At 62.3% G+C, this 111,710-nt stretch carries 114 protein-coding genes and 1 tRNA gene (1 of these 115 only partly in view); 55 read left to right on the top strand and 60 right to left on the bottom strand.

Annotation, left to right across the window (positions count from 1 at the left end; translation table 11 throughout):
- Positions 1–1,870: the 5' portion of a TonB-dependent hemoglobin/transferrin/lactoferrin family receptor gene (locus J2858_RS08605; protein WP_210104387.1), read on the bottom strand. Its footprint begins 407 nt before the window's first position; 1,870 of the gene's 2,277 nt are visible here — the first part of the coding sequence; its start codon is at positions 1,868–1,870; the stop codon falls past the left edge of the window.
- Between the two features lie 430 nt (positions 1,871–2,300).
- Here J2858_RS08605 and J2858_RS08600 point away from each other — a divergent pair, with 430 nt between their 5' ends.
- A complete protein-coding gene (locus tag J2858_RS08600; protein ID WP_245365680.1) occupies positions 2,301–3,026 on the top strand; it encodes a helix-turn-helix transcriptional regulator in 726 nt (241 codons plus the stop codon).
- A gap of 35 nt (positions 3,027–3,061) precedes the next feature.
- On the top strand, positions 3,062–3,535 hold the full coding sequence (locus tag J2858_RS08595; RefSeq protein WP_210104386.1) for a PAS domain-containing protein: 474 nt from the start codon (positions 3,062–3,064) through the stop codon (positions 3,533–3,535).
- Positions 3,536–3,611: 76 nt separating this feature from the next.
- Here the strand turns inward: J2858_RS08595 and J2858_RS08590 are convergent, their stop codons facing one another.
- From J2858_RS08590 to J2858_RS08580, 3 genes are all read right to left on the bottom strand, one after another.
- The gene (locus J2858_RS08590; protein WP_210104385.1) at positions 3,612–4,766 is read right to left on the bottom strand and encodes a DUF2333 family protein; all 1,155 of its coding nucleotides are present in this window, start codon (positions 4,764–4,766) and stop codon (positions 3,612–3,614) included.
- A gap of 19 nt (positions 4,767–4,785) precedes the next feature.
- Positions 4,786–5,649: a hypothetical protein gene (locus J2858_RS08585; RefSeq protein WP_210104384.1), complete on the bottom strand. Its 864-nt coding sequence runs from the start codon at positions 5,647–5,649 to the stop codon at positions 4,786–4,788.
- A 260-nt stretch (positions 5,650–5,909) separates the two neighbouring features.
- Complete coding sequence (locus J2858_RS08580) at positions 5,910–6,362, bottom strand: pseudoazurin (protein ID WP_210104383.1); 453 nt, start codon at positions 6,360–6,362, stop codon at positions 5,910–5,912.
- A 234-nt stretch (positions 6,363–6,596) separates the two neighbouring features.
- On the opposite strand from J2858_RS08580, the gene J2858_RS08575 reads away from it, so the two are divergent.
- The 7 genes from J2858_RS08575 (at position 6,597) to ade (ending at position 14,276) form a co-directional block, all read left to right on the top strand.
- Complete coding sequence (locus tag J2858_RS08575; protein ID WP_210104382.1) at positions 6,597–7,544, top strand: choline ABC transporter substrate-binding protein; 948 nt, start codon at positions 6,597–6,599, stop codon at positions 7,542–7,544.
- A gap of 191 nt (positions 7,545–7,735) precedes the next feature.
- Positions 7,736–8,578: a choline ABC transporter permease subunit gene (gene choW, locus J2858_RS08570; protein WP_210104381.1), complete on the top strand. Its 843-nt coding sequence runs from the start codon at positions 7,736–7,738 to the stop codon at positions 8,576–8,578.
- The gene (gene choV / locus J2858_RS08565; protein ID WP_210104380.1) at positions 8,575–9,627 is read left to right on the top strand and encodes a choline ABC transporter ATP-binding protein; all 1,053 of its coding nucleotides are present in this window, start codon (positions 8,575–8,577) and stop codon (positions 9,625–9,627) included. The genes choW and choV overlap by 4 nt, the downstream gene beginning before the upstream one ends.
- 4 nt (positions 9,628–9,631) lie before the next feature.
- Complete coding sequence (locus J2858_RS08560; protein WP_210104379.1) at positions 9,632–10,366, top strand: HugZ family protein; 735 nt, start codon at positions 9,632–9,634, stop codon at positions 10,364–10,366.
- Positions 10,367–10,481: 115 nt separating this feature from the next.
- Complete coding sequence (locus J2858_RS08555; protein ID WP_210104378.1) at positions 10,482–10,793, top strand: ArsR/SmtB family transcription factor; 312 nt, start codon at positions 10,482–10,484, stop codon at positions 10,791–10,793.
- Between the two features lie 301 nt (positions 10,794–11,094).
- Positions 11,095–12,423, top strand: coding sequence for an aspartate aminotransferase family protein (locus J2858_RS08550; protein WP_210104377.1), 1,329 nt, complete (start codon positions 11,095–11,097; stop codon positions 12,421–12,423).
- A 158-nt stretch (positions 12,424–12,581) separates the two neighbouring features.
- Complete coding sequence (gene ade, locus J2858_RS08545; RefSeq protein WP_210104376.1) at positions 12,582–14,276, top strand: adenine deaminase; 1,695 nt, start codon at positions 12,582–12,584, stop codon at positions 14,274–14,276.
- A 24-nt stretch (positions 14,277–14,300) separates the two neighbouring features.
- On the opposite strand, the gene J2858_RS08540 is transcribed toward ade, so the two are convergent.
- The 3 genes from J2858_RS08540 to J2858_RS08530 form a co-directional block, all read right to left on the bottom strand.
- Positions 14,301–16,109, bottom strand: a complete 1,809-nt coding sequence (locus J2858_RS08540) for a M23 family metallopeptidase (protein ID WP_210104375.1) — start codon at positions 16,107–16,109, stop codon at positions 14,301–14,303.
- Between the two features lie 232 nt (positions 16,110–16,341).
- Positions 16,342–16,584, bottom strand: a complete 243-nt coding sequence (locus tag J2858_RS08535) for an Atu4866 domain-containing protein (RefSeq protein WP_210104374.1) — start codon at positions 16,582–16,584, stop codon at positions 16,342–16,344.
- 58 nt (positions 16,585–16,642) lie between these two features.
- Positions 16,643–16,780, bottom strand: a complete 138-nt coding sequence (locus J2858_RS08530) for a hypothetical protein (RefSeq protein ID WP_210104373.1) — start codon at positions 16,778–16,780, stop codon at positions 16,643–16,645.
- 213 nt (positions 16,781–16,993) lie between these two features.
- Between J2858_RS08530 and J2858_RS08525 the strand changes: the two genes are divergently transcribed.
- Positions 16,994–17,926, top strand: coding sequence for an AraC family transcriptional regulator (locus J2858_RS08525; RefSeq protein WP_348635461.1), 933 nt, complete (start codon positions 16,994–16,996; stop codon positions 17,924–17,926).
- A 21-nt stretch (positions 17,927–17,947) separates the two neighbouring features.
- Here the strand turns inward: J2858_RS08525 and J2858_RS08520 are convergent, their stop codons facing one another.
- On the bottom strand, positions 17,948–19,591 hold the full coding sequence (locus J2858_RS08520; RefSeq protein WP_210104701.1) for an alpha-glucosidase: 1,644 nt from the start codon (positions 19,589–19,591) through the stop codon (positions 17,948–17,950).
- A 190-nt stretch (positions 19,592–19,781) separates the two neighbouring features.
- On the opposite strand from J2858_RS08520, the gene J2858_RS08515 reads away from it, so the two are divergent.
- Positions 19,782–20,693, top strand: a complete 912-nt coding sequence (locus J2858_RS08515) for a sugar kinase (protein WP_210104372.1) — start codon at positions 19,782–19,784, stop codon at positions 20,691–20,693.
- Between the two features lie 4 nt (positions 20,694–20,697).
- Here the strand turns inward: J2858_RS08515 and J2858_RS08510 are convergent, their stop codons facing one another.
- Together J2858_RS08510 and J2858_RS08505 are read right to left on the bottom strand one after the other, a co-directional pair.
- Entirely contained in the window at positions 20,698–21,129 is a 432-nt protein-coding gene (locus J2858_RS08510) for a type II toxin-antitoxin system VapC family toxin (RefSeq protein WP_210104371.1), read from the bottom strand.
- Entirely contained in the window at positions 21,129–21,371 is a 243-nt protein-coding gene (locus tag J2858_RS08505) for a type II toxin-antitoxin system VapB family antitoxin (protein WP_210104370.1), read from the bottom strand. The genes J2858_RS08510 and J2858_RS08505 overlap by 1 nt, the downstream gene beginning before the upstream one ends.
- A 186-nt stretch (positions 21,372–21,557) precedes the next feature.
- On the opposite strand from J2858_RS08505, the gene J2858_RS08500 reads away from it, so the two are divergent.
- Positions 21,558–22,619 carry a glycosyltransferase family 4 protein gene (locus J2858_RS08500; RefSeq protein WP_210104369.1) on the top strand — a complete coding sequence of 354 codons (1,062 nt, stop codon included), beginning with the start codon at positions 21,558–21,560 and terminating at the stop codon, positions 22,617–22,619.
- Positions 22,620–22,639: 20 nt separating this feature from the next.
- On the opposite strand, the gene der is transcribed toward J2858_RS08500, so the two are convergent.
- Positions 22,640–24,067: a ribosome biogenesis GTPase Der gene (gene der / locus J2858_RS08495; RefSeq protein WP_210104368.1), complete on the bottom strand. Its 1,428-nt coding sequence runs from the start codon at positions 24,065–24,067 to the stop codon at positions 22,640–22,642.
- Between the two features lie 85 nt (positions 24,068–24,152).
- The gene (locus J2858_RS08490) at positions 24,153–24,824 is read right to left on the bottom strand and encodes a tetratricopeptide repeat protein (protein ID WP_210104367.1); all 672 of its coding nucleotides are present in this window, start codon (positions 24,822–24,824) and stop codon (positions 24,153–24,155) included.
- Positions 24,825–24,939: 115 nt separating this feature from the next.
- Here J2858_RS08490 and J2858_RS08485 point away from each other — a divergent pair, with 115 nt between their 5' ends.
- A complete protein-coding gene (locus J2858_RS08485; RefSeq protein WP_210104366.1) occupies positions 24,940–26,037 on the top strand; it encodes a polysaccharide deacetylase family protein in 1,098 nt (365 codons plus the stop codon).
- Between the two features lie 70 nt (positions 26,038–26,107).
- Here the strand turns inward: J2858_RS08485 and sbmA are convergent, their stop codons facing one another.
- Positions 26,108–27,388, bottom strand: coding sequence for a peptide antibiotic transporter SbmA (gene sbmA / locus J2858_RS08480; RefSeq protein WP_210104365.1), 1,281 nt, complete (start codon positions 27,386–27,388; stop codon positions 26,108–26,110).
- A 397-nt stretch (positions 27,389–27,785) separates the two neighbouring features.
- Here sbmA and J2858_RS08475 point away from each other — a divergent pair, with 397 nt between their 5' ends.
- Entirely contained in the window at positions 27,786–29,720 is a 1,935-nt protein-coding gene (locus J2858_RS08475) for a methyl-accepting chemotaxis protein (RefSeq protein WP_210104364.1), read from the top strand.
- A 131-nt stretch (positions 29,721–29,851) separates the two neighbouring features.
- On the opposite strand, the gene map is transcribed toward J2858_RS08475, so the two are convergent.
- Both map and J2858_RS08465 read right to left on the bottom strand, forming a co-directional pair.
- Positions 29,852–30,607, bottom strand: a complete 756-nt coding sequence (gene map, locus J2858_RS08470; protein ID WP_210104363.1) for a type I methionyl aminopeptidase — start codon at positions 30,605–30,607, stop codon at positions 29,852–29,854.
- 25 nt (positions 30,608–30,632) lie between these two features.
- Positions 30,633–31,697: an LLM class flavin-dependent oxidoreductase gene (locus tag J2858_RS08465; protein ID WP_210104700.1), complete on the bottom strand. Its 1,065-nt coding sequence runs from the start codon at positions 31,695–31,697 to the stop codon at positions 30,633–30,635.
- A gap of 186 nt (positions 31,698–31,883) precedes the next feature.
- On the opposite strand from J2858_RS08465, the gene J2858_RS08460 reads away from it, so the two are divergent.
- From J2858_RS08460 to xdhC, 7 genes are all read left to right on the top strand, one after another.
- A complete protein-coding gene (locus J2858_RS08460) occupies positions 31,884–32,273 on the top strand; it encodes a hypothetical protein (protein WP_210104362.1) in 390 nt (129 codons plus the stop codon).
- The gene (locus J2858_RS08455) at positions 32,273–32,770 is read left to right on the top strand and encodes an invasion associated locus B family protein (protein ID WP_210104361.1); all 498 of its coding nucleotides are present in this window, start codon (positions 32,273–32,275) and stop codon (positions 32,768–32,770) included. Before J2858_RS08460 ends, J2858_RS08455 begins: the two co-directional genes overlap by 1 nt.
- Before the next feature lie 123 nt (positions 32,771–32,893).
- A complete protein-coding gene (locus J2858_RS08450; RefSeq protein WP_210104360.1) occupies positions 32,894–33,670 on the top strand; it encodes a 3-hydroxybutyrate dehydrogenase in 777 nt (258 codons plus the stop codon).
- Positions 33,671–33,687: 17 nt separating this feature from the next.
- The gene (xdhA, locus tag J2858_RS08445) at positions 33,688–35,160 is read left to right on the top strand and encodes a xanthine dehydrogenase small subunit (RefSeq protein ID WP_210104359.1); all 1,473 of its coding nucleotides are present in this window, start codon (positions 33,688–33,690) and stop codon (positions 35,158–35,160) included.
- 235 nt (positions 35,161–35,395) lie between these two features.
- Entirely contained in the window at positions 35,396–37,732 is a 2,337-nt protein-coding gene (gene xdhB, locus J2858_RS08440; RefSeq protein ID WP_210104358.1) for a xanthine dehydrogenase molybdopterin binding subunit, read from the top strand.
- A gap of 90 nt (positions 37,733–37,822) precedes the next feature.
- On the top strand, positions 37,823–38,881 hold the full coding sequence (locus J2858_RS08435) for a sensor histidine kinase (protein ID WP_348635460.1): 1,059 nt from the start codon (positions 37,823–37,825) through the stop codon (positions 38,879–38,881).
- A complete protein-coding gene (xdhC, locus tag J2858_RS08430; protein WP_210104357.1) occupies positions 38,874–39,686 on the top strand; it encodes a xanthine dehydrogenase accessory protein XdhC in 813 nt (270 codons plus the stop codon). The genes J2858_RS08435 and xdhC overlap by 8 nt, the downstream gene beginning before the upstream one ends.
- Here xdhC and J2858_RS08425 read toward each other — a convergent pair.
- Positions 39,681–39,923, bottom strand: coding sequence for a hypothetical protein (locus tag J2858_RS08425; protein WP_210104356.1), 243 nt, complete (start codon positions 39,921–39,923; stop codon positions 39,681–39,683). The genes xdhC and J2858_RS08425 overlap by 6 nt on opposite strands.
- Before the next feature lie 106 nt (positions 39,924–40,029).
- On the opposite strand from J2858_RS08425, the gene J2858_RS08420 reads away from it, so the two are divergent.
- Positions 40,030–40,947 carry a LysR substrate-binding domain-containing protein gene (locus J2858_RS08420; protein ID WP_210104355.1) on the top strand — a complete coding sequence of 306 codons (918 nt, stop codon included), beginning with the start codon at positions 40,030–40,032 and terminating at the stop codon, positions 40,945–40,947.
- Positions 40,948–41,290: 343 nt separating this feature from the next.
- The gene (locus tag J2858_RS08415) at positions 41,291–42,196 is read left to right on the top strand and encodes a LysR substrate-binding domain-containing protein (RefSeq protein ID WP_210104354.1); all 906 of its coding nucleotides are present in this window, start codon (positions 41,291–41,293) and stop codon (positions 42,194–42,196) included.
- On the opposite strand, the gene J2858_RS08410 is transcribed toward J2858_RS08415, so the two are convergent.
- Positions 42,190–42,528: a hypothetical protein gene (locus J2858_RS08410; protein ID WP_210104353.1), complete on the bottom strand. Its 339-nt coding sequence runs from the start codon at positions 42,526–42,528 to the stop codon at positions 42,190–42,192. The two genes, J2858_RS08415 and J2858_RS08410, sit on opposite strands and share 7 nt — an antisense overlap.
- A gap of 270 nt (positions 42,529–42,798) precedes the next feature.
- Here J2858_RS08410 and puuD point away from each other — a divergent pair, with 270 nt between their 5' ends.
- Positions 42,799–44,031: a urate hydroxylase PuuD gene (gene puuD / locus J2858_RS08405; protein WP_210104352.1), complete on the top strand. Its 1,233-nt coding sequence runs from the start codon at positions 42,799–42,801 to the stop codon at positions 44,029–44,031.
- Positions 44,031–45,338 (top strand): guanine deaminase, encoded by a 1,308-nt coding sequence (gene guaD, locus J2858_RS08400; protein WP_210104351.1) that lies wholly within the window; start codon positions 44,031–44,033, stop codon positions 45,336–45,338. Before puuD ends, guaD begins: the two co-directional genes overlap by 1 nt.
- Here the strand turns inward: guaD and J2858_RS08395 are convergent.
- Positions 45,333–45,617, bottom strand: coding sequence for a type II toxin-antitoxin system RelE family toxin (locus tag J2858_RS08395; protein ID WP_210104350.1), 285 nt, complete (start codon positions 45,615–45,617; stop codon positions 45,333–45,335). The two genes, guaD and J2858_RS08395, sit on opposite strands and share 6 nt — an antisense overlap.
- On the bottom strand, positions 45,607–45,852 hold the full coding sequence (locus J2858_RS08390; RefSeq protein WP_210104349.1) for a type II toxin-antitoxin system Phd/YefM family antitoxin: 246 nt from the start codon (positions 45,850–45,852) through the stop codon (positions 45,607–45,609). The genes J2858_RS08395 and J2858_RS08390 overlap by 11 nt, the downstream gene beginning before the upstream one ends.
- Before the next feature lie 159 nt (positions 45,853–46,011).
- Here J2858_RS08390 and J2858_RS08385 point away from each other — a divergent pair, with 159 nt between their 5' ends.
- Entirely contained in the window at positions 46,012–47,157 is a 1,146-nt protein-coding gene (locus tag J2858_RS08385) for an alpha-hydroxy acid oxidase (protein WP_210104348.1), read from the top strand.
- Positions 47,158–47,166: 9 nt separating this feature from the next.
- Here J2858_RS08385 and J2858_RS08380 read toward each other — a convergent pair whose 3' ends face one another.
- From J2858_RS08380 to J2858_RS08340, 9 genes are all read right to left on the bottom strand, one after another.
- Positions 47,167–47,913 carry a metallophosphoesterase family protein gene (locus tag J2858_RS08380; protein ID WP_210104347.1) on the bottom strand — a complete coding sequence of 249 codons (747 nt, stop codon included), beginning with the start codon at positions 47,911–47,913 and terminating at the stop codon, positions 47,167–47,169.
- A 4-nt stretch (positions 47,914–47,917) separates the two neighbouring features.
- Positions 47,918–48,274 carry a hydroxyisourate hydrolase gene (uraH, locus tag J2858_RS08375; RefSeq protein WP_210104346.1) on the bottom strand — a complete coding sequence of 119 codons (357 nt, stop codon included), beginning with the start codon at positions 48,272–48,274 and terminating at the stop codon, positions 47,918–47,920.
- Complete coding sequence (locus J2858_RS08370; RefSeq protein WP_210104345.1) at positions 48,271–48,771, bottom strand: ureidoglycolate lyase; 501 nt, start codon at positions 48,769–48,771, stop codon at positions 48,271–48,273. The genes uraH and J2858_RS08370 overlap by 4 nt, the downstream gene beginning before the upstream one ends.
- A 6-nt stretch (positions 48,772–48,777) precedes the next feature.
- On the bottom strand, positions 48,778–49,140 hold the full coding sequence (locus tag J2858_RS08365; RefSeq protein ID WP_210104344.1) for a HepT-like ribonuclease domain-containing protein: 363 nt from the start codon (positions 49,138–49,140) through the stop codon (positions 48,778–48,780).
- Complete coding sequence (locus J2858_RS08360; RefSeq protein ID WP_210104343.1) at positions 49,137–49,427, bottom strand: nucleotidyltransferase family protein; 291 nt, start codon at positions 49,425–49,427, stop codon at positions 49,137–49,139. Before J2858_RS08360 ends, J2858_RS08365 begins: the two co-directional genes overlap by 4 nt.
- A gap of 59 nt (positions 49,428–49,486) precedes the next feature.
- A complete protein-coding gene (uraD, locus tag J2858_RS08355; RefSeq protein ID WP_210104342.1) occupies positions 49,487–49,987 on the bottom strand; it encodes a 2-oxo-4-hydroxy-4-carboxy-5-ureidoimidazoline decarboxylase in 501 nt (166 codons plus the stop codon).
- On the bottom strand, positions 49,987–50,913 hold the full coding sequence (puuE, locus tag J2858_RS08350; protein WP_210104341.1) for an allantoinase PuuE: 927 nt from the start codon (positions 50,911–50,913) through the stop codon (positions 49,987–49,989). Before puuE ends, uraD begins: the two co-directional genes overlap by 1 nt.
- 86 nt (positions 50,914–50,999) lie before the next feature.
- Positions 51,000–51,707, bottom strand: a complete 708-nt coding sequence (locus J2858_RS08345; RefSeq protein ID WP_210104340.1) for a DUF1045 domain-containing protein — start codon at positions 51,705–51,707, stop codon at positions 51,000–51,002.
- A gap of 90 nt (positions 51,708–51,797) precedes the next feature.
- Positions 51,798–53,009 (bottom strand): NAD(P)/FAD-dependent oxidoreductase, encoded by a 1,212-nt coding sequence (locus tag J2858_RS08340; RefSeq protein ID WP_210104339.1) that lies wholly within the window; start codon positions 53,007–53,009, stop codon positions 51,798–51,800.
- 40 nt (positions 53,010–53,049) lie between these two features.
- On the opposite strand from J2858_RS08340, the gene mnmD reads away from it, so the two are divergent.
- Positions 53,050–53,751, top strand: coding sequence for a tRNA (5-methylaminomethyl-2-thiouridine)(34)-methyltransferase MnmD (gene mnmD / locus J2858_RS08335; protein WP_210104338.1), 702 nt, complete (start codon positions 53,050–53,052; stop codon positions 53,749–53,751).
- Positions 53,752–53,764: 13 nt separating this feature from the next.
- Here mnmD and J2858_RS08330 read toward each other — a convergent pair whose 3' ends face one another.
- Positions 53,765–57,457, bottom strand: a complete 3,693-nt coding sequence (locus tag J2858_RS08330; protein WP_348635459.1) for a response regulator — start codon at positions 57,455–57,457, stop codon at positions 53,765–53,767.
- Positions 57,458–57,834: 377 nt separating this feature from the next.
- Between J2858_RS08330 and J2858_RS08325 the strand changes: the two genes are divergently transcribed.
- From J2858_RS08325 to J2858_RS08295, 7 genes are all read left to right on the top strand, one after another.
- Complete coding sequence (locus tag J2858_RS08325) at positions 57,835–58,173, top strand: hypothetical protein (RefSeq protein ID WP_210104336.1); 339 nt, start codon at positions 57,835–57,837, stop codon at positions 58,171–58,173.
- 357 nt (positions 58,174–58,530) lie between these two features.
- A complete protein-coding gene (locus J2858_RS08320) occupies positions 58,531–60,186 on the top strand; it encodes a DEAD/DEAH box helicase (protein WP_210104335.1) in 1,656 nt (551 codons plus the stop codon).
- A 468-nt stretch (positions 60,187–60,654) separates the two neighbouring features.
- Positions 60,655–62,064, top strand: a complete 1,410-nt coding sequence (locus J2858_RS08315; RefSeq protein ID WP_210104334.1) for a circularly permuted type 2 ATP-grasp protein — start codon at positions 60,655–60,657, stop codon at positions 62,062–62,064.
- A 12-nt stretch (positions 62,065–62,076) separates the two neighbouring features.
- Positions 62,077–63,018 carry an alpha-E domain-containing protein gene (locus J2858_RS08310; protein WP_210104333.1) on the top strand — a complete coding sequence of 314 codons (942 nt, stop codon included), beginning with the start codon at positions 62,077–62,079 and terminating at the stop codon, positions 63,016–63,018.
- A 24-nt stretch (positions 63,019–63,042) separates the two neighbouring features.
- Positions 63,043–63,909 carry a transglutaminase family protein gene (locus J2858_RS08305; RefSeq protein WP_210104332.1) on the top strand — a complete coding sequence of 289 codons (867 nt, stop codon included), beginning with the start codon at positions 63,043–63,045 and terminating at the stop codon, positions 63,907–63,909.
- Between the two features lie 163 nt (positions 63,910–64,072).
- Positions 64,073–64,543 carry a hypothetical protein gene (locus J2858_RS08300; protein WP_210104331.1) on the top strand — a complete coding sequence of 157 codons (471 nt, stop codon included), beginning with the start codon at positions 64,073–64,075 and terminating at the stop codon, positions 64,541–64,543.
- Between the two features lie 202 nt (positions 64,544–64,745).
- Positions 64,746–64,822 (top strand) — tRNA-Arg (locus J2858_RS08295).
- 113 nt (positions 64,823–64,935) lie between these two features.
- On the opposite strand, the gene J2858_RS08290 is transcribed toward J2858_RS08295, so the two are convergent.
- Positions 64,936–66,126, bottom strand: coding sequence for an MFS transporter (locus J2858_RS08290; protein WP_210104330.1), 1,191 nt, complete (start codon positions 66,124–66,126; stop codon positions 64,936–64,938).
- 47 nt (positions 66,127–66,173) lie between these two features.
- Complete coding sequence (locus J2858_RS08285) at positions 66,174–66,794, bottom strand: TetR/AcrR family transcriptional regulator (RefSeq protein ID WP_245365678.1); 621 nt, start codon at positions 66,792–66,794, stop codon at positions 66,174–66,176.
- Between the two features lie 254 nt (positions 66,795–67,048).
- Between J2858_RS08285 and J2858_RS08280 the strand changes: the two genes are divergently transcribed.
- The 3 genes from J2858_RS08280 to J2858_RS08270 are packed head-to-tail and all read left to right on the top strand — an operon-like array spanning position 67,049 to position 68,669.
- Positions 67,049–67,204 (top strand): DUF2256 domain-containing protein, encoded by a 156-nt coding sequence (locus J2858_RS08280; RefSeq protein ID WP_210104329.1) that lies wholly within the window; start codon positions 67,049–67,051, stop codon positions 67,202–67,204.
- Complete coding sequence (locus J2858_RS08275; RefSeq protein ID WP_210104328.1) at positions 67,201–68,250, top strand: NAD(P)/FAD-dependent oxidoreductase; 1,050 nt, start codon at positions 67,201–67,203, stop codon at positions 68,248–68,250. Before J2858_RS08280 ends, J2858_RS08275 begins: the two co-directional genes overlap by 4 nt.
- Entirely contained in the window at positions 68,247–68,669 is a 423-nt protein-coding gene (locus J2858_RS08270) for a DUF3429 domain-containing protein (RefSeq protein WP_210104327.1), read from the top strand. The genes J2858_RS08275 and J2858_RS08270 overlap by 4 nt, the downstream gene beginning before the upstream one ends.
- A gap of 15 nt (positions 68,670–68,684) precedes the next feature.
- Here J2858_RS08270 and J2858_RS08265 read toward each other — a convergent pair whose 3' ends face one another.
- The 5 genes from J2858_RS08265 to J2858_RS08245 all read right to left on the bottom strand — a co-directional run bounded on the left by J2858_RS08265 (position 68,685) and on the right by J2858_RS08245 (position 72,166).
- The gene (locus tag J2858_RS08265; RefSeq protein ID WP_210104326.1) at positions 68,685–69,374 is read right to left on the bottom strand and encodes an SDR family NAD(P)-dependent oxidoreductase; all 690 of its coding nucleotides are present in this window, start codon (positions 69,372–69,374) and stop codon (positions 68,685–68,687) included.
- A 78-nt stretch (positions 69,375–69,452) separates the two neighbouring features.
- Positions 69,453–70,991, bottom strand: coding sequence for a cryptochrome/photolyase family protein (locus J2858_RS08260; RefSeq protein ID WP_210104325.1), 1,539 nt, complete (start codon positions 70,989–70,991; stop codon positions 69,453–69,455).
- 102 nt (positions 70,992–71,093) lie between these two features.
- Positions 71,094–71,450: a hypothetical protein gene (locus J2858_RS08255; protein ID WP_210104324.1), complete on the bottom strand. Its 357-nt coding sequence runs from the start codon at positions 71,448–71,450 to the stop codon at positions 71,094–71,096.
- Between the two features lie 132 nt (positions 71,451–71,582).
- Positions 71,583–71,819 (bottom strand): hypothetical protein, encoded by a 237-nt coding sequence (locus J2858_RS08250; protein WP_210104323.1) that lies wholly within the window; start codon positions 71,817–71,819, stop codon positions 71,583–71,585.
- Entirely contained in the window at positions 71,816–72,166 is a 351-nt protein-coding gene (locus tag J2858_RS08245) for a DUF2325 domain-containing protein (protein ID WP_432443325.1), read from the bottom strand. Before J2858_RS08245 ends, J2858_RS08250 begins: the two co-directional genes overlap by 4 nt.
- Positions 72,167–72,473: 307 nt before the next feature.
- Between J2858_RS08245 and J2858_RS08240 the strand changes: the two genes are divergently transcribed.
- The 5 genes from J2858_RS08240 to J2858_RS08220 all read left to right on the top strand — a co-directional run bounded on the left by J2858_RS08240 (position 72,474) and on the right by J2858_RS08220 (position 76,326).
- A complete protein-coding gene (locus J2858_RS08240) occupies positions 72,474–73,835 on the top strand; it encodes an NAD(P)-dependent oxidoreductase (RefSeq protein ID WP_210104321.1) in 1,362 nt (453 codons plus the stop codon).
- Between the two features lie 18 nt (positions 73,836–73,853).
- Entirely contained in the window at positions 73,854–75,167 is a 1,314-nt protein-coding gene (gene preA, locus J2858_RS08235) for an NAD-dependent dihydropyrimidine dehydrogenase subunit PreA (protein ID WP_210104320.1), read from the top strand.
- A 232-nt stretch (positions 75,168–75,399) separates the two neighbouring features.
- Complete coding sequence (locus tag J2858_RS08230; protein ID WP_210104697.1) at positions 75,400–75,600, top strand: type II toxin-antitoxin system VapB family antitoxin; 201 nt, start codon at positions 75,400–75,402, stop codon at positions 75,598–75,600.
- Positions 75,597–75,980, top strand: a complete 384-nt coding sequence (locus J2858_RS08225) for a type II toxin-antitoxin system VapC family toxin (RefSeq protein ID WP_210104319.1) — start codon at positions 75,597–75,599, stop codon at positions 75,978–75,980. Before J2858_RS08230 ends, J2858_RS08225 begins: the two co-directional genes overlap by 4 nt.
- A gap of 145 nt (positions 75,981–76,125) precedes the next feature.
- Positions 76,126–76,326, top strand: coding sequence for a hypothetical protein (locus tag J2858_RS08220; protein ID WP_210104696.1), 201 nt, complete (start codon positions 76,126–76,128; stop codon positions 76,324–76,326).
- A 4-nt stretch (positions 76,327–76,330) separates the two neighbouring features.
- Here J2858_RS08220 and J2858_RS08215 read toward each other — a convergent pair whose 3' ends face one another.
- A complete protein-coding gene (locus J2858_RS08215; RefSeq protein WP_210104318.1) occupies positions 76,331–76,972 on the bottom strand; it encodes a TetR family transcriptional regulator C-terminal domain-containing protein in 642 nt (213 codons plus the stop codon).
- A 290-nt stretch (positions 76,973–77,262) separates the two neighbouring features.
- Between J2858_RS08215 and J2858_RS08210 the strand changes: the two genes are divergently transcribed.
- The 8 genes from J2858_RS08210 (at position 77,263) to J2858_RS08175 (ending at position 84,821) form a co-directional block, all read left to right on the top strand.
- A complete protein-coding gene (locus J2858_RS08210) occupies positions 77,263–78,516 on the top strand; it encodes a Zn-dependent hydrolase (RefSeq protein ID WP_210104317.1) in 1,254 nt (417 codons plus the stop codon).
- A gap of 49 nt (positions 78,517–78,565) precedes the next feature.
- Positions 78,566–78,769: a hypothetical protein gene (locus tag J2858_RS08205; RefSeq protein WP_210104316.1), complete on the top strand. Its 204-nt coding sequence runs from the start codon at positions 78,566–78,568 to the stop codon at positions 78,767–78,769.
- Between the two features lie 102 nt (positions 78,770–78,871).
- The gene (hydA, locus tag J2858_RS08200) at positions 78,872–80,326 is read left to right on the top strand and encodes a dihydropyrimidinase (protein ID WP_210104315.1); all 1,455 of its coding nucleotides are present in this window, start codon (positions 78,872–78,874) and stop codon (positions 80,324–80,326) included.
- A gap of 90 nt (positions 80,327–80,416) precedes the next feature.
- On the top strand, positions 80,417–81,208 hold the full coding sequence (locus tag J2858_RS08195) for an ABC transporter ATP-binding protein (protein ID WP_210104314.1): 792 nt from the start codon (positions 80,417–80,419) through the stop codon (positions 81,206–81,208).
- A 460-nt stretch (positions 81,209–81,668) separates the two neighbouring features.
- Positions 81,669–82,052 carry an endonuclease domain-containing protein gene (locus tag J2858_RS08190; RefSeq protein WP_210104313.1) on the top strand — a complete coding sequence of 128 codons (384 nt, stop codon included), beginning with the start codon at positions 81,669–81,671 and terminating at the stop codon, positions 82,050–82,052.
- Positions 82,049–82,927 carry an ABC transporter permease gene (locus J2858_RS08185; RefSeq protein WP_210104312.1) on the top strand — a complete coding sequence of 293 codons (879 nt, stop codon included), beginning with the start codon at positions 82,049–82,051 and terminating at the stop codon, positions 82,925–82,927. Before J2858_RS08190 ends, J2858_RS08185 begins: the two co-directional genes overlap by 4 nt.
- Complete coding sequence (locus tag J2858_RS08180) at positions 82,924–83,790, top strand: ABC transporter permease (RefSeq protein ID WP_210104311.1); 867 nt, start codon at positions 82,924–82,926, stop codon at positions 83,788–83,790. The genes J2858_RS08185 and J2858_RS08180 overlap by 4 nt, the downstream gene beginning before the upstream one ends.
- Before the next feature lie 38 nt (positions 83,791–83,828).
- A complete protein-coding gene (locus J2858_RS08175) occupies positions 83,829–84,821 on the top strand; it encodes an ABC transporter substrate-binding protein (protein ID WP_210104310.1) in 993 nt (330 codons plus the stop codon).
- A 17-nt stretch (positions 84,822–84,838) separates the two neighbouring features.
- On the opposite strand, the gene J2858_RS08170 is transcribed toward J2858_RS08175, so the two are convergent.
- Positions 84,839–85,105 carry a hypothetical protein gene (locus tag J2858_RS08170; protein ID WP_210104309.1) on the bottom strand — a complete coding sequence of 89 codons (267 nt, stop codon included), beginning with the start codon at positions 85,103–85,105 and terminating at the stop codon, positions 84,839–84,841.
- Positions 85,106–85,176: 71 nt separating this feature from the next.
- Here J2858_RS08170 and J2858_RS08165 point away from each other — a divergent pair, with 71 nt between their 5' ends.
- From J2858_RS08165 to J2858_RS08155, 3 genes are all read left to right on the top strand, one after another.
- On the top strand, positions 85,177–86,391 hold the full coding sequence (locus tag J2858_RS08165) for an efflux RND transporter periplasmic adaptor subunit (protein WP_245365677.1): 1,215 nt from the start codon (positions 85,177–85,179) through the stop codon (positions 86,389–86,391).
- Entirely contained in the window at positions 86,388–89,711 is a 3,324-nt protein-coding gene (locus J2858_RS08160) for an efflux RND transporter permease subunit (RefSeq protein WP_210104308.1), read from the top strand. The genes J2858_RS08165 and J2858_RS08160 overlap by 4 nt, the downstream gene beginning before the upstream one ends.
- A gap of 151 nt (positions 89,712–89,862) precedes the next feature.
- Positions 89,863–90,549: a Crp/Fnr family transcriptional regulator gene (locus tag J2858_RS08155; protein WP_245365676.1), complete on the top strand. Its 687-nt coding sequence runs from the start codon at positions 89,863–89,865 to the stop codon at positions 90,547–90,549.
- A 49-nt stretch (positions 90,550–90,598) separates the two neighbouring features.
- Here the strand turns inward: J2858_RS08155 and aidB are convergent, their stop codons facing one another.
- The 20 genes from aidB to urtA all read right to left on the bottom strand — a co-directional run bounded on the left by aidB (position 90,599) and on the right by urtA (position 106,822).
- A complete protein-coding gene (gene aidB, locus J2858_RS08150) occupies positions 90,599–91,414 on the bottom strand; it encodes an AidB family quorum-quenching N-acyl homoserine lactonase (protein ID WP_210104306.1) in 816 nt (271 codons plus the stop codon).
- A 48-nt stretch (positions 91,415–91,462) separates the two neighbouring features.
- Positions 91,463–92,080: an urease accessory protein UreG gene (gene ureG, locus J2858_RS08145; protein WP_210104305.1), complete on the bottom strand. Its 618-nt coding sequence runs from the start codon at positions 92,078–92,080 to the stop codon at positions 91,463–91,465.
- A gap of 70 nt (positions 92,081–92,150) precedes the next feature.
- Entirely contained in the window at positions 92,151–92,834 is a 684-nt protein-coding gene (locus J2858_RS08140; protein WP_210104304.1) for an urease accessory protein UreF, read from the bottom strand.
- Positions 92,835–92,840: 6 nt separating this feature from the next.
- Positions 92,841–93,377: an urease accessory protein UreE gene (ureE, locus tag J2858_RS08135; RefSeq protein ID WP_210104303.1), complete on the bottom strand. Its 537-nt coding sequence runs from the start codon at positions 93,375–93,377 to the stop codon at positions 92,841–92,843.
- Between the two features lie 142 nt (positions 93,378–93,519).
- Positions 93,520–94,056, bottom strand: coding sequence for a peroxiredoxin (locus tag J2858_RS08130; RefSeq protein ID WP_210104694.1), 537 nt, complete (start codon positions 94,054–94,056; stop codon positions 93,520–93,522).
- Between the two features lie 139 nt (positions 94,057–94,195).
- Entirely contained in the window at positions 94,196–94,876 is a 681-nt protein-coding gene (locus J2858_RS08125) for a TIGR02117 family protein (RefSeq protein WP_210104302.1), read from the bottom strand.
- Positions 94,877–95,017: 141 nt separating this feature from the next.
- Entirely contained in the window at positions 95,018–95,176 is a 159-nt protein-coding gene (locus J2858_RS08120) for a hypothetical protein (RefSeq protein ID WP_210104301.1), read from the bottom strand.
- Between the two features lie 53 nt (positions 95,177–95,229).
- Complete coding sequence (locus J2858_RS08115; protein WP_210104300.1) at positions 95,230–95,673, bottom strand: GNAT family N-acetyltransferase; 444 nt, start codon at positions 95,671–95,673, stop codon at positions 95,230–95,232.
- Between the two features lie 10 nt (positions 95,674–95,683).
- Entirely contained in the window at positions 95,684–97,396 is a 1,713-nt protein-coding gene (gene ureC / locus J2858_RS08110) for an urease subunit alpha (protein WP_210104299.1), read from the bottom strand.
- 64 nt (positions 97,397–97,460) lie between these two features.
- The gene (locus J2858_RS08105) at positions 97,461–97,895 is read right to left on the bottom strand and encodes a lysozyme inhibitor LprI family protein (RefSeq protein WP_210104298.1); all 435 of its coding nucleotides are present in this window, start codon (positions 97,893–97,895) and stop codon (positions 97,461–97,463) included.
- Positions 97,895–98,200, bottom strand: a complete 306-nt coding sequence (locus J2858_RS08100; RefSeq protein WP_210104297.1) for an urease subunit beta — start codon at positions 98,198–98,200, stop codon at positions 97,895–97,897. The genes J2858_RS08105 and J2858_RS08100 overlap by 1 nt, the downstream gene beginning before the upstream one ends.
- Positions 98,201–98,239: 39 nt before the next feature.
- A complete protein-coding gene (locus J2858_RS08095; RefSeq protein WP_210104296.1) occupies positions 98,240–98,494 on the bottom strand; it encodes a DUF1272 domain-containing protein in 255 nt (84 codons plus the stop codon).
- 5 nt (positions 98,495–98,499) lie between these two features.
- Positions 98,500–98,802, bottom strand: coding sequence for an urease subunit gamma (locus tag J2858_RS08090; RefSeq protein WP_210104295.1), 303 nt, complete (start codon positions 98,800–98,802; stop codon positions 98,500–98,502).
- A gap of 19 nt (positions 98,803–98,821) precedes the next feature.
- Positions 98,822–99,646: an urease accessory protein UreD gene (locus J2858_RS08085; protein ID WP_210104294.1), complete on the bottom strand. Its 825-nt coding sequence runs from the start codon at positions 99,644–99,646 to the stop codon at positions 98,822–98,824.
- Complete coding sequence (locus tag J2858_RS08080) at positions 99,583–100,788, bottom strand: alpha/beta hydrolase family esterase (protein WP_348635458.1); 1,206 nt, start codon at positions 100,786–100,788, stop codon at positions 99,583–99,585. The genes J2858_RS08085 and J2858_RS08080 overlap by 64 nt, the downstream gene beginning before the upstream one ends.
- A gap of 130 nt (positions 100,789–100,918) precedes the next feature.
- Entirely contained in the window at positions 100,919–101,614 is a 696-nt protein-coding gene (gene urtE, locus J2858_RS08075) for an urea ABC transporter ATP-binding subunit UrtE (protein WP_210104292.1), read from the bottom strand.
- 188 nt (positions 101,615–101,802) lie between these two features.
- Positions 101,803–102,567 carry an urea ABC transporter ATP-binding protein UrtD gene (gene urtD / locus J2858_RS08070; protein WP_210104291.1) on the bottom strand — a complete coding sequence of 255 codons (765 nt, stop codon included), beginning with the start codon at positions 102,565–102,567 and terminating at the stop codon, positions 101,803–101,805.
- Positions 102,568–102,571: 4 nt separating this feature from the next.
- On the bottom strand, positions 102,572–103,741 hold the full coding sequence (gene urtC / locus J2858_RS08065; protein ID WP_210104290.1) for an urea ABC transporter permease subunit UrtC: 1,170 nt from the start codon (positions 103,739–103,741) through the stop codon (positions 102,572–102,574).
- Positions 103,738–105,345, bottom strand: coding sequence for an urea ABC transporter permease subunit UrtB (gene urtB, locus J2858_RS08060; protein WP_432443324.1), 1,608 nt, complete (start codon positions 105,343–105,345; stop codon positions 103,738–103,740). The genes urtC and urtB overlap by 4 nt, the downstream gene beginning before the upstream one ends.
- Before the next feature lie 187 nt (positions 105,346–105,532).
- On the bottom strand, positions 105,533–106,822 hold the full coding sequence (gene urtA, locus J2858_RS08055) for an urea ABC transporter substrate-binding protein (RefSeq protein WP_210104288.1): 1,290 nt from the start codon (positions 106,820–106,822) through the stop codon (positions 105,533–105,535).
- Positions 106,823–107,027: 205 nt separating this feature from the next.
- On the opposite strand from urtA, the gene J2858_RS08050 reads away from it, so the two are divergent.
- Positions 107,028–108,689 (top strand): alpha-amylase family protein, encoded by a 1,662-nt coding sequence (locus tag J2858_RS08050; RefSeq protein ID WP_210104287.1) that lies wholly within the window; start codon positions 107,028–107,030, stop codon positions 108,687–108,689.
- A 14-nt stretch (positions 108,690–108,703) separates the two neighbouring features.
- Here the strand turns inward: J2858_RS08050 and J2858_RS08045 are convergent, their stop codons facing one another.
- Positions 108,704–109,666 carry a GlxA family transcriptional regulator gene (locus tag J2858_RS08045; RefSeq protein ID WP_210104286.1) on the bottom strand — a complete coding sequence of 321 codons (963 nt, stop codon included), beginning with the start codon at positions 109,664–109,666 and terminating at the stop codon, positions 108,704–108,706.
- 315 nt (positions 109,667–109,981) lie between these two features.
- Here J2858_RS08045 and J2858_RS08040 point away from each other — a divergent pair, with 315 nt between their 5' ends.
- Positions 109,982–110,578, top strand: a complete 597-nt coding sequence (locus J2858_RS08040) for a LysE family translocator (protein ID WP_210104285.1) — start codon at positions 109,982–109,984, stop codon at positions 110,576–110,578.
- 95 nt (positions 110,579–110,673) lie between these two features.
- Here J2858_RS08040 and J2858_RS08035 read toward each other — a convergent pair whose 3' ends face one another.
- A complete protein-coding gene (locus J2858_RS08035) occupies positions 110,674–111,495 on the bottom strand; it encodes an aspartyl/asparaginyl beta-hydroxylase domain-containing protein (protein WP_210104284.1) in 822 nt (273 codons plus the stop codon).
- Positions 111,496–111,710: the final 215 nt, after the last annotated feature.

The following is a 111,710-nucleotide window of genomic DNA, read 5'->3' as shown; positions in this document are numbered from 1 at the left end:
TGTCGAAGGTCTTGTGTGCGGAAAGTTCGACGCCGTAGATTTCAGCACGGGCGACGTTGACATATTGCGAGATGCCGCCTTGCGGATAATCCGACAGGGACAGGCCAAGGGCGCTCGCCTCGGCAGCACTCAGGCTGCGCGTGTCGATGAAATTCTTGTAGCGGTTATAGAACAGGCTGATGCGGCCGCCGAAGTCCTGGTCGCCGAGGTTTGCCCCGGCTTCAAAGCCGTGGCTGGTTTCGGTTTCGAGATCAGGATTGCCGCGCCGCAGATAGGTGCCCGGACCACCGAACGAGCTGTACAATTCTCCGGCCGATGGCGCCCTGAAACCCATGGCCCACTGCCCGTAAAGCTCGACCTGCGGGGCCAGATCATAGGCCAGCCGCACTTTTGGGGAGAGACCGGAATCCTGGAACCCATCGGGCAATGCGGGATTGCTGGCATTGCTGGCAAAGGCATCCGTCATCTTCGGGTCATGCTTCACCCAGTCGAAGCGCACACCGGGCGTCAGCTTGACGCCGCTGTCACCGATGGAAATCTCGTCATCGAGGTAAAGACCGATGCGGTTGCTGTCGACCTTCGGCGTATCGGCCTGGTTGGTATGAAGATTGGCGCAGGCGGAATAGCCGCTCGGATAGCTGCCATTGGACAGCGGCGCCGGGCAATTATCGTAGCCTGCGGAATATTGTTCGATCGTGCTGGTGGCAAGATCGAAGCCGAAGGTGAAGAGGTGGTTGGTCGCGCCGAGATCGACTTGCCTCTGCAGCGCGCCGATGAGGCCGAAGGTGCTTTCCTCGTTGGAATTGGCGCGTCCGATCGGGCCGACGACGGAGTTCGAACGATAGCCGGTATAGCCATCCATCGTGCGGGTCCTCATCCAGTAGAGCGAAGCCCAGGCATTATCGATGATGCTGTCATCGCTCTCGCTGTCGAACTTGTAGTCCAGCGATACGCGGTCCCGCTCGTTTTCCTTGTTGTTGGTGTAACCGCCGGGACGATAATTGCCGGTCGGCGTCTGCGTGCTCATCATGTCGGTATCGCGATCCTTGCGATAGCGTTCCGCCGTGATGCCGATGGTGTGGCCGCCTTCCAGCTCCTGGCGCAGCTTGACCAGAAAATTGTGCTGGTCGAAATCGGAGGGGTTCGCCTCGGTGCGTGTTGCGCCATAGCCACCGGTCGTGCCGTTCGTTTCGCGCTCGTGACCCTTGCGATAGCTGCCCTGGAACAGCATCGAGGTGTTGCCGATCTTCTTGGCGACGGCAGCCGAGCCTTCCCAGCTTTTGTCCGCACTGTCATAGGTGGACTTCAAGAGCACGCCCCAGTCACGTCCCTCGCCGATCAGGTCCCCAGGCTCGAGCGTGCGGTAGGCGATGACGCCGCCGAGCGCACCGGCACCGGCACGGCTGGAATCGGCGCCGCGCATAACGTCGACTGCCGAGAGCGACGAGAAACTGAACGTATCGACGCCCCCGGTCGCGCTGCGCGTCGGGTCGTTGAAATAGGGGATCGGGATGCCGTCGATGGTGGAGAGAACGCGGTTGCCCTCGAGGCCGCGGATGTTGACGGCACCGGTCGAGCGGTTGAACGTGACGCCCGGTTCGGCAACACGGCCGAGATCTTCCAGATTGGTGATCTGCTTCTTGTCAAGCTCGGCGCGCGTGGTTTCGGTGGTGAGTGGACTATCGGTCGCGCTCCCCTTGGCAGCCGCCGTCAACCGTTCACCTTTGATGGACACTTTCGGCAGCACGGTCGTATCGGAAGCGGCACTTTGCTGGGAAACGGCCGCATTCTGTGCCGTGGCTGGAAGAGCCGGCGCAAGAAGCGAAAGACCTGAGCAGGCCAGGAGAGAAACACGCAAACGGTGGAGCATGACAACCTTTCCCATCCCCAAGCAACGGCGCGCGCAAAACCGCGGCCGCGCAAGGAGCGACGTTTGATACTGAGGATGAAGTGACCGGCGACGCAGGAGCGCCTTGTCCATGCCCAATAAAAAACATGATTGCCTTTGTCAACATTAAACATGACTATTACGATCATGTTTAAATGCACATTTCGTGATATATCCGACACATAGTCAGACAACTGCAAAAAAGCCGGCGGAATTCTCTGGAAATCCCTTGGGTCCTCCCTATACGCCGCGCATACATTCGCCCAAAACACGAGCTTGACACGAGCCGCGTTGGTAAGGGGGGCCGTTAATTGTAAATTCGCATATACGAAAATGGAGGCTGGTTCCCGCTTAGGAACTGTATTACATGTTCATGTGACGGCATTTGTCACACTTTTTAACAAGCGCGATTATGATTACCCTTGAACGGCAGTCGCTGATCAGCAAACACTTGTCGTCGGCTGAGACGCAAGCCGAAGTCGTCACTGCTTTATCCCGTATTGCCTACCATTTTGGTTTTACCTATTTCACTCTGGCCAATGCTCCCGTCTCCACGGATAATCTTCTGGAGCCGTTGATCGTCGAGACGACACTGCCGATCGACTATATCCGCACCTTTGACGAGAACCGCTTTCTGCCGATCTGTCCACTGGTGCCTTTGATGAAGAACATGGTTCTGCCGCTCTGCTGGATGTGCCGACCGGCGGATGTCGAGGGCGGGCCGCCGCAATTTCCCGCCGCGTTGTGCAACCTTCTCCTTGATCACAACATGTCGACCGGCGTCGCCATGCCGCTGCAGTCCAGCGACGGTTCCAGCTATTTCATTCGGCTCGATGGCGCGCGACCGCTTCTGACGCTGCCCGAACTGAACGAAGTCGGCATGTTGCTGTTGCAGGCCTTTACCGTCTATGACCGGCTGCGCCGAGAGGCGCCAGCGACGGCCAAGCTGCTCTCGATCCGGGAGCTTGAGGTGTTGCGCTGGACATCGCAGGGAAAGACCTCCTCGGAAATCGCCAGGATTCTTTCGCTGTCTGACCACACCGTGAACGCCTATCTCAACAAGGCGATCAAGAAGCTGGATTGCGTCAACCGCACGCAGCTGGTTGCCAAGGCCATTCGCCTGCGGCTGATCAACTAAATCAACACACCGCGCCATCAAGGAGCCTTCCAGGTTTGCTTCAGTTCCTCGAAAACGACACGATCAAGTTCGGCTATGAAAGCTATGGTCTCTGTCCAAAGGAAATCTTGCAACTCTTCATGAAATTCAACCGGACCGGTTTCTGGCGACTCGATGTAGATACGGGTCTCGTGTTCTGCTGCCCGGAGGCCTGCCGGATTTTCAGCATGGATCCGACCGACGGCCCGATCGACCTCGTCGAGCTCACCTCACGCATCCATCCGGAGGATCTGGCAGCGGTGATGGAGGGCCATGAGGCTGCAGCTGCCACGCGTGTAGCCATCCAGAAGACCTACCGCGTGCGCAATGCCGACGACAGTTACAAGCCGTGCTGCTCCATCGGTTTCTTCCGCGAGAAAGCCGGCACTGGTGGCGAGATCGTCGGCTTCACCTACGAAATGCCGTCGCACCACTGCGAACTGCGGATCATCCCGCCGGTCGGCGAAACTGCGCAGGACCATGATGTCTGAAGCGGCGCATGCCGCTTGAGCCCGGACCCCGCGCCGGCCCCCGTGATGCCGGCTTTTCCTGGCAGAGCTTTGAGGCTCAGCGGTCGAGCACCGCGCGCATTTCAACGAGATTGGAGCGGGTGCGCAGGATGTAGAAGCCCATCGTCGCCAGATGGGTCGGCATGATCCAGCCATCCTCGCGGCCATTGGAAATAATGGCCGGTTGGATCCGCAGGGCCGACTGGAACTGCGACAGTGTATCGGAAAACAGCGGCGCCAGATTGCGCTCGCGCACCACCTGGTCGAAATCGGCGCGGGCAGCGGCCAGAATACCGTAATAGCCATAGAGCTGACCGTAGGCGAACCAGAACCGATCATCGGCGCGCGTGTCGAACCAGCCGCCATTGTGGTTTTCCGACCGTTCCCGCAGAACTGCCGAGGTGGAGCCGAGATCATTGGCGATGCGATCGATGAACTGCACGAGGTTGTCGGCGCGGGTATCGAAAATCGCATTGCAGGCCGCCAGATCCGTGTTGAACTTGCGCAGGCTCTTGATGGCGGAACGGTAATAGCTCGGGCTCGGCGTCTTGAAGCCGAAGGGATTGAGGCCGAAATACCAGGAAAACTCGTCAAACTGCAGGTTGCCGCGCGCATCCTGCAGATCGCCATTGATGCCGGACGTGCCGCGCACGCGCCCGAGTGTGTCGACTAGTTCGGCAGACGTGCGGCGCACCGCCTGGTTCACGCCGCGCTGAAAACTGGCCTTGTTGTCGAGGAAGGGCGTATGGTCCCAATCGATGCCGAAAAAGCCCGCCCGGTAGAGCAGCATGGACGAAATCCAGGCATTCTGGTTGACGTTCACGTCGGTCAGGTCCGCTGCGACATCCACGATGGCCGAGGTCTGGCAGTGGCGGGGTGCAGGCGGTGCCGCTGCGGCTTGCGTTCCCGCAACAACCGCGGCAGGTTGCGGAGCCGCTGGCAGTTCCTGACCCGCCGAGAGCTTGCGTTCGGTCAGATTGTAGCGCGAGACGAAATTCGGATCAAAACCCGTCCAGACCTGGGTCTGCCAGACGAAATAGCCGTAAAGGCCTGCAAGTCCTAGAAGAACAACGGCAAGCGGCACCTTGATCATCAGGTTGCGGCGGCCGTACCAGCCATGGGCGGCCATGAAGGGCCAGGCGATCCCGGCAAAGAGCAGCCGGGCGCTGCGTTTCAGGGCGTCCAGAAACCGGCTCAACAACGCAGCGACCATGCCTGAGATCTCCTCTGTTCTATCGGCCTTCAGGTAGGGATGCGGTGGTCGCTTGTCGAGCGCCGCCGAAACGATGATGATAAACCTCTATGAGATGTACACGGCGGGTCTCGATGTGTCGCGCCGACAACAGCCCGGCCTGCCAGAGCCTGATGTGCCGCGACAGGGGCGGCAGTTCACGCTCCATCTCGCCGACAAGCCCGGCATCGACGCCCGCCACCAGAAGAACAAAGGTCTCGACTTCCACGGACAGCAGGTTGCTGAGGATATGGACGCTTGCCAGCATGTCGATGACGAGATCGACCAGATCATTGGCCAGTTCCGCCAGGCCTTCGACCTGCTGCGGGTTTGTCTTCCGTGGCGCGTCAGCTGTTGCGGCAGCGGGAAGGCCACCGGCTTGCGCCAGTGTCTCGGCGCGTGTTTCCGCAAGGGTCTCGGCGCTTGCCAACAAATCCTCCAGAAAGAGGCGCTGCGTGTCCAGAACCGACAGGAGGGCTGCGATATCGGCGCCAAGAGGCCGTGCCCGCACGGCAAAGGCGGGCGGCGAGCCCGGCCCGGGCCGCTGCATGCCGGAAGGTCGGAACAACCGCACAAGCCGCGACGGGTCCGGTTTTGAAAGAGGCATGAGGTAGGGCGCAGACAGGTGCCGGATGGCGCCGGCAAGCCCGGCCAACCGGTGAGCGGCGGCACTTTCGGCGACACGAAAACGGCGGGCGATGTCGCCCAGGCCCTCCTCCAGCGCATCGAGCCGGGCGCGATCGGAGAAGTGGGGCTCTGCCGCATACGACCGCAGATCGGAGAGAGACGCCGTCAGTGCTTCGCGGATGCCCGAGAAAAGATGGCCCGCCTCATCCCCGTGTCGTGTCGTTTCGCCATCCGCCATAGTGCCTCTCCAAAGCGCGCAGCGACTGAACGTCTGTCGCATCTCCTGCATCCGCCCGCGATGCACTCCCACGCATATACGATTTGCATCAAGGATTTAACACAGGATATCGCCTTTGCCGCAGAGCTTGCCTGATCGCAGGACCTCATGGGCGAGCTTTTGCCGGCGCGATGGCGGTTGGCCCGCGCCCGCGCCAGAGGCGGGCGCAGAGCCGGCGCATGTGGTGACGGACACCAAGGCCCGTCACCCGCGGCCATCGCTCAAAGGCCAAGCTTGGCGATCTCTGCGTCCAGGCGGTCGCGGGTCTTCTTCGCCATCTTGGCGGATTTTACCGCATCGAGATTGGCCGGCGTGCCATCGCCTGCGACGACCAGCGCCACCATGCCCATGCCCCAATGGGGCGTGCACTTGAACACGTAGGCACCTTCCTTCTCGATCTTGACGACCAGTTCCTGGTTCATCTTGCCCTTGGATTCCTCGGCCCCTTCCGGGATCAGTTCCTTGACGGCTGCCGCGTCATGCCCCTTGTCCACCGGCACGAAATGCACCACATCGCCAACGGCCACCTTCACGGCTGCAGGCTCAAACACCATGGCTTCGCCGTCGCTGCCCTTGTTGAGCATCTTCACCTCGATATCGGCGGCAAAGGCGGCTTGGGAGAGCAAGGCAAAGCCGAGAGCGGCAAGACCGGTTCTGATGAGGGCGGTTTTCATGGATCAAAAACTCCTGGCAGGCCGCCTCTCCTAAAACGGAACGAGACGGGCGGATATCGCGTGATTGGTGCGGTCCTGCTCATACGCGCTCGGGGCGGCGACAGTTTTGACTGAGGTCAAATGGAAAATGATCCAAATTGTCGCAAATACACCCTGTGGAGCGCCGCGATCCGGCGCGCTTGCTTGCGCTTCTTGGATATTGATAATGGCGGGGAACAAAAAGAAGGAACCACCATGCGCGCAACATCGATGAAATTCACGCTCGCCGCTTCCATCGCCGCGATCGTTTCAAGCCAGGCTTTGGCTGCCGATCCGGCAAGCTGTAGCGCCGTTCGGTTTTCGGATGTCGGCTGGACCGACATCACGGCGACGACGGCAACCGCCTCCGTCATCCTGGACGCGCTCGGCTACAAGCCGCAGGTGCAGGTTCTGTCGGTGCCGGTCACCTACCAGTCGCTGAAGAACAAGGATATCGACGTCTTCCTCGGCAACTGGATGCCGACGCAGGAAAACGACGTACGGCCCTTCCTCAACGACAAATCAGTGGAATCCTTCGGTCCGAACCTCGTCGGCGCAAAGTACACGCTGGCGACCAATGCCAAGGGCGCCGAGCTCGGCATCAAGGACTTCAAGGATATCGCCGCCCACAAGGCCGAACTGGAAGGCAAGATCTACGGTATCGAGCCGGGCAATGACGGCAATCGCCTGGTCATCGACATGGTCGACAAGAACACCTTTGGCCTGAAGGGCTTCGAAGTGGTCGAATCGTCCGAGCAGGGCATGCTGGCACAGGTTGCCCGCGCCGACCGCTCGTCCAAGCCGGTGGTCTTCCTCGGCTGGGAACCGCACCCGATGAACGCCACCTTCAAGCTGACCTACCTGACCGGCGGCGACGACATCTTCGGGCCCAATTTCGGCGGCGCCAGCGTGTTTACCAATATCCGCGCCGGCTTCACCAAGGACTGCCCGAATGCCGGCACCTTCATCACCAACCTGAAATTCTCGCTGCCCATGGAAAACCAGATCATGGGCAAGATCCTGAATGATGGCGAAGACCCGCAGAAGGCGGCAACCGCCTGGCTGAAGGCCAACCCAACGGCCGTCGAGCCCTGGCTTGCCAAGGTCACGACGCTGGACGGCAAGGACGGCCTCGCCGCCGTCAAGAGCAAGCTCGGCCTCTAAAGGCTTTCTGCCCGCCCGGTCCCTCTCGAGCGGCAGCTGAGCTTGCCGCAGAAGTCGGACCGGGCGGGGATTCCGATGTGTTCATCCGTCGCCCGCAAATCCATCCGCGCGACGGAGTTCGCCGAAGAGCGGCCGCCCGACCGTTGCGGCCCGTCTTCCTGCCGAAACCTGACCCGCACTGGAAGAAGCCCTTGGAAATTCTGACCGACCACCGTATTCCGATCGGGATGTGGGCCAAAAATGCCGTGGACTGGCTGACGCTCAACGGCGCCTGGTTCTTCGACTGGCTCTCCTCCGTCCTGTCGAGCGTGATCAATGGCCTGCTGTTCGTGCTGCAATGGCCGCATCCGCTCGTCATCGTCTTTGCCTTTACCGCCCTGTCCTGGTTCATGCGCCGCTCGTTCGGCACGGCCCTCTTCACCTGTCTCGGGCTGCTCCTGATCATCAACCAGGGCTACTGGAAGGAAACCACCGAGACACTGGCTCTGGTCGTGGCCTCTGCCGCCGTCAGCATGGCGATCGGCGTGCCGCTCGGCATTGCGGCGGCCCGCAGGCCCTGGCTTTACGAGGTCATGCGCCCGGTGCTCGACCTCATGCAGACCATCCCGACCTTCGTCTACCTCATTCCGGCGCTCATCCTCTTCGGGCTCGGCATGGTGCCGGGCCTCATCGCCACCGTTATCTTCGCCATCCCGGCCCCGATCCGGCTCACCCGGCTCGGCATCGTCTCGACGCCGGATGCCTTGACGGAAGCGGCCATGGCCTTTGGGGCGACGCCCGCGCAGGTGCTGCGCAAGGTGGAACTGCCCTTTGCCATGCCGCAGATCATGGCGGGCCTCACCCAGACGATCATGCTGTCGCTGTCGATGGTCGTCATTGCGGCCCTTGTCGGCGCAAGCGGCCTTGGGGTGCCGGTGGTGCGGGCTCTCAACACCGTCAACATCGCCCGCGGCTTTGAGGCGGGCCTGTGCATCGTCATCCTCGCGATCATTCTCGACCGCATGTTCCGCACCGACACAGGAGAAGGCGCATGAGCGACGCGATCATATTCGGCGGTGTCGACATCGTCTTCGGCGATCGGCCCGATCGGGCGCTGCCGCTGATGGACCAGGGCCGCACCCGCGACGAGATCAGCGCCCAGACGGGTCTGGTGCTCGGGGTCTCGAACGCCTCGCTCACCATCAAGGAGGGCGAGATCCTCGTGCTGATGGGCCTGTCCGGATCGGGAAAGTCGACACTCCTGCGTGCCGTCAACGGACTTGCGCCGGTTGTGCGCGGCAGTGTCACGGTGCAAAGCGCCAAGGGCTCGATCGATCCCTACCGGGCCTCGGCAAAGGCGCTGCGCGACCTTCGCATGCACACGGTCTCGATGGTGTTCCAGCAGTTCGGGCTTCTGCCCTGGCGCACGGTTGCCGACAATGTCGGCTTCGGCCTGGAGCTTGCCGGCGTGCCGGAGGCGGAGCGGAAACAGCGTGTCGCCGAACAGCTGGAGCTGGTCAACCTGTCGCGCTGGGGAGAGCGCAAGGTGGGCGAATTGTCAGGCGGCATGCAGCAGCGTGTCGGGCTTGCCCGCGCCTTTGCCACCGGCGCGCCAATCCTTCTGATGGACGAGCCGTTTTCCGCGCTCGATCCCTTGATCCGCACGCGGCTGCAGGACGAGTTGCTGGAATTCCAGAGCCGGTTGAAGAAAACCATCCTCTTCGTCAGCCATGATCTGGACGAGGCCTTCCGCATCGGCAACCGCATTGCCATCATGGAGGGCGGGCGCATCATCCAGTGCGGCACGCCGCAGCAGATCGTGCAGGCGCCGGCCGACCAGTATGTCGCCGATTTCGTGCAGAACCTCAATCCGATCACCATGCTGACCGCCGGCGACATCATGCGGCAGGGCGCGGCCCTCTCCGGCGCGCAGCAACCCGTCACGGCCACCGCACGGGCCGAAACGCCGCTCGTCGACATCCTCGATGCCATGGCGCGCCAGCCGGGCGTGGTCGGCATTGTAGACAATGGCACCGTGATCGGCACGGTTGGCGCCGACGAGGTGATCGCCGGCCTGACGCGGCATCGCCGGCGCGAGGTCTAGCAACGTGTCTGACAAGCCTTCGGTTCTGCGGGACACAGACGAGGCAGCGCTCAAACAGGCGCGCTGCCTCGTGCGGGCGGCCCGCAGCGTGTCATTGGGTGTCCTTGATCCGGAAACCGGCTTTCCGCAGGTCAGCCGCGCGCTGGTTGCAACCGATCTCGATGGCGTACCGATCATCCTCGTCTCGCAGTTGGCAGGGCATACAAGAAGCCTTGAGGCAGATCCGCGCTGCTCGCTGCTGGCCGGCGAACCGGGCAAGGGAGATCCGCTTGCCCATCCGCGCATCACCGTGTCCTGCACGGCGGAAGCGGTCGCGCGCGACGGCGACGACCATTTTCGCATACGCATGCGTTTCCTCAACCGGCACCCTAAGGCCTCTCTTTATATCGACTTTCCGGATTTCCGATTCTTCCGATTGATACCGCAACTGGCCGCGCTCAACGGCGGCTTCGGGCGCGCCTACCGAATCGATGGCAGTGCGCTGTTTTTCAAAATGCCGGAGGATCTGCCGGACTGGCTGGCTCTTCAGGAAACTATTATAATGCAGCATAGCGATGTCCGCGGGATTGCTGCGGCAGCCGGGGCACGAGATTCAAAAATCTACCGAATTTGTGGGGTAGATCCGGCGGGATTCGACCTGATTTGCCCGTCGAATGCCGTTCGCCATGAATTTTCGTCCCTCTGCCGTACCTCTAAAGACGCACAGCAGGAAATTGATATAATACTTAAAGCTGTATAACGAGTACGTAAAATTTAGGGATATACAATCCGACCCGAAAATTGCTAGATTTGTGATACATTGTTACCGGTTACGGTCGGTGGCGATCGCTAGGGGATGACTGAGGAACGAAGAGATGAACCCACTTACTGATCACTCGGCTGCAGCAGCGAATTTATTGTCTGCCATGGCCAACCCGAAACGGCTTATGATTTTGTGTTGCCTGGTCAAGGGCGAGGTTGCCGTCGGGGCACTGGCGACGAAGGTCGGGCTCAGCCAGTCGGCTCTGTCTCAGCATCTGTCCAAGCTGCGCGCCCAGAAGCTCGTCAACACGCGCCGCGATGCGCAGACGATCTACTATTCCAGCTCGGCCGAGTCTGTGATGAAAGTTCTCGAAACGCTCGAGTTCCTGTATTGCGAGCCGGAACAGGCTAAATCTGCAGCCTGATGACAGCGCTGCCATCTGGCTGAACATGATTGAATGACAGGCGGGAGCCGGGCAAGATTTTGCTCCGGTCTGTCAGTTTTGGCGCGCTTTTGGGCGCGCCCTTGCCGGTTTTGGTGCGCCTTGGCGCTGCACCGGCCGCTGACTTTCCTTTCATCAAATTTCGTCGCGAGTTGAGGTCTTTGCATCGGCAAAGCCCGCTTGACGACCGTGCCGCGCTCGGTAACTTTAAGCGCATTGCCGCTGGCCAGAGGGTCGCCGGCCGGGTACTGGCCCCCGCTCTGGCAAGGCCATGGAGATCATGATGTCGAATCGCCTGAATACCGCCCCCAACGACTTGCGGGCGTTCTGGATGCCGTTCACGGCAAACCGCCAGTTCAAGAAGGAACCGCGCCTCTTCGTCGGCGCCAAGGACATGCACTACACGACCCATGACGGCCGTCAGGTGCTGGACGCGACGGCGGGCCTCTGGTGCGTCAATGCCGGCCACTGCCGCCCGAAGATCACCGAGGCGATCCGCGAACAGGCCGGCGAACTGGATTATGCGCCGGCCTTCCAGCTCGGCCATCCGAAAGCCTTCGAACTCGCCAACCGCCTGGTCGACATCGCGCCCGAGGGTCTCGAGCATGTGCTCTACACCAATTCCGGCTCCGAATCGGTCGACACTGCGCTGAAGGTCGCGATCGCCTACCACCGCGCCAAGGGCAATGGCGCCAAGTTCCGCCTGATCGGGCGCGAGCGCGGCTATCATGGTGTGAATTTCGGCGGCATTTCGGTGGGCGGCATCGTCTCTAACCGCAAGATGTTCGGCACGCTGCTGACCGGCGTCGATCACATGCCGCATACCCACCTGCCCGGCCAGAATGCCTTCACCCGCGGCGAGCCCGAAGTGGGCGGCGATCTGGCGGCGGAACTGGAACGCATCGTGACCCTGCACGACGCCTCCACCGTGGCCGCCGTCATCGTGGAGCCGGTTGCAGGCTCCACCGGCGTGCTCATTCCGCCGAAGGGCTATCTGCAGAAGCTGCGCGACATCTGCACCAAGCACGGCATCCTGCTGATCTTCGATGAGGTCATCACCGGTTATGGCCGCCTCGGCACGCCGTTCGCATCACAGTATTTCGGCGTGAAGCCGGATATCATGGTGACCGCCAAGGGCCTGACCAATGGTGTGATCCCGATGGGCGCCGTGTTTGTCACCGCCGAAATTCATGATGCCTTCATGAACGGCCCGGAACACATGATCGAGTTCTTCCACGGCTATACCTATTCCGGCAACCCGATCGCTTCTGCCGCAGCCCTTGCCACGCTCGACACCTACAAGGAAGAAGGCCTGTTCGAGCGCGCAGCCGACATCGCCTCCTATTGGGAAGACGGCCTGCATTCGCTGAAGGATTGCAAGAATGTCATCGACATCCGCAATCTCGGCCTGATCGGCGCCATCGAACTCGATCCGATCGCCGGCGAACCGACCAAGCGCGCCTTCTCCGCCTTCCTGAAGGCCTATGAGAATGGCCTGTTGATCCGTACCACCGGCGACATCATCGCCATGTCGCCGCCGCTCATCGTCGAAAAGCACCATATCGACGAGATTTTCGGCAAGCTGCGCGAGATCCTCAACAACAACATCTGATCATCACCGGGGGCGGCGGCGTCATGCGTCCGCCCCGGCATCATCTCTCTGCGGGAACCCGCCTGCCCAGCCATGCGGGAAGCAAATACCGCCCTGCCCCTTTCCGCCCCGGCGCCATCCCGGTAATCTCTGTCCATGGAAACAGACCGAGGTAGACGATGAGCGATCTTGAGAGCCGCATAGACCAGGGCACCGGCCGGGCGAAAGCCGATATCGTGCTGAAGGGTGGCCGCTTCTTTGATCTGGTTACCGGTGACCTTGTCGCCTCCGACATCGCGCTTTGCGGCGATACCATTGTCGGCACCTGCGAGGCCTATGAGGGCATCGAGGAAATCGACATTTCCGGAAAAATCGTCGTGCCGGGCTTCATCGATACGCATCTGCACATCGAATCCTCGCTGGTGACCCCGCATGAATTCGACCGCTGCGTGCTGCCCTATGGGGTGACGACGGTCATCTGCGATCCGCACGAGATCGCCAATGTCATCGGCACCGAGGGCATCCAGTTCTTCCTCGACTCGGCCGAGCAGACGATCATGGATATCCGCGTGCAGCTCTCCTCCTGCGTGCCGGCCACGCACCTGGAAACGGCAGGCGCTGATCTGCCGATCGAGCGGCTCCTGCCGTTTCGCCATCATCCGAAGGTCATCGGTCTTGCCGAGTTCATGAATTTCCCGGGCGTGATCCACAAGGATCCGATCTGCATGGCAAAGCTTCAAGCCTTTCAGGGCGGCCATATCGACGGCCATGCGCCGCTGCTTCTCGGCCACGGCCTCAACGGCTATCTGTCGGCGGGCATCCGCACCGAGCACGAGGCGACGAGCGCCGAAGAGGCGATGGAAAAGATCCGCAAGGGCATGCACATCCTGGTGCGCGAAGGCTCCGTCTCGAAGGATCTGCATGCGTTGATGCCCATCATCACCGAGCGCCTGTCGCCCTATCTGGCGCTCTGCACCGATGACCGCAATCCGCTCGACATCGCCGAGGAAGGCCATCTGGATTTCATGATCCGCACGGCGATTGCCCATGGCGTCGAACCGCTCGCCATCTATCGCGCCGCCTCGATTTCGGCGGCCCGGGCCTTCGGCCTTTGCGATCGTGGTCTTGTGGCGCCCGGCTGGCGGGCTGATCTCGTCGTCATCGACAGCCTTGAAAACTGCAAGGCAGAGATGGTGTTTGCCGCCGGCCGCCGCGTTACGAAAGAACTGTTTGCCACCCGCCTGCCGGTCGAGCCGGTCGGCCTCGACAGCGTCAAGGCGCGCATGGTCAAGGCCGCGGATTTCGCCGTCCCGGTGAAGACGGAAGAACAGCCGGTGATCGGCGTTCTGCCGGGAAAGATCATCACCGAGCACCGCCGCTACCGCCTGCCGTCCTCCGGCAACCAGACGACGGTCGATCTCGCAAACGACATCATCAAGGTCGCCGTCATCGAACGCCACGGCAAGAACGGCAACCATGCCAATGGTTTCGTACAGGGGTTTGGCCTGAAGCGCGGCGCGATCGCCTCCACCGTCGGCCATGACAGCCACAATATCTGCGTCGTCGGCGTCAGCGAAGAGGACATGGCGCTGGCCGCCAACCGACTGTCGGACATCCGCGGCGGCTTCGTCGTGGTCGAGGATGGCAAGGTGACCGGCGAGATTGCGCTACCTCTGGCCGGCCTGATGAGCCTTGAGCCCTATGAGCGCGTGCGTGACACGCTGACGGACCTGCGCAAGGCGGCGTTTGCACTCGGCACCACGCTTGCCGAACCGTTCCTGCAGGTGGCCTTCCTGCCGCTGCCGGTCATCCCACACCTGAAGATTTCCGACAAAGGCATGGTCGACGTCGACAAGTTCATGCTGCTGGCTTGAGGGCCGGGATGGCGCACGGGCCGCCTATTGCGGTCCCCTCGCCTCTCCCGGTGTCAGCACATGGGCCACGGCTTCGGCGGCCGAGGTCGCCGTCGTCTTGATCGCCTCGGTGATCGCTTCCACATGCGCCACCTGGCGATGGAACTCATCAAGCGCCCGTCCGCGCAGCACGGTCCCGGCTGGCATCTGCGCCTTGGTCGGGTCTTCGTAATTATTGCCGACGCGCAGTTCGTAATAGAGATGCGGGCCGGTGGAGAGACCGGTGGAGCCGACAAAGGCAATCACCTGTCCCTGCGAGACCCGCTGGCCGACCTTCAAATCCTTCGGGGTGCCGTCGATATGGGCATAGGTGGTCTCGTAACCGCCATCGTGGCGGATGCGCACGAATTTGCCATAGCCGTCTTCCCAGGAAATCTTCTCCACAACGCCATCGCCGGCGGCCATGATCGGGGATCCCTTGGGCGCCCTGAAATCCACGCCGTTGTGAAACTTCTTCACCTGCAGAATGGGGTGGACGCGCCAGCCGAAACCATCGCCCTGCTTGCCCGCCGGCACCGGCTTGTGCATCAGGCTTTTTGAAACGGACCGTCCCTCATGGTCGAAAAATTCCGTTCGCCCGTCCTCGGAGGCCTGGTAGCGATAGAAATGCCGCTCGGCATCGCCTTCATGTAGCGTGATCGAGACGAGATCGTCGCTGCCGTCCTCGCTCTTGCGGAACACCACGTCGAGCACGGGCATCTCGTCGGGCTTCGACCAGTGGATATCATTGGCCTTCAACAGCTCGATGACCTGAAGGCCAACGCGGACCGGCACCTTGCCCTGTTTCAGATGGGCAGCAAGCTTGGGAAAATCGGCGGCCGCCCGGCCAAGATCACGGCTTTCCTGCGGGCGAACAGCCGGCTTCGGCGCGGCCGGAGCCTCCGCCGCCATCGCTTCTGCCACCAGCCGGTCGTAGAGATGGCGGTCGGGAGCAGTCCGGAACCGCCCGTCATCCAGACGCGCCAGAAGCCGCTCGCCGCGTCCCTTGGAGACATGGCGGGCATAGACGATCTGCGTCGGGCCCTGCCCCGGCTGCTGCACCAGAATATCCAGTTCCTCGCCCGGCTTGACGCTGTCGGCGCCCAGTTCCCGGGCAAGGCTTGCAAACTCTTCCCGGGGCACATCGACCGCACCCTCGATATTGCCGAGCGGTTCCTCACGCGCCGGCAAGGAAACAAGCCGGCGAATGCTGGATACCGCAGGCTTCACCGGTGCGACGCTGACATTGATGGGTTCACTGCGCACAAAAGCCTGACGCCCGGCCTTGACGACCGTTGCAAGCTTTGCAGGACGCGCGCTCGGCAGCACAGTGGCCGGCGCAGGCGCACCGCTCGCAAGGCCGCCCCGCATGACGAGATCGAACGGATCGCTGCGCGCCGGCGCCTCCTGATAGGCACTGACGGGCGTCGGTTTCACCGCGTCCGCATCCGCTGCCAGATCAAGCGACACGTCGAAATAGGCGGAGCGGGCAAAGGACCCGTCGCTCATGCGCTCGATGAGGTCGAGCTTCGGCGCGTCGGCCAGGACCGGCATCCAGACACGGCTCTGCTTGGGCGTGCTCCTCGCCTCACGGCGCGGCGCGCGCCACACGGTGGATTTTTGCGGTACGGCCCGGCTTGCCAGCGTAAACGCCATGCATTCGCCGAGCAGGAAGAGGGAGGCGGTCGCCAGCAGCACGAGGGCGAGGATCGCGCGCCAGTGGCTGAGCAGGGAAAACCGGATAACGGTTTGTGCCGGATGGATAAATCCAAACCCGCGCTGCTGCGTCGGTTCGCGCAGTATCCAATCCGTCATCCGCCAATGCCCTCTCAGGTCCCAGCGTGACACTATCAGGATCCGTGGCAAAAATGTGTCGCGGGGGTGCGGGCGACAGTTTCACACAGGCCACCACCATCCCTGGGCGGCAGGACCAGAGATCAGCGCAAGCGTTGCGTGCGCATGACCTTTCCCTTGCGGTGCCCGCCCAGCCTTGCGGCGACCAGATCAACGCCAAGCCGCCGACTTTGTGAGCACAGATGCGGCAGTTCTAGTCGCGGGTAAGCACCATGCCGGCGTGATAGAGGATATCGTTGCGAAACTCTCCGTCGGCGGTAAAGCCGGTATCGTCCTTGTAGAAAATCTGGTCGCCCTTGATCTCGTAGCGCCCCTTGTAGGCGCCTTCGCGGGAACCGCGCGCTTCCACGTAGCGCCCATTGGGCAAAAGTGCGTGGCGGATATGGCCATCCGCAGTGACCCAGAGGCCGGTATAAGCGTGAGACGTCATCGTCATCTCCCTGTCGAAATTGGAAGGATGGGAAGCCGGCAGGGCAAATGCCGGCCCGCCGAGGTCAACCGTTCATGTAGCGGCGGCGAAGATCCGCATCCCGGCGCCTGGCAAGCGTCGCGCGATAGGTTTGCCGGGCCCGGTCAAACCGGTCCACGAGCCATGTCATGGGACTTTCGAGCAGTCGCTGGAAATTACGCATCTCCGTCTCCTTTCTTCGACATCATCAGCATGTCGTTTGCTGAACCCAATATGGCCGAGGCCAGCAGGAACGCGGTAGATCAGGAATCCGCGAAGATTGCACAAAAATCCGGAAGTTCGGAACAGGCTCTTTCGCAGGCACAGCCGGGCTGCTAGTTTCACCCTACACAAAAGGCCGCAACGCACGGTTTTCCAAGGAGTGTCGAGTCTGCCGATGATGCACCGATTGAACGAACTCACCCGCCTTATTGCACAACACACCGATCAGGACGGCATGGTTGCAACCGCCATCCCGCGGCTTTCGCTGGTGCGCATGTCCAAGGAGACGGAACCGTCGCAAAGCGTGCAGCAACCCTCGCTCTGCATCATCGCGCAGGGCACGAAGCAGGTGCTGCTGGCGGATGAAGTCTTTGAATACGGGCCTTCCCGCCATCTGATCGCCTCGGCCGACCTGCCGATCACCGGCCAGGTGACCAATGCGACGCCGCAGCAGCCCTATCTGAGCCTGAGGCTTGATCTCGACATGACGGCACTGAGTGCCATGATGATGGAGGTGATGCCGCAGGCCGCCAAAAGCCCGGCAACCGCGCCCTATACGAAGAGCTGCGGCAAGGCACTGTGCCTCAGCCGCAGCGATCCGCAGCTTCTCGATGCGGCCGTCCGGCTTGTGCGTTTGCTCGATACACCGGAGGATATTCCGTTTCTGGCGCCGCTTGCCGAGCGCGAACTGCTCTACCGGCTGATGCGCGGCGATCAGGGCGAGAAACTGAAGCGCATGCTGATGCCGGAAAGCCGGCTGTCGCAGGTGAACCGCGCGATCGCCTGGATCCGCCAGAATTTCGACAAGCCGTTCAGCATCGACAGAGTGGCCGAAGAAGCGCGCATGAGCGCATCCTCGCTGCACGAGCATTTTCGAGAAGTCACCGCCATGAGCCCGCTGCAATACCAGAAACAGCTGCGGCTTCAGGAAGGGCGGCGGCTCATTCTGTCGGAAGCGCTGGATGCCGCAAGTGCTGCCCACCGCGTCGGTTATGACAGCCCCTCGCAGTTCAGCCGCGAATACCGCCGCCTCTTCGGCGCACCGCCCATTCAGGACGTCTCGCGCCTGAAGAGCGAGCCGGCGCGCTATGCGCCGGCCTCGGCCTGATCGTTCAGAAAGGACTCCGGGTCAGAGGCGGGCGCAGAACACGTCGAGTGCCGCGAGCTTAACGACGCCAGCCTCGACCGGCGGATCATAGCCGGGCATCGGCTGCGGCGTAGCGCCCGCCATCGCCGCCGGCAGGGCAAAGTCCTGCGGCGCGCGCGTGAGGTTGAAGACGAACAGCAGCCGCTCGCCGGCCTTTTCCCGCACGAAGGCGAGAAGATCGGCCGTCGTCTCGAGGAAGGTCATGTCGCCATCGAGCAGCACCGGATGCGCCTTGCGGAAGGCAAGCGTGCGGCGATAGTGGTTGAGCACCGAGGTCTCGACATTCTCCTGCCCGTTGACGGCGAGCGCCTGATGCTCCGGGGGAACCGGCAACCAGGCCTTGTTGGCCTCGCTGAAGCCGGCCAGCGGTTTGTCGACATCCCAGGCCATCGGCGTGCGGCATCCGTCACGGCCCTTGAAGGCTGGCCAGAAGCGGATGCCGTAAGGATCGCGCAGATCCTCGAAGGCAAGCTCGGCTTCCGGCAGACCCAGTTCCTCACCCTGATAGAGGCAGATGGAACCGCGAAGCGTGGAAAGCACGCTGATCGCAATCTTGGCCACTGCTTCCCGCTCGCCGGCATGTTCCATGAAGCGCGTCACATGGCGCACCACGTCATGGTTGGAAAAGGCCCAGCAGACCCAGCCATTGGTGACGATTTCCTGGCACTTCGACACGACGCTGCGAATATGCTCGGCAGTAAAGCGCGGGCTCAGCAGGTCGAACGTGTAGCACATGTGCAGCTTGTCATTGCCGCTGGTATAGATGGCGAGCGTGGTGAGCGAGCGATCGCCGTCCCCCACTTCGCCCACCGTTGTGCGGCAGTCGTATTCGTCCAGCAGCGCGCGCAGCCGCTTCAGGAAGTCGATGTTTTCCGGCTGGCTCTTGTCATAGAGATGGTGCTGCATCGAATAGGGATTGGTATCGGTTTCCAGCCCCGTCGAATGCGGGTCGTAGACCATCGGCGGATTGTCGCGCAGCTGCCGGTCGTGGAAATAATAGTTGACCGTATCGAGGCGGAAGCCGTGCACGCCGCGCTCGAGCCAGAATTTCACCGTGGCCAGCATCGCATCCTGCACATCCGGATTGTGAAAGTTCAGATCCGGCTGCGAGGCGAGGAAGTTGTGCATGTAATACTGCTTGCGCACGCCATCCCATTCCCAGCCCGGCCCGCCGAAGATCGACAGCCAGTTGTTGGGGGCGGTGCCATCGGGCTTGGGGTCGGCCCAGATATACCAGTCGGCGCGCGGATTGCTGCGGCTCGACCGGCTTTCGATGAACCAGGGATGCTGGTCGGAGGTGTGCGAGATCACCTGGTCGATGATGACCTTGAGCCCCAGTCGCTCGCATTCGGCCATCATGGCGTCGAAATCGGCAAGCGTTCCGAACATCGGGTCGACATTGCAGTAATCGGCAACGTCATAGCCCATGTCGGCCATGGGCGAGGTGAAGAAGGGCGAGAGCCAGATCCCGTCGACGCCAAGCGAGGCGATATGCGGCAGGCGCTCAGTAATGCCCCTGATATCGCCGATGCCATCGCCGGTCGTGTCCTGAAAAGAGCGCGGGTAGACCTGATAAATCACCGCGCCGCGCCACCAGTTCGGATCGCCTTTCTGTGCCGTTAGCATCGCCATGTGCGTCTTTCACTCCTTCCATGTTCCGTTCACCCCACAACCTAGCTCCCTTCTCACAAAAGACAAATGTCGACATCATGGCGAGCCCGAAGATGCAGGCAAAAGCCTGAACATCGCCACAGACCGGGCCTTGCCTTGGCCGCCGCTTCAGCCTATTGCCGAACGGTGTCACGGGGAGAATGGGATGGCAAAGCGGGTTCTTTCGATCGGCGAATGCATGGTGGAACTGGCCCAGGCGGGCCAGGGACTGCTGCGCAAGGGCTTTGCCGGCGATACGTTCAACACGGCCTGGTATCTGCGCGCGGCCCTTCCCGCCGATTGGCAGGTGGATTACCTGACCGGTCTTGGCGATGATCCGCTGTCGGATGAAATGCTGTCCTTCATGGAAAAGGCCGATATCGGCACGCAATCGATCCGGCGGATTCCCGGCCGCACGCCGGGCCTCTACCTGATATCCCTGAAAGACGGCGAGCGCACCTTCAGCTACTGGCGCGACACCTCTGCCGCCAGGCTTCTGGCCGATGATGCCGATCACCTGCGGCAGGCCATCGAAAGTTCTGACCTCCTCTATTTCTCCGGCATAACGCTTGCCATTCTCGGCGTCACCGGCACTGAGACACTGCTTTCGGAACTGCGCCGCGCGCGCGCCGCCGGTAAGACGGTGGCCTTCGACCCGAATATCCGCCCGCGTCTCTGGAGCGACCGTGTGCGCATGCTCGACACGATCAGCGCCGGCGCCCGCGCCGCCTCCATCGTGCTGCCGAGCTTTGACGACGAAGCGGCCCATTTCGAGGATGCCAATGTCGCCGCGACCATCGAGCGCTACCGCTCGCTCGGTGCCGAAAAGATCGTGGTGAAGAACGGCGCTCAGGGTGCAACCGTCGCCGAGGGCGACAGCACCGTCTTCGTACCCGCCGTGCCGCCAGAAAAACTGGTCGACACGACGAGCGCCGGCGACAGTTTCAACGCCGGCTTCCTCGCGCGCCTGATGACCGGTGCCTCGCTTGCCGAATCAGCCGCCCACGGCGCCGCCATCGCCTCCGTCGTCATCGGCCACCACGGCGCCCTCATCGAGCCCGCGCTACTGCCGGAGTGATGTTTCAGGCGAGATCCGTCTGACGAAAATCCTCACCCTTGTAGAGCAGCGTCAGCCCGGCTGACTTGCAGCAGGCGTAGGCAAAACAATCGCCCATATTCAGCCGGGCAGCATGGCCAACGGTCTTGCCGTAGCGGAGCGCAGCATTGCGAGCGGCAAGGCCAATCTCGCTCGTGATCGGCATGTCTTCAACCGCCAAGGCTTCCATGAATTGATCGACGGCTCGGCCTGCTGCGCTGAGGATATCCGGCATCCGGCGGTTCTTCAGCGGAAGAGCATCCGCCTTGGCACGCGCCAGCGAGAGGCTCGCCTCCATTCGAACCACAGGCGATATATGGAAGGGGCCTCCGGCCTGTTCCAGCGTCAGCATCCAGTCCTCGGCATCGCGCTCCGGCTTCAGGATCGCAATGATGACGGAAGCATCGATGAAATACACTACTCGCCCCAGAGTTCGTCGGTAAATGCTTTCTGGTCAAACCCGTCCGCCGACGGACCGATCGCGTCGGCCGTTGCGCGCGCCGCGGCCAATCGTTCACGCACGGGCAGTTGCTGGCGCGTGCGGGCAAGCTCGTTGCGCAACGCCCGGCGCAAGGCTTCCGTCTTGCTGGGCGCCTTCGTGAGGTGCTGCAACTCAGCGGCCATGGCGGTGATCTCATCATCACGCACGAAAAGCGGCATAGGATATCTCCACGTCACGCCTAAGATATCATTTCCGCCGTATGGGGGCAACAAAGGGTCGGAGCCCGCACTACTGCCGGAGTGACGCTGACATTCCCCTGTTACAAATCTGGCCGATAGAAACGGCCAGAGACGCCGCAATGCGCGAGTCGGTCGCGCACTGGCACCAGGGGGCCTGCGCCGCACATGACCAAGATCACCATCGTCACCGACGCCTGGTATCCGCAAGTGAACGGCGTGGTACGCTCCATCGAAAACACCAATCGCGAACTCACGCGCATGGGCATCGAGGTTTCGATGATCACGCCGCAGGAGTTTAGCAGTGTGCCCTGCCCCACCTATCCGGAAATCCGGCTGTCGGTGGCAAGCTATGCCGCCGTGGCCCGCGCCATCGAAAAGTTCGGACCGACCTCGGTGCATATCGCGACCGAAGGTCCGCTGGGGCTGCTTGCCCGCCGCTGGTGCCTCAAGAACAACCTGCCCTTCTCCACGAGCTATCATACGCGGTTTCCGGAATATGTTGCCGCTCGCTTTCCCGTGCCGATCCGCTGGCTGCGCGCCTTCGTGCGCTGGTTCCACAATGCCGGCAATGGCTGCATGGTGGCAACGGCAAGCCTGGAGCGGGAACTTTCCAAACTGGGCCTCAAGAACCTTCTGCGCTGGAGCAGGGGGATCGACCAGACGCAGTTCCACCCGATGCCGCTCGAAGCCGCCCCCTTCGGCCTTCCCCGGCCGATCTTCATGACGGTGAGCCGCATCGCGGTGGAAAAGAACCTGCCGGCCTTTCTCGATCTCGATCTGCCGGGCTCCAAGGTGGTGGTGGGCGACGGGCCGGAGCGCGAGGAATTGCAGCGGCGCTATCCGCATGTGCTGTTTACCGGCATGAAGACGGGCGAGGATCTGGCACGCGCCTATGCGCAGGCGGATGTTTTCGTCTTTTCGTCCAAGACCGATACCTTCGGCAACACGATCCTGGAAGCGCTCGCAAGTGGCGTTCCGGTTGCCGCCTATCCGGTGACGGGCCCGGTTGATATTATTGCCGAGGGAAGTGGCGCCGGTGCCCTCAACGAGGATCTTCGTCTTGCCTGCCTAGAAGCGCTCTCCTGCTCGCGCGAAAACGCAAGGCGGCTTGCGCGCGACTTTACCTGGGAAGCGGCGTCAAAACAGTTCCTCAACAATGTGCTGATCGCACAGGGGCGCAAGATGCGTCCCCTCGCCCGCAACGGTTTTCGCGCGCTTCCCTCGTAAACGCCGGCGCCTTCCCGGCGTCAGCGCTTCTTGCGCTTGTTTTCGAACGGGTTTTCAGACGCGCGCAAATGAATGCGGATCGGCACGCCCGGCATGGCAAAATCGGCGCGCAGGCCGTTCGTCAGATAGCGCAGGTAGGATTCCGGGACCGAATCGGGACGCGTGCACGAAATCATGAAAGCCGGCGGACGGGCCTTCACCTGCGTCATATATTTCAGCTTCAGGCGACGGCCGGAGACTGCCGGTGGCGGATGCTGAACCTGCACCGTATCCAGCCAGCGGTTCAGCTTTGCCGTCGAGATGCGCTTGTTCCACACCATGTCGGTGTCGATGATGTTCTGCATCAGCTTGTCGAGACCATAGCCGGTCTGGCCGGATATCGGTACGGCACGGATGCCGCGCGCCTGCGGCAGAAGCCGTTCGGTCTTTTCGCGAAGCTCGGCCAGCAGCGCCTGCGGGTCTTCCACCAGATCCCACTTGTTGAAGGCGAGCACCGCCGCGCGGCCCTCGCGCAGCACCAGATCGACGATCTGCAGGTCCTGCTTTTCGAACGGGATGGTGGCATCGAAAACGATGACCACGGTTTCGGCAAAGCGGATGGCGCGCAGAGCATCGGCCACCGACAGCTTTTCGAGCTTTTCCTGGACGCGAGCCTTGCGGCGCATGCCGGCGGTGTCGAACATCTTGATCGTGCGGCCGCGCCAGTCCCATTCGACGGAAATGCTGTCGCGGGTAATGCCGGCCTCCGGGCCCGTCAGCAGACGGTCTTCGCCGAGAAAGCGGTTGATCAACGTCGACTTGCCGGCGTTCGGACGCCCGACGATGGCCACGCGCAGCGGCTTGGTGTCGTCATAGGCCGGCTCGAAGTCCTCGTCCTCGTCGCCGTCGCGCTCGTGGTCACGCAGGTCGACATCGGTTTCAGCCTCGTCATCGTCGTCGCCAAAGGCCATCTCCGGGCCGATGGCCTCGACGATGGCATCGCGCAGGTCGATCATGCCCTGGCCGTGTTCGGCCGAAATCGGCACCGGATCGCCAAGGCCGAGCGTGAAGGCGTCGTAGAAACCGCCATCGGAGCCGCGCGCTTCGGACTTGTTGGCAACCAGCACGACCGGCTTGCCGCGCCGGCGCAGCATTTCGCCAAGCGTCTGGTCGACGGGGGTGAGACCAAACTTCGCATCCACCACGAAGAGCGACAGGTCCGCCTCGTCGATGGCCGCTTCCGTCTGGGCGCGCATGCGGCCCTCGAGCGTTTCCGGCCCGGCTTCTTCAAGCCCTGCCGTGTCGATGATGGTGAAGCGCAGGTCGATGAGTTTTGCGTCGCCCGGGCGACGGTCGCGCGTGACACCGGGCGTATCGTCCACCAGCGCAAGCTTCTTGCCCACCAGCCGGTTGAACAGCGTGGACTTGCCGACATTCGGGCGCCCGACGATGGCGACTGTGAAGCTCATGGGTGGATCCCTTTCCGGGCTTTGTCTTGTTGTTTGTCGTCCTGGTGGTTCTGCCCCAGGCAGTTCTGTCTCAGACAGTTCTGCCTCAGGCAGCCTTGCCGGAGGCGGCAATCGTATCGAGCATGATCTGCGCACGGTTGGCAACATTGCGCGGCGCCGCCGCATCGCTGGCAATCTGCTGGAACCAGTCCTTGGCCTTCGCCATGTCGCCGGCCTTGTAGGCGGCAAGACCCAGGGCCTCGCGCGCCGAATTGCGCAGCGCATGGCCGGGCGTTGCCATGACTTCCACCTGTGCCGAAACCTGATCATAGGTTCCGCCATCGATGAGCAACCAGCCGGCGCGCACGCGCGCCACATCCCGGATGATGGCCGGCACGGCATTATCCTTGGACACCGCATCAAAGGCCGCCACGGCGCCGGTCACGTCGCCCTTTTCAGCCAGAAGCGTTGCCGAGCGCAGACGCGCCAGAACCGGATAGGAGCCACTGCCATCCTTTTCCAGCGTTGCAAAGGCTGCCAGCGCCTGGTCCGCCTTGTTGTCCTTGGCAAGGTTGAGGGCTGCCAGGAACTGGTCGCCATACTGCGAGGAATTGCGGTTGTGCCAGTATTCATAACCGCGATAGCCGGCCGTGCCGAGAACGATCAGCACCGCCACGCCCATGATGACATAGCGGAACCGCTTCCAAGCCCCGGTGAACTGCTCGGAACGCAGTTCGTCGTTGACTTCGCGGATAAAGCTGTCGTTGTCCTGTACCATGCCAAACTCCGGCCGCACGGCGGCCCTTCAACTCGAAAGCCTGCCTTCTAACCTATTTTTCCCGCGATGTAAGGGGGTGCGTGACGACAGTTGCCGCAGAGTTGATGCCCTGTCGATGACCTATCCTTCCAACGATTGCCGCATTCCAACAGCACAAGACCGCCTTTGCATTCCCAGACAGGTTTTTCTCTTGCCGATTTCAGCCTCCCTTTGCCGTCCATTGACTGTCACGCTTGCCAGTCTCTTCCTGGGTGTCTTGCCTGTTCATGCACAAGAGAAGCCGAAACAACTGGTGATGATCTCATTCGACGGCGCCGGCAACAATGCGCTGTGGGAGAGAAGCCGGGAGATGGCAAAGCGGGTGAACGCCCATTTCACCTACTTCCTCTCCTGCACGCTGGTCATCGACCGGGCGCGGGCCAAGACCTACGAAGGCCCGCAGCAGAAGCCGGGCCGCTCCAATATCGGCTTTGCCCAGACGGCCGAGGAGGCGCGCACCCGGCTCGACCATATCTGGAACGCCCATCTGGAAGGCCATGAGATTGCCAGCCATACCTGCGGCCATTTTGACGGGCGGCAGTGGTCGAGTGCGCAATGGCGCGAGGAGATGGTCAAGTTCCGCTCTGTGCTCACCTCCGCCTGGGGCGATCTCGATGCGGGCGATCGCGAGCCGCAGGGCTGGCGGCCCTTCATTGCCGGCATCAAGGGGTTTCGCGCCCCGTATCTGTCGACGAGCGAGGCATTGAACACCGCCGAGAAGCAGGAAGGCTTTGCCTATGATGCAAGCGGGGTCACCAAGGGGCCGATGCGGCCGCGGCGTGAAAACGGCGTCTTAAACTTCGGCCTGCCGCTGATCCCGGAGGGACCGGAGGGGCGCAACATCATCGCCATGGACTATAACCTCTTCATCCGCCATTCGGCCGGCGTCGAAAATCCCAGCCGCTCTGCCGAATTCGAGGACCGTGCCTATTCGGCCTTCCGCAAGGCCTTCGATGCGCAATACGACGGCGAGCGCCTGCCACTGCAATTCGGCTTTCACTTCGTGCTGATGAACGGGGGAGCCTATTGGCGCGCGCTCGACCGGCTGGCTTCGGACATCTGTTCCCTCCCCGATGTCGCCTGCGTGACCTATGGCGAGGCCATGGCCGCCCTTGAAAAGACCGGCGCGCCGGGGCGCGGGCACGACACCGAACGGGCGGCATCCGGCCTTTGAGCGCAGAAAAACCGCACCGGTTGCCCGATGCGGTTCAAAATGCGTGCTGCTTGCGTCGCAGGCGCGGCCGTCAGTAAGGCCGGTCCGCGGCGATCTCGCCAGCCTCTGCCTCGCGCTTCAGGTAACGCTGGTCGATCTCCGGCAACGGCTTGTCGTCGATCGCCGCCTCGAACGCCTTGAGACGCTTATGGATCGACAGCAACTCGATGATCGTCGACCAGTAGCTGACCAGATACTGGAAGCTGTTGGTGACTTCGCCGAATGCCGTGGCGATCTGTTGCCAGAGGCCCATGGTGATCCGACCGGCCACCACCGTCGGGATCAGGATTACCGTCAGGAAAATGCCGTCAAGCTGGTTGTAGCCGAAGCGCGCAACGTTGAAATAGGTGTAGTGCCAGTACATGCGGAAATAGTTTTTGCGCACATTGGCAAAGAGTTCGCGCACGGTGGCAGGCTGGGCACGCTCGGCATGATCTTCGCCATAGACCAGCTCCTTGCGGAAGGCCGCCTCGACGCGCTGGTTGCGGAAATTCAGGCCCGGCAGCTTGATACCGGCGACCATCAGCAGAACGGTACCGAACAGCGACCAGCCGATCGCCAGCCAGAACAGCGCGTGCGGCACGGCGCCCAACAGCGGCAGTTCGCTGACATGTTCCGACATCCGAAACAGGATCGGCAGGAAGACCACCAGCGTCATGACGGAATTGATCAGCGCGACGCCCAGACCCTCTAGGATATTGGCAAACCGCATCGTGTCTTCCTGCACACGCTGCGAGGCGCCTTCGATATGGCGCAGCTTGTCCCATTTCGACAGGTAGAAGTCGTTCATCGCCTGGCGCCAGCGAAAGACATAGTGGTTGGTAAAGAACGCGGTGACGACCGAGAGCGTTACGCCGACCAGACCGATTTCGAGGAAGCGCAGCTGCAACTCGTAAAGCTGGCCCGCCGTCACCGTGCCACCACCATTCAGCGCCTGCTGGAACAGGTCGAAGAAGGGACCGCGCCAGTTGTTGACGGCGACCGAGATCTGCACGCTGAAATAGGCGATGAAGATAATGAAGGCCGACCCCCAGACCGACCAGTTGAGCCAGGGGTGGCCACGGGCGATCACCTGCCATGTGAGGCCGAACAGGCCGACGAAGACGGTGAAGTAGAGATAGAACCACAGATTGTCGGGGGTGAAGAAGAAGGCAAGGCCCACCGGCGGGGTCTGGCCGGCGGCCAGCGGCGGCAAGCCGACGGCGGCGCCGAGCCGCGGGCCAACCGTATACCAGACCAGGATACAGACCAGCGACCAGATGGCTGCGGAGGTGAAAAACAGTTTCGGTTTGGGAAAGAAGGAGTGGAACACGGAAACGGACTTTCCTTGATGCTGATCCGGCCGTGATACGGGTCCGGCCGTGATACGGATCTGGCACGGATGCTGCCAGCTTCGGGCGGCGAAACTATGCCAGTTCGATGCAGGCGGCAATGGCGGGCATGCAATGTGAAGGAAATGTAAGAGAAGCGCTGAAGGACCGCCGCACCGATCCCGTTTCCGTGACCGCGCAAAACCACGTTCTCAATCCGACCGATCAGTCGGACTTAAAAATCCGCGCTTTGCCTTAATCTTCTGGCAACCACAAAATGTGATGACGTAACTGATCTTTTCGGCTTGATGACCAAGCTTTGTCCGCGCATGGCTCCTGTTATCATCCGACCACTTCCGACGCGGGGAAGAAACGGATCTCTCTATTTGAGGTCATGTTTTGTCCTTCCTGAAGAATACTCCCATTCGATTGAAGATCCTGTCGCTGGTCGCCTCCATCGGCCTTATCGGCATTGGCGGCGTCAGCCTGATGGCCACGAGCTACAAGGCGGCAAACAGCACGTATTCCACCTTCCTCAATCAGGATACGGTGGCATCCGTCGAGATGGCGCGCTCGACCGCCTCGCTGGTCGCTGCCGCCTATGCCGCCTACCAGATGACCGTGTTCGACCCGGCCACGGTGCAACGGCTGAAGACGAGGGAAAGCTTCGCCTCGGGCGAAACCACGCTGTTCAAACGTCTCGAAACGGCAAAGACGCTGACGCCGGAAAATGCCGCAGCCATCGACAGCTTCACCGTGCGCGCCCACGCCATTTTCAACAACCTGCACAAGGCGCTGGAGCTTGCCGGGCAGAACAGGACCAGCGATGCGCTGGCTTTGCTGTCTGATATGGACACCGAAGTGTCCGGCTGGCGCAATGACGTGCGGGACTGGAACGACCAGAGGCTACTGAGGCTGAAAGGCATGGCTCAGGATCTCGCCGATCAGGCCAATAGCACGATCTTCACGACGCTTTTGACGCTCGGCCTCCTGTTTGCCGCCATCTTTGCCGCCTCCCTTCTTGTTGCCTCGCGCGGCATCATCCAGCCGCTTGTCGCGCTGCGGGCGCGCATGACGACGCTTGCGGCCGGCGAGACGAAAGAGCCGGTCGACGGTCTCGACCGGCGTGACGAGCTGGGCCAGATGGCCGCTGCCGTTGCGGTTTTCCGCGACAACGCCATAGAGCGGACACGGCTGTCGCAGGAGGCCGAGGCCAATCGCAGCCTGTCGGAACGCGAACGGATCGAGCGGGACGAACAACGCGCCCGCGAGGCGGCCGGTGTGCAGCATGCCGTCGACAGTCTGGCGGCTGGCCTGTCGCACCTGTCGGACGGTGATGTCACCTACCGCATCAACGATCCTTTCACGCCGGCGCTCGACACGGTGCGCCATGATTTCAACCGCTCCGCCGAAAAGCTGCAATCGACGCTGGTGCAGGTCGCGGAAAATGCCCGCGGCATCGATGCCGGCGCAAACGAGATCAGGTCGGCCGCCGACGATCTTGCCAAGCGCACCGAGCAGCAGGCGGCATCCGTCGAGGAAACCGCCGCAGCCCTGGAGCAGATCACCACGACGGTGCGCGATTCCACCCGCCGCGCGCAGGAAGCCGGCCAGTTGGTGGCCCGCACCCGGACCGGCGCCGAAACGTCCGGCGAGATCGTGCGGCGTGCCGTTATCGCCATGGGCAAGATCGAAACCTCATCCAGCGAGATTTCCTCGATCATCGGCGTGATTGACGAGATCGCCTTCCAGACGAACCTCCTGGCGCTCAATGCCGGCGTCGAGGCAGCGCGTGCGGGAGAGGCCGGCAAGGGCTTTGCCGTGGTTGCCCAGGAAGTGCGCGAGCTTGCCCAGCGCTCTGCCCAGGCCGCCAAGGAAATCAAGGCGCTGATCAACGCCTCCAACGCCCAGGTGGCCGAAGGCGTCAACCTCGTCGATGAAACCGGCAGGGCGCTGCAGGCAATCGTTTCCGAGGTTCAGGAGATCAACCAGCATGTGAGCGCCATCGTCGAATCCGCGCAGGAGCAGTCGTCGGGCCTCCAGCAGATCAACACCGCCGTCAACCAGATGGACCAGGACACGCAGAAAAATGCGGCGATGGTGGAGGAATCGACCGCTGCGAGCCACAGCCTTGCCCGCGAAGTGACGGCGCTTAACCAGCTGCTCACGCAGTTCAAGCTGCAGGACGGCACCCGGCAGGCCGCACCGACCGCTCTGCCGGCCGCCAGCCGCCCGGTGCCCTCGCCGGCACGTGCCCTCGGCCGCAAACTGGCCGGAGCGTTTTCCGGGCGCAGCACGGCAGCCGTTGCACAGGAAAGCTGGAGCGAGTTCTGACCGTTACACGTCGTTCCGAAAACATGAAGGGCGCGCGGCCACGGCTGCGCGCCCTTCTTCTTTGCGGGTCTGTCCATCCGCGCGCATCCTCAAAGCAGCGTCAGCCGGCCGAGGATGACGCCGTGTGAAGGTCACTCGGCAAGCGTCAGGATCAACGGGCCGTTGCGGGTCACGACGATGGTGTGCTCGAACTGCACGGTCGGCGCCTTCGGATCGCCGTAGAGCGTCCAGGGATCGCCGTTGCCGCCGTCTTCCGCCCAGGTGGCGCCAAGCGACAGGAAGGGCTCGACGGTAAACACCAGCCCTTCCTGCATCAGCCGGGTCTCGTCGACATCCGGCCAGGTCGGCACTTCCGTCGGCTCCTCGTGGAGGGAACGACCGACGCCGTGGCTCGCCAGATTGGTGATCAGCGTATAGCGGTTCTTGGCGGCGAATGTGCCGATGGCATTACCGATGCCAGCGATCGGCTTGCCGGTTTTCACCTGCTGCAGGCCTGTCCAGAGGGCGCGCCTGCCGTCTCGCACCAGCCGCTCGATCTCGCGCTTGACCGGCGGAACCGCAAAGGACGCGCCGGTATCGCCGAAGAAACCGTCCCTGACAGCCGACACATCGATATTGACGAGATCGCCGGCCCGGATCACCCGATCACCGGGAATACCGTGGGCGACTTCCTCGTTGACACTGATGCAGGTGGCACCGGGAAACTGGTAGCAGAATTCCGGGGCCGACTGCGCGCCGGCCTCTTCCAGAACCTTTCGGCCGATGAGATCGAGTTCGGCCGTGGTGATGCCCGGTTCCAGCGCCTTTGCCATCGCATTGACGGCCTGCGCGCACAGGCGGCCGATCGCTTTCAGCTTGTCGAGTTCGGTCTCGTTGGAAACGATCATGCCATAAATTCCCGGTCGGCTTTTTTCAGGCCGCCGGTTTCGCCCCATCCTGCGCAGGCGTCAACGCTTTTCTGACCAGCGGTGCAACCTTCGTGCCGAAGAGTTCGATACCGCGCATGATCTGCTCATGCGGCATCAGGCCAATCGCCATCTGGATCAGCAGCCGGTCATTGCCGAACACCTTGTGCGCAGCGACGATCTTTTCCGCCACCGTTTCCGGATCGCCGACGAAGAGATTGCCGGGGGCCGAGCGGGCGCGATCGAACTGGGCGCGATTGGTGGGCGGCCAGCCGCGCTCGCGGCCAAGCCGGTCCATCACGGCGGCCTGCGGGCCGTAAAACTGGTCGGCCGCCTTGTCGGTCGTATCGGCGATGAAACCGTGCACATTGATGCTGGTCTTCAGCGATTTCGGATCCTGCCCGGCGCGCCGGGCCGATTCGCGGTACAGCTCGAAGAAGGGCGCAAAGCGGGCATAGTCGCCGCCGATGATCGCCACGGCGAGCGGCAGGCCCATGGCACCGGCGCGTGCCACCGATTGCGGCGTCCCGCCGACGGCAATCCACACCGGAAGCTTCTCCTGCAGCGGACGCGGATAGACGCCGCGCCGCGTGATCGGCGCGCGAAGCTCCCCTTCCCAGTCGACGATCTCGTTGTCGCGCAGCGTCAGAAGCAGGTCGAGCTTTTCGGAAAACAGCCGGTCGTAATCGTTCAGGTCGTAACCGAACAGGGGGTAGGATTCGATGAAGGAGCCCCGCCCCGCCATGATTTCCGCCCGGCCGTTGGACAGAAGATCCACGGTCGAAAACTGCTGGAAGACGCGGATCGGATCATCCGAACTCAGCACCGAGACGGCACTGGTGAGGCGGATGTTCTTCGTCTTCACCGCAGCCGCCGCCAGCACGGTCGACGGCGAGGAGACGGCGTAATCGGGCCGGTGATGCTCGCCGAGGCCAAAGACGTCGAGCCCCACCTGATCGGCAAGCTCGATCTCTTCCAGGAGATGTTTCAGGCGAACGGCGGCATCTGTGCCACGGCTACCGCTTGCAATGGCCGGATCGACGTCCGCGAAAGTGTAAAGGCCAAGTTCCATCATCTGTATCCATGATTTGCGTTTGGACCCTAGATAGAAAGACCGCCCCTAAACTCAAAGGCGAAAGTTTCGACCGCGGACTTCGAGAATCTGGATAGCGCCCCGGCAAAAGAGCGCCTGTTTCCAGAGGCTTGTCGCGCTTGGCGGACTCAATATCGCAGGCAGCATCGTCGCCCTAGGCGAAAAATGCAGCAGATTCAGGGGCTTTGCAGGCAGAGTAGCAGCCTTCGCCTGCATCTGACTGAAAAGAAAAAGAAAGTCACGACTGACCAAAGCGGTGCAGCGCGCGGCATCAAAGCCGGGCGATTGGAAGCCTTCGCCCCCCTTGCCCGCCCCTTCCGGCACGCATGTGCGCTGAAGGCAAGCCGTTACTGGCGGACCCGCCTCCCCTTCCAGCGCAGGACTGCGGCAAAATCCGACAGCCTGTCATCAACCCTTTGTGAGGCGCGAGCGCCAAGGGTTGATCCCGCCCTTAACCTTTCGCTAATCCTCTGCCCTTTCAATCGCACGCTGTTGCACCCGCTGTCGTTTCGCGCGGCGGATGTTGCCATCCAACTCATTTCGTGGAGTATTTGATGTCCAGAAAGACATATGTCCTTGCCGTATCCGCCCTCCTGATGTCCGCGCTTGCCGCCAGCGCCCAGCCGACCCGGGTCAAGCAGTTCGATGCATGGGGCGTATATTCTTATGGCAGCGGCAAGGCCAAGCGCTGCTACGCGCTGTCGGTGCCGACCTCGCAGCAGCCGGCGGCAGTCAACCATGGCGAAAACTTCTTCCTCGTCGCACCCCAGGCCGGTTCCTCCAATCTGATGCCGCAGGCCATCATGGGCTACGGACTGAAAGCGGATTCGCGCGTCGCGCTGTCGCTCGGTGCGGACAACTTCACGCTGGTGCCGAAGGAAAACGCCGCCTGGGTGCGCGATCCGGCCCGCGAACCGGCTCTGGTGACCGCCATGCGCGCCGGAACCGACATGACCCTGAAGGCCGTCTCCGCCCGCGGCACGAATACGACCTATACCTATTCGCTGAAAGGCATTACGGCCGCCCTCAACGAAGTCAGCCGCTGCCGGTAAACCACGACAACCGGGTGGTGCGATGACACACTCACCCGGTTGAAACAGCCGTTGCCAGCCCTCCCCGTTTGCGCATACCTTGCCTCTTGCGCTGCAGCAGAACCGGCGCAGGGGGAGAGAGGCATGGAAAGAACCGTGGTCGTCACCGGATCCACCAGCGGCATCGGGCTTGGCATTGCCCGCGCCTTTGCGCGCGACGGTGCGCATGTGGTGATCAACGGGTTCGGCAAGGCCGACGAGATCGAGGCCGCGCGCGCCGAGCTTGAAACACTCGGCCCCGGCCGGGCGCTTTACCACGGCGCCGACATGACGAAGCCGGACGAAATCGCCGACCTCATCGCAACGGCAAAGGATGCCTTCGGCAGCGTCGATGTCCTCGTCAACAATGCCGGCATCCAGCATGTGGCGAAGATCGAGGATTTCCCGGTCGAAAAGTGGGATCAGCTGATCGCCATCCTGCTGTCATCGGCTTTCCACACCATGCGCCACACCATTCCCCTGATGAAAGCCGCCGGCAAAGGCCGCATCATCAATGTCGCCTCGGCGCATGCACTTGTTGCATCGCCGTTCAAATCTGCTTATGTGGCTGCAAAGCACGGCATTCTTGGTCTCACCAAGACCGCCGCACTGGAATTGGCCGAATTCGGCATTACAGTGAACGCCATCTGCCCCGGCTATGTGCTGACGCCTCTCGTGGAAAAACAGATTCCCGACACGGCGCGCGAACGTGGTATCTCGGAAGAGGCGGTCAAGACGGATGTCATGCTCCGTTTGCAGGCGACGAAGCAATTCGTCAGCATCGAAGAGGTTGCGGCCACCGCCCTCTATCTCGCCAGCGACGCCGCACGACAGATCACCGGAACCCATATCTCCATCGATGGCGGCTGGACCGCCCAGTAACGACTGCAGGGGCACGCATGACTTCAGCCATCCGCTTCATCCTGAACGGCGACGACATTGTGCTGGGGGATTTTCATCCCACCGAAACGCTGCTCGATTATCTGCGCCTCAGAAAGCGGCTGACCGGCTCGAAGGAAGGCTGCGCGGAAGGCGATTGCGGCGCCTGCACGGTGCTGGTCGGGCGCCTCGTCGGCGGCGCACTGCGCTATGAGAGCGTCAATGCCTGCATCCGGTTCCTCGGCTCGCTGCACGGCACGCATGTGGTGACGGTGGAGCATCTGGCTGCGAAGGATGGAAAGCTGCACCCGGTGCAGCAGGCGATGGTCGACTGTCACGGCTCGCAATGCGGCTTCTGCACGCCGGGCTTCGTGATGTCGCTCTATGGCCTGTGGATGGCCAATGGCGAGCCGAACCGCGAGGAAATCGAGCAGGCGCTGCAGGGCAATCTCTGTCGCTGCACGGGCTACGAGCCCATCGTGAAGGCGGCTGAACAGGTGGCCGCGGAGCGTCCGAGCGCGCTGTTCGACCCGATCGAGCGCGACCGCGCCGAGGTGATGGCAAAGCTATGGACCATCCGCGCCACCTCCGACACGATCACCGTCACCAAGGGCAATGATCGCGCCATCATTCCCGGCACACTCGCAGCGCTCGCCGACACACTGGCCCGCGAGCCGCAGGCGACCGTGGTGGCCGGCGGCACAGATGTCGGGCTCTGGGTCACCAAGCAAATGCGCAAGCTGGATCCGGTCGTCTTCATCAACCAGCTGACGGATCTGCAGACCATCACCGAGGACGAGGCCGGCATCACGCTCGGGGCCGGCGTCACCTATGCCCATGCGCTGAACGCTCTCGACCTTGCCTATCCCGCCCTTGGCCGCCTGATCGACCGCATCGGCGGCGCGCAGGTGCGCAACATGGGCACGATCGGCGGCAATATCGCCAATGGCTCGCCGATCGGCGACATGCCGCCGGCACTGATTGCGCTCGGGGCAACCGTCACGCTGCGCTCGGCGACAGGATCGCGCACGCTGCCGCTTGAGGATTACTTCATCGACTACGGCCGGCAGGACCGCCAACCCGGCGAATTCGTCGAAAAGATCGTCGTGCCGGCCTTGCATGAGGATGCGTTTTACGCGGTCTACAAGATCTCCAAGCGCCGCGACGAGGATATCTCTGCGCTCTGCGGCGCCTTCCTCATCACGCTCGACGGCGAAGGCTGCGTCGAGACCTGCCGCATCGCCTTCGGCGGCATGGCGGGCACGCCCAAGCGCGCCAAAGCCGTGGAAGCCGCCCTTCTCGGCCAGCCCTGGAGCTGGAACACGGTGGCTTCTGCGCAGGACGCCTTTGCCGAAGATTACCAACCGCTGACCGACTGGCGTGCCAGCGCCGAATACCGTGCGCTGACGGCGAGAAACCTACTTACTCGCTTCTTCCTCGAAACCGCCGGCCAGCCGCATGAGCTGAAGCGGTTTGACGTGGAGGAGGCGTGAGGATGATGATCTATACCCGTCAGCAAAAGAAAAACCCCTCCCCAACCCCTCCCCACAAGGGGGAGGGGCTTAACATGCCGCGCCGTCAGTGTTCACATTTGGCGAGAGCGTTGCCGCGGGTCCTCTCCCCCCTTGTGGGGGAGATGGCGGCAGCCAGAGGGGGTCTTTTCCGAGCCGGACAGTGTCATCGCCACCAGCCGTTTGCTAAACATATCGTCATCGAAGGAACCCGCTGATGGACAACACCACCTTCGAAGCAAAAACCACCATCAACGGCCCGATGCACGCCTCCCTGCGGCACGATTCGGCGCACAAGCATGTGACCGGCACGGCCGAATATATCGATGACATGCCCGAGCCCGCCGGCACGCTGCATGCAGCCCTTGGCATGGCGGACCGGGCGCATGCCGAAATCCTGTCCATCGATTTGTCGGCCGTGCGCTCCGCCCCCGGCGTGGTGGCGGTGCTGACGGCAGACGACATTCCGGGGGTCAACGACGTCTCCTCCAACGGCAGCCATGACGAACCGCTGCTGGCAACGGACAGAATCGAGTTCCACGGCCAGCCGATCTTCGTCGTGATCGGCGAAAGCCGCGATGCGGCGCGCCGGGCAGCACGGCTTGCCAGGATCGACTACCGCGACCTGCCCCACTGGACCGATATCGAAGGCGCGCTTGCCAATGGTGCGCCGATGGTCGTCTCGCCCATGACGCTGAAGCGCGGCGAGCCGGAGACCGAAATCAACCGGCCGCCGCTTCGCATCCAGAACCGCATGGTGATCGGCGGGCAGGAGCATTTCTACCTCGAAGGCCAGATCGCGCTTGCCATTCCCGGCGAAGACGAGGATGTCACAGTCTGGTCCTCCACCCAGCATCCGACCGAGGTGCAGCATATGGTGGCGCATGTGCTGGCCTGCGCAAACCATGCCGTGACCGTCAACACGCGGCGCATGGGCGGCGGGTTCGGCGGCAAGGAAACGCAGGGCAACCATTTTGCCTGCCTCGCCGCCGTTGCCGCCAAGAAGCTGAACCGCGCCGTCAAATTTCGCCCCGACCGCGACGAGGACATGGCCGTCACCGGCAAGCGCCATGATTTCCGCGTCGATTACGATCTGGCCTTCGACGAGGAAGGCCGCATCCATGCGGTGGATGCGACCTTTGCGGCGCGCTGCGGCTTTTCCTCGGATCTGTCCGGCCCCGTCACCGACCGCGCGCTGTTTCATGCCGATTCGAGCTATTTCTATCCGCATGTGCACCTGACCTCGCAGCCGCTGAAAACGCATACCTGCTCCAACACCGCCTTTCGCGGGTTCGGCGGGCCGCAGGGTCTGCTCGGCGGCGAGCGCTTCATCGAGGAAATCGCCTATGCGGTGGGAAAGGACCCGCTCGACGTGCGCAAGCTGAATTTCTATGGCGAGACGGGGTCCGGCCGCACGCTCACCCCCTATCACCAGGAAGTGGAGGACAATGTAATCCTGCGCGTGGTGGAGGAACTGGAAGCCTCCAGCGACTACCGCGCGCGCCGCCAGGCGATCATCGATTTCAACAGGAACAGCCCGGTCATCCGCAAGGGCATTGCGCTCACCCCGGTCAAATTCGGCATATCCTTCACCATGACCGCCTTCAACCAGGCGGGGGCCCTCGTGCATGTCTATTCCGATGGCTCGATCCATCTGAACCACGGCGGCACCGAGATGGGCCAGGGCCTCTATACCAAGGTGGCGCAGGTGGTGGCGGATGCCTTCAATGTCGATATCGAGCGGGTGAAGATCACCGCGACGACGACCGGCAAGGTGCCGAACACCTCTGCCACCGCCGCTTCCTCCGGCTCGGACCTCAACGGCATGGCCGCCTATGATGCCGCACGCCAGATCCGCGAGAGGCTCGTCGAGTTCGCCTGCCGCAAATGGCAAGTGACGGCAACCGATGTGGAATTCCTGCCCAACCGGGTGCGCGTCGGCACCGACACGATCTCCTTCGACGCACTGGTGAAGGCCGCCTATTTCGACCGCGTGCAACTGTCTGCCGCCGGTTTCTACAAGACGCCGAAAATCCACTGGGATCGCGCCGCCGGCCGCGGCCGCCCCTTCTATTACTACGCCTATGGCGCCGCCTGCTCGGAAGTTTCCATCGACACGCTGACGGGCGAATACATGGTGGAGCGCACCGACATCCTGCATGATGTCGGCCGCTCGCTGAACCCGATCATCGACATCGGGCAGGTGGAAGGCGCCTTCGTGCAGGGCATGGGCTGGCTGACGACGGAGGAATTGTGGTGGGATGGCAAGGGCAGGCTTCGCACGCATGCCCCCTCCACCTACAAGATCCCGCTTGCCTCCGACCGGCCCAAGATTTTCAACGTGAAGCTGGCCGAATGGTCGGAAAACCGCGAGCCCACCATCGGCCGCTCCAAGGCTGTCGGCGAGCCGCCCTTCATGCTGGCGATTTCGGTGCTGGAGGCGATTTCCATGGCGGTGGCTTCCATCGCCGATTACACCGTCTGCCCGCGGCTCGATGCACCGGCGACGCCCGAACGCGTGCTGATGGCGGTGGAGAGACTGAAAGCATTATAACCCTCACCCGGCCGCACATGCGCCCTATCGGACACCGGTTGCGATCGATAAGGTTGAAACCCTATGAAATGCGGTCGGAGACAAGACGCAGTGAAGGAATTCCCGAAAGACGGCGGCCAGATGGGACAGGCGATCCGCCTGTTCGACTGGTCCCGCACGGGGCTCGGTGACATCGACACCTGGCCCTCGTCGCTGCGCGCCATCTTGCAGATGATGGTCCAGCAGGGGCATTCGATCTGCCTTTTCTGGGGGCCCGACCTCAACATGCTTTATAACGATGCCTATCGGCCGTTTCTCGGCGCGAAGGAGGCGGGCGCCCTTGGGCAACCGTTCCACATCATCTGGTCCGACGTCTGGGACGACGTAAAACCGCTGGTGGATCAGGCACTGTCGGGCAAGAGCACCTTTGTCGAAAACATGCGCCTCATCATGACGCGCAACGGCTATCCGGAGGAAACCTTCTGGACCTTTTCCTATAGCCCGCTTTACGATGACGAGGGCATGGTGCGCGGCCTGATCAATGTCGCCGTCGACACAACGCCCCTCGTCAAGAGCCAGCGTGAGCAGGAAATGCTGCGGCGGGAACTGGTGCATCGGGTCAAGAACACCATGGCTGTCACTACCGCCGTTGTCAGCGCCACCATGCGCCATGCCCAGACGCTGGAAGAAGCGCGCCTGACGCTTGGAAACCGTGTTGCAGCGCTTGGCAAGGCCCAAAGCCTCATTCACCAGTCGGAAAACGATGCGCTGATCGAGGCGATCGTGACGGAAAGCATGGCAGCCCATGTGGATGATCCCGCACGCGTCCGCATCTCCGGTCCGGACGTTCGCGTTTCGCCGCAGCAAGCTGTTGGCCTGTCTCTTGCCGTCTATGAACTTGCCACCAATGCGCTGAAATATGGCGCGCTGTCCAATGGCAGCGGAACCATCGATATCATCTGGTCGGCCGGGGCGGACAATGCCTTTCGCTTTACCTGGCACGAAAGAGGTGGACCGCCGGTTTCCGCCCCGACGCGCCGCGGCTTCGGCTCGCGCCTCACCGACCAGATCGTCGCCAACTATTTTTCCGGAACCGGCGCGACGATCTACGACCCGGACGGGCTGAGGTTCGAACTGGTTGGCGTCTTCCGCCAGGGCGACGATGTCTGACGCCGGGCTAGAACTGTTTCTCAACAGGCATTCCGCTTGCGTCTGCGTGACGATCCGCCAGGCCAAGGGATCGACGCCGCGTGAGGCAGGCGCCATCATGCTCGTTGCCCCCACCGCAAGCTGGGGCACGATCGGCGGTGGGCAGCTGGAATTCATGGCCATCGACAATGCACGTCGCATGCTCGACGGCCAAGGTCTGGGCGAGATGGACATTCCGCTCGGCCCTGATATCGGCCAGTGCTGCGGCGGGCGCACGCTGCTGAGTTTCGAGACGGTGACGCCACAGATGGCCGCTGACCTTCGGGCACGCGCTGCCGCAGAGTCTGCCGCCTTCCCCGGAGTCATGCTGTTCGGCGCTGGCCATGTCGGGCAGGCGCTGGCGCGCACGCTCCTGCCCCTGCCCTTTGCCGTTACCGTGGTCGAGACGCGCGCCGAGGCGCTGGAAGGCTTGCCCGAGGGCGTAAAAACGCACCATGTCGCCATGCCGGAAGCGCTGGTTAAAAACCTTGCCCCCGGCAGCGCCGTCCTCATCCTCACCCACGATCACGCGCTGGATTTTCTGATCGCCCGCGAGGCGCTTTCCCGCACCGATCTGCCTTATGTCGGCATGATCGGTTCGGCCACCAAGCGCGCAACGTTCCGAAACTGGCTGGCGCGGGAAACGGACGGCGTCCTCTCCGCCGATCGGCTCATCCTGCCCATAGGGGGCACAACGGTGCGTGACAAGCGTCCAGCCGTCATCGCAGCGCTGGTGGCCGCCGAACTGCTCGCCGTTTATGCGAGCCTCCCCGGCGCATCTTCATAACGACCGGCGCAGCATGGCATCGCGGGCAGCGTCAAAGGCGGTCTTGTGCGGCACACCGTGACGTGTCTGGCGCCCATCGCAAAACCCGATGTCCTGCAACTGCGATGCCGGCATCTCCTCCAGATGAAGCGCATTGCTGCGTGGCCTGCTCTTTCCGCCAAGCCACACGCCGATCCGGCGCCACATATCAAGCAGCAGTCTCGGCCGTACGACACCTCTAATTTCGTGCAAACTCATGGACTTGCTCCCTCTATCCTGTCGAGTGAATTGTCTTTAGGATGCGGGAAAAGACGGCGAGGATCCAATCGAAGCTTCGTCTGCATGGATCAAGAGGATTGATGCAATGAAAATGTCGAAACAGTTCCCGCTGAATGCCTTGCGGGTGTTCGAGGCGGTGGCGCGCCACCTGAGCTTTACCAAGGCCGGCGAAGAACTTGGCCTGACACAGACGGCCGTGAGCTACCAGGTGAAACTGCTGGAGGATACGCTGGGCGAAATCCTGTTCCTGCGCCAGCCGCGCAAGATCCTGCTGACAGACGCCGGGCAGCGGCTGGCGCCCAAGGTGTCCGACGGGTTTGACCTGCTGCGGTCGGCCGTCAGCGAGATGCAGGGCGTTGCCGACGGCACCCTCATCATTCACGCCACAACCACCTTTGCCAGCCAGTGGCTGGCGCGTCATCTCGGCATTTTCCAGCTCGACAATCCAAACCTTGCGGTGCGCCTGGAGACCTCGCAGGAGGTCATCGATTTTTCAAAGACCGAGGCGGATCTTGCCATTCGATCCGGCAAGGGCGAATGGCCTGGCCTGCAGGCGCATTTCGTCATGCGCAATCATTTTACGCCGATGCTCTCCCCCAAGCTTGCCGAGACGATCGGCGGCGTCAGGGAACCGCTCGATCTCCTGAAGCTGAAGATCATCGATCCGAGCGATCCCTGGTGGAGGCTGTGGTTTACGGCGGCCGGCCATCCCGATGCGCCGCTCGAAGACCGGTCACGCACCCGGCTTGGCGCGCAGTCCGTCGAAGCGGCCGCCGCCATGGCCGGTCATGGCGTGGCCATTCTGCGCCCGGAATTCTACCAGGACGACGTGGCGATGGGTCGGCTCATCCAGCCCTTTCCGCTGACCTGCGAGGATGGATCGCACTACTGGCTGGTCTATCCGCACGCGCGCCGCCACACCGCCAAGATCCGCGCCTTCCGCGACTTCCTCAAGAAGGCGCTGCCGGATTTTGATGCGGGCCCGCCCGACAGCACGGCGTGACGCAAAAGGCATCAAAGCCGTGGCAATCGCGCCGTGCGAATGCGCTCCCACAGCTCGTCCTGTCGTGCCGGGAGCTGTGGCGGTGGCGCCGATACATCGATGCGCAGCGCATCGGGCAGTTCAGTGACAGGAATTGGTGAACGCCGCCACGCCGGTTTCAGCCAGAACGAGAACACGCGTCTCCACCCGGCAGAACCTCTGGTCCAGACCGCCATCATCGTCTCCAAATCTATGTTTTTTTGATATCTGGCTCGACAGATGAGCCGATATGCGATGACATACCATCCGTTTACGGCGACATACCAATTCAATCGAAAACAGCAGCCAGAAAGAGAGCTTATCGATGAAGCTGTCACGCAAGGTGCCGCTCAACGCGATCCGGGTGTTTGAGTCCGTGGCGCGGCTTGGCAGCTTCACCAGAGCGGGCGAGGAACTCGGCATGACGCAAACGGCGGTCAGCTACCAGATCAGGCTTCTGGAGGAGCATGTCGGCGAGATGCTGTTTCTCCGGCAGGCGCGGCGCAGCATCCTGACGGCGACCGGCGAGCGCATGCTGCCGAAGATCGTGGACGCGTTTGCACTCCTGACCGATGCGCTGGCCGACGCACGCGAACAGGCGGACGGCATTCTGGAAATCCGTTCGACGCCGACCTTTGCCTCTCACTGGCTTGCTCGCCATATCGGCGCCTTCCAGTTGCAGCATCCGGGGCTGGCGGTGCGTATCCTGCGCATGGACAAACCGGCGGAGTTCAGCATCGACAATGCCGATGTCGCCATCTGGCGGGGCGAGCGGCCGCCGGCGGATATGGAGGCGCAGGAACTGTTCCGGCTCACCTATGCACCCATGCTGAGCCCGAAGCTCGCCGAGACAATCGGCGGCGCAACCACCCCGGCGGATCTTCTGAAACTGCCGCTGATCGGCGCCAGCAGCAAATGGTGGGGGATCTGGTTTCGCTCGAACGGCATCGACACTGCCCTCCCCAGCACGATCACCATCGATGCCGACGGTGCGCTGGATCTGGAAGGCAGCGCCGCCATTGCCGGCCACGGCGTGGCGCTGCTCAGCCCGTTTCTTCACCGCGAGGAACTGGAGGCCGGCCGCCTGATCCTGCCCTTCGATGTCTTCAAGACGGACGACCTGAGCTACTGGCTGATCTCGCCGAAAAGCCGCCGGAAATCGGCAAAGGTGATCGCCTTCCGCGAGTGGATCGCGAAGACCCTGCCGGCTTGGGTGTCACCGGGTCAATAGCCCATGTCCGGCGCGTAGAAGCAGCGCAGCGTATCCTCATTCGGATAGAGACAGAGATGATAGTCCTCGTCGCCACTGCGGCGCGTCTGGCTCTGCGGCACGATAAATTCGTGGCTCCGCGTCACCAGCCGGTGTTCGCCGGGCCGCAGCGAGATATCATAGCCCTGCGGCGTCACCTTGACATTCTTCGTCGAGATCATCTGGCAATCGCCATTGTGCTCGTTGCCATTGCAACAGAAGGCTTCATACTTCCACCCGGACAGCGCCTCATGGGCGAAAAGGCCGGACGGGAACGCAGACGCAACCACCATCAGTATCGGAATGCCTCGCATGAGCTTACTCTCCGTTGATGCGTGCATGTCATCGCCGGTGGCATGCTTGCCTTCACCGGCTGCATTGCGACGACCACTTTAGCGCATTCGCATGCAGCGGCTAAGCCGCATTTGTCGCGATGCACAAATGACAGTTGCCGACAGCCTCGCGCCAGCCTCGCCCGCGGCCGTTTTCACCGCATGGCATCTGTTGCGGCGCACCCTTTCCGCTTCCCTTCGTCTTAAAATTTTCGCAAAGTATCTGGCCGGGGAACAAGAAGGGATTCTGGAATGTACGAATATGCCATCGCCTGGGAATGGCTGAGCTTTGCCGCGCGCTGGCTGCATGTGATCACTGCGATTGCCTGGATCGGTTCGTCCTTCTATTTCATCGCACTCGATCTCGGGCTGGTGAAACGTCCCCATCTGCCGGCCGGCGCCTATGGCGAGGAATGGCAGGTGCATGGCGGCGGCTTCTACCACATCCAGAAATATCTCGTGGCGCCAGCCTCCATGCCGGAGCACCTGACCTGGTTCAAGTGGGAAAGTTATGCCACCTGGATGTCCGGCTTCCTGATGCTCGCGATCGTCTATTATGGCGGCGCGGATCTCTTCCTCATCGACCACAGCATTCTGGAACTGGCCCCCTGGCAGGCGATCTGTCTGTCCATCGCCTCGCTGTCGGTTGGCTGGATCATCTATGACCAGCTCTGCAAATCACCCATCGGCAATAATACCTGGGGCCTGATGGCGCTCCTCTATGTCGTGCTGGTCGCCATGGCCTGGGGCTATACACAGGTGTTTACCGGCCGCGCCGCCTTCCTGCATCTCGGCGCCTTCACCGCCACCATCATGTCGGCCAATGTCTTCTTCATCATCATTCCCAACCAGAAGATCGTCGTCGCCGACCTGATTGCCGGGCGCACGCCCGATCCGAAATATGGCCGCATCGCCAAGCAGCGCTCGCTGCACAACAACTACCTGACGCTGCCCGTCATCTTCTTCATGCTGTCGAACCATTATCCGCTGGCCTTTGGTACGCAGTTTAACTGGATCATCGCTGCGCTGGTGTTTCTGATGGGCGTCACGATCCGCCACTGGTTCAACACCACCCATGCCCGCAAGGGAAAGCCGACCTGGACATGGCTCGTCACGGTGATCCTGTTCATCCTCATCATGTGGCTGTCGACCGTGCCAAAAGTGCTGACGGGCGAGACGGAGGTTTCGCTGTCGCCCGTCCAGCAGAAATTTGCGAGCGACGTGCATTTCGCCTCCGCCCGCGATGTCGTGCAGGGGCGCTGCGCCATGTGCCATGCGGCAGAACCCGCATGGGAGGGCATCAGTTTTGCGCCAAAAGGGGTAAAATTCGAAACGGATGGCGAGATTGCCGCCCATGCCCACGAGATCTATATCCAGGCCGGCCGCAGCCATGCCATGCCGCCCGGCAATATCACAGCCATCACGCCGGAGGAGCGCAAGCTTCTGACCGCGTGGTATGAGAGCGCCACCGGAGCCACACGATAATGACATGCCTTCTCCTGCGCGGCCGCCTTCTGTCCTTCCACCGCGCGCCCGAAAGCCTCGCCGATACCGCAAGCTACCTCTATGAGGAGGATGGCGGGCTGCTGATCAAGGATGGTCGCATCGTCAAAGCCGGCGCTTATCGCGACGTGAAGGCGCACGCTCCTGAGACCGCCGAGGAGGTGGATCACCGCCCGCACCTCATCCTGCCCGGCCTCATCGACACGCATGTGCATTTTCCGCAGATGCAGGTGATTGCCTCCTACGCCGCAAACCTGCTCGAATGGCTGGACACCTACACGTTTCCCGAGGAATGCCGCTTCGTGGAAACCGCCCATGCGGCACGCATCGCCACGCATTTTTATGACGAATTCCTGCGCCAGGGAACGACCACGGCCGTTGCCTATTGCTCGGTTCACAAAACCTCCGCCGATGCCTTCTTTGCCGAAGCCATGCGCCGCAACATGCTGATGGTGGGCGGCAAGGTGATGATGGACCGCAACGCACCGCAGGGCCTGCTCGACACCGCCCAGCTCGGTTATGACGAAACCCGCGCGGTGATCGAGGAATGGCACGGCAAGGGCAGAAACCACGTCGCGATCACGCCGCGTTTTGCCATCACCTCGACGCCGGGCCAGATGAGCGCCGCGCAGGCGCTGGCGCAAGAATTTCCCGACCTGCATATCCAGACACATCTGTCGGAAAACCACGACGAGATCCGCTACACCTGCGAGCTTTACCCTGAAGCGACCGACTACACCGATATCTATGCCCGCTACGGACTTCTCGGAAAGAAGACCCTGCTCGGCCATGCCATCCATCTGTCGGAGCGCGAGGCAGACGTGCTGGCAGACACCGGCTCGGTGGCGGTGCATTGCCCGACCTCCAACCTCTTTCTCGGCTCGGGCCTGTTTCCGCTGAAGGCGCTCGCACGCCGGGAAAAGCCGGTGCGGATCGGGGTCGCCACCGATATCGGCGGCGGCTCCAGCTATTCCATGCTGAAGACGCTGGACGAAGGCTACAAGATCCAGCAGCTGCTCGGCGAGCGCCTGAACCCGCTCGACAGTTTTTATCACATGACGCGCGGCAATGCCGAAGCGCTGTCGCTCGCAGACCGCATCGGCACCTTGGAGGAAGGCACAGACGCCGACATTGTGGTGCTCGATGCCGCAGCGACCCCCGCGATGAAACTGCGCATGGAAACGATCAGCACGCTGCCGGAGGAGCTTTTCCTGCTGCAGACGCTGGGGGATGACCGCAGCGTGATGGAGACTTATGTGGCGGGACGGGCGATGAAGAGCGGGCTATGACCGCGTTTGGCTGGCCTTGTAGACAGCCGAACGCTCCCGCTTGCCGACGGCAACGACAACCACGGTGATGCGTGTGTCTTCCACCCGGTAGACCAGCCGATATCCGGCGGCGCGCAGTTTGATCTTATAGTGATCGGGCATGCCACGCAGGAGATCGGCAGCGACACGTGGATGCTCCAGCCGCTCAGCCAGTTTGCGCTTGAACTGGGCGCGCAACGTATCCCCGAGTTTTTCCCATTCCTTGAGGGCTACGGGCAGGAACTCGAGCCTATAGGTCATCGAGTTCGACCGGAACGCCCTTATCCCCTGCCCGTGCCCGTGCAATTTCGGCAAGCGTCTGGTCGTCAAGCGCATCCATCAGCGCTTCGTATGTCCGCGCCGGCACCATGTAGGCGATCACTCGGTTATGGTTGAGGACGGCAACCGCCTGTCCGTTTGCCCCGTCCACGACAGCGGTCGGGTTCTTCTTCATATCGGAGACACTGACCGCCACTTCGGCTTCCACACGCTGCATTTGACACCTTTTTACGGTCTGGTTTTAGTACCCTATATCATACTCAAGACAATGTGTCACAGGGGGCCTCGCCTGGATTGCTTCTTAAGGAATTCGCTTTCCTCACCCGCCCCATATGCTAGTGATCTAGCAAGCCCTTCGGAGGAGAATACCGCACCCATGTCCAAGCCGCTCACCATTGCCGACCTCAAAAACCTCGCCCGCCGCCGCGTGCCAAAGATGTTCTTCGATTATGCCGACAGCGGCTCGTGGACGGAGGGGACATACCGGGCAAACGAGCAGGATTTTGCGGCGATCAAGCTGCGCCAGCGGGTGCTGGTGGACATGACGAACCGGTCGCTGAAAAGTGAGATGATCGGCCACCCGGTGACGATGCCGGTGGCGCTTGCCCCGACAGGCATGACCGGCATGCAGCATGCCGATGGCGAGATGCTGGCGGCCAAGGCTGCCGAAGAGTTCGGCGTGCCCTTCACGCTCTCGACGATGAGCATCTGCTCGATCGAGGACGTCGCCTCCGTCACCACCAAGCCGTTCTGGTTCCAGCTTTACGTGATGAAGGACCGCGCCTTCATCGAAAACCTCATCGAACGCGCCAAGACCGCAGGCTGCTCGGCGCTTGTCGTCACCGCCGACCTGCAGATTCTCGGCCAGCGCCACAAGGATTTGCGAAACGGCCTGTCGGCCCCGCCGAAATTCACGCCCAAGCATATCTGGCAGATGGCAACGCGGCCCAAATGGTGCCTCGACATGGCGCGCACCAAGCGCCACGGTTTCGGCAATATCGTTGGCCATGCCAAAAATGTCTCCGACCTCTCCTCGCTCAGCGTGTGGACGGCCGAACAGTTCGATCCGCGACTCTCCTGGGCCGATATCGCCTGGATCAAGGAACGTTGGCAGGGCAAGCTGATCATCAAGGGCATTCTCGACGAGGAGGATGCGCGCGCCGCTGCCGACACCGGCGCCGATGCCATCATCGTCTCCAACCATGGCGGACGCCAGCTCGACGGCGCACCCTCTGCCATCAGCATGCTGCCGAAGATCGTCGATGCCGTGGGCGAGCGCATCGAAGTGCATCTGGATAGCGGCATCCGCTCCGGCCAGGACGTGCTGAAGGCCGTCGCGCTCGGCGCCAAGGGCACCTATATAGGCCGCCCCTTCCTCTACGGCCTCGGCGCCATGGGCAAGGAAGGCGTCGAGCTTGCGCTATCCATCATCGCCAAGGAGATGGACATCACCATGGCGCTTTGCGGAAAGCGCGACATCAAGGCCGTGGGCAAGGATATTATTGCGCATTCGCCGTATTGAGGCGAGGCGTTACGCCAGCCACCCCGTCGCCAGACCGGCCGCCCAATCAGGGCGGCCGTTTTCGTCTGCGAGGCGTGACTGCGCCATGTTGTCGTAGCGGACCAGGCGAAAACTGACGGTCCAGCCGGCATCACCCGTTTCGCAGATGGCATAGGAGGCCATCGGCGTTCCGGCCTCGACGCGGTGGTAGACCGGGGTATCGTCGTCATAGGCCGGGCAGCCGACGCTGCCGGGATTGACGATCAGCCGGCCGTCCGACAGTTGCACCGCGCGCGGCAGGTGCGAATGGCCGCAGAGGATGAGCGACTGCGAAATGCCTTCGGCGCGCGCCTCGATCTCGGCGCGTGGCCGCAGATGCACGGCGCCGTCCGGCGAGACGCTTTCCAGCCAGTAGGTGTTATCGTCGTCCGGTGTCGCATGACAAAGATAGACGTCGCGTTGCCAGGTGAGCGAGACCGGCAGGCTGTTCAGCCATTCCAGATGGTCTGGCAAAAGCAGGTCATAGGCGGCGGCATCCGAGGCGTACATGTCCGCCCGCGCCTGCTCGATCAGATAACGATCATGGTTGCCACGCACGGTTGGAAGATCGAGCGAGATCAGCAGGTCCGCGACACGGTCGGCTTCCAGCGGGCCGGAAAAACAGTCGCCCAGGTTGACGATGGCGTTGGTGGCAATGCCCTGCGCGCCGATGTCGAGCAGCACGGCCTCCAGGGCGGCACAATTGCCATGAATGTCGGCGATGGCGGCAAAACGCATCCGGTCAGCTCCCGCGATAGGTGGAATAGCCATAGGGCGAGATGAGAAGCGGCACGTGATAGTGCCCCGCTTCATCGGCAATGCCGAAGCGGATCGGGATCACGTCCAGAAACGCCGGCTCGGCAAGCGGCGCCTGCACCGTGCGCAGGTAATCGCCGGCATGAAACACCAGCTCGTAGATGCCGGCCTTGAAATCCTCGCCAACCAGAATGGGACCTCCATCAACACGCCCGTCGGCATTGGTCACAACGCTCTTCAATAGGTCACGGCCTTCGCCGTCCAATCGGAAGAGGTCGATGCGCAGCCCTTGCGCAGGCGTGCCAAGGGCCGTGTCGAGAACATGCGTGGTCAATCCGGTCATGAGTGTGGCTCGCTGATGAGAAAAGGCTGATCGAAGAAGAATTCTTCCAGATTGTTGCCGGGCCCGTCGCGATCGACAACCAGGAAGTCGCTGGCGGCACCGATCGTCATCAGGGGATGGTGCCAGACATTGGCCCGATAGTTCACGCCCTGATCGCCACGTGCCAGAAATGCCTGCGGCACGCCTGGGCGCCCACCCTCATCCTCCGACACCACGACCAGATAGGGTCGGCCGGAAAGCGGCGAAAAGCTCTGGCTGCCGTAAGGGTGACGCTCCATCATGGTCACGGAATAGGGGAAGCTGCGTGGCTGGCCGCGAAAGATGTTGAGGATGACGCGGGCGCCCTCGCCCAGCGCTTCAGTGCTCCCGAGCGCATGAAACCGCTCGGTATTGCCGCCATTGATGAGCTTCATTGTGGCGGGATCGGCCTCGATCACGTCGCCGAAGGGCAGGAAGGCATCGCGCGTCAGCGCACGAACGGGGAGCGTGGTCGGCATCGAAATTCATTCACCCTGGGCATGGATCTGGCGCAAATCCCGCAACTGCGACACCAGCAGCGGAAGTTGCTCTTGCATGGTTTTCCAGACCACATCGAGTTCAAGCTCGAAATAGTCATGGGCGATCAGATTTCGCATCCCTTTGATCTTCATCCACGGCACCTGGGGATGGTTGTCCTCAATGTGGGGATCAACGGCGAGAATGCGCGATACGCTCTCGCCCAGGATGACGAAGCTCATCGCCACCGCCATTTGCGTTTTGGCATCGGCAAGAAAATCATGGCGCGTCATACCGGCGGCAAACGAAAGGGCACTGGTGGCCGCCTTCTCCATCTGCTCAATATAGTCCAGCAGGCGCTGTGCCGTCATATGACGCGGGCCTCGGCCATGATCCGATCGCGCACGCGCGGCCGAAGACGGCCCGACGTGGCGACGTCGATCCGGATTTCGAGGTGTTTTTCAAGGTCGGATTGCAGCCCGCCCAGATCAAACAGCGTCGTGTCAGGAAGTGTATCCACCAAGATATCAAGATCGCTATCCTCGCGATCCTCACCGCGTGCGACAGAGCCGAAGACACGCGGATTGGTGACCTTGTGCTTTGCCACAAGGCGGCGAATGACGTCCCGGTTTTTCTCCAGCACTTCCGATGGGCGCATAAAAACATCCTTCTGCAGCGACGACTATAAGCGACGTTGCCTTGGGCGCAAAGCCGTCTTCACGGATCCGGCAGCAGGCCTTCGAGCCGCAGCAGCGCGATGCGCTCCACCTGCGCGCAGGCCGTCTCGAACTCCGTCTCGCGACTGTTGCCGATGCGGGCCTCGAAGGCTGCCAGAATGTCGTTCTTGTTCAGCCCCTTCACGGCGATGATGAAGGGAAAGCCGAATTTTTCGACATAGCCCGTGTTCAGCTCGGTAAAGCGGGCGTGCTCCTGCGGGCTCAGCCGATCAAGGCCGGCACCCGCCTGTTCGCGGGCGCTGTCCTCGGTCAGACCGCCGGAAATCGCAAGCTTTCCGGCAAGATCGGGGTGAGCGCGCAGAACGCCAAGTTTCTCCTTGGCGGTTGCGGTGCGAAACACCGCCACCAGGGCCGCATGCACGCGGTCGACGTTCAGATGGTTGCCGAGAACCATGCCGTCATCATAGGCACGCTCGGCAATAAAAGGTGAATGTTCGAAGACACCGCCGAAGCGGTCGACAAATTCATCTCGCGAGATCATCAGAGACTGTCCGGTTTGTGATGCGCGTGCCAGTGGCGGGCGATCTCGATGCGTTTCGGGATCCAGACTTTTTCGTGTGACAGCACATATTCCATGAAGCGCTTCAGCGCGGCGATACGGCCCGGACGCCCGACAAGGCGGCAATGCAGGCCGACAGACATCATCTTCGGTGCCCCTTCCTGGCCTTCCAGATAGAGCGTATCGAATGTGTCCTTCAGGTAAGAATAGAACTGGTCGCCCGAATTGAAACCCTGCGGCGTTGCAAAACGCATGTCATTGGCGTCGAGCGTGTAGGGAATGATGAGGAACGGCTTGCCGTCCACGCCCTTCACCCAGAACGGCAGGTCATCGGCATAGCTGTCGGAGGAATAGAGAAAACCGCCCTCCTCCTGCACCAGCCGCAAGGTGTTCACCGAAGGCTTGCCCTGGTACATTCCGTAGGGCCGCTCGCCGGCGACCTCCGTGTGCAGGCGCACGGCATCCAGAATGTGCTGGCGCTCCAGTTCCTCCGGGTAATCCTTGTATTCGTGCCAGCGATAGCCGTGGGAGGCTATTTCCCAGCCCGCCTCGTTCATGGCAGCCACGGCTTCGGGGTTGCGCAGCATGGCAAGCGTTACCCCATAGACGGTGCAGGGCACGTTCAGGCCGGTGAACAGCCGGTGCAGGCGCCAGAACCCGGCGCGCGAGCCGTATTCGTAGATGCTTTCCATGTTGAGATTGCGCTGGCCCGGCCAGGGGGCCGCGCCGACGATTTCCGACAGCAGGTTTTCAGAGGCCGGATCGCCGTCGAGAATGGAGCTTTCGCCGCCCTCCTCGTAGTTGATCACGAATTGCACGGCTACCCGCGCATCGCCGGGCCAGACGGGATGCGGAATATGACGCCCATAGCCCTTGAGATCGCGGGGGTAATCAGTCTCTGCCATCATCAAATCACCTTTTGAAGCAAAGGCCTGACGGTAGCATCCACGTGGTGAATGTCGAGACGCAATGATGCCGCGGCGGACAGCTTTTGTCAGGCGATGCGGCGCGCAGAGACGCTGCCGAGAGGATGCAGCGAATGCACGACGAACGGCGCCCCCGGCTCGCTTTCCACAAACAGCGCGAGATTGAGAACCTCCGGCGGCCGTTCGAGGAAGGGCTCGAAATAGCGGCGCAGCATCTCGTCGAAGCGGGGGATTTCGGAAGGCCCCACAGGCCCGGTCAGCGTCATGTGGAAGCGGAACTCGTCCATCACATGGGGATGGCCGAAGCGGTAGAGATTGGAAAACTGCGCCGCCGACAGACGGCCGGGATCGGCGCGCTCCAGTTCCGCCTCGGTGAGGCTTGCGCGAAACACGTCGAAGTGCTGCACGACGGCGCCGGCCAGATGATGCAGTTGTTCGCAGGGCAGCACGGGGGCGAGGGCAAAGCGGTTGCCCAAGCGCACCACATCCAGCTTTGGCAGCCTGAACGGCGGATGCTGGCCGGAAAAATGCATCAGATTGCGCAACAGCAGGGCCTCCGTCATGCCGTCCGCCAGCCTGAACGGCGGCTTCAGCGTGCCGTGGAACCCGTAACGGCGCGGAACGGCCGTATTAAAGGCAATCTCGTGCAGCCCCAGTCCGCGAATCGCCGGCGGCTCCATGGCCTCGCCGGAAAAGGCGTTGCGGCCCAGCCATTGCGCGGCGGCAAGCGTCAGCGGATCACTGGCCGGCGGCGTGAAATTGATGGCATATCGCATGCGTCACCTCGTCGTCTCGCCCGCCTGGACCCGTCCCTGTCGAGAGGATCTAGGTGATTTGCGTGACAGATTGACGACGCGGCATAGGGGTTATTTTTGCGTTTGCGCAACTTCAAGATGATGTAACAGGGAAAAGGAAGCCGGTAGCGAGCAAGCCGTCGCGCCGGTCGCGGCAAGCGCGGCATCAGCCGACCGGTGGGCAAGACCGAAACTCACCTTGAAGCCCCCCGTCAAAGCAATGACATGCGGAAAATCGGGATGAGGACCCACCATCGGGTCGCGATCGATGGCTTTGGGTCGGAGGCCGGCCCAGCGTTCCACGATCTCTGCGTCATGAAGTTTTGGCGACAGCGCCCGCGCCTTTTCGATCAGCTGGTCCAACTGGCCATCGGTGGTGAAGGGCGCATCGAACACGTCTTCGCTGGTGCTGCCGATCGCCACATGACCATCCTCGTGCGCCACGACATAAAGCCCGTTGAGGAACAGCACCGGCAGATCCGGATCGACATCCGCCTTCAACAGCGCCGCCTGCCCCTTGACGGCTGCCCCGAGCGGCCGCACGAGCGGCAGGCTTGCGGCCCCCAGCTGCTGCAGGAGCGGAAACGAGCCCGGCCCGGCAGCGATGATGACATGCCCGAAGGCAATGGTCTCGCCATTGGACAGATGCGCCGCCCGCCCCTCCAGCCGGTCGACGCCAAGGCCGTCCACCCGTCGCACATGCCGCCCCGCATCGATCGCCTGGACGAGCGCCGCCGTCAGCCGACGCGGCGAAACGCGTGCGGCAAACGTATCCTCGACCACGCCCGAGGGGGCGGCGTCCTGCGACAACCAGTCCGGCTGCGGCGGCCGGTCGAGCACGTTCCAGAAAAACCGCCGCCCGGGCGCCTGCCAGTGGGCTTCGGCCTGTCTCGAATGGCCTTCGGCAAGGCTGCGCAGATGCGGTTTTGGCAGCGGGATCAGCCGGCCACAGCGGCGGTACCCGCAGGAGAGCCCGGTTTCGGCCTCAAGGCGCGCCACTTCGTCTTCCAGCGAAAGCAGCGCATCGAACTGGAACTGCTTCTTGTCGTTGAAGCGATCCGGCATGTGCGGCATGAGCGCGCCGAGAAGACCGCCGCTTGCACCGGCTGCGGGATGAGCCAGATCGATGAGCAGCGTGTTGATCCCCAGCCGATCCGCCTTGACGGCCGCCCAAAGCCCCATGATGCCCGCACCGACGATCAGAAGATCGACACGGGCCGGGATCGCCGCGGCAGGACTTGCGGATTGACCGCCGAGCGAGACGGGACTATCGGCTTTTGCCATGAGAGACTGGCCCCTTACAGATCCTGCGTCAGATGCCGAAATGACAGAGACAAAACCGGATAGCGCGCTGCAATGGCGCGACGGCGATATGCCCTATTCAAGCCAGTTTGGCGATCATTTTTATTGCCAGACCGATGGCCGTCTGGAATGCGGCCATGTGTTTCTGGCCGGAAACGGCCTGCCCGAGCGCTGGCAAGAGGCGCCATGCTTTCGCATCGGCGAGCTGGGTTTTGGCACCGGCCTTAATTTTTGCGAGACGCTTCGCCAGTGGAAGCTCTTTGCCCCCTCAAGCGCCAGCCTGCACTTCACCTCGTTCGAACTTTACCCGATGGCAGGCTCCGACATCGACCGGGCGCTGGCGCACTGGCCGCAGATCGATCAGGAGCGCCAGGCCCTCGTTGCCCTCTGGCCGGATGTCCGGGAAGGATCGATCACGCTGCAGGTGGAGCCGAACGTGCATCTGACCGTCGTCTGTGGCCCGGCGGAAAACACGGTGGCGAAGGTCGATACCGGCTTCGACGCCTGGTTTCTCGACGGCTTTGCGCCGTCGCGCAATCCCGCCATGTGGTCACCGGAACTGATGCAGGCGGTGTTTGACAAGACAAGCCCTGGCGGCAGCTTCGCCACCTATGCGGCCGCCGGCTTCGTGCGCCGAAACCTCCAGGCCGCAGGCTTTGCCGTGTCGCGCCGTCCGGGCTTTGCGGGAAAGCGCGAAATGCTCTGCGGCACGAAACCCGGCTGACGAGCCCGCAAACTCAGCCGCGCGAAACCTCGCTGCTGCGGGCATTCACCCGCCAGCGGCTCATCTTCGCCTCCAAAATTTCCGGACTGATCGGTTTCGACAGGTAATCGTCCATGCCGGCGGCCAGGCAGAGATCCCGGTCGCTTTCCAGCGCGTGGGCGGTCACGCCGACGATGGGCACATGGCCACCCTCCTGCGCCTCTATCTCGCGGATCCGGCGGCAGGCCTGATGACCGTTCATCACCGGCATGGAGACATCCATCAGGATGAGCGCGGGCTTCTGCGCCTTCCAGGCCTCGACGGCCTCGGCCCCATTACCGACGATGCGGAAACGCAGCCCCGTCGCCTGCAGGATCTGGGTGAAGACGATCTGGTTGACCTCGTTGTCTTCCGCCACCAGCACGTCAAGCTGGTCGACGCGCTCGGCCGGCCTGTCGGTGATCATGTGGGCAATCACGCTGGTCGAAACGGGGGTCGCCACGGGTGCGGCGAGCGCCGGCGCCTGCGTCTGTACTTGGTGCCCCGACGGCACTGTGGCCCGGCGACGGTCCTCACGGCTGGTGCGCACCACATCGGCAATGGTCGAGCGCAGAAGATGCGCACGCGCCGGCTTCATCAGATGCGCCTGGATGTTGAGCGTCTGGAAGGCCTGCTCGCTGCTGGCCGTATCCATCGACGTCAGAAAGACGATGGCGAGATCGGCAAGGGCCTTGTCCTTGCGGATTTCCACGGCGACATCGAGCCCGCTCATCTGCGGCATGTGGTAGTCGAGGATGATCGCGTCGACGTCCACCCCCATGGCCGCCGCCGCGCGCAGCACGGCAAGGCCCTCCAAGCCGCTGTCCACGGCAACGGCGTCAAACTCCCAGTGCGACAGCTGTTCGGTGAGGATCTGCCGGTTGACCGGGTTATCGTCGATGACGAGGATGCGGGCACCGCGGGTGCTCGCCGTCGAGGGCTGGCTGATGCTGCGCCTGGCGCCGACCGCAAACGGCAGGGTGACGGAAAACACCGAGCCCTTGCCGTGCACGCTTTCAACGCCGATCGTGCCGCCGAACAGCTTCACAAGGCCCGCCGTGATGGCAAGGCCGAGGCCCGTGCCTTCGTAGCGGCGGGTCGAGGATGTATCGACCTGCGAAAACTTGTCGAAGATCGTCTTCAGCTTGTCTTCGGGAATGCCAAGGCCCGTATCCTCGATACGGATCGTCAGGGACACCGTCGCCTCATCGAGTGGCGTGGTGGACACGTCGATCAGCACGTGCCCCTTCTCGGTGAATTTCACCGCATTGCCGACGAGATTGGTGACGATCTGGCGAAACCGGCCGGGATCGCCGACCACCGTATCGTGGGTCGAGGCGCCGCGCACCAGAAGCTCGATGTCCTTTTCGGCCGCCGAGGACGACAGAAGGGTTGCCACGTCCTCAATGGCGTCCACCGGATCGAAATCCGCCTTGCGCAGCGTCATCTGCCCGGCATCGATCTTGGAGAAATCCAGGATGTCATTGATGATGGTGAGCAGCGCATTGCCGGATTTGACGATGATATCGGTAAACGTCTTCTGGCGCGTATCCAGATTGGACTTGGCCAGCAGTTCGGCCATGCCCAGCACGCCGTTCATCGGAGTGCGGATCTCGTGGCTCATATTGGCGAGAAATTCGGATTTTGCCCGATCGGCCGATTCGGCGCGTTCCAGCAGCCGTTCCAGCTGGCGCTCGCGCTGACGCACCTCGGTGACGTCGGTGAAGACGGCCAGCCAGTTGCCATTGCCGCTGAGGTTCATCTCCACGTCGATCCAGCAGGTCTCCTCGATGCAGAGCGAGGCGGAAAAGCCCTTGCCCTCCGTTTCCATCGTCTGCCAGTAGCGAAACGTGTCCTCCGCCTGTTCCGGCGAACCGAAATCGCCGCGGGCTGCCATATAGGCAAACACCGCCCGCCAGGGTTTTCCCGCCTGGATCAGGCCTTGTGGCACCTGCAGGATATCGGCGAGCGCCTCGTTGGAAAACACCACCCGCCCCTCGCGCAGGATCAACAGCCCCTGCGACATCACGCTCGTTGCATCCTGCATCATGGCGCCGTGCTGTTCGAGGGCGGCGCGCGCCTCCTGCACCTCCTGCTCGCGCCGGCGCATGGCCGTCGTGTCGATGTAGCTCAGCAGCATCTTTGCGTCGGACAGATGCTCGCGCGACATCACAAGCGTGCGGCCCTCCGTGGTCAAAAGCTCGATCGGCGGCAAATCGTCCGGGCTGGTGAGTGCTTTAAGGCGCGCGGCATAAAAGGCATCAAAACCGTCCGGGTCTTGCCCATAGACCCCCGCATTGTATTGCGTGCGCAGAAAGTCGCGGTATGCCTGACCGGCAAGGTTGCCGCAGCTCTCCCCTTCGCCGCACAGCAGTTCGTGAAAGCTGCGATTGGCATATTCGAAGGCGTGGTTACGATCGAGAATGGCAACGCCGACGGGAAGCGAATCCAGAATGGCCTGCACTTCAAGATGCAGCCGCTCAGCCTCCTTCTGGGCTTTGCGCACCAGGGAGACATCGGTGATGGAGCCGACGACATAGGGCTCACCTGCCGGTGAGGAAATGCGCGCCAGCCGCGTGATTGCCGCGATGCTGGTCCCTTGCGGAAGCGCAATATCCTCCGTCTTCTCGATCGAGCCGCCTTTGGCGAGCAGCTCTTCATTTTCCCGGCGGAAACGGTCGGCATCGTCCGGAAACATGTCCTCTTCAGTAAGTCCGATCAGGTCGCTGCGCGATTTGCCCAGCATCGTCTCATAGGCGCCATTGGCATAGACCAGACGGCGCTGGCTGTCGCGCAGGAACACGGCCACCGGCAGATCCTCGAAGGCCGCACGGAAGATCTCGGCCTCCTCGATATTCTTGCCGAGGCGCATTTCCTGTACCTTGTATTCGGTGACATCCAGCCGCAGCATGATCAGCCAGCCATTGTCCAGCCGACGGTTGACGCTACGCATCCAGCGTCCATCCATCAGCGGCTCCATGGCCTGCCAGCTCTGCAGATGGAGAATGCGCATGCGCTCTTCGATCCATTCGCGGCGCCGATCGCCCGCCCCGTCTTCCTCGGGCACGCCTGCCTTGTGATCATAGAGCCGCTCGACCAACTGATCGAGCTTCAGGCGCGGTGAAAGCGCGACGCCGAGGCTCTCGAAATACTGCCCCAGCTGTTCGTTATGATAGAGGAGCTCGTCGGTTTCGCTGAAAATGCCGATGCCGGCATCCAGGAGATCGAGCGCCGTGCCCAGCATTTCGAGGCTCACATGCCCGCTCGCCAGCCGGCTTGCCAACTCATTCACCTCTCCGCCTTCTTCATCGGCGGCGCCTTGCGGCACGGCGGCAGATGCCACAGGCTCGAAAATGCCGAAGAGATAGGCCCGGTCATCATCGGTGACGAAGCGTTCGATGCTGAGTTCATGGCGCAGGACGCCTGCCTCATCCCGGCACGGTGCCACCTCGTCGCTGCCGAAGACCAGCGCCCTACGCTGCTTGTCGAGCGCCGCATCGTCTTCCAGCGAGCGCGCAACATCGCCCGTGGACAGCCCCGCAAAAGCCGCCCGCGTGACGCCGCATAGTTGGGCGTAGGCATCGTTGACGCAGACGTACCGAAGCGTCCCATCCTTGATGAAGGCCGGCACGTCGAGATCGTTGATCCTTTCGCAGGCCCGCTGCAGAAGTTCACTATCGCTACTCACCCGATCCCCCAACGAACCGCCACACGGACGCCACCGCCCATGATTCGCACCATGATGCATCAAACCGGAACTTGAGCACCAGTATGGTTAACAATCGGTTTCGAGGGGCACTTCAGCCGCGCCCGAGACAGAGGATGCGCGATCAAAGGCACCCGCAGACACCCAAAATGGCCTGCCATTCTTTTACCACTGAGCCGGCGCCATTTCGCCACAATACCATCAGCCCGTGCCGGCAGCACGCGAGACTTCAACCTCAGACTTTCGCCAGATGAACGGATGTTCAGACTTATCCGTTTGTTTTTCCTTAGATTCGCCGCGATCCAGGATGATCTTGTTGCTGTACCCGAACGGATCAGACGGGTGAAAGGAACAGAGCCATGTCAGTTGTCAGAAAGAGTTTTACTGCGGGTCTCGTCGCGCTTTCGCTGACGAGCGCGCTCATTGCCACCGCCCCTGCTGCTGAAGCGCGGGATCATTTCTGGGCCGGTGTCGCAGCCGGCACGGTTGGTGGCCTCATCGGTGGCGCGATCGCTTCGCAGCCGCGCGGGCCTGTCTATGAAGAACGCATCTATGATGTGCCGCCGCCGCCCCCGCCGCGCCAGGTGGTTTATGAACGCACCTACTACCGCGAAGCGCCGCGCCCGCATTGCCATTTCGAATGGCAGGAGAATGAATGGGGCGATGCCTACCGCGTCCGCGTCTGCCCGGCCTATTGACGGCAGGCGCGATGACGGTCGGGCGTTGCAGCCTTTACCATAATGCCCAAATAGACCATCGCTCGATTAAAGGAGCCCGCGCCGATCTCGACGCGGGCTCTTGACTTTCAGGTGCAAAAGACGCACATGCAGCATCAGCTTTCACCTTCCGGCCGCCGCGTGAGCTGGCCCTGCGACGAGAATATTCGCGAAGAAGGAACAAGGCGCACTTACTCAAGGCCCAAAGAGGCCAGCGCTGGGAAGCAATTTCCACAGACAAGTTCCCACTTCACGCGGGGTTCTTGACGCCAGAAGCAGACCGGACGGCATGGTGCCGCACCGGCGGCACGCTTTTGGCGCCCCGAAAAGGTATTCGACTTGACGAATTTCCACGAGCTTGGTCTGACCAAGCAGCTCGTTGCCGCCGTAACCAGCCTTGGCTATGACACCCCCACCCCGATCCAGGCCCAGGCCATTCCGCTTCTGCTCGAAGGCCGCGACATGATCGGCCTTGCCCAGACCGGCACCGGCAAGACCGCAGCGTTTGGCCTGCCCCTCATCGAAATGCTGCTGAAGGAACAGAAGCGTCCGGACAACCGCACGACGCGTACCCTGATCCTCGCACCGACCCGCGAACTGGTGAACCAGATCGCCACCAACCTCAAAAGCTATGTGCGCAACACGCCGCTGAAGATCAATTCCGTCGTGGGCGGCGCTTCGATCAACAAGCAGCAGATGCAGCTTGAAAAGGGCACCGACATCCTGGTCGCCACGCCCGGCCGCCTGCTCGACCTGATCAGCCGCCGCGCCATCGGGCTCACCACCGTGCGCTACCTGGTGCTCGACGAGGCCGACCAGATGCTGGACCTCGGTTTCGTGCATGACCTGCGCAAGATTGCCAAGATGGTGCCGGCCCGGCGCCAGACGCTGCTCTTCTCGGCCACCATGCCGAAGGCGATTGCCGATCTCGCCGGCGATTTCCTGAAGGATCCGGTCAAGGTCGAAGTCACGCCTCCGGGCAAGGCTGCCGACAAGGTCGAGCAGTATGTGCACTTCGTCAACGGCAAGAACGACAAGACGGAACTCCTGAAGGCCTCGCTGGAAAAGAACCCCGATGGCCGCGCCATGGTGTTCCTGCGCACCAAGCATGGCGCTGAAAAGCTGTTCAAGTATCTGGAGCATATCGGCTTCAAGGTTGCCTCCATTCACGGCAACAAGAGCCAGGGCCAGCGCGAGCGCGCGCTCAAAGCCTTCCGCGACGGCGAAATCCGCGTTCTCGTGGCAACCGACGTGGCAGCCCGCGGCATCGACATCCCGGGCGTCACGCATGTGTTCAACTACGACCTGCCGGAAGTGGCCGACGCCTATGTTCACCGCATCGGCCGCACCGCGCGCGCCGGCCGTGACGGCATCGCGATTGCCTTCTGCGCGCCAGACGAAACGCGCCTGCTGCGCGACATCGAGCGCCTGATGAACATCGAGATCACGGTTGCCTCCGGCGAACGCCCGACGGTGCTGGCAAGCCCTGCCCGCTCCAGCGGCAAGCCTGCCCGTAGCGGCCCTGCCCGCAATGGCGCCGGCCGCGGCCGCCCGGAAGGTGGACGTTCTGAAGGTGGACGCGGTGAAGGTGCCGGCCGTGGCCGCGCCGAAAATCGTCCGTCGCGGCGTCCGCGCACGCCGGAAGGCGCTGCCCTTTCGGCCCGTGGCGAGGAACTGGGCGAACGCTCCTTCCGCGGCCAGCGCCGCGGCGAAGAAGCGCCCCGCTTCGAAGCCGACAACGATCTTGCCTCGACCTCGGATTTCCGCGCGACGAAGAAGCCGGCCGGTGGCCGCCCCGACGGTCGCCCGGCCCGCAACGGCGAGCGCAAGGGTGGCCACGCCGCCCATGGCGCTCATGAGCCGGCAACCCAGCGCACGGCCCGCGCCGGCCAGGGTCGTCCCGGCCAGAAGCCGGCCGGCAATGGTGGCCCGGTAAAGTTCGGCGGCGAAAACCGCACCGGTGGCCAGGGCGGCCGCAACCGCGACCGCGCCTGAGCCTTTGCCAGCCGACAAAAGAACGTCACCCGCTCCCTTCCAGCCCGAGGGGCGCGGGTTTTCTTTGGGTGCGCGTGGACGCACTGCCGGCGGTTGCAACCCTTGACACCACCCGCCAGACCGTTGCCCCGCAGACGCGGAAAAATCGTCCCGCGCGCCCCGCACGCCGCGGCGGCGGAACTGCCGCGACTTTGTGCACGCCCCGTCAAACGCCTGTCTGTTTTCTGTCCAGCCGCAATAGTTTGAAGGACTTGGCGCCGCCGATCGTGGCGCGGCGCAAGGTGTCCGCGCATTTTAGCGCCCCATCACGTAGCCTGTCCGACAGGCCTTGGCGCCGCTTGCCGCTGCCGCCGACCGACCGTACCCTGCCCTTTCGGCCGCCTTTGAATTAAATCAACGCGGACTGTGCATGGTTCTTGCATTGCCATCTGCGTTGTACTCTTATGGTCAAAAACCGGGGACGCACCATTGGCATTCGATGAAATGTTAACCGCGGACAATAGTCCGCGTCCGCCTTACCAGACTTACCAGGAGTGGTATGCAAGCCAGGATCCGGCGCATCTCATCCAGAAATCGCGGGACGCGGAAAACATCTTCCGCAAGACCGGCATTACCTTTGCAGTCTACGGCCATGCCGATTCCTCCGAAAAGCTGATCCCCTTCGACATCATCCCGCGCATCATTGCCGCCCGTGAGTGGCGAAGGCTGGCGCAGGGCATCGAGCAGCGCGTTCTGGCGCTCAACGCCTTTCTGGACGACATCTACCACAAGCAGGAGATCATCCGCGCCGGGCGCATTCCGCGCGAACTGATCGAGAAGAACGTCGCCTTCCTGCCGGAAATGATCGGCTTCAAGCCGCCGGGCGGCGTCTATACCCATATCGTCGGCACCGACATCGTGCGCACCGGCGAAGACCAGTTCTATGTGCTGGAAGACAATGCCCGCACGCCCTCCGGCGTCTCCTACATGCTGGAGAACCGGGAAACCATGATGCAGATGTTTCCCGAGCTGTTTTCGCAGAACAAGGTGCAGCGCGTCGAGGATTATCCCTATCTGCTGCGCCAGTCGCTGGCCTCGCTTGCGCCTCCCGGCTGCAAGGGGCGCCCGCGCGTCGCCGTCCTCACGCCCGGCATCTACAATTCGGCCTATTACGAACACTCCTTCCTCGCCGATACGATGGGCGTGGAACTGGTGGAGGGATCGGACCTGCGCGTCATTGACGGCAAGGTGAAGATGCGCACCACCCGCGGTTACGAGGCGATCGACGTGCTCTATCGCCGCGTCGACGACGACTATCTCGATCCGCTGACTTTCCGGCCGGATTCGGCGCTCGGCATTCCCGGCATCATGGATGTCTATCGCTCCGGCAACATCACCATTGCCAATGCGCCGGGCACCGGCATCTGCGACGACAAGGCGATCTATTCCTACATGCCGGAAATCGTCGAATTCTATACCGGCCGCAAGGCGCTTCTGGAAAACGTGCCGACCTGGCGCTGTTCGGAAGCCGCAAGCCTCAAATACGTGCTGGAGCATCTGGAAGAGCTGGTGGTGAAGGAAGTGCACGGCTCCGGCGGCTATGGCATGCTGGTCGGCCCGACCGCGTCCAAGAAGGAGCGCGCCGATTTTGCCGAAAAACTGAAGGCACGGCCCTCAAACTACATCGCCCAGCCGACCCTGTCTCTCTCGACCGTGCCGATCCTCGTCAACAAGGGGATAGCACCCCGCCACGTGGATCTGCGCCCCTACGTTCTGGTGTCGGACAAGGTGAAGATCATTCCGGGTGGGTTGACCCGCGTGGCGCTGAAGCAGGGCTCGCTGGTGGTCAATTCCAGCCAGGGCGGCGGCACCAAGGACACCTGGGTACTGGAAGATTGAGGGCGTAGAGCAATGCTGGGAAGAACTGCAAACGGCCTCTACTGGATGTTCCGTTACATCGAGCGCGCCGAAAACATCGCCCGCCTAGTCGATGCGGGGCTTCGTGTCTCGCTGACCCGGGCCGGCTCCTCCGACGAGGACTGGGACGGCGTGCTGCAAAGTGCCGGTGTGCGCGACGCCTATGCGAGCGTGCATGACACAATGACCGCGGCAAACGCCATCGATTACCTGCTGCGCGACACCTCCAACCCGTCGAGCGTCATGTCCTGCATCGAATCAGGCCGCAACAATGCCCGCATGGTGCGCACGGCGCTGACGCGCGAGACCTGGGAAGCCACCAACGAGTGCTGGATCGAGCTGAAGCAGCTCCTGTCGCGCAAGGTGAAGGCCGCCGACCTGCCGGAAGTCATCGACGTGATCAAGCGGCGCGCCGGCCTCATCCGTGGTGCCTTTCACGGCTCGATGCTGCGCAACGATCTCTACAATTTCTCGCGCATCGGCACCTTCATCGAGCGGGCGGACAATACGAGCCGCATTCTCGACGTGAAATATTACGTGCTTCTGCCGGCTGTCAGCCAGGTCGGCTCCTCGCTGGATAATTTCCAGTGGGAATCCATCCTGCGCTCGGTCTCGGCGCACCGCTCCTATGGCTGGGTCTATGATGGCGAGTACAAGCCGTCGAGCATCGCCGATTTCCTGATCCTCAACGTGCGCATGCCGCGCTCGCTTGCCTATTGCTACGAAAAGATCGTCAGCAATCTGCATTACCTGGAGGAGGAATACGGCGAGCGGCACAAGGCGCATGATACGGCAGCCACGATCAAGGCCATGCTGAAGCGCGGTTCCATTTCCGACGTGATGGACCAGGGCCTGCACGAGTTCCTGGAGGATTTCATCAACCGGAACAACCAATTGAGCGCCGAAATATCAGAAGGCTACCGCTTCTATCGATAGACGGCGCCGGGGGACGACAAGGTCATGCGTTTAAAAATTTCCCACACCACGGAATATCTCTACGACGAGCCGGTGGCCTATGCGCTGCAACGCTTGCGCCTCAAGCCGCTCGATGGCTCGACGCAGAAGGTCATCAACTGGGCGATCAGCGTGGATGGCGCCAAGGTGGAGGCCGGCTATGCCGACCAGTTCGGCAACCATGTGGAGCTTGTGTCCATCGAAGGCGGCGAGCGCACCATCCGCATCACCGCGGCAGGCGAGGTGGACACCATCGACAAGGCGGGCGTGGTTGGCCCCCATACCGGCTTCGTGCCGCTCTGGCTCTATCTGCGCGACACACCGCGCACCAAGCCCGGCAAGCTGCTTCGGGAACTCGCCCGCTCGCTGAAAGGCGACAGCGAGCTGGCGCAGATGCATACCCTGATGGAGACGATCCACGAGACGGTGGCCTATCTGCCCGGCGCGACCGACGCGGAAACGACGGCGGAAGAGGCGCTGGAGGCCAAATCCGGCGTCTGCCAGGATCACGCCCATATCTTCGTGGCGGCGGCGCGCCTGGCGAAGCTTCCCGCCCGCTATGTCTCCGGCTACCTGATGATGGAAGGTCAGGTCGAACAGGTGGCGACCCATGCCTGGGCGGAGGCGCATATTCCGGGTCTCGGCTGGGTGGGGTTTGACGCCGCCAATAAGATCTGCCCGGATGACCGCTATGTGCGGCTTGCAACCGGCCTCTGCTATCACGACTGCGCCCCGGTCTCCGGCATGCGTGTCGGGACCCACGGCGAAAGCCTGACGGTGTCGCTCACCGTGCAGCCCGCAAACGGCCAGATGCAGAGCCAGAGTTCCGGCCCGCCCGCCTCGGAAGCGGGTCAGGGGCAGGTCCAGGCCTGATCCGGGAACGCCTGGCCGCATAACGGTCGGCCGCGCGCTCCTCACCGCGCCCATGCCCGGCACCCTCGGCCTCGCATGTGCCCCACAAGCCCCGCACCATATCCGCATGATCGGATAGGCGCACACGGATTGGGCTGAACAAGACGGGATCAGGGACCAGGAGATGCTGTTCGGACGATCGGTTTTCCAGACCATCCTGACCCGCCTTGACGTGGAGGCACAGGACAACACGCCCGCCCCCTCGCCATCCTATCGCGTGGCAGGCCTCAACAGCGGCTTCGTCATGGCCGCGGGTGCCGCGCCGGATGCCGATGCGGCAGGCTTTGACGATCCCTATCGCTCCGTCCTCGATGCCTTGGGTGCGGAGATGCGACAACAGCCGGCGGACCGCCCCGAACCTCTTCCTCCTGTCATGCCGGCTGAGCTTGCACGCCTATCGGAACAGGAGGTGGCGGAAGATCTTGGCATCCTGCCGACCGACAGCCACGAAACCCTTGCCGAACGCCGCCGCCTATTTGCCCGCCACAACCACCCCGACAGCGTCGACGCGCTGTTTCGCGACAGGGCCAATACCCGCATGATGCTGGCCAACATGCTGATCGACCGCGCCCAGCGCCTCACCGCGCTGCGCTGACCAACTGCCTCGTCGCTACCCGATTGCCATCACCTACTGCCTACTGGCTATTCGCTACTGGCTCCCCGCCCCTGCCCCTCCACAATCCGCAATCTTTCCGCCCCACACGACATTTTCTGTGTTTTGCCGATTGCTGCCGCCCCTGACCTTTGTTATGAACCCTCCACCGGCAACAACAGTGCGTCACGCATCTGTTTCAAAAGCACCCGTAGCTCAGCTGGATAGAGTGTTGGATTCCGATTCCAAAGGTCACAGGTTCGAATCCTGTCGGGTGCGCCATTTCCTTTCCGCCTCTCATCATACCACTCAAATCACACCTGAATTCCCTTTGGTGCGCAATCGCGCGTGTCCACGCGATTGCGTCCGGCTAACAAGACGGTTGACGCTCCGGCTTATTCCGACAAGGCATACATAAGAGCAACAAGCGGAAGCGAAAAGCCGATCCAGGAGGTGAGCGTCCAGCCGCCTTGCGCGTAGGCCCAACCGCCGAGAGCGGATCCAATGGCTCCGCCGACGAAGAACGTCGCCATGTAGAGCCCGTTGAGGCGGCTTCGAAACTCGGGCCCCAGGGCAAAGATCGCCCTCTGGCCGAGCGTCATGTTGGCGGAAACGCCAAAATCGAGCACGATGGCCGCGATGACCAGCAGTGCGAGGGACCAGGGCGAGCCGAGGGGCGCGAGATGCGTCATCAGGAAGGCGATCGCCACGGCCAGCATTGCAAAGAATGTTGCAAGCCGTGTCCAGCCACGATCGGCAACGCGTCCGGCGATTGGCGCTGCGACGGCGCCGGCGACACCCGCCAGCGCAAACAGTGCGATGCCGCCCTGCGACAGGCCAAATGCCGGTCCTGCCAGCAGCAACGGCGTCGTCGTCCAGAACAGGCTGAACGCGGCAAACAGGCAGGCATGGTAGAGCGCACGCCGTTGCAAAATCGGCGTCGTGGCTGCCAGCCGCGCCATCGACGCCAGCAACTGGCCGTAGCGCAATTTGGAGGTCGGCGCGCGCTGGGGCAGCGCCCGTGCGAGAACCAGGGAGAGCGCGATCATCGCGGCAGCCGATGCCAGAAACACCGCATGCCACGAGGACAGTTTGGCGATGAAGCTGGAAACCGGGCGGGCCAGCATGATGCCGAGCATCAGGCCGCTCATGACATTACCGACGACACGACCTCTGATCGCTTCGGGCGCCAGATGCGCAGCATAGGGAACAAGCACCTGCACGGCGACGGAGCCAAGGCCAATCAGCAGGGATGCGGCGAGGAATGGGCCAGCACTCGGCGAAAGCGCTGCTCCGAGAAGGCCGAGCGTCGCGAGGCCGATCATCACGAGCGCCAGCCTGCGGTTCTCGACGAGATCTCCGAGCGGCACGACGAACAGCAGTCCGGCGCCATATCCGATCTGCGTCAGGGTGACGATCAATCCCGCCGCCTGCGGCGAGAGCCCAAGGGCGGCGCTGATCGGTCCCGCCAGAGGTTGAGCATAATAGATGTTGGCGGCGACAAGGCCGCAGGCGGCGGCGAGCAGAAAGGTCATTCCGGCGGAAACTCTGCCAGTGTCCGGTCGATGTTCGGTGGCGTAGGTCATAGGGGCCTCAAATTAGGAAATGAATGTTTTCTATTTGGGTAAAAAAATTAGCTGAGCGTGCGCATGGCAACCTCCATCACGGCTGCCATCTCGGCGCGCGTGCGCCCTGTCTTGCCGACGACCCGCATGCCCTGAAGCAGGCAGAGCATCAGCCGGGCCGTGGCCTTGCTGTCGATTCTCGTGGGAATGGAGCCGTCCGCTCGGCCCTCTTCGATCAGTTCTTCCATCAGCTTCTCATTCCGATCGAAGGACGCCTCGATCCGCTGGGCGACCTCGCTGTCGAAGATCGCAAGTTCCGCTGCACTGCCCACCACGAGGCAACCTTGCAGGCCCTCCGCACCCTGGGACGATTCCACATAGAAGGCGAGTGCATTGCGAACGCGCTCCAGCCCCGTCCTGCCAGGCGCGATGGCGCGGGCAAGCTTCTCGGTGCGAACCAGCTTGTTGCGGTCGAAAGCCGCAAGAAAAACGGCACGTTTGTCCTTGAAGGCCTTGTAGATGCTGCCCTGGGTCAGTTCCATCGCCTCCGTCAGGTCGCCGATCGAGGTGGCGTGATAGCCGCGCTCGCAGAACACCCTGATCGCCTTGTCGAGCGCCTCGTCGATATCGAACTCGCGCGGGCGACCCGGGCTGCGGGTGACGGGGGAGGATGGTGAAGTCTTGGACATGCGCGACATATAGAAAACGATCGTTTTCAAATCAAGCGAATTTTACGTCCCGGGCTCCTGCAATCCCTCCGGCTGTTGGTGATGGGCGAAAGAACGATGAGCTGCAGCTCGACCTGACGACGCCGAAACAGCCGACCATCCAGACTGACACGCATCTTTGCAGTTGTGAGGCGAGATTAAACGTCAGGGCTGCACCGCGCTGATCCGCATGACATCGCCGCGCGTAAAACACCCAAAAGTGATGGGGTGCCTCCATGGCGAAAACGGTGAAGAAAAGCGAGCTGCCGAGCAAGATCTGCCCGGCCTGCGCGCGGCCGTTTTCCTGGCGGCGCAAGTGGGTGCGGGATTGGCCGGCGGTGGTGTATTGCTCCGAGCGGTGTCGCCGGACCAAGGGAGACAGGGCACGATGAGACAGCCTTCGATTGCCATCATCGGCGCGGGTATTGCCGGTCTTGCGCTGGCACATCAGCTTTCGGCGCATGCGCGGGTCACCCTCTTCGACAAGAGCCGGGGCCTCGGCGGACGGCTTGCCACGCGGCGCCAAGGTGAAACGGGCTTCGATCACGGGGCACAATATTTTACCGTGCGGGATGCCCGTTTTCACGCGGCACTGGAACCGTTTCTCGAGGCGGGCCATGTCGAGGCGTGGAACGCGCCCCTGATGCGGCTGAACGCTGACCGGACGCTGGAGCGGCTCGTCGATCGCGCCCCGCGCTTTGTCGGCGTGCCGACGATGACCGCTCTTGCCAAGGCGATGGCTCAGGCCATCGAGGTCAGGCTCGACCGGCAGGTGCTTTCGCTTGCCGGCGAGCCGGGGCACTGGTTTCTGGTGACGCCGGAGGAGCGGTCTGGCCCGTTCGACTGGGTTCTGTCCAGCGCCCCGGCGCCGCAGACCGCCCGCCTTCTGCCGCTTGATGCGGCGGATGCGGCAGCGGTTGCAGAAGTGCGGATGAACGGCTGCTTCACGTTGATGCTGCAGTTGCCAGGCGACACCCAGCTTCCCTTCGAAGCCTGCCAGGTGGCGGTGGAAGGAGATGCGGGCGACCCCTTGCCGGTGATCAGTTGGATGGCCGCCAACAACAGCAAGCCGCAGCGCGATGCGGCCGTCTCGCTGGTCGTTCATGCCGGCAGCGCCTGGTCGGATGCGCATCTGGAGGACGAGCCGGATCAGGTGCGCGAGCGGATGCTGGCCGCCTGCCGCAATCTGTTTCCGACCATCCCCTTCGACGCGGCAAGCGGGATCACCCTGCACCGCTGGCGCTATGCCAACGTGGAACGGCCGCTCGGCCGCCCCTTCATCCTCGACACCAACCGCCGGATCGGCGCCTGCGGCGACTGGTGCATCGGCAATCGCGTCGAGGCCGGGTTTCTGAGCGGCCATCTGCTCGGGGAAACCCTCACGGATGTCATGGGCAAGCTCACGGCAAAGCCGCTCTCGCCAAAGCTGGAGGCATGATGCAAAACTCTCAACGGCTGACTGTTCTCCTCACCGTCTGCGGTGCCCTGCCGTTTTACCTTGCACAACTCCCGGTCCTGGACGAGGCCACCCGACTTTATGCCTTCCTCTCCTATGGCGCGGTGATCGCCTCCTTCATGGCGGGCACGCTGTGGGGGCTGGTTCAGGCGAGGGAAAGACCGCCTCTGTCGGCGATTGCCATCAGCAACGGGTTTGCACTCGCCGCCTGGGCCTCGTTGCTGATGCCGGCCGGGCGCCTGGCGCTTGCGGTTCAGGCGATAAGCTTCATCGGGCTTCTGGCCACCGACCGGTCGCTGCTGTCGCGGGCGCTCGAAAAATCCTGGTATTTCGCCTTGCGGCTGCGGGTCACGCTTCTGGTTCTTGCCGCCTATGGACTGGCGCTTCTCACCTTTGCCTGATCAGCCGATCGATCTCTACCAGTCGATCGGCTGGCCGTCATAGGCGAAGAAGCGTCCGCTTTCCTCCGGCGTCAGGCGGTCGAGCACGCCAAGCATGGCATTGGCGGCAGCACTCGGCTCGCTGCGCTGGTGGCCGCCGGAATATTTCTCCGAAAGCTGCGTGGCAACCGTGCCCGGATGAAGCGGCACCAGCACCGCCATCGGATGGGTGCGGGCAAGCTCGATCGACGCGGTGCGCACGATCTGGTTGAGCCCGGCCTTGGCGGCGCGATAGGAAATCCAGCCGCCCAGCTGATTGTCGCCGATGGAGCCGACGCGGGCCGAGAGAAAGGCCATCAGCGCCCGTTCTCGCTTGGCAAGGAGCGGCGAAAAGGATTTTATCACCAGCGCAGGCCCGACGGCGTTCAGCTGGAACTGGCGCATCATCGCCTCGGCCGAAATCTGCCGGAGCGATTTTTCCGGCCCGATGCCATCAATGGTAAGACCGCCGGTTGCGCAGAGGATCAGCTGGAATTCGCCCGTGAGCCCTGCCGCTGCGCGCGCCACGCTCAGTTCATCCGTCAGATCCAGCCCGTCGACGCTGCGGGACAGGCGCTTAAGCTCGCCGCAGCGCGGGTCATTGCCGATCGTCCTCGACAGCGCCTCGCCAATGCCGCCGCTCGCGCCGATCACCAGCGCGCGGTAGCCATGTGGAAGGGACGTCATCAGTCCTTCTGTCATCATCGTCTCCACCCGTTCAATCTCCCATCCTCTACGCAGAAAGACGGCAACCGGTTCTTCGCCTTACACGCGTTCCGCCGCATCGAGCTTTTGCAGAAAACGCCGGGCGGAGGCGCGAAAATCCTGCCGCTGCGCATCGCTCATGCGCGACCAGGTGGCATAGGGCTGGGCAAGGCGCCGGTTGCGCGACAGACGCTCCCGGTTGCGATCGAGAAAATCCCAATAGAGCGCGTTGAACGGACAGGCCCCCTCGCCCGTCTTCTTCTTCACGTCGTAGCGGCAGCCCGTGCAGTAATCCGACATCTTGGAAATGTAGTTACCGCTTGCCGCATAGGGCTTGGAGCCCAGAAGCCCGCCGTCGGCAAACTGGCTCATGCCGATCACATTGGGCATTTCCACCCATTCATAGGCATCGGCATAGACTTCCAGATACCATTCATGCACGGCATGCGGCGCAAGGCCCGCAAGAAGCGCAAAATTGCCGGTGATCATCAGGCGCTGGATGTGATGGGCGTATGCGGTGTCGATCGTGTCGCGGATCACCGTTCGAAGGCAGGCCATATCCGTCTCGGCTGTCCAGAAGAAATCCGGCAGCGGGCGCTTTGCCTCGAAAAAATTGCTCTCGGCATAGTCCGGCATTTTCAGCCAATAGATGCCGCGCATGTATTCGCGCCAGCCGATGATCTGGCGAATGAAGCCCTCGACGGCATTCAGCGGCGCATACCCTTCCAGATAGGCGCGCTCGGCGGCGCGGCAGACAGCCAGCGGATCGAGAAAGCCGATATTGATGTAGAACGACAAAAGCGCGTGGTTGAGGTTCGGGTCGGACGTCAGCATCGCGTCCTGCGTCTCGCCGAAGGCCGGCAGAAAATCGGCGATGAAATCGTCAAGCAGCGTTTCGGCATCGGCGCGGGTGACGGCAAAACCAAAACCCTCCAGCCGACCGATGTGATCGGCAAAGCGGTCTTCCACGAGAGACAGCACGTCGCGGGTGATCGCGTCCGGGGAAAACTGCCGGCGACGCGGGCGCAACAAATCCTGCTGTGCGGGCTTGCGGTTCTCCGCATCGAAATTCCAGCGCCCGCCGGCCGGAGCATCCCCGTCCATCAGGAGGCCCGTCTTGCGGCGCATCTCGCGATAGAAGAATTCCATGGTCAGCTCGCGGCGCGTACCCGCCCAGGCGGCGAACTCCTCGTGCGTGGCTAGGAAGCGGCGGTCGGGGCGGATTTCCACCGGACAGCGGGCAGCATCGCTCCAGCCGCGCATATCATCGAGCACGCGCCATTCGCCAGGCTCGGTGACGACCACCCGTTGCGGTGCAAGCGCCTCGACGGCACGCAGCAATTCACCGCGAAACGAGCCGGCATTGTCCGGATCGTCCAGACGAATGTAGCGCACCGCAAAGCCAGCCGTCTCCAGTTCTTCGGCAAAATGGCGCATGGCCGACAGGATGAAGGCGATCTTGCGCTTGTGATGGCGCACATAGGTCGCCTCTGCCATCACCTCGCACATCAGGATCCCGTCGCAGGCCGGGTCGGCATCGCGAAGGCTTGAGAGGTCGGGTGACAGCTGGTCACCGAGAATGAAGATAAGATTGCGCATCAGCGGCCGGGCATCCTGGCGATTAAGGATCGTTCCTGCCCTTACGCGCGCAAGACCGGATCAGATCGCAGGCGGCAGGGCGAGCCGACCGTCGGAGTTCGCTTATGAGCGATAGAGAAGTCCGGCACTCTGCAATTGCCAAGCCCCGTGGTGGCTGACCAGCGACCGGGCCATGGAGCAGAATGCCTGCGGGTTCTGCCCATAGGCGATCGTGCTGGCGGCGACGCGCGCCTCTGCCTGTTGGCGGCTGCGCGTGGCCGACCACTTCATGGCACCACCCAGATTGAACAGTTCGACCTGCAGATTGTCGACGTTGAAATTCAGGCCAAGGCAATTGGCGTTTGCAACGACAAAAACCGCATAGTTTTCAAACACTTTCATCGGGTCCTGGGCAGGCTGATCTGCCGCTGCCGACGTCGAGAAAGCCAGGGATGCAAGAAGAATGGTTTTGCGCAACATGAGACGCCCTCCTGAGTGTGAAATTACGCTCAGCGGGATTTTTCACAATTGCTACTTTTCACCTGTCTAAAATGTTAACCATATTCGGGCAGAAATGACGCCCCCTGTGGCAGGCAGACCCTTGCGCGGCGCTCATGCCCGCCTGAGCGGAATGATTCGGGCCGGTTCCGGCGCCTCGGTTCCCGAGCGGGCAGAGCCCGGCAGACGGGTTCGGCCAATGGGAAACCGCAGGATGCACTCATTCTCCTCCAGCTCGTCCGGGCGACGGGTCAAGAGATCATAAAGCTCCGGCACCAGGCCATCGCCGTTCTGTTGGGCAAGCTTGTGCAGACCGATCAAAAGGCTCGGGTTGCGGCCGTCGTCACTCATCGCGTCTCTCTCTGTTCACTGCGCTCATGCATGGTCTGAAGCGCCCGCTCGAGCGAGGATTTCGAGCCGTTGCGCAGCGGGATAAAGGCTTTGGAAAACTTCTTGCAGCCGGTCTTTACCCGCAGACAGGCATCATGGCTGATACAGTCGATAGGGCAGAACACGCAGTCGACGGAAGGCAGAAGCGTATCGATGCGTGAGACGGCTTCGCGCAGGCCGCCATCGTGATGGATCAGCTCGGCGCCGAAATTGCTGGCGATCTGGCGCAGATGCGCCACCTGGCAATCGCGCCCGCCGACATAGAGAAAGCTTTTGACGCCGCCTCTGTCCTCGGCCTTTGCCGGCACGTCCTCATCCCGCCCCCGGTTCTCTCCCCTGCGCTTGTCCTTTTTTGCCACGGCTCGTCTTCCTCTTCATCGTCCGAGTCATTTCCCCTGGCGGGGCGCTTGGGCGGCACCATAGATAACATGAGAAATCGAGTAAAGAATAAACTTGACTGTTTGCATCATGATTAGTCCGCCAACGCCAACAATGGCCTGAGCGGCGGGTGATTTGACGAAACGCAGATCCAAAATTTTACCGTTTGATAAAAATTTTGACCGTGTTACGCTTCCTCAGTTGCGTAAGAATTCCATGATAAAAGAGGGATGCAACATGGACAGACTGGGAAGCGGCATTGCAGGCGGCCGGCTGGCACCTGCGGACTACGAGCGTAATTTTTCCGACCTACATCCACGGTTCGACCGGCACGAAGCGCTTGTCGCGGCCGATCGCTGTTACTTCTGCCACGACGCGCCGTGCATGACGGCCTGTCCCACCGCCATCGACATTCCGCTGTTCATCCGGCAGATCTCGACGGCCAATCCGCTGGGCGCTGCCCGCACCATTTTCTCGCAAAACAGTCTCGGCGGCATGTGCGCCCGCGTCTGTCCCACCGAAACGCTGTGTGAGGAAGCCTGCGTGCGCCACACGGCGGAAGACAGACCCGTCGAGATCGGCCGGCTGCAGCGCTATGCCACCGATATTGCCATGGAGACCGGCCGGCAGTTTTTTGCCCGCGCGCCAGAAACCGGCAAAACCATCGCCGTGGTCGGCGCCGGCCCGGCGGGCCTTGCCTGCGCGCACCGGGCTGCCCTCAACGGCCACACCGCCATCGTCTTCGACGCCCGCGAAAAACCCGGCGGGCTCAACGAATATGGCATTGCCGCCTACAAGGCAGCCGATGATTTCGCCCAGCGCGAGGTGGACTATCTGCTCGCCATCGGCGGGATCGAGATCCGCAACGGCCACGCGCTCGGCCGCGATTTCTCGCTGTCGGACCTCACCCGCGATTACGACGCGGTGTTTCTCGGCCTTGGCCTTGCCGGCGTCAACGCACTCGGTCTTGAGGGCGAAGATCTTGCCGGTGTCGATGATGCGGTGGATTTCATTGCTGCTCTTCGCCAGGCCGAAAACAAGGCCGATGTCCCGATTGGCCGGCGCGTCGTTGTGCTCGGCGGCGGCATGACGGCCATCGATGCGGCCATCCAGGCAAAGCTGCTCGGTGCCGAAGAGGTGACGATCTGCTACCGGCGCGGCAAGGACCAGATGAACGCCTCCGAATACGAACAGGATCTGGCGGCCTCCAAAGGCGTGCTGATCCGCCACTGGCTGTCGCCGAAGCGCATCTTGGGCCGCGACGGCGCAGTGGCCGGCATCGAACTGGACTATACGGCGCTGCGCGACGGTCACCTGACCGGCACCGGCGAAACGGGCGTCATCGCCTGCGATCAGGTGCTGAAGGCCATCGGCCAGTCGTTTCGGGCAAGCGGGCTCGGGACCCTTGCGATGGAGCGCGGCCGCATCGTCATCGACGAGCACTGTCGAACCTCCATGGACGGCGTCTATGCGGGAGGCGACTGCACCAACCGCGGCGAGGACCTGACCGTTCAGGCCGTGGCCCATGGCCGCGATGCGGCGGACGCCATTCATCGTCATCTTGCCGCAGCCGGTCAGCCGGCCGTGGCTGTCGCGTGAACAGGGGGAGGATGAACCATGGCTGATCTGCGCAATAATTTTGTCGGCATCACATCGCCGAACCCCTTCTGGCTCGCATCCGCGCCCCCCACCGACAAGGCCTATAACGTGGAGCGCGCCTTCAAGGCGGGCTGGGGCGGCGTCGTGTGGAAGACACTCGGCTCGGAAGGCCCGCCGGTCGTCAACGTCAATGGCCCGCGCTATGGCGCGATCTGGGGCGCCGACCGCAGGCTTCTGGGCCTCAACAATATCGAACTCATCACCGACCGTGACCTGCAGACGAACCTGCGTGAAATGAAGCAGGTCAAGATGAACTGGCCCGACCGGGCGCTGGTCGCCTCGATCATGGTGCCTTGCGTGGAGGAAGAGTGGCGCGCCATCCTGCCGCTGGTCGAAGAAACCGGTGTCGATGGCATCGAGCTGAATTTCGGCTGTCCACACGGCATGTCGGAGCGCGGCATGGGATCGGCCGTCGGTCAGGTGCCGGAATATATCGAAATGGTGGTGCGCTGGTGCAAGCAGTACACCCGCATGCCGGTGATCACGAAGCTGACGCCCAACATCACCGATATCCGCCACCCGGCACGCGCGGCCAAGCGCGGCGGTACCGATGCCGTTTCGCTGATCAACACCATATCCTCCATCGTCTCGGTCGATCTCGATACGTTTTCGCCCAATCCCTCCATTGGAGGAAAAGGCAGCCATGGCGGCTATTGCGGCCCGGCGGTGAAGCCGATCGCGCTGAACATGGTGGCCGAAATCGCCCGCGATCCGGAAACCTACCGCATGCCGATCTCCGGCATCGGCGGCGTCACCACCTGGCGCGATGCGGCAGAATTCCTGGCATTGGGCGCCGGCAATGTGCAGGTCTGCACGGCCGCCATGACCTATGGCTTCAAGATCGTCCAAGAGATGATATCCGGCCTCTCCGACTGGATGGACGAGAAGGGCCACAAGACGCTCGACGACATTACCGGCCGCGCCGTCGGCAATGTCACTGACTGGCAGTATCTCAACCTCAATTATGTGGCCAAAGCCCATATCGACCAGGACGCCTGCATCAAATGCGGCCGCTGCCACATTGCCTGCGAAGACACCTCCCACCAGGCAATCACGCACATGGTCGATGGGGTGCGACATTTCGAGGTAATCGAAGAGGAGTGCGTCGGCTGCAACCTCTGCGTCAATGTCTGCCCGGTGGAAAACTGCATCACCATGGAAACACTGCCGGCCGGCGAATTGGACAAGCGCACCGGCAAGGTGGTGGACCCGACTTACGCCAACTGGACGCAGCATCCGAACAACCCGATGGCACAGGTGGCTGCGGAGTAAGAGGATCTAAGGCAGGCGGGGCGCCAAGGTGCCCCGCTTCTTCGGTTGCTTCTAGCCCCCTGAGGCCAAGGCATATCTTCTTCATGCTCAAAACGCGCGTATGGAGCATCTATTGGTTTGATAATCCCTCGCTTCTCTTCGCTGAACGACAAGAGCGCCGTGATAGCGGTTCCTCAGGCGTAGAATTCGGCACCAAATGGCGTTATAATTGATGCTTGAGAGGGCACTTGCCATGCGATCCACCATCAACCTTGATGACCAACTTCTAGAACGCGCCCGTGCCCTGACCGGCACGAAAGAGACGGTAGCGCTTGTGCGACAGGCGCTGGAAACACTTGTCCGCGTCGAGTCCGGCAAGCGCCTCATCGCGCTGGGAGGCTCCATGCCGGATGCAGAGGCGGCACCTCGCCGCCGAACTGGCGCCGCTCAATGATCCTGGTCGATACGTCGATCTGGATTGATCACTTCCGATCCCCGGATGATGAGTTGCGGCGGATCATCGAGGAGGACGAACTGCTGTGCCACCCGTTCGTCATCGGCGAACTGGCGCTTGGCAGTCTTCGAAACCGCGACACTGTGCTGGAGCTTTTGGCACAACAGCGGCAGGCTGTCGTCGCGACGCATCAGGAGGTGATGGTTATGATCAACCGCCATTCCATCTTCAGCATGGGGATCGGCTATACAGATGCGCATCTGCTGGCTTCGACCTTGCTCGATCGCCGATCATCTCTGTGGACAAGAGACCGGCGCCTGGCGGCAGCGGCTGAAAAGGCAGGCGTGCGACTTTACATGCCCGGGAAGGCGACGAACTGAGTGATCGAGAACGATCCCCTGCCCAACCCACGTTACAAATCAGCACCAATGCGGTAAGGGCTAATCCCACTCTGTGGCGAACGCCCGCCACCTCCGTGGTATCACCTCACCTTTTCTGCTCTGGAGAAACAACATTATCAAGATCATGGTTTTGCTGCACAGCGCGGTTGGCGCGGGCTGGCAGTCTCCGCCGAAGGGCACCAGCCTGAAGACGTTGGGCGAAGCCGAGGAACAAGGGTTCATCGAGGTGCGCGGAGAGTTCCAGAAGCGGCAGATGCGCCTCACCGAACGGGGCCTGCGGCATCTGGACGAGGACAAGCGGCGGCTTGCCGCGCGCAGGATGTGACGCTTTAAGGCGCTTTTTCCACCTTCAGCCCGCGCAGAAAAAGCTCTTCCAGATAGCGGGCCGCATCCTCGAACCGCCCCTCGCCGGCCTTGTCGCCCAGAACGGCGCGCACCTGCACGTCGAAATCGGCATAATGCTGGGTGGTCGACCAGATCGAAAAGATCAGGTGGTACGGATCGCATCGGACAATCTTGCCGGCCTTGGCCCAGGCTCGGATCACCTGCGCCTTCTCGTCCACCAGCGCTTTCAGCGGACCGGTCAACTCGTCTTCGATATGCGGTGCGCCCTGCAGGATCTCATTGGCAAAGAGCCGGCTTTCGCGGGGAAAATCCCGTGACATTTCAAGCTTGCGGCGAATATAGGAGCGGATTTCCGTCTCCGGATCGCCGTCCGCATCAAAGGCCTTCAGCGGCTCCAGCCAGGTAAACAGCATGCGATCGAGAAGCGTGCGGTGCACCGCCTCCTTGGTGCGGAAATAATAGAGCAGATTGGGTTTCGACATGCCCGCGGCCTCAGCGATCTGATCGATCGTTGCGCCACGAAAGCCATAGGCGGAAAAGACGTCCAGCGCCGCTTCGAGGATTTTTTCCTCTTTCTCCTCCTGGATGCGCGTTCGCCGCTGCGTCTTCGCCGCTCTTGGAATCATGGTGTCGTTATCTCCTCTTGCACCGCCCGCGGCAAGACGCAGATGCACAAATTTTACCCCGGAAACCCTGCTGCCGGATTTCTGCTCATTTTTCACGACAGTGTACGTTTTTCGACTTGAGTGCACCCACGGAAATTGTAAGGTTTTACCAACCGGTCAATTTATCGGCGACGCACCCGACAAAGGCAAGCCATTGCTTGCTTCGTAACAAGAGGCGCGCGCCGGGACCTTAAGGGAACAGCGGTCGTGCCTCACATAACCGACTGAAACAGACATGAAGGATGACGCAAATGGTGGCGGCACCAGGCGAGAACTTGCGCGTGAACGGCGATCGGCTGTGGGATATGCTGACGGAAATGGCGAAAATCGGTCCCGGCATTGCCGGCGGCAACAATCGCCAGACCCTGACGGATGAAGATTCAGACGGTCGGCATCTTTTCAAGCGCTGGTGCGAGGCGGAAGGCCTCAGCATGGGCGTCGACAAGATGGGCACGATGTTTGCCACGCGCGCCGGCACTGATCCGGATGCGCTTCCCGTCTATATCGGCAGCCATCTCGACACGCAGCCGACCGGCGGCAAATATGACGGCGTGCTGGGCGTGCTGGCGGGGCTCGAAGTCGTGCGCACGCTGAACGACCTCAACATCAAGACCAAGCACCCGATCGTCGTTACCAACTGGGCGAACGAGGAAGGCGCACGCTTTGCCCCGGCCATGCTCGCCTCCGGCGTGTTTGCCGGCGTGCATTCGCTGGACTATGCCTATGGCCGCAAAGACCCCGACGGCAAGACCTATGGCGAGGAGTTGAAGCGCATCGGTTGGCTGGGCGAGGAAGAGGTCGGCGCGCGCAAGATGCACGCCTATTTTGAATACCACATCGAGCAGGGCCCGATCCTCGAAGCGGACGAGAAGCAGATCGGCGTCGTCACCCATTGCCAGGGCCTCTGGTGGCTGGAGTTCACGCTGACCGGCCGCGAAGCCCATACGGGCTCCACGCCGATGGCCATGCGGGTGAATGCCGGTCTTGCCCTGTCGCGCATCATCGAGATGGTGCAGGGCGTGGCCATGGAAGAACAACCGGGTGCCGTTGCCGGTGTCGGCCAGGTGTTCTTCTCCCCCAATTCCCGCAATGTTCTGCCGGGCAAGGTGGTGTTCACCGTCGACCTTCGCACGCCGTCCCAGGAAAAGCTGGACCGCATGCGCGCGAAAATCGAGGCGGAAGCGGCAAAGATCTGCGCACCGCTCGGCGTCGGCTGCGCTGTAGAGGCGGTCGGCCATTTCGATCCGGTGACGTTCGATCCGGTTCTGGTGGAACGGGTGCGCTCGGCGGCCGAAAAGCTCGGCTACAGCCACATGGACATCATTTCCGGCGCCGGACACGATGCCTGCTGGGCGGCAAAACTTGCACCGTCCACCATGATCTTCTGCCCCTGCGTCGGCGGGCTTTCCCACAACGAAGCGGAAGAGATTTCCAAGGAATGGGCCGCCGCCGGCTGCGACGTGCTGTTTCACGCGGTGGTTGAAACGGCGGAGATTGTGGGGTGATACCTTTCAGGCTACAATTGCCGCCAGAACACCAAGCGGAGACAAAGACATGTCACCTGCGTCGGAAAATCTGGTGCTGGAACATCTCAGGGCGATCCGGGCAACGCAGGATCGGCATTCCCAGGACCTTCTGGAAATCAAGGGCCGCCTCGGCATCCTCGAGCAGCAATATGCCAGTATCTCGCGCCGCGTTGATCACATCGACCAGCGGCTCGACCGCGTGGAGCGGCGCCTCGACCTCGTGGAGGTTTGAGGACCGCCGCCATACCGCACCAGCAAAACGACGATAAGCATCGGGCCGCCGGCACCGATGCTGCCGGTGGTCCTCCTATAAAGAAGAGAGGGAACGGGACCCATGAGCACAGTCATCAAAAACGGCACCATCGTCACCGCCGATCTTACCTACAAGGCGGATGTGAAGGTGGACGGCGGAAAGATCGTCGAGATCGGCCCGAACCTGTCCGGCAATACGGTGCTCGACGCGACCGGCTGTTATGTCATGCCCGGCGGCATCGATCCGCATGTGCATCTGGAAATGCCGTTCATGGGCACCTATTCGGCCGATGATTTCGAAAGCGGCACGCGCGCCGGGCTCGCCGGCGGCACCACCATGGTGGTGGATTTCTGTCTGCCCGATCCCGGCCAGTCGCTCATCGATGCGCTGAAGCGCTGGGACAACAAGGCGACGCGCGCCAATTGCGACTATTCCTTCCACATGTCGGTGACCTGGTGGGGTGAGCAGGTGTTCAACGACATGAAGACCGTGGTTCAGGAAAAGGGCATCAACACCTTCAAGCACTTCATGGCCTACAAGGGGGCCCTGATGGTGAACGATGACGAGATGTTCGCCTCCTTCTCGCGCTGCGCCGAGCTGGGCGCACTGCCGCTCGTCCACGCCGAAAACGGCGACGTGGTGGCGGCCATGCAAGCCAAGCTGATGGATGAGGGCAATAACGGCCCGGAGGCGCATGCCTATTCGAGGCCCGCGACGGTGGAAGGCGAAGCGACCAACCGCGCCATCATCATCGCCGATATGGCGGGCGCGCCGCTTTACGTCGTCCACACCTCCTGCGAACAGGCGCATGAAGCCATCCGCCGCGCCCGCCAGAACGGCATGCGCGTCTATGGCGAGCCGCTGATCCAGCACCTGACGCTGGACGAAAGCGAGTATTCGAACCCCGACTGGGACCATGCGGCGCGGCGCGTCATGAGCCCACCGTTCCGCAACAAGCTGCATCAGGATAGCCTCTGGGCCGGCCTGGCCTCTGGCTCCCTGCAGGTGGTGGCGACCGATCACTGCGCCTTCACCACCGACCAGAAGCGATACGGCGTCGGCGATTTCCGAAAGATCCCGAACGGCACCGGCGGTCTGGAAGATCGCATGCCGATGCTTTGGACCTATGGCGTGGCGACCGGCCGCATCACCATGAACGAGTTCGTCGCGGTCACCTCCACCAACATTGCGAAAATCCTCAACGTCTATCCGCGGAAAGGCGCAATCCTGGTCGGCGCCGATGCCGATCTCGTCGTCTGGGATCCGGAAAAGGAAAAGACGATCACCGCGAAAAGCCAGCAATCCGCCATCGATTACAACGTCTTCGAGGGCAAGACCGTAAAGGGCCTGCCGCGCTACACCCTGACCCGCGGCGTGGTTGCCATCGAGGACGGCGCCATCAAGACCCGCGAGGGCCACGGCCAGTTCGTCGCCCGCGAACCCTATTCGGCGGTCTCCAAGGCGCTGTCCGCCTGGAAGGAACTGACGGCGCCGCGCAAGGTGGAACGCACCGGCATTCCGGCTTCGGGCGTGTGAGGCGCGGATGACCCGATTTTCGACGCGGCGTCCAACTCCCGGGGGCGGTTTTGGCGCCTGCGCCTCCGTTTTTCTCCACAAGGCTTTTTCATGACTACCTCGCCTTTATCCGTCGTTTCCGCCAAAAACCTTGGTCTCACCTTCGAGACCAATGACGGCCCCGTGCATGCGCTGTCGAATGTCGATCTTGAGATCAACAAAGGCGATTTCGTCTCCTTCATCGGCCCGTCCGGCTGCGGCAAGACGACCTTTCTGCGCGTCATTGCCGATCTCGAAAAGCACACGGCCGGCACCATCACCGTCAATGGCATGACGCCGGAAGAGGCGCGCAAGAGCCGGTCCTATGGCTATGTGTTCCAGGCCGCCGCCCTTTATCCGTGGCGCAGCATCGAAAAAAACATCGCACTGCCGCTCGAAATCATGGGCTACGCGAAATCCGAGCAGGACAAGCGGGTCGCGGCCATGCTCGATCTCGTCAATCTCTCGGGCTTTGGCAAAAAATATCCCTGGCAGCTCTCGGGCGGCATGCAGCAACGCGCCTCGATTGCCCGCGCGCTCGCCTTCGATGCCGACCTTTTGCTGATGGACGAACCTTTTGGCGCACTGGACGAAATCGTGCGCGACCATTTGAACGAACAACTGCTCAAGCTCTGGGCGGCCACGAAAAAGACCATCTGCTTCGTCACCCACTCCATCCCCGAAGCCGTCTATCTCTCCACCAAGATCGTCGTAATGAGCCCTCGCCCCGGCCGCGTCACCGATGTCATCACATCGACGCTGCCCAAGGAGCGCCCGCTCGACATCCGCGAGACACCGGAATTCCTGGAAATCGCCCACCGCGTGCGCCAGGGGCTGAAGGCGGGGCACAGCTATGAGGAATAGCATTCAGGAAAAAACCCCTCCCCAACCCCTCCCCACAAGGGGGAGGGGCTTACGTGCCACAAGCACTCGCCCCACCAGGCAGAGATCTTGTGCGCGTTCAGCTCAAACTCTTCAAATTAAACGTGAGGCAGAGAGCTCGCCCCTCGCGGTCTCCCCCCTTGTGGGGGAGATGGCCGGCAGGCCAGAGGGGGGGTTGGCGGCGACAACCAACTTTCCAAAAAGGTGCGCGTGGAGCGTGGCGAAAAAGACCCCTCCCCAACCCCTCCCCACAAGGGGGAGGGGCTTACCTGCCACAAGCGCCCGCCTCACCAGGACGAGATCTCGTTCGCGTTCAGCTCGAACGTTTAAAGTTGAGATTGGGGCAGTGAGCCCGCCCCACACGGTCTCCCCCCTTGTGGGGGAGATGGCCGGCAGGCCAGAGGGGGTGTTGGCCTCAACGACCTTGAAAAAGGAGTGCCCGATGCCGCATTCCAACATCGATGCCAAGACGCGCGGTCGTGCAAAAACATTGCGACGGGAATTGACGAAGGCAGAACGGCAGATGTGGGATCTGCTGCGAGACCTTCGCTCCCGTGGCGCTCGCTTCCGTCGGGAAACGCCGATCGGGCCCTACATCGCCGATTTCGCGTGGCTCTCTGCCCGCATTATCATCGAAGTGGATGGCGACAGCCATGAGACAGAGTTTGGCCGCAAGCACGACGCGCAGCGAGACGCGTTTCTGACGAGGCAAGGTTTTAAGGTCCTGCGCTTCGACAATGCGGACGTGATCGGCTGCCCGGACGCGATCTTCACGATGCTGGAGACGGAGCTTGCCCCCTTTCTGACGGAGGGCGTCACCCCATGACCAGCCTATTCCGCGACCGCATCCTGCCGGTCCTTACCGTCATTGCCGCCATACTCGTGCTCTGGCATGTCGCCGTCGTTTATCTGAATGCTCCCTTTGTGCGCGATCAGGCCGCACGCGCCGGCGAAACGGTCACGCTGTCGCAACTGGTGGAGCGCAGCTTCGCGCAGGAGCGGCCGGTTCTGCCCGCACCGCACCAGATCCTCGCGGAGCTTTGGGATACGACCGTCAACAAGGCGGTCACCTCCAAGCGCAGCCTCGTCTATCACGCATGGGTGACGCTGTCGGCGACGCTTGCGGGCTTCGGCATGGGCACGGTACTGGGCATCGCGCTTGCCATCGGCATCGTTCACAGCCGGGCGATGGATCGCTCGCTGATGCCCTGGGTGATCGCCAGCCAGACCATCCCGATCCTTGCCATTGCGCCAATGATCATCGTCGTTTTGAACTCAATCGGTATTTCCGGGCTGATGCCGAAGGCGCTGATTTCCACCTATCTGTCCTTCTTCCCCATCGTCGTCGGCATGGTGAAGGGCCTGCGCAGTCCCGACGTGCTGCTGATCGATCTCATGCACACCTATCATGCAAGCCCGGCGCAAACCTTCTGGAAGCTGCGCTGGCCGGCCTCCATGCCTTATCTCTTCACCTCGCTGAAGGTGGCGATTGCCATTTCGCTGGTCGGCGCCATCGTTGGCGAACTGCCGACGGGTGCGGTGGCGGGGCTTGGCGCGCGCCTGCTGTCCGGCTCCTATTACGGCCAGACGATCCAGATCTGGGCTGCCCTCTTCATGGCCGCCGGCCTTGCCGCCGTGCTCGTTTCCATCGTCGGCTTTGCCCATCACCGCGTGCTGAAGCGCATGGGGGTAAAGCCATGAACGGCACTCTCGTCTTTGCCCTCCTCTTCTGGATCTTTGCCTGGGGGCTGAATGCCTGGCTGGTGAAGCAGAGGCCGAAAAACCTGGCGCTTGCACGCCTGATCGGGATTGCCGTGCCCGTACTGTTCGGCATCACGCTGCTCGTCATCTGGGAATGCGTCGTGCGCGGCTTTGCCATCCCGACGATCCTCCTGCCGCCGCCGTCTATGATCGGCGCGCGCATCCTCTCCTCGACCCCGATCCTCTGGGCGGATTTCCAGCAGACATTTCTGAAATCGGTCATCACCGGCTATGTCGCCGGCTGCGGGCTCGGCTTTGTCGTGGCGATCCTCATCGACCGCTCGCCCTTCCTGCAGAAAGGCCTGCTGCCCATCGGCAATTTCGTCTCGGCGCTGCCGGTCGTCGGGGTTGCACCGATCATGGTCATGTGGTTCGGATTCGACTGGCCTTCCAAGGTGGCCGTCGTCGTCATCATGACCTTCTTCCCCATGCTGGTGAACACGGTGCAGGGGCTTTCGGCCTCCAGCCACATGGAACGCGACCTGATGCGCACCTATGCCGCCGGCTGGGGCCAGACGCTCGTCAAGCTTAGGCTTCCGGCCGCCTGGCCGTTCATCTTCAACGCGCTGAAGATCAATTCGACGCTGGCGCTGATCGGTGCCATCGTGGCGGAGTTCTTCGGCACACCCATTGTCGGCATGGGCTTTCGCATTTCCACCGAAGTCGGGCGCAGCAATGTCGACATGGTCTGGGCCGAAATCGCGGTTGCAGCCGTCGCAGGCTCGGTCTTCTATGGTCTGGTGGCGCTCGGGGAGCGGGCCGTCACCTTCTGGCATCCGTCCGTCCGTGGTGGGCGGGCGTAAGGGTAGAAACGAACACAACAACAAGAGGGAACTGAACCATGACAATCAAACTTGCCTCCCTGCTGCTGGCTGCAGCCGTGTCCCTGACGGCCATGCAGGCCGCTGCCGCCGACAAGGTGACGCTGCAGCTGAAATGGGTGACGCAGGCCCAGTTCGCCGGCTATTACGTTGCCAAGGACAAGGGCTTCTACAAGGAAGAAGGCCTCGACGTCGACATCAAGCCGGGCGGCCCGGACATCGCGCCCCCGCAGGTTCTGGCTGGCGGCGGCGCCGACGTGATCGTCGACTGGATGCCGTCGGCGCTTGCCACGCGCGAAAAGGGCGTTCCGCTCGTCAACATCGCCCAGCCCTTCAAGTCCTCCGGCATGATGCTGACGTGCCTGAAGGAAACTGCCATCACCAAGCCGGCCGACTTCAAGGGCAAGACGCTCGGCGTCTGGTTCTTCGGCAACGAATATCCGTTCCTCTCCTGGATGGCGACGCTCGGCATCAAGACGGACGGATCGGCCGATGGCGTGAAGGTGCTGAAGCAGGGCTTCAACGTCGATCCGCTCCTGCAGAAGCAGGCCGCCTGCATTTCCACCATGACCTATAACGAATACTGGCAGGTCATTGATGCCGGCATCAAGCCGGAGCAACTGGTCACCTTCAAGTATGAGACGGAAGGCGTGGCAACGCTCGAAGACGGCCTCTACGTGCTGGAAGACAAGCTGAAGGACCCGGCCTTCAAGGAAAAGATGGTCAAGTTCGTCCGCGCCTCGATGAAGGGCTGGAAATGGGCCGAGAAGAACCCGGACGAAGCCGCCGGCATCGTGCTGGATAACGACGCGTCCGGCGCGCAGACCGAAAAGCACCAGAAGCGCATGATGGGTGAAGTGGCCAAGCTGACCGCCGGCTCCAACGGCGCGCTCGACAAGGCCGATTATGATCGCACGGTGAAGACGCTGCTTGGCGGCGGTTCCGATCCGGTCATCACCAAGGAACCGAAGGGCGCCTATACGACCGAAATCACGGCAGCGGCCCTGAAGTAATAAAAAGACATCCCGGACTATACCGGAACATCATCTTGACGCGCGGCCTTGGCCGCGCGTTTTTTATTGTTTTTGGGTGACAGGTTCGCCCTATCGGCGAAGCTCATGCCGCCCTGCAATTGATCCTCCCGACCGTTACGGTTAAGCTGATCATGTTTCAGCACCGGGTGATCTTGCGCAGCATTTTCCGCGTAACCACCTATCAGTCGGCAAGGTGTTCGCGCACCGGCTGCGACACGGACCGGGCGGACGGCGGGGAGGCTGGTCGCATCGGCATACTTCAAATTGCTCTCGGATAAAGCCGCCCCTTGCGACAAGGGAAGCGGCCGCTTGCAGGAACAGGTCCAGACTGCCGATGACACGCCCAATGACGCCGATTGCCGCCCTGACAACCGCCGCCCTGCTGTGGACAACACCATATGTGCCTCATGCCCGTGCCGAAGAACCGGCGGCACCGGTTGCCACGCGCGCGGCCCTTCCCGCGATTGTCGTGACGGAGGCGGTCGCGCGGCCGCTGGTCGATAGCGTGGTGGCGAGCGGCACGATCCGCGCCGTCCAGGAAATCTATGTGCAGCCGCTGGTGGACGGCCTGTCGATCAAGACGCTGGGCGCCGATGTCGGCGACCGCGTCAAGGCGGGCGACGTGATGGCGACGCTGAACGAAGACGCCCTTCTGCTGCAGAAAAGCCAGCAGCAGGCCAACAAGGTCAAGGCAGAGGCAGCGCTTGCGCAGTATCAGGCGCAGGTCATCGAGGCGCAGGCCAATGCCGAGGACGCGGTGCGCCAGCGCAACCGCGCCGAAACCTTGAGCCGCAACGGCACCGTGTCCGCCTCGCAGGTGGAGCAGCTCACCGCCTCTGCCGCCGCCGCCGAAGCCCGCCTCAATGCGGCGCGCCAGGCCGTCAGCGTCGGAGAGGCCGACATCAAGGTGGTCGCCGCCCAGATCGACGATATCGATCTCCGGCTGGAGCGCACCGCCGTCAAGGCGCCTGTCGATGGCGTGGTGTCCGTGCGCAATGCCAAGGTCGGCGCCATTGCCGCCGGGACTAGCTCGCCGCTGTTTACCCTCATTCGCGAAGGCCGCATCGAACTGGTGGCCGACGTTGCCGAAAGCGATGTCCGCCGCATCAAGTCCGGCCAGACGGCGCGGATTGCGGTCAATGGCGGCAGCGATACGCTGTCGGGAACGGTGCGGCTCGTTGCCCCGACCGTCGATCCGGTGACCCGGCTCGGCGCGGTGCACATCACCGTCGATGAAAACAGCGGCGCCAAGGCCGGCATGTATGGTACGGCCGAGATCATCATCACCGAAACTACGGCGCTGACGCTCCCGCAATCGGCCGTCAACACCGACCGCCATGGCTCCATCGCCCGCAAGGTCGAGGATAACGTCGTCAAGCAGGTGACGATCGAGACCGGCATCCAGTCCAAGGGCTTCGTGGAGATCCGCAGCGGTCTTTCCGAAGGAGACGTGGTGGTTGCCAAGGCCGGCGCCTTCGTGCGCGACGGCGACCGCATCACGCCGGTGCGGGCCGCGCCCGTCGCGTCGAACCAGGGGCTCACCCGATGAATTTTTCCGCCTGGTCGATCCGCAACCCGATTGCGCCGCTGCTTGCCTTTGCCCTTCTGATGTTCATGGGCATCCAGGCCTTCAACAAGCTGCCGATCACCCGTTTTCCGAATATCGACGTGCCGGTGGTGTCGATCACCGTCACGCAGAGCGGCGCCTCGCCCGCTGAACTCGAGATGCAGGTGACGAAGGAGATCGAGGATGCGGTCGCCTCGATCAGCGGTGTCGATGAGATCTCGTCCACCGTCACCGACGGCCAGTCGCAGACGGTCGTCCTGTTCCGCATCGAAAAGCCGACGGAAGAAGCCGTCCAGGATGCCAAGGACGCCATCGACCGCATTCGGGGCGATCTGCCCGCCTCCGTCGACGAGCCGATCGTCACCAAGGTGGATGTCGAAGGCCAGGCGATCCAGACCTTTGCCGTCTCCTCCCCCAACATGACGATCGAGGAACTCTCGTGGTTCGTCGACGACACGATCAAGCGCGCCCTGCAGGGCCAGCCGGGCATCGGCCGCATCGACCGCTACGGCGGTGCCGATCGGGAAATCCGCATCGCGCTCGATCCGGCAAAGCTGAATTCCTACGGCATCACCGCACCGCAGGTGAACACGCAGCTGCGCGGCACCAATGTCGATCTGGGCTCCGGCCGGGGACAGGTTGCCGGCAACGAGCAGACGATCCGCACGCTTGGCGATTCGCGCGACGTGACCGACCTTGCCAACACAACGATTGCGCTTCCGACCGGCAATTTCGTGACGCTGTCGGATCTCGGCAGGGTGACCGATACTTATGAGGAGCCACGCTCCTTCTCGCGCTTCAACGGCGAGCCGAACGTCACCTTCGCCGTCTTCCGTGCCAAGGGCGCAAGCGAGGTTTCGGTGGCCGAGACGGTGGCGACGCAGCTGGACGAGATCCGCAAGGCCCACCCGAACGTCACCATCCAGATGGTGGACGATTCCGTCTACTTCACCTACGGCAATTACGAAGCGGCGATCCACACGCTGATTGAAGGCGCGCTGCTTGCTGTTGTCGTGGTGCTTCTCTTCCTGCGCAACTGGCGCGCCACGCTGATTTCCGCCCTTGCCTTGCCACTGTCGGCCATTCCCACATTCTGGGTGATGGACCTGATGGGCTTTTCGCTGAACCTCGTCAGCTTCCTGGCGCTGACGCTTGCGACCGGCATTCTCGTCGATGATGCCATCGTCGAGGTGGAAAACATTGCCCGCCATATCAAGATGGGCAAGACGCCCTATCGCGCCGCCCTCGAAGCGGCCGATGAAATCGGGCTTGCGGTCATTGCCACCAGCTTCACCATCATCGCCGTCTTCGTGCCGGTTTCCTTCATGCCGGGCATTCCGGGCCAGTATTTCATCCAGTTCGGCCTGACGGTTGCCTTCTCGGTCTTCTTCTCGCTGCTGGTGGCGCGTCTCATCACACCGCTGATGGCCGCCTACCTGATGCGCGCCGAAGACGCGATGGACGATCATCACGACAATGATGGCCGGCTGATGAAGGCCTATACCTGGCTTGTCACCGGAACGACGCGGCGCTGGTACATGCGCTATCTGACGCTGGTCGGTGCCGTCGGCTTTCTCATCGGCTCGATCATGCTTCTCGCGCAGGTGCCGGGCAGCTTCCTGCCGCCGGAAGATGCCTCGCGCATCGTCCTGTCCGTCGAACTGCCGCCCAACGCGACGCTGGACGAAACCGCCGCCACCTCCACGGCGATCTACGACACGATCAAGTCGCTTGAGGGCGTGGAAAGCGTCTTCGTGCTCGGCGGTGCATCGCCCAAGGGCGACCTGGAGCTTCGGCGCGCCACCGTGCGTGTCATCCTCGGCAAGATCGAGCATTCGCTCGTGAAGACGCTCGTCAACAAGGCGTTCGGCAACTTGCCGCTGATCGGCCCGTACCTGCCGAAAATGCAGGAAAACGGCCGCACCCACCCGCAATGGGAGATCGAGAAGGAGATCTTTGCAAAGGTTGCCTCGATCCCGGATGTGCGCATCACCAAGCTCAACGATCGCGGCGAACGGGAGCTGACCTTCAACTTCCTGTCGACCAGCAGCGACGACCTGAACGATGCGGTGGCGACGCTCGAAAGCCGGCTGCGCGCCTCGCCTATCCTCGCCAATGTGTCTTCCGAAGGCGCCCTGCCCCGGCCGGAACTGCAGATCCGCCCGCGCAAGGCGGAAGCCGCACGGCTTGGCATCACCCCGCAGCAGATTTCCGAAACCGTGCGCGTCGCCACCATCGGCGATATCGATGCGGCGCTGCCAAAAATCTCGCTGGATGACCGGCTGATCCCGATCCGCGTGCAGGCCTCGCTCGATCTGCGCCGCGACCTGCAATCCATCCGGGCGCTCAAGATCCGCACGGCAGCCGGAGCCTCGGTGCCGCTGTCCAGCGTGGCCGACATCGATTATTCGGAAGGCCCAAGCTCGATCAAGCGCCATTCGCGCCAGCGCGTGGTGGTGATCGGATCGGACGTGCCGCAGGGCACAGCACTCGATACGGCAACGGCGGAATTCCGCCGTATCGTGGAGGAAACCAAGCTGCCGCCAACCGTGCAGCTCGCCGAAAGCGGCGACGCCAAGGTGCAGGGCGAAATGGTGCAGGGTTTTGCCAATGCCATGCTGCTGGGTCTGCTGCTGGTGCTGGTGGTGCTGATCCTGCTGTTCAAGGATGTGATCCAGCCCTTCACCATTCTCTTCTCGCTGCCGCTGGCAATCGGCGGCGTGGCCGTGGCGCTGATCATCACCAACAATGCGCTCTCCATGCCGGTGCTGATCGGCATCCTGATGCTGATGGGGATCGTCACGAAAAACGCCATTCTTCTGGTCGATTTCGCCGTAGAAATGCGCCGTCACGGGCTGGAACGGGTCCATGCCATGGTGGAAGCCGGCCGCAAGCGTGCCCGACCGATCATCATGACCTCGATTGCCATGTCGGCCGGCATGCTGCCGTCAGCGCTTGGCGTCGGCGAAGGCGGGTCTTTCCGCTCGCCGATGGCGATTGCGGTGATCGGCGGCATCATCGTCTCGACGGTGCTGAGCCTGCTGGTGGTGCCGGCCTTCTTCCTGATCATGGATGATCTGTCGCGACTGCTCGGCCGCATCTTCGGCCGCTTCGTCGGCAAGAAGGAAGAGGAAGAAGCCGTGCTGTCAGCCGAGCAACTGAGCGATGCGGTGCGGGCCAATGCGGCACGGCTTGCCGAGCTTGAGGGGCGGATACCCGCACCGGCGACCGGCCAGGACAACCGCTCCGGTGCCCCCGCGGCAAACAATGTGCTGCGCCTGCCGCCCCTTGCGGCGGAATAGGCAGGCGGGCGCCAGACGGCGCGTTTCAAGGAAAGAATGCTATTTTTGCGGGCGCCCGGTTTGATCGATGTCAAATCGGGCGTTTCCGCGCAATGCTAGATATTCCCCCGGATGCACGTAAACGCACGAGGACATGCGAAGGGGGCATGACATGCTGGACAAGAGCCACAAAGCCAATATCCGTGAACGCGGTCTTCTGACGAAGACGCCATTCCTGCATTCGCTGACGGGTAATGCGCTGGCGCGGATGCTGGATTCGGCCCATGTCTACAGCATGCCGGCTCGGGCCAATGTGTTTCGCGAGGGCGAACCGGCACTTGCCTTCTACTGCGTGCTTGCCGGCTATGTGAGGCTCTACCGCGTCAGCCGCGACGGACGGCAGGCCGATATCCGCATCTGCGCGCCCGGAGACGTGTTTGCCGAATGCCTGATTTTCGGCGGCGAGAAATACCGGTTCAGCGCCCAGGCGGCCGAAAATGTCAGCCTTGCCCGTTTCGACATGCGGGATGTGCGCGAGCTTGCCGAACAGGATACGCAGGTGGCAAAGGCCATCATGACGGCCCTTTCCGGCCACCTCCTCTCCACCATGGATTGCGTGGTGAACGACCGCCTGCACACGGCCCCGCAGCGTGTGGCCGATTACCTGATCAACCGCTGCCCGACGGCGACCGGAACCGCCTCCATCCGCCTGCCCTTCCAGAAGAACCTGCTCGCCGGCATGCTCGGCCTTGCCCCGGAAGCGCTGTCGCGCGCCTTCTCGTCGCTGCGCCGCACCGGCGTTACCGTGCGCGGACGGGTGATCCAGATCGGTGACGTGGAAGCGTTGAAGCAGATTTGACGCGGGGGCGTTTTTCCGCCCCCCGTCCGGCAGGCGCGACGAAGCCCTGTCAGAACAGATCGAGCCGGAAGGCGTGGCCTTCCCGTTCAACCCGGCCATAGCCATCGATATGGCACCCCGTCACCGCAAAGCCGTCCTCGGCTGCGGCAGCCAGAAGTGCAAGCCGTGTCTTCGCCGCCGCGTCGGCATCAAGATCATAGACCAGGCACAGATCGAGATCCTGCGGCTGGTAAGCGGCCAGATGCAGGGCATCGGCAAAGATCAGCAGACCATCCTTGCCCGCCCCGATGCGATAGCCGGTGTGACCGGGCGTATGGCCCGGCAGGGCAACCGCTTCGATCCCGTCGAGAACCGGTCCGTGCGGGATCGACTGCACCCGCGCGCCATAGGCCTTGATGAGATGAGCAGCAAGCCCGAAGCCGCTGCGGCGCGCTTCCGGCACGCTCTGGCGCGCCGCCTCGTCCGTGAAGAAGGAAAGCTCAACCTCCGGCACGAGAATTTTCGCGCGCGGAAAATAGGGCGTCTCGTCGTCCCAGAGGCCGGGCACATGATCGCCGTGCAGATGCGTGACGAGGACGCGATCGACATCCTGCGGCGCGATGCCGAGATCGGCAAGCGCAAGGCGGGCTTTTCCGAAATCAGCGCCCCAGGCAGTGCCGCAGCCTGCATCGACGAGCGTCACCCCGTTCTCACCCGTGAGGAGGAAACAGTTGACGACGAGCGGAAAGCTGCCGATGCGCGCGCGGGCTTCCGCGAGGGCATCCTCGCCCCGCCGATGGACAAGATGATCGGTGGACGCTTGCACCACGCCATCGCGTAGCATGGTAACGTCATAGGCGCCGAAGCGGCGGGACATGGTCGACATGCGATATTCCTTCAAAGGATCCGGGCGGGCGGTGCAGCGCCGAGCATATCAGGCCGCAAGACCGCCATGGGTTTCCAGAAACCGCACCAGATGATCGACGCCTTCGCCGCGCTTCAGGTCGGTAAAGACGAAGGGCATGCCGGCGCGCTGCTTGCTGGCATCGCGGTCCATCACGTCGAGATCGGCCCCGACGTAAGGCGCCAGATCCTTCTTGTTGATCACCAGCATGTCCGAGCGGGTAATGCCCGGCCCGCCCTTGCGCGGGATTTCCTCGCCCTGGCAGGTGGAGATGACATAGATGGTGATGTCGGCAAGATCCGGTGAGAAGGTGGCCGCCAGATTATCGCCGCCCGATTCGATGAAGATCAGGTCGAGATCGGGAAATCTCTCGTTGAGGCCTGCAATCGCCTGCAGGTTGATCGTCGCATCCTCGCGGATGGCCGTGTGCGGGCAGCCGCCGGTTTCAACGCCGACAATCCGGTCCGAGGACAGGGCCTGCATGCGCACCAGCGCCTCGGCATCTTCCTTGGTGTAGATATCGTTGGTGACGACGGCGACGGAATATTTGTCGCGCATCGCCTTGCAGAGCTTTTCCGTCAGCGCCGTCTTGCCGGAGCCGACCGGTCCGCCGATGCCGACGCGCAAGGGTCCGTTTGCCGATTTCATCTCTTTGTTCCCTTCACTTCCCAAAAGTCAGAATAGCGCGCACCCGAAGCGGCGCAAGGCGATGGTCACTCTATGTTCGAAAAAGCCGTGAGGCCTGCGTCTCGTGGCGCAAAGAGGCAATATCGGCCTGTACGGTTGCGGTGCCGAGATCGTCCAGGCTGGCGGTGCTGGCACGCTCGGCCATCTCTCCCATCGGCGCCTCGAGCGCGGCAAGGATGGCAACCCCGCCATGCTGGCCGAGAACGCCGAGCCGGATGCCGGCCGAGACGCCCTGCGACAGGGCCGCATGCAGAAAAGCCGCAAGCGCCGGCACGCAGCTGATGCCATGGGCGGCAGAGACCGCACCGACGGCGACAGGATAGGGACAGTCTGCGGGCAGCACGTCGAACACCGGCTGCGGCCAGGCGATGGCGGCAGCAAGAAAGGCACGCCCCAGCGACAGGGTTTCCAGATAGCGCTCGCCGGAGCCTGCCAGCGCAAGGCCGAGCGCCGAGAGATCGGCCAGCGCCTCGCCAGCGCCATTTGGATGCTGAACGGCGCGATGGGCGGCCGAAAACAGCACGGCATCGTTCCAGCCGGTGCCGTGGCGCAATTGCGTTTCCAGCCAAAGCTGCAGCCCCGGCGCATCCGTCACCAGCCCGTCATGCACGGCCCGTTCCAGCCCGCTGGAATAGGCAAAGCCGCCCACCGGAAAGGCCGGAGACAGCCAAGCCATCAGCCGCAGCAGCGCCTGCGTTTCCAGAGCCGCATGCATCAGGCGTCAGTCATGGCTGTGATCGTGGCCGCCATGATCATGACCGTGGTGATCGTGCCCGTGGTGGTCATGCCCGTGGTCATGGTTGTGATGATCGTGCCCATGGCTGCCATGCGAATGATAGGCGCCGCGGGCCGGCTGGAACGCTTCCTCGACATCGAGAACCGTAGCGCCCAACCCCTGCAGCATGGAGCGAATGACATGGTCGCGCAGGATGAGGATGCGATCTTCCTCGATCTGCGCCGACAGGTGGCGGTTGCCGAGATGCCAGGCAAGTTCGATGAGGTGCAGCCGGCTCTTGCCGCGCACCTCAAACAGCTTTTCCGCCGCCGCCTTCACTTCCACCGTGTCGCCATTGTCGAGCACCAGCCTGTCGCCGTCGTGAAACAGCACAGCCTCCTTGAGGTCGAGCATGACCATATCGCCATTCGACAGATGCAGAAGCTTGCGGCGCAGATGGCGCAGGTCGTGCGGGAGCGTAACGGTATCGACGGGCGGATCGATCACTTCACCGGCCGGACGATAGGAATGGACATGCTGCATGGGAGATTTCCTGTGATGAGGACCGGCATCATTGCCAAGCCGCGCGCCCATGACAAGCGGATTTTGCTTGGCGTGGCTTTGATGCCGGGGTCACGCAAGCAGACGGGAGGCGGCGCATCAAACGCACCGCCCCACAAAAACCTCAGGCGGCTTCCTTGCGGCGCAGGTGTTCCAGAATGTTCTGCGGCGACGACACGCCATAAGGGTCGCTGTCGCAATTGTCCGAAAAACCCTCTTCCTCGAACCACTGCTCGACGAAGCCATCATTGATGATGGCGGCGTAGCGCCAGGAGCGCATGCCGAAGCCGAGATTGTCCTTGGCAACCAGCATGCCCATCTTGCGGGTAAACTCGCCGGAGCCGTCGGGGATCAGCTTTACGTTTTCGAGATTCTGGGTCTTGCCCCAGGCGTTCATCACGAAGGCATCGTTGACGGAGATGCAATAGATCTCATCAATGCCCTCGGCGCGGAAATCGCCGGCGAGCTTTTCGAAATCCGGCAGCTGGAAGGTGGAGCAGGTGGGCGTGAAGGCGCCCGGCAGCGAAAAGAGGATGACCCGCTTGCCGGCAAAATAGTCGCTGGAGGTCATGTCCTGCCAGCGGAAGGGATTGGGGCCACCAACGGCTTCATCGCGCACGCGCGTGCGGAACGTCACATCGGGTACCTTGCGGCCAATCAGCATTCTGTGTCTCCTGTCAAAACCATGGCCGCAGCTTTCTGGCAAGCCGCGGCAAAGGCCGACTGGTAGCGGAGATTCGCGTGCAGTGCAGCATGGAAGGCGGATTTCAACAGTCCCGCATGGCCGCTATGCGCCAGGCTCATGGCAGAGGCGAGGAAGAACCGTGGAGAGTGAGCGACAGGTCGAGAAGTTGCGGCAGAGGCGTCCACCAGCCGGTGCGAAGTCCGCCCTCCCGCAGCATGGCGGCGGTCCAGGTGTTGCAGCCCAAAAGCGCGTTGAAGCGGCCATTCGCCTCGAAGAACAGGTCGTTGTCGCCATAGGCGGCATCGGGGACTGACTGCACCCTGCCCTCCTTTTGCAAAAAGCTCGCCTTGATGGCCTTCACCATCTGCCGGTAGCCGGTTTCCGACAGCCTGAGGCTGCGCACCTGCGGCAAGTTACGCGGAATGTCTGCGGTCAGATCCACATGCATGACTGAACGATCAACGGTCAGCGCCCGCAACACCGGCATCGGCTTCACATCGCCCCAGGTGGGGGTTTCGATGTAAAACGACCGCCCGCCCCAGCCGATCACAAGATAAACCGCATCCGGCCGGCCGATGGCAAAGCCCGCATTCGCAAGCTCTGCAAACTCAGAACGGAGATCCTCATCGAGGCGCAGGGCAATGTCTGTGTGGATCGGATTGTGCAGAAGAAGGATTTCGCGGCTCGGCTGACGATCGACTGCGGGAGAAACGAACGGACGCGGCACCAGCGTGCCGAGGATGAGGATCAGCAAGGGGATAAGCCCAAGCACCAAAGGCAGGCGAAAAGACCTCATGCCGTTCGCCCTGCCGGAATATTCACGCAGGACAGCCTGACCGGTCTTGACGCCCGATCAATCGGCAACATCAAGCCGGCATTCGATGTGTTGCCGCGTGCCGGCCAGCCGGTCCAGCTTCAGGCCCATCCCTGCCACGCCTTATGCATCGGCCGCCTGGTCCCGTCGAAGACCGGCAAGCCCAACCTCGATACGCGTCAGACGACTGCCTTGCTCCCGCAGGATATCACGCATGTCGCGCATGTCCGCGCGGACGGCACGCAGATACTCGAGGACATGATTGTTGATATCGTCAGCCATGGTGTCACCTGATCCGTGAGCCATAAGTCTACACCAAATGCCGGCACCGGCAATCAGAGCGGCTTGCGGAAATAGACCACCCGCTCTGTTTCGGCAAATCCCCAGGCCGCATGGGCTTGATGGGACGTGATATTGTCGATTTCCGCATCCGAACAAAGCTCCGCATAGCCCTCTTCCCGAAGCACCGCAGAGATGTGCGACAGCAGCGCGCCACCCGTTCCGGACCTGCGCGCGTCCGGCTCAACCCAAATGCCCTCGAGAAAAGGCACCGGCGTGGCGGTACAGCCATTGGCGTATTCGCGAATGGCCAGTTCGGCAAAGCCCCGTACCCGCCCATCTTCTGCAACAGCGAGATAGGCCCGGTAATGGTCCTTGCCAAGCTCGGCCATCACCTCGGCCCTGTGGCCGGCAGCATCAAGGCTGCTCCACAGACAGGCGCGCATGCGAACCCATTCGTCGATGTCGCCCACGTCCATCCTGCGGATCTGCGTGGGCATCGCCGCCCGCTCAGAACAGGAAATAGCGCTGCGCCATCGGCAGCACCGTTGCCGGTTCGCAGGTCAGAAGTTCGCCATCGGCGCGCACTTCGTAGGTTTCCGGGTCCACCTCGATATGCGGCGTGAGGTCGTTGTGGATCATCGACTTCTTGGAAATGCCGCCGCGGGTGTTTTTCACCGCCACCAGTTGTTTTGCAACGCCGAGGCGGTTTGCAAGACCCGCATCAAGCGAGGCCTGGGAGACGAAGGTGACGGACGAATTGGTGCGGGCCTTGCCGTAGGAGCCGAACATCGGGCGGTAATGCACTGGTTGCGGCGTCGGGATGGAGGCGTTCGGATCGCCCATCGGAGCTGCCGCAATCATGCCACCAAGCAGAACCATGTCCGGCTTCACGCCAAAGAAGGCCGGGTTCCACATGACGAGATCGGCACGCTTGCCCACTTCCACCGAGCCGATCTCATGGGAAAGACCATGGGCAATCGCCGGGTTGATCGTGTATTTGGCGATGTAGCGCTTGACGCGGAAATTGTCGTTGTCGCCGGTTTCCTGCGCCAGACGGCCGCGCTGGCGCTTCATCTTGTCGGCGGTCTGCCAGGTGCGGATGGCCACTTCGCCGACGCGGCCCATGGCCTGGCTGTCGGACGAAATGATCGAAAACGCACCGATATCGTGGAGAATGTCTTCCGCCGCAATCGTTTCCTTGCGGATACGGCTTTCGGCAAACGCAATGTCTTCCGGGATCGACGGCGACAGGTGATGGCAGACCATCAGCATGTCGAGATGCTCGGCGAGCGTATTGACCGTATAGGGGCGCGTCGGATTGGTCGAGGACGGGATGACATTCATCTGACCACAGATCTTGATGATGTCGGGCGCGTGCCCGCCGCCGGCGCCTTCGGTGTGGAAGGCATGGATGGTGCGGCCCTTGATGGCGCCGATCGTGTCTTCGACGAAGCCGCTTTCGTTCAGCGTATCGGTGTGGATCATCACCTGCACGTCGTATTCATCGGCAACCGAGAGGCAGCAATCGATGGCGCCGGGGGTCGTGCCCCAGTCCTCGTGCAGCTTCAGCGAGGTAGCGCCACCGAGCACCATTTCTTCGAGCGCGCCGGGAAGCGAGGCATTGCCCTTGCCGGCAAAGGCAAGGTTCATCGGGAAGGCGTCGGCTGCCTCGATCATGCGGGCGATATGCCAGGGGCCGGGCGTGCAGGTGGTGGCAAGCGTGCCATGCGCCGGGCCCGTGCCGCCGCCCAGCATGCAGGTGAGGCCCGACATCAGCGCCTCCTCGATCTGCTGCGGGCAGATGAAGTGGATATGCGCATCCATGCCGCCGGCGGTGATGATCTTGCCTTCGGCGGCAATCGCCTCCGTGCCCGGGCCGACGATGATGTTGACGCCCGGCTGTGTATCGGGATTGCCGGCCTTGCCGATCGCCACGATCCGCCCGTCCTTCAGGCCGATATCGGCCTTGATGATCCCGGAATGATCGACGATGACGGCATTGGTGATGACAGTGTCGACGGCGCCATCGGCGCGCGTTACCTGGCTCTGGCCCATGCCATCGCGGATGACCTTGCCGCCCCCGAACTTCACCTCTTCGCCATAGGTGGTGAAATCCTTCTCCACCTCGATGAACAGTTCGGTATCGGCAAGGCGCACCTTGTCGCCAATGGTGGGGCCGAACATCGAGGCATAGGCCGCGCGGGACATCTTGTAAGGCATGGGCTTTCTCGCTTTAGAACTCTTGCTTGGACGAACCGGCGCCCCTCGCGCCGATCCAGCCGGTTCATTCTTGGCCGATGGTCTCGGCGAGTGTTTTCAATTCTTCGGTGCGAACCTTGCTGATTTCAGCCTTGCAGGACATCAGCAGCATGGGTTCGAGCGTGCCGCCGCGGGCCGCGAAGGCTTCCGATTCGCACTGGCCGTCGCGATAGTCGAGCCAGGCCCGCTGGCCTTTCAGAAGCGCTTTTTCGGCGCCGCGCTGATCGGCAGGGAGCGCCTTGTCCCAATCGACCATCACCTGGCGGGTGATCTTCCACTGGGCATTGAGATCGGCATCGGCGGCCGTAAAATCGCGCCCCGCGCAGATGTTCATATCCGCCTGCGTCTCCGCCTTGTCGCAATCCACCTTCGGCGCCTCTTGCGCCTGCACAGCACCGGCCAAAAGGACGCCACCAAGGCCGAGCCGGAACGACAGGAGAAGGCGGGGCACGGCCTGCATCACAGCGCGCCCATCACCTTCTGGCGGAAACCATAGACCTCGCGCTTGCCGGAGAGCGGAATGAGGGTGACCTCGCGCGTCTGGCCGGGCTCGAAGCGCACGGCGGTGCCGGCGGGAATATCGAGCCGCATGCCGCGTGCCTTGTCGCGTTCGAAGGACAGGCCGGCATTGGTTTCGAAGAAATGGTAGTGGCTGCCCACCTGCACCGGCCGGTCGCCGGTGTTGGATACGTCCAGCGTTACCGTCGGCTGGCCGGCATTCAGCTCGATCTCGCCCTCTGCGGCAATGATTTCACCCGGTATCATCTTTGCTCTTCCTCTGTGCGGCCCCTGTGGGTGGCCGTCTCATGCAGCATGTGTCGGCAAACAACCTTCAGCCTTCAGCACGCGTTTCGTGGAGGCCGGATTGTTGATGAGCTTGGCCGCCGGGCGCACCGGCCGGCGCACCAGTTCGCCCCCGCAATTGGGGCAGACGCCGGAAAGCGTGTTGGTGGCGCAATCGGCGCAATAGGTGCATTCGAAGCTGCACATCATGGCGTCCAGACTGTCCGCAGGCAGATCGCGGTCGCAGCATTCGCAGTTGGGGCGCAGCTCCAGCATGGCGTTTACCGGATCGGTTCGTGGACAGTCACCAGCTTGGTGCCGTCCGGGAAGGTCGCTTCCACCTGGATGTCGTGGATCATCTCGGCAATTCCCTCCATCACCTGGTCGCGGGTGATGACATGGGCGCCCGCTTCCATGAGGTCTGCCACGGCGCGGCCGTCGCGCGCGCCTTCCACGACGAAATCGGTAATCAGGGCGATGGCTTCCGGATGGTTCAGCTTTACGCCGCGCTCCAGCCTGCGACGCGCAACCATGGCTGCCATCGAAATCAGGAGCTTGTCTTTTTCTCTTGGACTGAGGTTCATGGGTTCCCCGAATTTATGCTCAGATGTTCCAGACTTTCGGCACTGGCGCGCCGTTTCGCAAGAGCGAAATGACGGGAACCAGAATTTTTCTCAAGGCAAAGCCATCGCCGGCTGCAATGCGCACCACAAGCTTGTCCTGCCAATGGCTTGCACCGGAATAGCCATCCGCCAAAAGCGCGCGCAGGCGCGGCAGGAACGCCTCGGCACGAGGGCCGGCATAGAACACCGTGGCAAAGGCGACGCGGCCGGAGAGAACGGCGGACCTTTGCCCGAGAGCAGAAATTTCGCCGGCCAGGCGCACGTCTTCGGCATGGATCAGGCGGCCTTCGCGGCGAATGCGCCAGCGATCGCGAAACAGTCCGTGGTCGGCGCTTTCGCCCATGGCGGTGCGGCCGAGAATGATGGCTTCGACGGCGAGAAACTCCGCATCATGCGCCAGATCCACCTCCAGCTGACGGGTCAGCGAGGCGCGATCGAAAAGGATGCTTTCCTGCGGCAGCCAGGCGACGCGGGCGCCCTCGCCCGCCTCGATACGGCTCGACAGAAGGGCCGTATCGGCAGACGCCTTGTAGATCTTTTCATTCGCCTGGGTGGTGACGGTCACATCCGTGCCGGGACCGGCTTTCAGCGACCAGGACAGCCGGTCGCCGCCGGTCAGCCCGCCGGAGCTGTTGATCAGGACCGCCTCGAGTGCGGGGGTAAAACTTTCCGGCAGGCGGATCTTTGCGCAGCCGTCCTGATAGAGTTCGGCGAGCCGCGAGCGGCCCGCCAGATGTTTGGTTACAAGGCGCCCTTCGCCCCGAGCCCGCTGCGGCGCTGGTCTGTTGGCTGGCTGTTGCTGCACGTCGCTCCCTCGGCCGACATCCCATCGGCATTGCTGGAGGCCGACGCACCGGCGCAGACGGCAACCGTGCCCACTTTTGCGGTGGGTTGAACGGCAGTCGCCACGACATCGGTCATATCGGCCTTTCGGAAGAAGTCCCACATCCGCGCGGCCGGATCAATATTGGGATCGAAGCTTTGCTTCTTGCCCGCAGAAACCTTGACGACACCCGACTGCGTCTCAACGGCGGCGGCAATCACATTGGCCTTGGCGGACGGGCGCGGCCAATCGTGGCTTCCCTCGGCAAATTCATAGGTCGCAATGCGCGCACCGCTCATGCAGGTGTCGAACAGGCTGAATGTGACGCCGTCGATGCTGGCGGAGGTGCCGTTGCCCTTGCAGCCATCAAGTTCGGTCCAGCGCTGCAGCGCCGTCTTGAAGCCATATTGCCAGTAGGGCTTGCCGCCACCGGCGTAAGGATTTGCCTCGTCCTTGACGCCGGCAAAGGCCATGATCGACACCGGGCGCGCCGGCTTGCAGGTCGCCGGATCCGGACCCCACTTCCCGTCGCGCCGCTCGACGGGCAAGCCGACGCGCAGCGAGTTGACGAAACCGGCGGCAGCGAAATCCGAAGCCCCCGAGCAGAGATAGGCTGACAGCATGCGCCCGCCGCCGGAATAGCCGGAGGCGTAGATGCGAGCCGGATCAACGCAGTAATCCTGCTTCACCGTCTCGACGGCCGCCTTGATGAATGAGATTTCATCAAGACCACCGGCTTGCGTCGTCACACCGGGGACGTTCCAAGCATGGGTGCCCGGCGGCTTGCCATCCAGGCTCCCCTGCGGGGCAAGCACGATAAAGCCTTCGCGCTCCGCCACCTTGTCCCAGGAACTGCGGCGCATCTGGGCGCGCGGATAGCTGTTGCTGCCGTGGAAATCGAACACCACGGCCAGCTTGTCCGTGCCGGTATAGGCCGATGGCACATAGGAGACAGCCTGACGGGAAACGCCGTCTACCGTGATGTCGATATCATGGTAACCGGCCTCGACGGCCACGCCGCAACCGGCACTGGCCGAAGTCGCGCCAAGCAGGAGGGCGCCGGCGGCGGCCAGGCCGCTAAAGACTCGGGAAAGGAAGATGCCGGAGCGTAGTCCAGATGCCATCAAGCGCCTCATCAAACGGGAGTGCGTGAAAACGGAGTATGTATTGGATTAAACCGGGCTCTGGTTAGCATATTAGAATTCACTATGAAACTCCCCTCCGACAGAAGAGCAGCTATGCGATAAAATGGCATCACACGGTGAGGTGGCGCCTTGCTTCCGCCGTGTCCAGCGTTTCGGCCGCCCCTTCATGCACGATTTCGCCACGATCCATGATATAGACGTGATCGGCAAGCTCCCGGCAGAAATCCAGATACTGTTCCACAAGAAGAATCGCCATGCCGGTCGAATCGCGCAGATACCGGATGGCGCGGCCGATATCCTTGATGATCGATGGCTGGATTCCTTCCGTCGGCTCGTCCAAGACGAGGATCTTTGGGCGCGTGACCATGGCGCGGCCGATGGCGAGCTGCTGCTGCTGGCCACCGGACAGATCGCCGCCACGCCGAGACAGCATGGAATTCAACACCGGAAACAGCGCAAAAATGTCATCCGGGATAAACTTTTCCTTGCGGCCCAGCGGTGCAAAACCGGTTTCGAGATTTTCCTTCACCGTCAGCAGCGGAAAGATTTCCCGTCCCTGCGGCACGTAGCCGATGCCGTGCTTGGCGCGGGCGTAAGGGGCCAGGCCGTTCAGGGTCGCGCCATTGAAGGCAATCGCCCCGGCGCTCACCGCCTGCTGGCCGGTGATGGCGCGCAGCAGCGAGGACTTGCCCACGCCGTTTCGCCCCAGAACGCAGGTGATCCTGCCCATCGGCGCGGTGATGGAAACGCCGCGCAGCGCCTGGGCGGCACCGTAATGCAGGTTGATGTTATCGACTGTCAGCATGGGGGCCTCCGTGAATTCAGTACAGGATAAAACCCCCTCTGGCCTGCCGGCCATCTCCTCCACAAGGGGGGAGAAAACTCGCGGCACCGCCTTGCCATACGGGAGAAAGGTCGAGCTAGGTTAAGCCCTCCCCCTTGTGGGGAGGGTGGGGAGGGGATTTTTGGGGATGCGCAGATCTGCATAAAACCTCACCGCCCCAGATAGTTCTCGATCACCTTCGGATCGCTGGAGACGAAATCGATAGAACCTTCCGCAAGCACCGAGCCTTCCGCCAGACACGTCACCTTCACCCCGAGATCGCGGATAAAACCCATGTCGTGCTCCACCACCACGACGGAGCGGGTCTTGGCGATTTCGCGCAGGAGAATGGCGGTCTCGGCGGTTTCGGCATCGGTCATGCCGGCAACCGGTTCATCGACCAACAGGAGTTTCGGCTCCTGCGCCAGAAGCATGCCGATTTCCAGCCATTGCTTCTGGCCATGGGAGAGATTGGCGGCCAGTTCGTCGCGGCGATGCGTGAGGCGGATCGTCGTCAGGATTTCGTCGATGCGCGCCTTGTCCTGCGGCGTCAGACGATAGAACAGCGTGGCAAAGACGCCGCGCTTGCGGTTGAGCGCCAGTTCCAGATTGTCCCAGACCGTATGGCTCTCGAACACCGTCGGCTTCTGGAATTTTCGGCCGATGCCGAGCTGGGCGATGTCGGCCTCGTCCTTGCGGGTAAGGTCTATGGTGTCCTCGAACAGGACGGTGCCGCTGTCGGGCCGCGTCTTGCCGGTGATGATATCCATCATCGTCGTCTTGCCCGCACCGTTCGGGCCGATGATGGCGCGCAATTCCCCCGGCTCCACCACGAAGGACAGAGAATTCAGCGCCTTGAAGCCATCGAAGGAGACGGAGACACCATCGAGATAAAGGAGCGAGGCAGGACGGGTTTCGCTGACGAGCTGGCTCATGGGTTCACTCCGCTGCCTGGATCTGGTTTGCCACTGCCGTGTCGGCAGCGCTCTTTTCGGCCTCGTCCGCTGCCTTTGCGGCCCGGCGCCCGGCAAAGCGGTGCTGTATCGTGCCGACGATACCCTTGGGCAGGAACAGCGTGACGCCGATGAACAGCGCGCCCAGTGCATAAAGCCAGGCTTCCGGGAAGGCGCCGGTGAAGAAGCTCTTGCCGCCGTTGACGAGGATCGCACCGATGATCGGACCGATCAGCGTGCCGCGCCCGCCGACCGCCGTCCACACCACCACCTCGATGGAATTGGCCGGCGCGAACTCGCCCGGGTTGATGATGCCGACCTGCGGCACGAAGAGCGCACCGGCAATGCCCGCCATCATCGCCGAGACGACGAAGGTGAAGAGTTTGATGTTTTCGACGCGGAAGCCAAGGAAGCGCACGCGGCTTTCGGCATCGCGAACGCCGACCAGAACCTTGCCGAACTTGGAGCGGACGATGCCTGAGGAAATGACGAGGCAGAGCGATAGCATGATGGCCGAGAGCGCAAAGAGCACGGCGCGCGTGCCATCCGCCTGCACGGAAAAGCCGAGGATTTCCTTATAGTCGGTGAGCCCGTTATTGCCGCCAAAGCCCATGTCGTTGCGGAAGAAGGCGAGCAGCAGCGCATAGGTCATCGCCTGCGTGATGATCGACAGATAGACGCCGTTGACGCGGGAGCGGAAGGCAAACCAGCCGAAGATGAAGGCAAGAAGGCCCGGCACCACCAGTACCATCAGCACGGCAAACCAGAACATGTCCATGCCATGCCAGAACCACGGCAGTTCCTTCCAGTTCAGGAAGACCATGAAATCGGGCAGATCCGGATTGCCGTAGACGCCGCGCGAGCCGATCTGGCGCATCAGGTACATGCCCATGGCATAGCCGCCGAGCGCAAAGAAGGCGCCGTGGCCGAGCGAGAGAATGCCGCAATAACCCCAGACCAGATCGAGCGCGAGTGCCAGAAGCGCGTAGCAGAGATATTTGCCCATCAGCGAGACGGCATAGGTCGGGATGTGCAGCGCGCTGTCGGGCGCGGTCAAGAGATTGGCAGCAGGGACCAGCAGGGCAACGGCGAGAAGCACCGCGACGGCTGCAAGGATTCGGCCCTCGAGGGCGCGCAGAAAAAAGCTCGAAATCATGCTTCGATCGCCCTTCCCTTGAGTGCGAAGAGACCGCGCGGCCGCTTCTGGATGAAAAGGATGATGAGGACGAGCACCAGGATCTTGCCGAGCACGGCACCGACCGAGGGCTCGAGGAACTTGTTGAGGACGCCGAGCGACAGCGCGCCGACCAGCGTACCCCAGAGATTGCCGACCCCGCCGAAGACCACGACCATGAAACTGTCGATGATGTAGGATTGGCCGAGATTGGGCGAGACGTTGTCGATCTGGGAGAGCGCCACACCCGCAATGCCGGCAATGCCGGAGCCGAGCGCAAAGGTGAAGGCATCGACCCAGGCGGTGCGGATGCCCATGGAGGAGGCCATGCGGCGGTTCTGCGTGACGGCACGCATCTGCAGGCCGAAGGCGGAGCGCTTCATCAGGATGAGCAGGCCGAAGAATATCGACAGCGAGAAGGCCACGATCCAAAGCCGGTTCCAGGTGATCGACAGGCCACCCAGGGCAAAGGAGCCGGACATCCAGGACGGATTGCCCACTTCGCGGTTGGTCGGCCCGAAGATGCTGCGCACCGTCTGCTGCAGGATCAGCGACACACCCCAGGTGGCAAGCAGTGTTTCCAGCGGCCGCCCATAGAGGAAGCGGATGACGCCGCGTTCGATGACGAGCCCGATGGCGCCGGTGACGAGGAAGGCGACCGGCACGGCAATCGCCAGCGACCAGTCAAACAGCTGCGGCGCCGAGGTTCGGATCACCTCCTGCACCATGAAGGTGGCATAGGCGCCGATCATCACCATTTCGCCATGGGCCATGTTGATGATGCCCATCACGCCGAAGGTGATGGCAAGCCCGATGGCGGCCAGCAGCAGCACCGAGCCGAGCGAGATGCCGTACCAGACATTCTGCCCGAGATCCCAGAAGGCAAGCGAACTCTGGATCTTCGAAATTGCACGGTCGACATCCGGCTTCAGCGAAGCATCGAGCGAGGCCGACGCGCTCATCAGGATGCTGATCGCATCGCGCCCGCCGATGCTGCCAATGGTCTCGATGGCCGCGCGCTTCTGGTCGACGGGGCGATCGGAGGAGAGTACGGAGGCGGCGCGCGCTTCTTCCATGCGCGCCTTCACCTCGCGGTCGGTTTCCTTGGCAAGGGCCGCCTCGACCAGTTCGAGGTTTTCGGCGCTCGGCGAACGCAACACCGCATCCGCAGCCGAGAGGCGCACGTTGCGGTCGGGGCTCAAGAGCGTGAGGCCACCAAGCGCCGAGCGAAGGACGCGGCGAAGGCTGTTGTTGATCTTGAGCTTTGTCATGGCGCCCTTTGGTGCCTCGCCGGCCGCAGCTCCAGACAGAGGATCGATGAGCGCCAGGTTGGCGCCGGATGCCCTGGTGATGAACACCGCGCCATCGGACTTGCGGACGTAAAGATCGCCGTCATTGAAGGCTTCGAGCGCCGGCACGACCCGCGGATCGGCCGAGGCGGCAATCTGGCCGAGCAGGTCTTCTGCCTGCTTGAAATCTGCCTTGCCGAGCGCATCGATCAAAGCCTTTGGATCGGATTGCGCCACGGATTGGGTGGCAAGCGCCAGGATCATCAAAAGAATGGAGAGAAAAAATCGCAGCATGATGTCAGCCCCTCATCCGCCGGTCTGCGCCGCCTGCCCCTTCGGGCTTCGGCGCGCCGGCGCCTGCCCGGCCCCCGATGGCCTGGACATTGTGCCAAAGGCACGTTGCCTCCCCCCGCCTGACGCGGGGAGAGGTCTTGTTCACAGGGTGTGTCAGGCACCCCTTCGCAACAGACCGGAAGCAGGCCGATCAGCTGCCCTTGCCACCGCACTTGCCGGTTGCAACGTTGAAGTTGCCGCAGGACATCGGCTTGCGCCAATCGGAGATCAGGTTCTTCGAATCCGGCAGGTAGTCGGACCATTCGTCACCGACCACGGACGGGGTCTGCTGGACGATTTCGAACTGACCGTTGGACTGGATTTCGCCGATCAGGACCGGCTTGGTGATGTGGTGGTTCGGCATGACGGTGGAGGTGCCGCCCGACAGGTTCGGCACGGAAACGCCGATGATGCTGTCGAGAACCTTGTCGGTATCGGTGGTGCCGGCGGCTTCCACGGCCTTTACCCAGGCGTTGAAGCCGATATAGGCGGCTTCCATCGGGTCGTTGGTCACGCGCTTGTCGTTCTTGGTGAACGCATGCCATTCCTTGATGAACTCGGCATTGACGGGCGCATCGACGGACTGGAAGTAGTTCCAGGCGGCCAGATGCCCAACCAGCGGCGTGGTGTCGAGACCGGCCAGTTCTTCTTCGCCGACCGAGAAGGCAACGACCGGAATGTCCTCAGCCTTGATGCCCTGGTTTGCCAGTTCCTTGTAGAAGGGAACGTTGGCGTCACCATTGATGGTGGAGACGACGGCGGTCTTCTTGCCGGCCGAGCCGAACTTCTTGATGTCGGTGACGATCGTCTGCCAGTCGGAATGACCGAAGGGCGTGTAGTTGATCATGATGTCCTCGGCCTTGACGCCCTTCGACATCAGGTAGGCCTTCAGGATCTTGTTGGTCGTCTGCGGATAGACGTAGTCGGTGCCGGCCAGAACCCAGCGCTGAACGCCTTCCTTCTCGGCGAGATAATCTACCGCCGGGATGGCCTGCTGGTTGGGAGCGGCACCGGTGTAGAAGATGTTGCGCGAGGATTCTTCACCCTCGTACTGCACCGGGTAGAAGAGGATGGAGTTCAGCTCTTCGAAGACCGGCAGGACAGACTTGCGCGACGACGAGGTCCAGCAACCGAAGACGGCGGCAACCTTGTCCTGGGAGATCAGCTGGCGGGCCTTTTCGGCAAACAGCGGCCAGTCGGAGGCCGGATCGACGACGACGGCTTCGAGCTTCTTGCCGAGAACGCCGCCCTTCTTGTTCTGCTCTTCAACGAGCATCAGCATGACGTCTTTCAGCGTCGTTTCCGAAATCGCCATCGTGCCCGACAGCGAATGGAGAACGCCGATCTTGATCGTGTCTTCGGCGGCAAAGGCGCCGTGGAACGACGTGGTGGACATGATGGCGGCGAGCATAGCGCCCCCGAGCCGTGCCTTGAAATTCATGGTTCGAACCCCTCTTCTTGTTCGTTCGCAACCGACCTGGAACCGGCCGTTGATCGTTGCTGTCCGAACTATGGTTCGCTGCAGCGCAAAACCACATACGTCATATGACGTAAGGCAGGGGGCGAAACGGGAAGCAGTATCACAAAGACCGGCGGAACCGATCCGGGCTTCAGCAGTTGCCTCGCAGGCAAGAAGGGAGCCCGTCATGATCAACGATCTCTGGTACAAGAACGCCGTCATCTACTGCCTGTCGGTGGAGACCTTCATGGATTCCAACGGCGATGGCGTCGGCGATTTTCCGGGCTTGATGCGAAGGCTCGATTATCTGTCCGGCATGGGGATCGACGCGATCTGGCTCATGCCCTTCCAGGCCTCGCCCGGCAAGGACGATGGCTATGATGTCTCCAACTACTATGACATCGATCCGCGTTTCGGCACGCTTGGCGATTTCGTTGAATTCACCCATGCCGCAAAACAGCGCGGCATCCGCGTGCTGATCGATATCGTCGTCAATCACACATCCGACCAGCATCCCTGGTTCCAGAGCGCTCGCAGCGATCCGGCCTCACCCTACCGCGACTGGTATGTCTGGTCGAAGAAGAAACCCGCAAATGCCGATGAGGGACTGGTCTTTCCAGGCGTGCAGGAAAGCACCTGGACCTATGACGAAAAGGCCGGCGAATACTATTTTCACCGCTTCTACAAGTTCCAGCCCGACCTCAACACGGCCAACCCGCATGTGCGCGCCGAAATCCTGAAGATCATGGGTTTCTGGATCCAGCTTGGCGTCAGCGGCTTTCGCATGGATGCGGTGCCCTTCGTGATTGCCGACAAGGGAGCGGACACACAGAGACCGCAGCAACAATACGACCTCCTGCGCTGGTTCCGGGCCTTCCTGCAGTGGCGCAAGGGCGATGCCATCATTCTGGCCGAAGCCAATGTGCCGCCGAAGCAGAACCTCGAATATTTCGGCGAGGATGGCGACCGCATGCACATGATGTTCAATTTCCAGGTCAACCAGTCGATGTTCTACGCGCTTGCCAGCGCCGATACCCGTCCGCTCGCCAAGGCGCTCAATGAGACGCGGGCACGGCCGGAGACCGCGCAGTGGGGCACGTTCCTGCGCAATCACGACGAACTCGACCTCGGCCGGCTGACGGACAAGCAGCGCGAGTTGGTGTTCGAGAAGTTCGGCCCCGACAAGACCATGCAGCTTTACAATCGCGGCATCCGCCGGCGGCTGGCGCCGATGCTTGGCGGCGACCAGCGGCGCCTGGAACTGGCCTACAGCTTCATGTTGTCGATGCCGGGAACGCCGGTTCTGCGCTACGGCGACGAAATCGGCATGGGCGATGACCTGTCGCTTCCCGAGCGCAACTGTGCGCGCACGCCCATGCAATGGTCCGACGAGCCGCAGGGCGGGTTCAGCCTGGCCGACGAGACCGTGCTGCCGGTGATTTCGGAGGGACCTTACGGCTTCGAGCATATCAACGTGGCAAACCAGCGCCGTGATCCGACCTCGCTCCTCAATTGGACGGAACGCATGATCCGCATGCGCCACGAGACGCCGGAAATCGGCTGGGGCGATTACACTGTTCTGGAAACGGGACAGAAGGGCGTACTGGCCATGCGCTACGACTGGCGCAACAACTCGGTCCTCGTCATCCACAATCTGTGTGACCACCCACAGAAAATCGAACTCGACCCCGGCGTCGGCGAACAGGGGCTCACCCTCATCGACATCGCCGATGGCGCAAGCAGTAAGGCCGACGAAACAGGCAAGCACGTCATCCTGCTCGACCCTTACGGCTATCGCTGGTACCGCGTCGGCGGGCTGGATTATATCCTGCGCCGCACGGAGATCTAGGTTCAGGGCTCAGGTCAGCCGAGCGCCCGCACCTCCCGCACGCCGCGGCCGAGCCTGCGGCGCAGCAGGGTCCGCAATGTCACGCCATCGGCATAGCCCACCATGCCGGCGATCTCATCCGGGCTTTTGTCGCTGGTCTTCAGCAGATGCACGGCACGCTCGACGCGCAGATCCTGAAAGTAGGACAGCGGCGTCTTGCCAAGCACCTGCTGCAGGCGGCGTGCCAGTGTGCGTTTGCTGGCGCCCACGGCATCGGCCGCATCGTCGAGCGAAAAGCCTTCGGACAACCGTGCCCGCGCCCAGCGCTCGAACTTCTCGACCACAGGATCGGCATGGGCCAGATGATCCATTATGACATAAGCGGATTGCGCCGGTCGGCTATCGACGATGAGATAGCGTGCCACGAGGTTTGCCAGTTCCGGGCTTGCCCGGCGCACCAGCCAGAGTGCCATGTCCACATGGCCAAGGGCCGCGCCGGCCGTGACCAGCGCACCAGACTTCACCACCATACGCCCATCTTCCAGCCGAACCGTCGGATAACGCTGGCGAAAGAGCGGCGCAAGCCACCACGTGGTCGTTGCCCTTTCCCCGTCGAGGAGACCGGTTTCAGCAAGCACGAAGGTTCCGATACAGGCGGCGGCAAGATGAATGCCGCCGGCCCTCGCCTCCCGCAACGCGGCTGCGGCATCCTGGACATCCGGCCGGGCCAGCGCCGGCACAAGCAGGTCCGGCATCTTGTAGCCAATCGCCGGAACCACAAGCCAGTCGCCTCCCGCCGGAGCCGGCATGGCCGAGACCGGAACGCCAAACCCTTGCGCCGTTTTTACCTCGCGTCGCATACCGACGACCGAGACCTCGAAAGGCGGCACGTCGAGCGCGAGCATCATGGCAAGTTCATTGGCGGTGGTGAGGACATCGAGGATGGACGAGAGACCGGTGTCGAAGACGCCATCAAGGGCCAGCACCTGCACTTTCATGGCAATATTCCTATCGAGACTGTCAATATTGACAATAGCAGACCCCAACAACCTCCACCATCATGGGCCGCATGACAACAGGAATGCGCATGGCCATGAGGTCACGACGATCGGCGAACAGCCATGACGAAGGCCGCGGGCTTTGCCAGACCAGCAGCCATCGAGACATCACGATGCGTCGCCTGCCCAGGCCGCTCGTCTGACCCCAGGCGCGATCTCTGAAGGCCGCGTGGTGCTGCTCGCTGTTTTGATTCCTGTAGAACCCCAATCTTGAACGCCGCCGGGAGAGCGCATCCCCGCAGGGAGTGCCAACTCATGCCATACGAAACTGTATTTGCGGTCGCTCTTTTTGCCTTCGTCGGCTCGGTGTCGCCCGGGCCCAGCAATTTCATGCTGCTAGCCTCGGGCACCAATTTCGGCTTCTGGCGCACGGTGCCGCAGATCCTCGGTATCACCGCCGGCTTCTCCACCGTGCTTCTGGCCGTGGGTTTCGGGCTCGGCGCCCTGATCACCGCCTGGCCGCCGATTGGCCTGGCGCTGAAGATCGCTGGCGGCGGCTATCTCCTCTATCTTGCCTGGCGGATCGGCACGTCCCGCGCGGTCCCGGACGGCCAGACAGATGCTGCGCGACCGCTAACCTTGCTGGAATCCGCTGCGTTCCAATGGGTTAACCCGAAGGCCTGGATTGCGGCGATGACCGCCATGGCGGCTTATTCCAGGGCGGACAATCCATTTGCATCGATCTTGCTGATCACGGTGGTGATCTCCATTGTGAACCTGCCGAGCGTCGCGGTCTGGGCAGGCTTCGGGGTGGTGCTGCGCCAGTTCCTCACGCAACCGTCACGAGTTAAATGGTTCAACATTGCCATGGGTGTGCTGCTCGTTGCGACCCTCTGGCCGCTTCTCCAATAGCGGCCGGAACCGATGGTTCCTAACCGGTGCCCGGAATAAGATGCGCCAGACCTGCGATCAGGGACAGCGCTGGTCATGCCGCCGTTGCTCGGTCCTCAGGTCGGCCGGTTTCTCAGCTTCTCCGCCTCGGCGTAAAACTTGCGCTCCCACTCCTTGTGGTTATCCAGCCCCTCCCGGATGAACGGGGTGAAGACGGCGAGATTCATCAGCAGCCAGTTGACGAGGCGGGCGGGGAATTTCAGCGGTTTGACAAAGTCCACGAAGAGAACCACGCGGGTCTGATCCGTGTGGTTCCAGGCCTCGTGTTCATAGGCATCGTCGAAAATCAGCACCTTGCCCTCCTGCCAGTGGCAGATCTGGTCTGCGACGCGGATTGCAAGCTTATCGCGCGGTTCGGGCACGATGAGGCCGAGATGCAGGCGCAGCACGCCGTTATAAGGGCCGCGATGGGCCGGTAGGTGTTTTCCCGGCTCGAAGATCGAGAACATCACCGTGGTGAGGCCGGGGATTTTTTGCATGGCCGCCCAGGTGTTCGGGCAAGCAGCGATGTTCTGGTCGGAGCGCACGCCAAAGCCCAGCAGGAAAAACGTCTTCCAGCGGTTGTCGGTGGAAATCGTCTTCACGTCGGCGGAAATATCCTGGAAAGACGGAAGCTCATCCTGCCGCGTCAGGATCCGGTCCAGCTCGGCGCGGATGGCCGGTGCCGCCTTCTCGATCTCCAGCGCCCAGGGAAAGGTCGCGGTGTCGTAGACCGGCGGATTGCCGAGCTTTGCATATTTCAGGTTCAGCCGCTCGGCAAAGGCGACGATGCCCATGAAGAAGCGCGTGATGCGGCTGGGGCGATCCATCGGCTGGAGGCCCTTGGTTCCAAAACTCTGCTGGGCATGCGGGGCGGCGGAATTGGGCAGAACTGTCATGAGGGATGACCGTCTTCGAACAAGGTTGCGGGACCTGCCGGGTGTTTGAGGACCTCACCCTGCAGGGCATCGGGAACGCACGTGCATTTGGTGCGCAAACCATCCGTGACAAGGACTGTGGCGGACTTGTGGCAGTTGAAACGGGCTTGCAAAAGGCCTGCGAACCCGTGACAGTGCCTAAACCCTCATCATGCCCAAAAGGACGCCAGAACACG

Origin of the sequence: Neorhizobium galegae (assembly GCF_017877135.1) — a bacterium.
Taxonomy (GTDB): Bacteria; Pseudomonadota; Alphaproteobacteria; order Rhizobiales; family Rhizobiaceae; genus Neorhizobium; species Neorhizobium galegae_A.
This window is presented reverse-complemented; position numbering and strand designations above follow the sequence as displayed.

What these genes read in the sequence shown, in the direction of transcription:
- J2858_RS08600 (WP_245365680.1), top strand. Translation starts at nt 2,301, where the DNA reads ATGATTACCCTTGAACGGCAGTCGCTGATCAGCAAACACTTGTCGTCG.
- J2858_RS08590 (WP_210104385.1), bottom strand. Translation starts at nt 4,766, where the DNA reads ATGGTCGCTGCGTTGTTGAGCCGGTTTCTGGACGCCCTGAAACGCAGC.
- J2858_RS08585 (WP_210104384.1), bottom strand. Translation starts at nt 5,649, where the DNA reads ATGGCGGATGGCGAAACGACACGACACGGGGATGAGGCGGGCCATCTT.
- J2858_RS08580 (WP_210104383.1), bottom strand. Translation starts at nt 6,362, where the DNA reads ATGAAAACCGCCCTCATCAGAACCGGTCTTGCCGCTCTCGGCTTTGCC.
- J2858_RS08575 (WP_210104382.1), top strand. Translation starts at nt 6,597, where the DNA reads ATGCGCGCAACATCGATGAAATTCACGCTCGCCGCTTCCATCGCCGCG.
- choV (WP_210104380.1), top strand. Translation starts at nt 8,575, where the DNA reads ATGAGCGACGCGATCATATTCGGCGGTGTCGACATCGTCTTCGGCGAT.
- J2858_RS08555 (WP_210104378.1), top strand. Translation starts at nt 10,482, where the DNA reads ATGAACCCACTTACTGATCACTCGGCTGCAGCAGCGAATTTATTGTCT.
- J2858_RS08550 (WP_210104377.1), top strand. Translation starts at nt 11,095, where the DNA reads ATGTCGAATCGCCTGAATACCGCCCCCAACGACTTGCGGGCGTTCTGG.
- ade (WP_210104376.1), top strand. Translation starts at nt 12,582, where the DNA reads ATGAGCGATCTTGAGAGCCGCATAGACCAGGGCACCGGCCGGGCGAAA.
- J2858_RS08540 (WP_210104375.1), bottom strand. Translation starts at nt 16,109, where the DNA reads ATGACGGATTGGATACTGCGCGAACCGACGCAGCAGCGCGGGTTTGGA.
- J2858_RS08535 (WP_210104374.1), bottom strand. Translation starts at nt 16,584, where the DNA reads ATGACGATGACGTCTCACGCTTATACCGGCCTCTGGGTCACTGCGGAT.
- J2858_RS08530 (WP_210104373.1), bottom strand. Translation starts at nt 16,780, where the DNA reads ATGCGTAATTTCCAGCGACTGCTCGAAAGTCCCATGACATGGCTCGTG.
- J2858_RS08525 (WP_348635461.1), top strand. Translation starts at nt 16,994, where the DNA reads ATGATGCACCGATTGAACGAACTCACCCGCCTTATTGCACAACACACC.
- J2858_RS08520 (WP_210104701.1), bottom strand. Translation starts at nt 19,591, where the DNA reads ATGCTAACGGCACAGAAAGGCGATCCGAACTGGTGGCGCGGCGCGGTG.
- J2858_RS08515 (WP_210104372.1), top strand. Translation starts at nt 19,782, where the DNA reads ATGGCAAAGCGGGTTCTTTCGATCGGCGAATGCATGGTGGAACTGGCC.
- J2858_RS08505 (WP_210104370.1), bottom strand. Translation starts at nt 21,371, where the DNA reads ATGCCGCTTTTCGTGCGTGATGATGAGATCACCGCCATGGCCGCTGAG.
- J2858_RS08500 (WP_210104369.1), top strand. Translation starts at nt 21,558, where the DNA reads ATGACCAAGATCACCATCGTCACCGACGCCTGGTATCCGCAAGTGAAC.
- der (WP_210104368.1), bottom strand. Translation starts at nt 24,067, where the DNA reads ATGAGCTTCACAGTCGCCATCGTCGGGCGCCCGAATGTCGGCAAGTCC.
- J2858_RS08490 (WP_210104367.1), bottom strand. Translation starts at nt 24,824, where the DNA reads ATGGTACAGGACAACGACAGCTTTATCCGCGAAGTCAACGACGAACTG.
- J2858_RS08485 (WP_210104366.1), top strand. Translation starts at nt 24,940, where the DNA reads ATGACCTATCCTTCCAACGATTGCCGCATTCCAACAGCACAAGACCGC.
- map (WP_210104363.1), bottom strand. Translation starts at nt 30,607, where the DNA reads ATGATCGTTTCCAACGAGACCGAACTCGACAAGCTGAAAGCGATCGGC.
- J2858_RS08465 (WP_210104700.1), bottom strand. Translation starts at nt 31,697, where the DNA reads ATGGAACTTGGCCTTTACACTTTCGCGGACGTCGATCCGGCCATTGCA.
- J2858_RS08460 (WP_210104362.1), top strand. Translation starts at nt 31,884, where the DNA reads ATGCAGCAGATTCAGGGGCTTTGCAGGCAGAGTAGCAGCCTTCGCCTG.
- J2858_RS08455 (WP_210104361.1), top strand. Translation starts at nt 32,273, where the DNA reads ATGTCCAGAAAGACATATGTCCTTGCCGTATCCGCCCTCCTGATGTCC.
- J2858_RS08450 (WP_210104360.1), top strand. Translation starts at nt 32,894, where the DNA reads ATGGAAAGAACCGTGGTCGTCACCGGATCCACCAGCGGCATCGGGCTT.
- xdhA (WP_210104359.1), top strand. Translation starts at nt 33,688, where the DNA reads ATGACTTCAGCCATCCGCTTCATCCTGAACGGCGACGACATTGTGCTG.
- xdhB (WP_210104358.1), top strand. Translation starts at nt 35,396, where the DNA reads ATGGACAACACCACCTTCGAAGCAAAAACCACCATCAACGGCCCGATG.
- xdhC (WP_210104357.1), top strand. Translation starts at nt 38,874, where the DNA reads ATGTCTGACGCCGGGCTAGAACTGTTTCTCAACAGGCATTCCGCTTGC.
- J2858_RS08425 (WP_210104356.1), bottom strand. Translation starts at nt 39,923, where the DNA reads ATGAGTTTGCACGAAATTAGAGGTGTCGTACGGCCGAGACTGCTGCTT.
- J2858_RS08420 (WP_210104355.1), top strand. Translation starts at nt 40,030, where the DNA reads ATGAAAATGTCGAAACAGTTCCCGCTGAATGCCTTGCGGGTGTTCGAG.
- J2858_RS08415 (WP_210104354.1), top strand. Translation starts at nt 41,291, where the DNA reads ATGAAGCTGTCACGCAAGGTGCCGCTCAACGCGATCCGGGTGTTTGAG.
- J2858_RS08410 (WP_210104353.1), bottom strand. Translation starts at nt 42,528, where the DNA reads ATGCGAGGCATTCCGATACTGATGGTGGTTGCGTCTGCGTTCCCGTCC.
- puuD (WP_210104352.1), top strand. Translation starts at nt 42,799, where the DNA reads ATGTACGAATATGCCATCGCCTGGGAATGGCTGAGCTTTGCCGCGCGC.
- guaD (WP_210104351.1), top strand. Translation starts at nt 44,031, where the DNA reads ATGACATGCCTTCTCCTGCGCGGCCGCCTTCTGTCCTTCCACCGCGCG.
- J2858_RS08395 (WP_210104350.1), bottom strand. Translation starts at nt 45,617, where the DNA reads ATGACCTATAGGCTCGAGTTCCTGCCCGTAGCCCTCAAGGAATGGGAA.
- J2858_RS08390 (WP_210104349.1), bottom strand. Translation starts at nt 45,852, where the DNA reads ATGCAGCGTGTGGAAGCCGAAGTGGCGGTCAGTGTCTCCGATATGAAG.
- J2858_RS08385 (WP_210104348.1), top strand. Translation starts at nt 46,012, where the DNA reads ATGTCCAAGCCGCTCACCATTGCCGACCTCAAAAACCTCGCCCGCCGC.
- J2858_RS08380 (WP_210104347.1), bottom strand. Translation starts at nt 47,913, where the DNA reads ATGCGTTTTGCCGCCATCGCCGACATTCATGGCAATTGTGCCGCCCTG.
- uraH (WP_210104346.1), bottom strand. Translation starts at nt 48,274, where the DNA reads ATGACCGGATTGACCACGCATGTTCTCGACACGGCCCTTGGCACGCCT.
- J2858_RS08370 (WP_210104345.1), bottom strand. Translation starts at nt 48,771, where the DNA reads ATGCCGACCACGCTCCCCGTTCGTGCGCTGACGCGCGATGCCTTCCTG.
- J2858_RS08365 (WP_210104344.1), bottom strand. Translation starts at nt 49,140, where the DNA reads ATGACGGCACAGCGCCTGCTGGACTATATTGAGCAGATGGAGAAGGCG.
- J2858_RS08360 (WP_210104343.1), bottom strand. Translation starts at nt 49,427, where the DNA reads ATGCGCCCATCGGAAGTGCTGGAGAAAAACCGGGACGTCATTCGCCGC.
- uraD (WP_210104342.1), bottom strand. Translation starts at nt 49,987, where the DNA reads ATGATCTCGCGAGATGAATTTGTCGACCGCTTCGGCGGTGTCTTCGAA.
- puuE (WP_210104341.1), bottom strand. Translation starts at nt 50,913, where the DNA reads ATGATGGCAGAGACTGATTACCCCCGCGATCTCAAGGGCTATGGGCGT.
- J2858_RS08345 (WP_210104340.1), bottom strand. Translation starts at nt 51,707, where the DNA reads ATGCGATATGCCATCAATTTCACGCCGCCGGCCAGTGATCCGCTGACG.
- J2858_RS08340 (WP_210104339.1), bottom strand. Translation starts at nt 53,009, where the DNA reads ATGGCAAAAGCCGATAGTCCCGTCTCGCTCGGCGGTCAATCCGCAAGT.
- mnmD (WP_210104338.1), top strand. Translation starts at nt 53,050, where the DNA reads ATGACAGAGACAAAACCGGATAGCGCGCTGCAATGGCGCGACGGCGAT.
- J2858_RS08325 (WP_210104336.1), top strand. Translation starts at nt 57,835, where the DNA reads ATGTCAGTTGTCAGAAAGAGTTTTACTGCGGGTCTCGTCGCGCTTTCG.
- J2858_RS08310 (WP_210104333.1), top strand. Translation starts at nt 62,077, where the DNA reads ATGCTGGGAAGAACTGCAAACGGCCTCTACTGGATGTTCCGTTACATC.
- J2858_RS08305 (WP_210104332.1), top strand. Translation starts at nt 63,043, where the DNA reads ATGCGTTTAAAAATTTCCCACACCACGGAATATCTCTACGACGAGCCG.
- J2858_RS08300 (WP_210104331.1), top strand. Translation starts at nt 64,073, where the DNA reads ATGCTGTTCGGACGATCGGTTTTCCAGACCATCCTGACCCGCCTTGAC.
- J2858_RS08290 (WP_210104330.1), bottom strand. Translation starts at nt 66,126, where the DNA reads ATGACCTACGCCACCGAACATCGACCGGACACTGGCAGAGTTTCCGCC.
- J2858_RS08285 (WP_245365678.1), bottom strand. Translation starts at nt 66,794, where the DNA reads ATGTCCAAGACTTCACCATCCTCCCCCGTCACCCGCAGCCCGGGTCGC.
- J2858_RS08280 (WP_210104329.1), top strand. Translation starts at nt 67,049, where the DNA reads ATGGCGAAAACGGTGAAGAAAAGCGAGCTGCCGAGCAAGATCTGCCCG.
- J2858_RS08275 (WP_210104328.1), top strand. Translation starts at nt 67,201, where the DNA reads ATGAGACAGCCTTCGATTGCCATCATCGGCGCGGGTATTGCCGGTCTT.
- J2858_RS08270 (WP_210104327.1), top strand. Translation starts at nt 68,247, where the DNA reads ATGATGCAAAACTCTCAACGGCTGACTGTTCTCCTCACCGTCTGCGGT.
- J2858_RS08265 (WP_210104326.1), bottom strand. Translation starts at nt 69,374, where the DNA reads ATGACGTCCCTTCCACATGGCTACCGCGCGCTGGTGATCGGCGCGAGC.
- J2858_RS08260 (WP_210104325.1), bottom strand. Translation starts at nt 70,991, where the DNA reads ATGCGCAATCTTATCTTCATTCTCGGTGACCAGCTGTCACCCGACCTC.
- J2858_RS08255 (WP_210104324.1), bottom strand. Translation starts at nt 71,450, where the DNA reads ATGTTGCGCAAAACCATTCTTCTTGCATCCCTGGCTTTCTCGACGTCG.
- J2858_RS08250 (WP_210104323.1), bottom strand. Translation starts at nt 71,819, where the DNA reads ATGAGTGACGACGGCCGCAACCCGAGCCTTTTGATCGGTCTGCACAAG.
- J2858_RS08240 (WP_210104321.1), top strand. Translation starts at nt 72,474, where the DNA reads ATGGACAGACTGGGAAGCGGCATTGCAGGCGGCCGGCTGGCACCTGCG.
- preA (WP_210104320.1), top strand. Translation starts at nt 73,854, where the DNA reads ATGGCTGATCTGCGCAATAATTTTGTCGGCATCACATCGCCGAACCCC.
- J2858_RS08230 (WP_210104697.1), top strand. Translation starts at nt 75,400, where the DNA reads ATGCGATCCACCATCAACCTTGATGACCAACTTCTAGAACGCGCCCGT.
- J2858_RS08225 (WP_210104319.1), top strand. Translation starts at nt 75,597, where the DNA reads ATGATCCTGGTCGATACGTCGATCTGGATTGATCACTTCCGATCCCCG.
- J2858_RS08220 (WP_210104696.1), top strand. Translation starts at nt 76,126, where the DNA reads ATGGTTTTGCTGCACAGCGCGGTTGGCGCGGGCTGGCAGTCTCCGCCG.
- J2858_RS08215 (WP_210104318.1), bottom strand. Translation starts at nt 76,972, where the DNA reads ATGATTCCAAGAGCGGCGAAGACGCAGCGGCGAACGCGCATCCAGGAG.
- J2858_RS08210 (WP_210104317.1), top strand. Translation starts at nt 77,263, where the DNA reads ATGGTGGCGGCACCAGGCGAGAACTTGCGCGTGAACGGCGATCGGCTG.
- J2858_RS08205 (WP_210104316.1), top strand. Translation starts at nt 78,566, where the DNA reads ATGTCACCTGCGTCGGAAAATCTGGTGCTGGAACATCTCAGGGCGATC.
- hydA (WP_210104315.1), top strand. Translation starts at nt 78,872, where the DNA reads ATGAGCACAGTCATCAAAAACGGCACCATCGTCACCGCCGATCTTACC.
- J2858_RS08195 (WP_210104314.1), top strand. Translation starts at nt 80,417, where the DNA reads ATGACTACCTCGCCTTTATCCGTCGTTTCCGCCAAAAACCTTGGTCTC.
- J2858_RS08190 (WP_210104313.1), top strand. Translation starts at nt 81,669, where the DNA reads ATGCCGCATTCCAACATCGATGCCAAGACGCGCGGTCGTGCAAAAACA.
- J2858_RS08185 (WP_210104312.1), top strand. Translation starts at nt 82,049, where the DNA reads ATGACCAGCCTATTCCGCGACCGCATCCTGCCGGTCCTTACCGTCATT.
- J2858_RS08180 (WP_210104311.1), top strand. Translation starts at nt 82,924, where the DNA reads ATGAACGGCACTCTCGTCTTTGCCCTCCTCTTCTGGATCTTTGCCTGG.
- J2858_RS08175 (WP_210104310.1), top strand. Translation starts at nt 83,829, where the DNA reads ATGACAATCAAACTTGCCTCCCTGCTGCTGGCTGCAGCCGTGTCCCTG.
- J2858_RS08165 (WP_245365677.1), top strand. Translation starts at nt 85,177, where the DNA reads ATGACACGCCCAATGACGCCGATTGCCGCCCTGACAACCGCCGCCCTG.
- J2858_RS08160 (WP_210104308.1), top strand. Translation starts at nt 86,388, where the DNA reads ATGAATTTTTCCGCCTGGTCGATCCGCAACCCGATTGCGCCGCTGCTT.
- J2858_RS08155 (WP_245365676.1), top strand. Translation starts at nt 89,863, where the DNA reads ATGCTGGACAAGAGCCACAAAGCCAATATCCGTGAACGCGGTCTTCTG.
- aidB (WP_210104306.1), bottom strand. Translation starts at nt 91,414, where the DNA reads ATGTCGACCATGTCCCGCCGCTTCGGCGCCTATGACGTTACCATGCTA.
- ureG (WP_210104305.1), bottom strand. Translation starts at nt 92,080, where the DNA reads ATGAAATCGGCAAACGGACCCTTGCGCGTCGGCATCGGCGGACCGGTC.
- J2858_RS08140 (WP_210104304.1), bottom strand. Translation starts at nt 92,834, where the DNA reads ATGCATGCGGCTCTGGAAACGCAGGCGCTGCTGCGGCTGATGGCTTGG.
- ureE (WP_210104303.1), bottom strand. Translation starts at nt 93,377, where the DNA reads ATGCAGCATGTCCATTCCTATCGTCCGGCCGGTGAAGTGATCGATCCG.
- J2858_RS08125 (WP_210104302.1), bottom strand. Translation starts at nt 94,876, where the DNA reads ATGAGGTCTTTTCGCCTGCCTTTGGTGCTTGGGCTTATCCCCTTGCTG.
- J2858_RS08120 (WP_210104301.1), bottom strand. Translation starts at nt 95,176, where the DNA reads ATGGCTGACGATATCAACAATCATGTCCTCGAGTATCTGCGTGCCGTC.
- J2858_RS08115 (WP_210104300.1), bottom strand. Translation starts at nt 95,673, where the DNA reads ATGCCCACGCAGATCCGCAGGATGGACGTGGGCGACATCGACGAATGG.
- ureC (WP_210104299.1), bottom strand. Translation starts at nt 97,396, where the DNA reads ATGCCTTACAAGATGTCCCGCGCGGCCTATGCCTCGATGTTCGGCCCC.
- J2858_RS08105 (WP_210104298.1), bottom strand. Translation starts at nt 97,895, where the DNA reads ATGCAGGCCGTGCCCCGCCTTCTCCTGTCGTTCCGGCTCGGCCTTGGT.
- J2858_RS08100 (WP_210104297.1), bottom strand. Translation starts at nt 98,200, where the DNA reads ATGATACCGGGTGAAATCATTGCCGCAGAGGGCGAGATCGAGCTGAAT.
- J2858_RS08095 (WP_210104296.1), bottom strand. Translation starts at nt 98,494, where the DNA reads ATGCTGGAGCTGCGCCCCAACTGCGAATGCTGCGACCGCGATCTGCCT.
- J2858_RS08090 (WP_210104295.1), bottom strand. Translation starts at nt 98,802, where the DNA reads ATGAACCTCAGTCCAAGAGAAAAAGACAAGCTCCTGATTTCGATGGCA.
- J2858_RS08080 (WP_348635458.1), bottom strand. Translation starts at nt 100,788, where the DNA reads ATGGCATCTGGACTACGCTCCGGCATCTTCCTTTCCCGAGTCTTTAGC.
- urtE (WP_210104292.1), bottom strand. Translation starts at nt 101,614, where the DNA reads ATGCTGACAGTCGATAACATCAACCTGCATTACGGTGCCGCCCAGGCG.
- urtD (WP_210104291.1), bottom strand. Translation starts at nt 102,567, where the DNA reads ATGAGCCAGCTCGTCAGCGAAACCCGTCCTGCCTCGCTCCTTTATCTC.
- urtC (WP_210104290.1), bottom strand. Translation starts at nt 103,741, where the DNA reads ATGATTTCGAGCTTTTTTCTGCGCGCCCTCGAGGGCCGAATCCTTGCA.
- urtA (WP_210104288.1), bottom strand. Translation starts at nt 106,822, where the DNA reads ATGAATTTCAAGGCACGGCTCGGGGGCGCTATGCTCGCCGCCATCATG.
- J2858_RS08050 (WP_210104287.1), top strand. Translation starts at nt 107,028, where the DNA reads ATGATCAACGATCTCTGGTACAAGAACGCCGTCATCTACTGCCTGTCG.
- J2858_RS08045 (WP_210104286.1), bottom strand. Translation starts at nt 109,666, where the DNA reads ATGAAAGTGCAGGTGCTGGCCCTTGATGGCGTCTTCGACACCGGTCTC.
- J2858_RS08040 (WP_210104285.1), top strand. Translation starts at nt 109,982, where the DNA reads ATGCCATACGAAACTGTATTTGCGGTCGCTCTTTTTGCCTTCGTCGGC.
- J2858_RS08035 (WP_210104284.1), bottom strand. Translation starts at nt 111,495, where the DNA reads ATGACAGTTCTGCCCAATTCCGCCGCCCCGCATGCCCAGCAGAGTTTT.